Here is a 107653-nt window from a genome sequence, read left to right as displayed (position 1 = left end):
TCGTGTAAGGCCTCCCAGACCGTCGTCTTGCCGCTACCGTCTAATCCCTCGAGCGTGACGAGCATGCTCGTGTCTCGTCGTGACACCTATTACAATCCGTCGTTGTCTCGAGCCGATCGCCTCAGACGGACTCCTATCAGTCAGTGCCGTGGGACCGCCATCGCCTGCGATTGCACCGGGAAGTCGGCACAGCAGACCGTCTCACAGCGCGAGGCCGTCGTCGACGCGTACGACCTCGCCGTTGATGTACGAGGCGGCGTCGCTGGCAAGGAAGGTGATCACGTCGGCGACTTCTTCGGGCGTCGCGGTGCGGCCGCTCGCGGTGTTCGTCTCGACGGCCGACTCGTAGCCGCGTGAATCCGCGAGCAGGTCGGTGTCGGTGTAGCCGGGTGCGACGGCGTTGACGCGGATGCCCTTGCCCCCAAGCTCGCGGGCCGCCGCACGCGTGAGGCCGAGGACGCCGGCCTTGCTCGCGGCGTAGTTGGCCTGCCCGGCCCCACCGTGCTGAGCGGCGACGCTTGCGACGTTGACGATTCGGCCACCTCGGTCGTCACGTCGTAGCATTCGTCTGGCCGCTTCCCGCGTGCAGTAGAACGTGCCCGTGAGGTTAACGTCGATAACCCGTTGCCACTGCTCGGGAGACATCCGAACCAGCAAGCCGTCGGCCACCGTTCCGGCGTTGTTCACCAGCACTGTCGGAGGGCCATACCGGTCGGCGACGGTCTCGAACGTCGCCGCCACCGTCTCGTAGTCGGCGACATCGAACCGCTCGACGGTCGTCTCAGTAGGGAACGACGCCAGCGTGGCCGCCGTCTCGTCTGCGGCCGCGTCGTCCTCGTGATAGGTTGCGACGACGGTCGCTCCCCGCTCGGCCAGTCGCGTCGCCACCGCACGACCGATGCCACGCGTTCCGCCGGTGACGACCGCGACTTCGCCGTCGAAGTCGATCACGCGAACACCTCCCGGGCATCCGCTGGCGTCTCGAGCGTCCAGCACTCGGCCTCAGGCGCGATGCGCTCGACAAGCCCCGCCAACACGTCGGCCGGCGGGAACGCGACGAACCGGTCGATCCCCTGCGCGCGAAGCGTTTCGATGACAGCCACCCAGTCGACCGGCGACGTGATTTGTGCGGTCAGATCCCGCCGTGCGACGGCCGGATCGGTATAGAGGTCGCCGGTCACGTCGGAGACAGCGGGAATTTCGGCCTCTCGAAGCGTCACATCGGCCATCGCCGTTTCGACACAGTCGACGGCCGCTTCCATCACTGGCGAATGAAACGCCGCGCCGACCTCGAGTTCACGAAACCGGGCGGTCGTCCGCTCCTCGAGCCGTTCCCGGACCGCCGCCACGCCCTCGGTCGTGCCGCTGATGACGGTCTGTTTCGGCGCGTTGTACAGGGCAACGCCGACGTCCTCGCGGCCGGCACACGCTTCGGTCACCACGTCCGGGTCGGCCAGCAAGACCGCGACCATCGTCCCCGGGCCGTCGGCGGCTGCTGCCCGTTCCATGCACTGTCCCCGCTTGTGGGTGAGTTCGGCCGTGGTTTCGGGCTCGATCGCGCCGGCGGCCGCCAGCGCGGTGAAGTGACCAAGACTGTGGCCGGCGACGGCTGCCGGCTCGACATCGAAGCGAGCCGTCACGCCCTCGTAGACTGCGATTCCCGTCGCCAGCAGTAGCGGCTGGGTGTTGCTCGGCTGCTGGATTGCCTCGGCGGTCCCGTCGAAGCACAACCCCGAGAGATTGAGCTCGAGGGCGTCGTCAAGCCGATCGAACACCGCGCGCGTCTCGGGCCAGTCGTCGTAGAACGCCCGACCCATCCCGACGGTCTGGCTCCCCTGGCCGGGGAAGAGAAACGCCGTCCCATCGAGGGTCGTGGTGGACTCGTCAGTCGTCATATCAGTGCTGTGAGTCAGACGACCCGCTTAGTGGTGTCGGGTCGTCGTCCCCACGACGGTGACCGAGCCGACGGCATACCCTGCTATCTGATCGTGGCTCAGGCTGACGTCGATGTCGGCCGTTGCGAGCGAGCTACCGCGTTCCTCGAGCGTCGCAGCGAGGGCGTCGGCTGCGACGGGAGCCAGCGAGAGATGCGGACCATCATCCTGACGGTCGATTTCGATGGCGGCGGTCGGCACGCTGGGGGACGCGCCAGCGAGCGTCTTTAGAAATGCCTCCTTGGCTGCCCAGCGAGCGGCGTAATGCTGTGGTGGGTCAGCCTGCGTCTCGCAGTAGGCCTGTTCGGCCGGCGTGAACACGCGGTCGCGAAACGAGTCACCGAACTCCGCGAGCAAGTCCGCGATACGCGCGATGGCGACGATATCGACGCCATGCGTGACGATGGGATCAGAGCCGGGGACAGCTGCGTCGTCAGCCATCGTTACGGGCGCTCGAACACGAGCGCGCCGTTCGTCCCACCGAAACCGGCCGACGTACTCACGGCGACGTCGACGGCCGTCTCGCGTGGCTCGGTGACGACCGGCAGGTCACAGGCCGGATCGGGCGTCTCGTAGTTCAGCGTCGGCGGGATCGTGCCCTCTGCGATGGTCCGCGCGACGACGGCGGCCTCGATCGCACCGGCAGCGCCGAGCGCGTGCCCGAGATGGCCCTTGATACTCGTCGTCGGCGGGACGCCGGTCTCGTCGAACGCCGCCGCGAGCGCGTCGGCTTCACGGGCGTCGCCGACCGGCGTACTCGTCGCGTGGGCGTTGACGTGATCGACGGCGGCCGACTCTCTGTCGGCATCGGACAGTGCCTGCTCGAGACAGCGCCGAAGCCCGTCGCCCGATTCGGCCGGCCGCGTAGGGTGATGTGCGTCGGCGGTCCGACCGGCCCCGGTGATCGCGGCGTACGGGGTCGCGTTGCGCTCGCGAGCGTGCTCGCGTGACTCGAGGACGACGATGCCACACCCCTCCGAGAGCACGAGCCCGTCCCGATCGCTATCGAAGGGACGACTCGCCGCGGTGGGGTCGGCAGTGGTGCTGAGCGCCCGCATCGCGTCGAAGCTGCCGACGCCCAGCGGCGAGATGGCAGCGTCGGTCCCGCCGGCGACGACGACGTCGGCCCTTCCGCGCCGGATGTCGTCGGCCGCGGCTGCGATGGCGTGGGTACCCGCCGAACACGCTGTGCCCGGCGCGCGGTTCGGGCCCTTCGCATCGATCGTCATGCTGACGTGGCCGGCTGCGAGGTTCGTCAACGCGCTCACGAGAAACGACGGCGAGGGACGCGCGCCTGCCGCGGCTTCGATTTCGGACAGGCCGGCCAGTCCGGAGCCGATGCTGGTCCCGACTCGCTCGGCGTTCCAGTCGGGGCTTGCGGCATCGAAGCCGGCGTCTTCGAGTGCCTCGGCGGTTGCGGCGACGGCGAACTGGGCGTACCGGCCCATCGTCCGGTCGTCGACACGGTCGTCGGGCGCGACGGCTGCCGGTTCCGTCCCCACTTCACAGGCGATCGAGGCCCGCAGGCTGGTCTCGTCGGGGTCAAAGTGCGTTATCGGACCTGCGCCGCTCGTGCCCTCGAGCAGCCCCGTCCACGTACGCTCGACGCTCTCGCCGAGTGGTGTCACTAGTCCGAGACCGGTCACGACCACCTCGCGGCTCATCTCAGGCGCGTTCGTCGACGTACGCCGTCAGGTCGCCGACCGTCTCGAGGTCCTCGAGATCTGCATCAGGAATGTGGACGCCGACCGCCGCCTCGATGGCTTCCGCGATTTCGACCAGATCGAGCGAATCGGCATCAAGCGTCTCCCCGTCGAACGGCGTTCCGTCGTCGAACGCGTCCGAGTCGACGCGCAGTCGGTCGGCAACGATCCCTTCAACACGATCGGGTACACCCTCCGTAGCTGTCATGTGCTGTCGTTCAGCGACCGTCATCAAAACCGTCCCGGTTCTCGTCAGCCCTTATGGCTCGAGGACGACCGTGCCGACGGTCTCGCGGTCGGCAAGCGCGTCGTGAGCCTGCTCGGCGTCCGCCAGCGCAAGTGTCCGGTCGACGACGACGTCGACCTGCCCGGTGGCAACCTGGTCAACCAGCGACGGCACCGCGCCGAGGACGCGCTCGGGAACGTGTTCGAGCGCGTGCTCGAGGTGATAGCCACGAACGGATTGATTCGCGAAGAACAGCCGCGGGGTCGCGACGGTCGGCACCGACCCGCTTGCCATCCCGAACGAGACGATGCGGCCGACCGGCGCGAGCGCGTCCACGCTGGCAGCGAAGGCGTCGCCGCCGACCCCATCAATGACGAGGTCGACACCATAGCCGCCCGTCCGTTCGTGGATGGCGTCCGCAACGTCGGTGTCCGTGTAATCGATGGTGTGGTCGGCCCCAAGCTCTCGAGCCAGGTCGCGTTTCGCCGCGGTGCTTGCAGTTGCGAAGACGGTCGCCCCGGCCGCAGCGGCCAACTGGACGGCGAGCGAGCCGACACCGCCGGCCCCGGCGTGGATCAGCACCCGATCGCCGGCCGACAGCTCGCCCCACTCGTGGAGGACGTTGTGGGCGGTCAGCCCTTGGACCGGCAGGGCCGTCGCGTCGGCCCACGGGATCGAGTTTGGCATCCGGAACGTACGGTCGACGGGTGCCGTCGCGACCGTCGCATACCCGCCGGTAGACGACAGCGCGGCGACCCGGTCGCCGACCGCGAGGTCGCTCGTCGCTGGCGCGGCCGTGACGGTACCGGCGACGGCCAGCCCTGGGACGAACGGCGGCGATGGACTGTCCGGGTAGGCCCCACGGCGTTGCTCGATATCGGCGAAGTTGACGCCGGCGGCTGCGACGTCAATTGCGACCTCGTCGTCGCTCGGCGTGGGCGCGTCCCGGTCGGTGACCGTCAGCACGTCGCTGTCGCCGTATTCCGGGACTTCGACGGCTCGCATGGTCAGTCCTCGGCCGCCGGGTCGACGGCGGCTCCGCCAGGCAGTTGCTGGAGGCGGTTGCGACGCTGCTGGGCGACGAACGCGACGAGGTCGTCGCTGTCGGGGCCAGGCAGGCGATGCCACCCCATCCGTTCGACGACGGCGTCGACCAGCTCTGCAAGGCCCATGACCGTCTCCTCGACGAGCGAGCGTTCGACCGCGCCGTTCTCGAGGAGGGCCGCAAGTCGGTCCATCCCGTAGCCAACGTGGCGGCCCTCGTCTCGTCGGATGCCGCCAAACCCCTCGACCAGCCCGGGAAGCGACGGACCCTCTGTCTCCGGGCCGAACGTCGACTCGACGGCGTGAAAGCCGGTCTGGCCGAAGACACCCTCGACCGTCAGGTGGTAGTGACAGTACGCTCGAGCCCGGTTTGCAGGCGTGTCAGCCTCGAGCAGGCGGTTCATCGCCGTTTCGGTTCGGTCGAAGACGTCCTCGTAGGAGTCGGTGAACCAGCGGTCGGCCGTCGGTGCGGTCGGCTCGAGGCCTCGAGCCTCCGCTGCGGGCCTGACAGCGTCGTTCCAGTATCGCTCGAAGAAGGCAGCGTGTTTGGCCTCGTCATAGAGGTGGCTCGCGACGAATCGCTGATCGCTGTCGTCGTCGACGACCGCGGCAACCGGCACCAGATCCTCGGTGACGTGTTCCTCGCCAGCGCCGAACATAGCGAGCGTCGCGCGCAACTGCGTAAACGCGCTCCGGCTGAGGTCGGTGAGTGTTTCCCGGTCAGCCGTCAGGTCGATCGCGTACGGGTCCCAGTGGCGCTCGACTGCCTGCCTGAAGTATCGCTCCGTCGTCTCCCGCGCTTCCGGCGACATGTCAGCCCTGTTTGATCAACCCAAAAATAAGACTGCCCATCCCGGCCGGCGGTCGTGGCGCAGCGACTGGTCCAAATCGCCGCTGGCTGCATAGGTAGCCGTCCATCTATTTATCTGTGCAGGATCATCTCTTGCGTATGGAGATCCTCGTCGCCGGCGGCACCGGCTTTATCGGCACGAACCTGTGTGCGGAACTGGCCGAGCGCGGCCACGAGGTAACGGCACTGTCGCGATCGCCCGACAGTAGCGGCCTGCCAGACAGCGTCGAGACGGCGATCGGCGACGTCAGCGCCTACGACTCGATCGCCCCGACCGTCGCAGACTACGATGCCGTCGTCAATCTCGTCTCGCTGTCGCCGCTGTTCGAGCCTCCCAGCGGGACGAGCCACGAGGAAGTCAACCTCGGCGGCACCGAGAACCTCGTTCGCGCTGCCGAAGACGGCGATATCGACCGATTCCTCCAGATGAGTGCACTCGGTGCCGATCCGAACGGCGACACCGCCTACATCCGAACCAAGGGACAAGCAGAGCAGGTCGTCCGAGACTCGAGTCTCGCGTGGACGATCGTCCGCCCGTCTGTCGTCTTCGGTGACGGCGGCGAGTTCGTCGACTTCACCAAGACCCTGACGACGCCGTACGTGACGGGGTTGCCCGGCGGCGGGAAAACCCGGTTCCAACCCATCTGGGTCGGCGACCTCGTGCCGATACTGGCCGACGCGCTCGACGCCGATACCCACGTCGGCGAGACCTACGAGATCGGCGGCCCACAGGTCCTCACGCTCGCAGATGTGACGGAATTGGCCTACGAAGCCGAGGGAAAAGACGTCACGATCGTCCCGATCCCGATGGGGCTCGCCAGAGTCGGGCTCTCGGCGGCCGGTCCACTGCCGTTCGTGCCCTTCGGCCCAGATCAGGCCCGCTCGCTCGCGTTCGACAACACGGTTTCCGACAACGACGTGACCGCCTTCGGCCGCGATCCGTCGGCGCTGACGACGCTGGGTTCGTATCTCGGCCTCGAGCGGGCACCACGAGGGGCGAAACCGGCCGGCACGGCCTGATTGCGACGCCGGCAGCAGTAATAAACACCCATCAACTGATATACATAACCAGTGGTAGGTAGAACCGCATTTCGCGGGTAGATCCGGTCCGTTCGTTCTATTTAGCGTGATAGTGATGTATTCGAGAAAGTCAGCTTAGCGCAAGGTTTATATCCTCCATTGCACTGGTACCAATCCAACGGAGCCCCCTGACAAACAATGAAGCTGGCGATGATCGGATTCGGACAGGCCGGTGGCAAGATCGTCGATCGATTCCTCGAGTACGACGATCGGACGAACAGCGGAATCGTCCGCGCGGCGATTGCCGTCAACTCCGCGAAGGCGGACCTCATCGGTCTCGACAATATTCCACAGGAGAATCGCGTACTCATCGGCCAGGCCCGTGTAAAGGGCCATGGCGTGGGTGCTGACAACGAACTCGGCGCGGAAGTCGCCGAGGAGGACATCGACGAGGTTCAAAACGCCATCGACCAGATCCCGACCCACGAGGTCGACGCGTTCCTGATCGTCGCCGGCATGGGTGGCGGCACCGGTTCGGGTGGCGCACCTGTCCTCGCCAAACACCTCAAACGAATCTACACCATCCCTGTCTACGGGCTCGGCGTCCTGCCGGGCACGGATGAGGGTGGCATCTACACGCTCAACGCGGCCCGTTCGTTCCAGACGTTCGTCCGCGAGGTCGACAACCTGCTCGTCTTCGACAACGACTCCTGGCGACAGACCGGCGAATCCATGGAGGGCGGCTACGACCAGATCAACGAGGAAATCGTCCGTCGCTTTGGCATCCTCTTCGGTGCCGGCGAAGTCGGCGATGGCGAAGACGTCGCCGAGAGCGTCGTCGACTCCTCCGAGATCATCAACACGCTCTCGGGCGGCGGGGTGTCGACCGTCGGCTACGCAAGCGAGGAGGTCGAACTCAACACCAGTGGTGGGCTCCTCTCGCGGTTTACCGGCGACGATGGCGGCGACGACGGATTGGACGCCGCCAACACCACGAACCGCATCACGAGCCTCGTCCGCAAGGCCGCGCTCGGCCGACTCACACTTCCCTGTGAGATCGAAGGCACCGAGCGCGCCCTGCTCGTGCTTTCCGGTCCGTCGGAGTATCTCAACCGGAAAGGCATCGAACGCGGGCGCAAATGGCTCGAGGAGGAAACCGGCAGCATGGAAGTTCGCGGTGGCGACTTCCCACGAGAGGAACCCGAAGTTTCCGCGGCGATCCTGCTTTCGGGCGTGACGAACGTCCCGCGGATCAAGCGCCTCCAGCAGGTCGCGATCGAGGCCCAGGACAACATCGAGGACATCCAGCAAGAGAGCGAGGAGAACTTAGAGGAACTCGTCGAGGACGACGAGGACGAACTCGAACCGCTGTTCTAGACCACCATTCCGTTTTGCGGTCGACGGCCCGAGCGGCCGCACTCGTGTCGGGGGGCACGAGGCTCGAGCCGCTCAGAATCCATAGCGAACTCCGACGTGCTTTTGAGCGCGCCCGGAGTACGGCACCCACATTCAGATGCGCGTTCTGGTCCCGTTCGCCGCCGAGACGCCGAAGACTCGCCTCGAGTCCGTGCTGTCCCCGGCCGAGCGGGTGGCCTTCGCTCGCGCCATGCTCGCGGACGTCCTGCGGGCGATCGTCGAGACGGGCCACGAGCCGACGATCCTCGCGACTGCCCCGCTTGAGCTCGCCGCGCCCGGCCTCGAGCTCCCGGACGACGTCGCCACAGCAGTGTCGGTCTCGGTCGACGAGCGACCGCTGACGGACGCGGTCAACGCGCGATTGCCGGACGGCGATGCGACGACTGCAGACGCCGTCGCCGTCGTCATGGCCGACCTTGCGCTGGCGACCCCCGATGCACTCGAGCGACTCCTGACCGGCACGGCCGATGTCGCGATCGCACCAGGACGCGCAGGCGGGACGAACGCACTCGTCGTTCGCGACCCCGCGTTTACCGTCGACTATCATGGGGCTTCGTATCTCGACCACTGTGCGATCGCTCGTGAGGTCGGAGCCACCATCGAGACGATCGACTCGTTCCGGCTGGGAACGGATATCGACGAACCCGAGGATCTCGTCGAAGTGCTCGTCCACGGGCGTGAAACCGATCGTGCACTCGCCTATCTTCGGAAGGTGGGGTTCGAACTCGACGATCGTGACGGTCGAGTCGGCGTCAGACGCGACGAGCAATCGATGACGGAAACGCGATAGCCAGCGGCCCATACACCGCGAAGCCAAGCCCTTATACGCCGAGCGACGACACAGGGAGGTAATGATCCCCGGGGCAAGCGAGTACGGCGTCGAACTCACGATCGACGAGCAGGCCGTCGAGGATCTGCGTGCGGTCAGTCCGACCGACGTCGACGCGCCGTCGGAACTGACCTTCGCACGGAACGTCTTCGTGCCGCTGACGACGGCCTGTCGCTACACCTGCACCTACTGTACGTACTTCGACCCGCCGGGACAGGCTTCCCTGCTTTCGCTCGAGGACGTCCGCGAGATCTGTCGGCGTGGCGCGGACGCGGGCTGTACCGAGGCGCTGTTTACATTTGGCGACGATCCCGACGACCGCTACACCGAGATTCACGCCCAACTCGACGCGTGGGGCTACGACTCGATCCACGACTACCTCCGTGCGGCCTGTGAAGTCGCCCTCCAAGAGGGGCTGCTCCCCCATGCCAATCCGGGCGATCAGACGCGCACACAGATGGAAACTGTCGCGGACGTCAACGCCAGCATGGGCGTGATGCTCGAGACGACTGCCGATGTCGATGCGCATGCCGGCCCGCGCCAGAAGGAACCAGGACAGCGACTACGGACCATCCGGAACGCGGGCGAACTCGATGTCGCGTTTACGACCGGGATTCTGGTGGGGATCGGCGAGACCTGGCGCGACCGCGCCGAGAGCCTGCTCGCAATCTGCAAGTTGCACGAGCGCTACGATCACATTCAGGAGGTGATCGTCCAGCCGGTCGTGGACAACGAGCGCTGGGCTGACGGTTCGCCCGACCTCGAGACGATGCGTCGCGTGACGGCGATGGCCCGCGCAGCCTTGCCCGACGAAATCTCGGTGCAGGTGCCGCCGAACCTCGCCCCCGCGAAAGACCTGATCGACTGTGGCGTCGACGATTTAGGTGGTGTCTCGCCGGTCACCGACGATCACATCAATCCAGAGTACGCATGGCCCGCGCTGCGCGAACTCGAGGAGATCGCCGCGCACGCAGACGTCCCGCTCGGCGAGCGATTGCCCGTCTACGAGCGGTTTCTGCCAGCTGACCTGCGGCCGGACGGGTGCGATGGTACCGCCGCCGAGGGTGCAGATGGCGACGATCGGGTGTGGCTATCGCCACCGATTCGGGACGCGCTCACAGCCGACGACCCGGCAGGCGAGCGCTATCGTGCGGTGCTTCGCGACGAGACGACAGCGCGTTCGGATTAAAAATAGGCCTCGTGGACTGCGAGTCCCTCGTCCTCGAGCACCGGCCCCTCGACGGTCGTCTCACTGTCACTTCGGTCGACGACTTCTGCGCAGGGAATCTCGATCACGTCGTCGGATCGCACGTCCGCAAGCGAGTCGACGGACACGCTGTAAACGACCCGGTCGAGCCCCGCGTAGACGATCGCGCTCGCACACATCGGGCACGGCTCCGTGCTGGTATACATCGTACACGCCGCACGCTCGCGTGGCTCGAGTTCCGTCGCGGCCCAGCTGGCTAGTTTGAACTCCGGGTGGGCGGCGATGTCGTCGTCGGTCAGCGTCGTGTTCTCGGCCGTTCTGACGATCTCGTCCTCGACGACGAGCAGGGATCCGAAGGGTGTGTTGCCGCTTTCGACTGCCGATTCCGCGAGGCCGATCGTCCGCCGCACGTACGACTCGTCGCTTGCCATGCCAGTTCGTCGGCTGCCGCCACTGATACGGCTTGCTGTACTATCGACCGCGCCGTTTCTGCTGTCGGAACCACCGACTCTCATGCGCGTACGATCGCACGGACCGGCAGCGATCGAGACCGCTTCGCTCACTCGAGTCGTCAAAAAAGCGGCAACGGAGTGGTCTCGGCTACGTGCTCGGCATTTGCGGTGGACTGGATCCCGCCTTCATGCCAGTGTCACTGGATTCCACCTTCATGCCAGTGTCACGCTCAGCATTCGCCTCCTCGGGAGCGCCGGACACTTTCTCACCGCTCACGAGGAACTCGAGGATGTTGCTGATCAGGACGTCGTTGTCAGCACGGTTGTAGTTCGTACTGGACATGAAGCCGGGATCGCCGACTGCGATCGCGTTCCCGCTCCGTGCAAAGACGCTGTACGCTCCCGTCTCTCGGGTTTCGGAGTGTTCCGTTCCCTCGAGCGTCGTGAGGAGGGTCTGCCCGTCTGCGACGACCGGCGTTGGGCCGTCGAAGACGACGCGGTTAACGCCGTCGGTCAGCTCGGAGTCGGTCGACGGGGTTGCGTAGATCGTCTGGAAGTTGTTCGCATACTCCTCCATGTTGTAGAGGTAGCCAGTGTCGTAGGCGATGCCCACAGGCGAGGTGACGGCAGCGAACTCGTCGCCGGTCGGCTGGGTGCCGCCGAGCAGTCCGAGCAGTCCACCGAGGCCACTCGAGTCAGGACCGGCAGCGAACAGGACGCGGCCGCCGGCATCGGCGAACGCGCTCACGCCAGCTGCTTCTTCGGCGGTGTAGCGCGTTTCGGGTTCGACGACGATCAGCGCGTCGGCACCACGGAGCGTTTTGTTCAAGTCTGCGGCAGGATCACTGTCGAACTCGTCCGACGCTTCGTGATACTGCACGGTGTGACCACCCGCGGTTAGCGCGGAGACGACTGGCTCGAGGGTTTCCTCGGAGACGTCGTTCGAGTGGGCGACGTCGATCACGATGGTCTTTGACTCGCCGTTGTCATCGTAGGAGATCGTCCCGTTGCGGTCGACTGTCGGCGCGTCGATCGCGCTCGGCTGGAACTGTTGTTGATCGACCGTCGGTTGTGCTGTCATCCCATGGTTGGTAACGAGTCCGGCCGCACCCACGCTGGCGACGGTGACGAACACGACGGTAACGAAGACGACGAGCCGAGAGCGGACGTTCATGGGCGATCACCCCCAGTCTCGTTGGCCACGGGGCGCTCGAGTTCGGTCGCGGCGATGACCCGTTCGTTGTCGACCGATCCCCATAGCGCGAGGAACGTCGGTGTATTGACGGCACCGTACCGGCCGAAGGTCTGCGGATGAACGGCGGACGCCTCCGGGCGGTCACCGTTCTCACTGCCGAGGATCAACGAAATGCCGGAGCGCGGTTCGCTCTCCATTTCGACGGTATCGTAGTCTTTGAGGCCGGCCATGTCCGCAGCCGTCCCGATTGCGACTTCGGTATCACCGATATCATCTGCGAGTCCGTTCTCGACGCTTTTGGTGCCGGTGTAGACCTTCGCGTACGCCAGTTCCGTCTCTGAAAGAGTCAACTCGTCGCCACGGTGCTCGATGACGGTGCCGACAAACGCCTGACGCATCATCTCAACCTGTGCCTTGTACTCGGCTTCGGTGCCGCCGGTGTTCTTGTCGGGCCCAGTCGTGATTTGCTCGTCCGTCGGCGGCACGTCGAAGTACGTCGCCCGAACGCCGATGCTACCGACGATCGAGCCCGGCTTGACGTAGATTTCGTCACTCGGCGCAATCATGTAATACCCGCCCGAGGCGGCCGTCGAGTCGACGCTCGTAACGACGGGCATCTCTTCAGCGGTGCGTTCGACAGCGAGGTATAACCCCTCGCTCACACTGACACCACCACCGGGGCTGTCGACATCCAGCACGACCGCACTGATCGAGTCGTTCTGTCGTGCCTCTTGGAGGTCGTCCGTGATTCGCTCGGCGGACGATTCGGTGAGTGTCGAATCGACTTCGACTACGGCAACTGTTCCGTCGGGATTGCTCGTCGTCCCCCAGACGATCGGTGCCAGACTGGCACTGACGAGGAGGGCAACGACGACGACCGTCACGTATGACTTCGCGACGGTCCCCAGCAGGTTTCGCAGGGACGCAAGTGTTGGATTTATATCACAACGCCACATACTTTTCAAATTACATTATATAACATATTCTATTTCTAATCGCTTTGTCGGATGATGATACCACTGGCCGTAGACCGCCGTCCAAACGGCGGGTGGGTTCTGCGTGGAACGTCGATCAATCTCGTGTTCTCGACCATCCGAACGACCGTGTCGTCGACGACGAGCAGCGAGTTAGACGGCGTGGTGCCGCGTTCGATAGCCGATTCGGCGCGGTCGATCGTCCATCGAACGGACGATTCGTCGGTGAGCATAGCAGCCGTTCGGTCGCTTGACCGGGAGCGTCCCCTCGAGATCATGCTCCCCAGTGACGAGACGTGCCGGGACCCGACTTCCAGCACCGATCTCCGCAAGCGGTCGGGCTAACTTCGTTCAAGAAGATGAAATGACTGCTATGGTACAGTACGATTTCGACGGGACAACCGCCGTTGTAACGGGAGCAGCGTCCGGAATCGGACGACAAACGGCGCTCGAGTTCGCTCGCCACGGTGCGTCCGTGGTCGTGGCAGACGTAGACGACAACGGCGCGGCGGAAACCGTCGACTTGATCGCGGACGGCGGCGGTGAGGCGGTCGCGGTCCACACCGACGTGACCGAAATGAGTGATGTCGAGCGGATGGTCGAAACCGCCGTCGACGAGTTCGGCAGTCTTGACTATGCGGTCAACAACGCTGGGGTCGGCGGCGCACAGGAACCGACCGGCGACCTCGACGAAGCCGACTGGGAGCGCATCGTCGACATCAATCTCAACGGCGTCTGGCGATCGCTCAGTGCCGAGGTCGATCACATGGTCGGCCAAGACGGCGGCGTGATCGTGAACATGGCGTCCGTCCTCGGACACGTCGGCTTCCAGAATGCGTCGGCATACGTGGCAGCTAAACACGGGGTCCTCGGCCTGACAAAGACGGCAGCGTGGGAGTATGCCGACGACGATATCCGCGTCAACGCCGTCTGTCCCGGATTCATTGAAACGAATATGTTGGAAGAGGGCGGCATCACGTCGGACGAGCAACTCCGCCAGGAGATCGCGGGCCGACACTCACAGAACCGACTCGGCGAACCGGAAGAGATCGCGGCGGCTGTCGTCTGGCTCTGTTCCGACGCTGCCTCCTTTACAAACGGGGAGCCGTTAACCGTCGATAGCGGCTACCGCGGCATCTAACCTGCCGTCGGTCTCTTTCGTATCGTTGCGGCCGTCACCGACTCGTCACAGCGCCTCCGCGGATCTCACTTGGCAGACCGGGTCGCCCGCGTTTCGCGTTCCTCGCGAGTTAGCAACGGCGTTCCATCCGCGTTCGGCCCGAGACGTGGCCCAAAGGGCGGCTCGTCCGGATCGATGACCCGTCGCGTCTCGTAGTCGGTCGAACGCTCGACGGGAACCCGGCCGATCGAGGTGATCATCTCGACGTAATCAGAAAAGGACCGAAACTCACCGTAGCCGCCGCCGGCGCGTTTGGTGATCTCCTCGGAGAGGATCGTCCCCATGTAGTCGTCGGCACCGCAGTTGAGCAGCTTCAGCCCGTGCTCGTCGCCATACTTGACCCACGAAGACTGAATGTGCTCGATGTTGTCCAAAAAGAGCCTCGAGACGGCGATAATCAGTTCGTCCTCGTCGGTGCTCGCGCCGCCTGCGACCACGTCGTGTTCGTAAAGCGGTGTGTTCTGGTGGATAAAGGACAGCGGGACGAATTCTGTGATCGCGCCGGTCCGATCCTGCAGTTCGCGGACGCGTTGCAGGTGCATCGCGCGGTGGGCCTCGTTCTCGACGTGGCCGTACATGATCGTCGCCGTCATGTCGAACCCGACGCTGGCAGCGGCTTCCATAGCCTCGAGCCAGCCGTCGGTGCTGATCTTGCCGGGGCAGATCACCTCGCGGACTTCCTCGACGAGGATTTCCGCGGCGGTGCCGGGAACCGTATCGAGTCCCGCCGCCTGCAGCCGGCTGTAGACCTCCTCGTAATCCCAGTCGGTGCCCCGCCGGGCGTGATAGGCCTCCTCGGGAGTCATCGAGTGAACGTGGACGTCGTCGACGCTCATCGCCGCGATCTGGTTCGTATAGGTTCCAGGGCTGGTCTCGTATGCTTCGGGTGGCTTGTAGTTGATTTCCTTCGGGTTCGGATGGGCCTCGAGGATTTCCCGGTGGTCGTCGTCGAGCGCGAACGCGGGGTGGAGACCCGATACCGACGTGACCTCGTAGATGCCGCGCTCGACGGCATCGGCGACGATTTCACGTGACTCCGCTGGCGTTTTCGTAAAGCCTGCTGTTTCGATCTCGGTCTCGCGTTCGAAGGTGTGGGCGGCGTCTTTGAAGTTACAGAACAGACAGCCCACGTTACAGGCCGTCGTGACGTTGTTGTTCAGGTTCGCGATGAAGGTGACCTCCTCGCCGACGACCTCAGCGCGTCGGCGGTCGGCTGCCTCGAGGACGCGTTCCTTGCGCCGACGGTCGATCCCCTCGCTGTCGGTTCCCGTCGTGAGCAATTCGATGGCGTCGTCAACTGTGAGTCGGTCGCCGTCGCGTGCCCTCGCCAGTGCGTTCTCGAATGACTGGTCAGTTTCGGGAACGTGTTCGAACTCGAGATCGGCCTCGGTCACCGGTCGCTCCATCGGCATAGCAATGCCTGCACAGCGAGAAAAGGGTGATGGATCCGGTAGTGCGCCTGTTCGCGGGCGTCCTCGCATCGGTTTCCGACGATAGCAGCGCCGGTGGGCAACACGATACTGAAACCTTCTTACCGTCCGGCCACCCCAACTTGGATATGAACTGCGGCGACGGACACGTGCTGGGGTGTCTCGAATGACGAGCGTCAAAGAGTTCCGCATCGAGGAGGACGCGACCGAGGACGACCTCGGTCGAGGTTCGTTCGTCTTCACCGACGACTACTCGGTGTTCGACTGGGGGAAGATGCCCGACCAAATCCCACAGAAGGGCGCGACCCTCTGTACGATGGGCGCGTTCAACTTCGAACTGCTCGAGAGCGAGGGCGTCCCGACCCACTACCGTGGCGTCGTCGAGAACGGCGACGTCGTCCCGCTCGAGGAGGCGTCCCATCCGCCCTGGGAGATGGCCATCGATCTCACGCAGGTGCCGGATCTGCCCCACGAGGGCCGTGAGTATGACTACGACCACTACCACGAGGCAGCCGGCGAGAACTACCTCGTTCCGCTCGAGATCGTCTTCCGCAACCGGGTCCCCGTCGGCTCGAGTCTGCGCCGTCGGACCGATCCCGCAGACCACGACCTCGAGTTCGAAAGCTGGCCCGACGAAGCCGTCGACCTCGATGAGCCGATCGTCGAATTCTCCACGAAATACGAGGAGGGCGACCGCTATCTCGACCATGCGGAGGCCGACGCCATCGCCGGTGTGGCCGACATCGACGAGCTCGAGGCAATCGCTCGCGAGGTCAACCGGATCATCACCGAGCAGGCCGAATCGGCAGGCCTGGTCCATGAGGACGGCAAGATCGAGTGCCTCTATTATCAGGGCGAGATCCGCGTCGCCGACGTCGTCGGCACGTTCGACGAGAACCGCTTTAGCTACGAGGGCACCCAACTCTCGAAAGAGGTGCTGCGCCAGTACCACAAGCGCACCCAGCCCGACTGGGTCGAAGCCGTCGACGCCGCGAAAGCCGAGGCCAAACAGGAGGACATCGCCGACTGGAAGTCGCTCTGCGAGGAGGATCCCGACCCGCTCGCAGAGGAGGTCCTCGAGACCGCCCGCGACATGTACTGTGCAGGCGCGAACGCCTACACCGGTCAAGAGTTCTTCGACGCGCCGCCACTCTCGAGTGCGATCGGGGCGGTCCAGCGCCTCTAGACCGCATCCCGATCGCCGCCACGGGCAACCGTGACTGCGAGCCGATTCGGGCGTGTCTCGTTTTCTCATACGGCAAAGGACAGCAAGCCACATATGGCAGGCTCGAGAATAGTCGTCCGAGCACAGATGATACCCGCTAGTGGAGTCGCTGCGAGTATCGTCTCGTTCAGTCTCACCACCGGGATTGCCACTGCCGCTGGCACCATGGTGGTGCTGTCCGTCCTCGCGATGATCGCGTTCGCCGCCATGTCGGCGTTCTCGTCGACGTGGGTCGGTCGGTCGGACATGGCGTCAGCCGCTGACGCTGACACTGCATCGGGCGACGAATAGAGGTGGCCACCACTCGTCGGGCGTCGCCGATGAGGGCGTGGACACGCTCTTGTCCATCCACGGTCACTCTCACTCATGGAGACCACAGTCACTGTATACGGTCCCCTGCGCAGCGCGACCGGTGCGAAGACGGTCACACTCGAGTGGGCCGGCGGGACGGCCGCCGACGCCGTCGCGGCGTTCGCCGACGCGTATCCGCGCGCTGAGCAGTACCTCTACGACGGCGACCAACTCCGACCGAGTGTCAGGGTCTCGATCGATGGCGAGCGCATCGACCTCGTAACGCGGGTACCCGAGGACGCGTCGCTGACGGTGGTGCCTGCGGTGCAGGGTGGCTCGCGAGAATAAATCCGGACAAGCGACGACTACAGCCCGTACTGCTCGCGGACCAGATGGTCGATGCCGCGTTCCTCGAGCACGGCCAGCGGCGCGAGCATGTCGAGTTGTACGACGCCGGGGAGCCGGCCGATCTGGACGCCGCCGGTGAACGTACACCGCGAGCGGACCTCGCCTTCGCTCATGTCCAGCAGGTCTGTCGCACGATCGAAGGCGTTCTGTGTGGCGTCGTTGACCGTCGCGCCGGAGCCGATCACCTGAATCGGTCCCATGTCTTCCTCGACGTCGACACCGTGTTCTGCGCCGAGATGGCGGCCCGTCTCGCGCTCTTCATCGCTGTAGGGTTTGCTGATAAAGGGCAGGTCCTCCTCGGGAGGCAGGAGGATCGGCCCATCGAGCTCGAGTCCGTCGATGATCTCCACATCCATCCGCACGGTGCCACTGACGTCGGTCGTGTGCAGGGAGAGTTCGCCGTCACCCTGGTTGGCGTGGAGGTCGCCGACGTAGATCCCCGCGCCGTCGACCTTGACAGGACAGATGAGCGTCGCGCCCGGCCGGACCTGCGGGATGTCCATGTGACCGTCGGTGCGTGCCTCGAGTTCTTCTTCGCTCTCGAGGCCGTAGTCGTGGTCGGCTCCGATGAGGAACTGGCCGAAGTCGCCGGCGTTGTGCGAGTCGGGCATCGTAATGGGTGGCGTCGTCCCGATGTTTCCGATAAAGGGGCGCAGCCGTCCCAGCGTGCCAGGCATCTCGCCGGGTTCGTACAGCAGGATTGGGTGCTGACGGGAGTTCTCGGGGATGTCCATCACTTCGGCGGCGTCGTTGGCGAGTTCGTGGGCACCGTCCTCGTCGAGTGTGATCCCGACGGTGTGGTCGTCGTCGAAGGCGACGGTATAGCCGTACTCGAAACCGAACGAAGAGGCGTTCGCACCACATTCGGCGCACTTGATCGCGTCCTCTCCGGTGCCTTCAACGATCGAGTCAGGCCACTCGGTGCCACACTCTGGACAGCGGTGGTCGACGAACGGATCGTCGCCAAAAGCATCTTCGCGTTCGGCCATCGACCCCGTACTCGTGGCCATGCTCGTGACCGTCATGTCCCGGATGTGAATCGCGACGGCGTCACCGACCGATGCCCCCTCAACGCGCACCGGACGAGTGACTTCGTGGCCCCCGTGAAACTCGGGGGTGATCATCGGCCCCCAGCAACCCGGTGGCGTATACGTCTCGATCGTCCCGCCATCCGCGACGGTCCCTGCCCACTCCTGATCCGGCCCGACGAGGCCGAGCGTGTACTGGTCGACGGATAGTTCCTGTTGAACCTCTTGTTGTGACATACCAACCCATAGTTCGACACTGACGGCGATAAGACTGCTGCCCACACCCCTCGAGTCGCGACTGGACTGTCACGACCGGGTGGCCGACAAAATAGGGTCGTTCAAGTGAGGGTCACGCCATCTGTCAGCCAATGATCGACTCGCTCGACGAGGAGCCACCCGAGTGTCGACAGTGTGGGTGGTCGGTGGAACCGGCATCCGAACGGCGCGTCGTGACGACCGTCGAAGACGGAACCGCCGTTCACCGCCACTTCTGTAGCACGGAGTGTCTCGAGCGCTGGGAACCACCGGCGTCGGACTGAGACCGGTTGCTGTCACTGCGCTATCGCAGCAAACCGAACAACAAAACGTGGTACAGCAATCAGTGGTCTTCAGCAACCGCGCTGCCGATCCCGTCGATCGGCCGGTCAGGCGTAAACTCCTCGAGTTCGTCGGGGAGACCGAGCTGGTACTCGGTGCCGTTCTCTCGAACCGAGGTTCGGCCGCGGTGGACCGACACGTCGCCGTTTAAGTGAAGCTGGACGGCCTCGAGCAAGGCGTCGGCCTCCAGCGGCTGGCCGCGGCGTTTCATCTCGTCGACGTCGGCATCGTCGGGGACGTCGAACGCACGCTGGGTGATGATCGGCCCCTGATCCAAGTCGGTCGTGACGTAGTGGGCAGTGACGCCGGCGACTCGAACGCCTTCCTCGATTGCCTGTCGATAGGCCTCCGCGCCGGGGAACGCCGGCAGCAGGGAGGGATGGACGTTGATGATGCGATCCTCGTAGCGAAAGACCACATTGGGGCTGAGAATGCGCATGTACCGTGCGAGGACAATCAGGTCGACGTTGTACTCCTCGAGGAGCGCGAGGAGTTCGTCCTCGTTTTGTTGGCCGTTTTCGTTGCCGATGTCGTGGAACGGCACGTCGTAGTGTTCAGCAAGCGGCTGGAGGTCGTCGTGGTTGCCGATGACCACGCCGATGTCCGCACCGAGGTTGTCGTTGGCCCAGGCCTCGAACAGCGCCTCGAGACAGTGGCTCTCTTTCGTCACGAGGACGGCGATCTGCTGGTGCTCGCGGTCGGCGGGGAATCGGACCTGGACGTCGAGTCCGAGGTCGTCACCGAGGTCGTGGAGGTCCGACCGAAGCGTCCCTTCGGTACAGACCATCTCCGAGGTATCGACGGCCAGATACATCCGGAAGACGCCGTCGCGAACCGCCTGATCGAGGTCTTCGATATTGACCCCGCGCTCGAACAGGAGGCTCGTGACTCGGGCGATGAGTCCGGTGTCGTCGTCTCCGATCACCGTGATTTCGGTTACGTCGGTCGTCAACGCTGCCACCTCCGCTCGAGCGAATCTCGGGTCATCACGACGGATCAAGTCCACGAACGGCTAAAAGTCCTGCTTTCCGTCGAGACGAGTGAGAAACGCCCGCATTCTCACGTCAGCTGATCGATTACGACCCGAATCGAGGCACCGAGACATCCTTTCGGCGGTCAGCTCGAGGCCGAACACCGTTGCGCAGGCATCGACGATCGGCGCGATCCGGTGGCCGACCGCCGATTGGATCACGAGACAGCGACAGGCCTTCCACCGGTGCTCGAGCAGCAGTATCCACGAACGTGCATTACGGAGCCAAGGCGAAAGCGTTTTTGAGCACGGTTACGGGGTATCAGGTAATGACCGCCTACACCGCGACGGTGACGGTTCGACTCAAACATGGCGTGCTGGACCCCGAGGCCGAGACGACGAAGCGAGCCTTAGAGCGGCTCGACTTCGAACTCGAGGCGCTGCGATCGGCCGACCGCTTCGAGGTCGACCTCGAGGCTGACTCCGCGGACGACGCGCGCGAGCGCGCCGACGAGATGGCCGAACGGCTGCTGGCGAACCCGACCATTCACGACTACGACGTGGAGGTCGCCGAACGGTAGATGACCGTCGCAATTATTCGCTTTGGCGGCTCGAACTGCGACCGCGACGCCGAACGCGCCCTCGAACACCTCGACATCGACGCCGAGATCGTCTGGCACGAGGACGGCCTCCCAGAGGACACGACGGGCATCGTGCTTCCCGGCGGGTTCTCCTACGGCGACTACCTCCGCGGCGGGGCAATGGCGGCTCGCTCGCCGATCATGGCTGAGGTCCGCGAGGCCGCGGCCGACGGCGTGCCCGTCCTCGGCGTCTGCAACGGTGCTCAGGTCGGCTGCGAGTCCGACCTCACCGAGGGCGCGTTTACGACCAACGAGAGCGCGCGCTTCCAGTGTGAGCACGTCTATCTGCGTGTCGAACGCGACGATACACCCTGGACAGCTGCCTACGACGAAGGCGAGGTCATCGAGGTTCCGATCGCCCACGGCGAGGGGCGCTACGAGATCGACGACGATCGGCTGGCCGAACTCGAGGACGAAGACCGCGTGCTCTTTCGCTACTGTGACGAAAACGGCGAGACGGGCCCCGAGGCGAACCCGAACGGCTCGAAACACGATATCGCCGGCATCCTCGGCGACCGCGACACCGTCGCCGTGTTGATGCCCCACCCCGAACGCGTGACCCTTCCCGACGTCGGCTCGACCGACGGCCAGGGTGTTCTCCGCGGCTTCGAGTCGGCGTAACAAGACAGTTGACCACTGTAGCGGCTCTTTTGTGACGGCTCGAGATGACTGTCGACGATTCGGCTCGCAGCGACGCTACCGACCCCACTCGTAGAACCACCAGCTCGCACCGAGGAGGATGAGCCCCGCGCCGAACGCGGAGGTCGCGGGCTCAGGGAAGACGAACAGGACGAATCCGACGAGGATCAACAGCGTGGGCTCAAGTTCGTCGACGTAGTTCCACAGCGACGGGCGTTCCATGGCTCCCAGTAATCGACCGGGCAGGAAGTACGTGGGCCCGTCGACTGCCGTGTGCCGGTAGCGAGTTAGCGAGTCAGCGGCTGGTTGAAACTCCGCTCGCGCTCTATGACCGTCTCCCAAGTCAGTTCACACTCACAGGAGACCTGCTCGAAGACCGACGGGTCCTGTCGCAGGTCGAAGTCCTTGATCGCTTTCTGGACGAGATCGTCACATTCCCCGCAGTTGTGCGGGCCTCGATCGGAGCCGTGGCCGACCGGGTCCGAGACGACGATGGCGTCGACGTCCGCCGTTTCCTCGAGTACGTGGGCGACCGACCAGAGCCACGGCGGTCGGTAGCCGTCGTTGAAGTAGAGCTCGTCGACCATGGTGTAGCGCTGGACGTTACACGGGTTCATCGAGACGGTATGACAGCCGGAGACGTCGGCACAGCGCTCGATCGACGAGATCATGTCGTCGACAGCTTCGGATTCGGTGAGGAACGGCGGCTTCATCAGCAGGTAGGCCTTGATCCCCGCCTCGGTGTCGCTTCCTGCCGCGTCGTCGGCGGCTGCGGCCTCCGCACAGGCGTCCTCGAAGTCCGCGAAGTCGAAGTACTTGTTCACGCAGTCGTGGCGCACCCGGTCGGTGGCCGTCTCGAGGCCGATCGCGACGTCGGTATCGAGCCCGTGTTGGGTGAAGTCGGCGATCTTCTCGCGGTCGACGAAGTCAGGCAGCGATTCGACGACCATGCGGTCGCGGTCGGCGAAGGTGTCGGCGATCGCCCGGCGGCTCTCCGCGCCGACCTCGCGCTCGTCGAGGAAGGAGCCAGAGGTGTAGATCTTGATAAGCTCGGCGGGCTCGTCGCCGTTTTCTTTTTCGTGCTCGAGACAGACGTCGATCTGGTTCATCAGCGCCTCGTGAGAGACGCTGCCGCCGTCGACGCTTTCCGCGACGTAGCCACACATCGTACAGCCGCCGGCGCGGGCCCACCGGCAGCCGCCGGTGTTGAGAATGATCGTGAGACTCGTCTTGACGCCGTCGGGGGTATTGTCCTCGTCGAGCCAGACGCGGGTGGGCTCGTGGGGATCGTAGCTGGCCTCCTTGCGCGAGCGGATCTCGCGCATGACCTGATTGTGGGCGTCCATGCCCTTGCCCTGCTCGTAGACGTCGGGCGTGGGTTTGCTCATTAGAAGACGGAAGCGGGCCAGTGCCTAAAGCGCCTTCGTCTCCCTGCGTGTCGATGGCTTGGGCTGGGACGTGGCTCTCTGGCGGCTCGAGTCCGGCGGGTCGAAAACCGTCACGTCTTACGTCCAACCGTCTAACGGCAAGTCAATGCGTGAGTGCTTCGAACTCCGGGACACCGACGCCGGCGGGCGGATCGGCGAACTCTCCGTCCCCCGTGCCGACGTCACCGTCGAAACCCCGGCGCTGCTGCCGGTAATCAACCCGAATCTGGACACGATCAGCCCCCGCCGGCTCGCCGACGAGTTCGGTGCCGAGATCCTCATTACGAACTCCTACATTATCCACGGCGATGACGACCTCCGCGAACGCGCCCTCGCGGACGGCCTCCACGACATGCTGGATTTCCCCGGCGCGATCATGACCGACTCGGGCTCCTTCCAACTCTCCGAGTACGGCGAGATCACCGTGACGACCGAGGAAATTCTCGAATTCCAGCACGAGATCGGCTCCGACATCGCGACGCCGGTCGACATCCCAACCCCACCTGACGTTCCCCGCGAGCAGGCAGAACGGGAACTCGAGACCACACAGGAGCGACTCGAGATCGCCGAAGACGTCGACACGGGTGAGATGCTCGTCAGTGCGCCCGTCCAGGGCTCGACGTATCCCGACCTCCGCGAGCGAGCGGGCCGCCACGCTGAGGACACCGACCTCGACGTCTTCCCGGTCGGCGCGGTCGTCCCACTGATGAACGACTACCGCTACGACGACGTCGTCGACGTCGTCGCCGCTTCCAAACGTGGACTGGGGGCCGACGCGCCGGTCCACCTCTTCGGTGCCGGCCACCCCATGATGTTCGCGCTCGCGGTCGCGATGGGCTGTGACCTGTTCGACTCGGCGGCCTACGCGCTCTATGCCCGCGACGACCGGTATCTGACGGTTCGGGGCACCCGAGCGCTCGAGGAGATCGACTACCTCCCGTGTTCGTGTGCCGTCTGTACCGACCACTCGCCCGACGAGCTCCGCGCGCTCCCAGACGCCGAACGCGAGTCGGAACTGGCCGCCCACAACCTCCACGTCACCTTCGCCGAGATCCGCCGGATCAAACAGGCGATCCGCGCCGGCAACCTCCTTGAGCTCGTCGAACAGCGTGCTCGCGCACACCCGACGATGCTCGACGGCTATCGGACCCTGCTCGATCACGCCGCCCAACTCGAGCAATCGGACCCCGTCTCGAAGGGCTCGTTTTTCTACACCTCCCACGAGAGCGCGCGCCGACCGGAAGTCCTGCGCCACCACGAGCGCCTCGAGCGGCTGTCGGTCCCCAACTTCCTGCTGTTGACCGAAGGCAGCGCGCCGCGGAGCGACGAGTACGACGATTCCTGGCGGGTCGAGCCGCCGTTCGGTCCCTTCCCGCGGGCACTCTCGAAGAGCTACCCACTGACTGCCGAAGTTCCAGATCGGACGGATCGCGCCGCTCTCGCGGCCGCGGCCGATGGCGTTGCCCGACTCGTCGAGGTGAATCCGGATGTCGACATCACGCTCGCTCACGACGGGTGGCCCGCGGCTGTCCTCGAGCGCGTCCCCAACGACGTTGCGCTGGTCGATCTCACTGCGGCGTAGTGCGAACCGCAATCCCGGATCGGAAAACCGAATAGCGAGGCGTCGACCGATTGAGATATGCTCGGTCCCGGCCCCGAAACGCTTGCTGTTGGTGCGTTCGTCGCCCTCCTGATTGGCTCGTGGCTGTTCACCCGCGTCCGCGGTGGCTCCGCGGGCGAGCGACAGTCCCGGAAACGTCACCAGGAAGCTCAACAACGCGAGCCACCGGTCGACATCGGCGACGTCGAGACGGTCGCGATCCGTGAGTTTACAGATCACCACTCCGGCGAGCGCCGGGCGGTCGGCAAGATCGAAGGCTTCGTCGTCTTTGTCGAGGATGTCCCGGACAGTTGTGCGGTGACGGACGTAATCCGGATCAAGATCCTCTCGTTCAATCGTGGGCATACGTCCGCGACGGCAACCTATCTCGAGTCGGCGTAGCGACTGTCGGCACCGTTGACAGTCGGTTCGAGGAATAAACCAGACCATATATTTTCCGTGGAAGCGAACGGGCGACCGTGATCGACCGCTCTCTTAGCACCGTCTTTCTGGGTCTTCTCCTCGTCGTTGCGCTCGGTGCTGTCGGGCTATTCGTCGTCGACGTGGGATCGACCTCACCGGATCCCGTCGCCTTCGACGATACGGTTACCGTCGGACTCACCCTCGAGTCCGAGTACGCACTCTCCGACGAGGTCGACCTCCCGCGCGCACAGGTCTTCTATTCGCAGTACCAGTACGTCGTTGGCTACTACGGCGTCGAGACGTTCGTCGACCAGCAGCGCCAGCCCGCACACGAACAGCGGTTTGGCTATCCGCTGACGGTCTACGTTTCCGACTACAGCGAGACCGGTGTCGAACTCAACGAGAACGGCTACCCGGTCACCGAGTCGTCGCCCGGGTGGACCGACGCCGAGAGGGCATCATTCGTCATTGGTAGTGAGGCACAAACGCCAGCCGGTGACACCGTCGTCCCCTTCGATGATCGTGAGGACGCACAGGCGTTTGCCGACGAGTACGGCGGCACCGTCCACGACTGGGAGTCGGTCCTCGAACAATCGTTCGATCGTGACGATGCGGAAGTCGCCCGTGATCGCGTGGCCGACCGGCAGCAACAGGCGGACGCACGGATCGACAACACGTCCGCACACCTCGATCGGCCGACCTCGATCGTCGTCGGCGAAGACACAGACTCCGTTCAGAACGCGATCGATCAGGCACCGGCGAACACGACAGTCGTCGTTCCCGAGGGAACGTACGAGGAGAAAATCGAAATCGATCAACCGATCACGCTCGCTGGCGAGGGGAACGTGACGCTTCGCGGTGACGGAAACGGCTCTGTCGTCACCGTCACCAGCGAGCGAGTTGCGGTTCGCGGGGTCGACATCACCGGTGTCGGAAACGTGACACGAGAGGGCGGCGACCTCCCCGTCGACATCAACGAAGGGGCATGGGATGCCTCCTTCCTGCAGTACTACGCCGGAACTGACGCCGGAATCTCGGCATACAACGCCACCGACCTCCGGGTCGAGAACGTCAGTATCGACACACCGGCAAGCGGCATCATCGTCTATGAGAGTGACGACGCCGTCATCAGAAACGTGACGGTATCGGGTCCGGACGACCCCATGTCTGGTCTCGCCGGCGTCCTGTTGTTCCAGTCGCCGACCGTCATCGAAGACTCGACGTTCACGGGCGGACGAAACGGTATCTATCTCTATCGCTCGCCGGAGACGATCGTCCGCTCGAACACGATCGAGGGTAATTTCCTCGGTACCCATCTGATGTATACCGGCGATAGCCTCATCGCGGACAACGACCTCCGCGGACAGGAAGACACGGGCATCGTCATCATGACCGGACCGGAGCGCAATGCCGTCGTCGGAAACACGGTCCGTGACGCGGCAGACGCCCTCAGTCCGGGCGGCAGCGCGAACTACGTCGCGAACAACATCGCCGAAGGAAACGACCTCGGACTCCGCATCGCCTCGACGTCGTCGATCTACGAACACAACGTCATCGCCGGCAACGACGTTGGCGCGGAGGCAAGCGCCATGTTACCGACGAACCGCGTCGTCAACAACGACTTCGTCGGCAACGACGTCCACGCTACCGCGATGTCCGGTCCGCTCCGCATCTGGACCCACGGCGGCGATGGTAACTACTGGCAGGGAGCCGCCGGCATCGCGAACGGCGACCAGTCCGACATGTCGTACTCACCGACTGATCCCACCGACAGCCAACTCCACCGCACCGACGGGACACCGACGCTCGCCCGGGCACCCGCACTCAAAGCCCTCGCCGGACTCGAGGGATCGGTCCCTGGCATGCGAACCGGAAGCATCGTCGACCGAGCACCGAGTTGCGAACCGAACAACCCCGACCTGCTCTCCCAGACCGAGTGGGAAGACGAGGCCTGGACCTGCTACGAACTGACGCGGACGACGAGCAATGACTGACACGACACCACTTCTCGAGGCGACCGGTATCGACCACGACTACGGGACGGTCTCCGTACTCCGAGACGTCTCTATAACCATCGAACGCGGCCGGGTAACGGCCCTGATCGGCCCGAACGGTGCCGGCAAGTCGACGCTTATTCGCGACCTCGCCGGCCTCCACGAACCGACGGGAGGGACGATCACCTACAACGGCCCCGACACCGCACGGGAGATCGGCTATCTCCCTCAGCATCCGGCGTTTCGGCCCGGCTTTACTGCACTCGAAACGCTGCAATTCTACGCGTCACTCGTCGGCGGCGACGAGACCGACGCGATGGCACAGCTCGAGCGGGTCGGCCTCGAGAACGCAGCCGATCGACTGGTCGAGGCCCTCTCCGGCGGGATGACCCGGTTGCTCGGCATCGCACAGGCGACGATCGGCGACCCACCGATCGTCATCTTGGACGAGCCGGGCAGCGGGCTCGATCCGAGCATGGGGCTGCACGTCTTCGATGTCGCTGCCGACCTCGCCGACGAGGGCATCGCGGTCCTGTTGAGCTCCCACGACTTAGAGCTCGTCGAGCAGGTCGCCGACGACCTGTTGATACTCGCCGACGGCCGCGTCGCCGAACAAGGATCGATCGCCGACGTTCAGGCTCGAGTGGGTGGCAGCTCCTTACGACAAGTGTACGAGCACGCCGTTGGCGGCCACCGCGATACCGTGCAGGTCGTGGGTGATCACGCATGAGCGGCGACGTGAACACGCCGAGTGACACCACCCGCGACCGGACCTCCGGACAGTTCGGTCGCTCGCAGTCGACTGCACCCGGCCCGAAACACATTCTCAGGACGATCATCGGACGGGAACTCCGGACGATCGTGCGGACGCGGACGTTTTTCATCCTCGCGCTCGCCTTTGCCGCCGTCGTACTCGGGATTAGCTCAGTCAGCGGGAGCGTCCAGGGCGGATACGTCCCGACGCTGGTCGACCTGCTCACCCCACTCGAGTTGCTCGTCCCGGTCGTCGCTATCGCGTTTGGCTATCGCGCGATCCTCGGCGACGCAGAGCGTGGCGAACTCGACGTCCTGAAGACGTATCCCGTCTCGAGTCGCGAGATCGTTGCCGGCGTCTACGTCGGGCGAGCGATCGGCCTGCTCATTGCGATCGTGGCTCCGCTCGTCGTTACCGTGCTACTCGTCTTCGTCGCTGAAGAGGAAGGGCGGACCCTCTATGCGTCACACTCCGGCGTCGACTCGCCGATCCTGTTTGGTCGGTTCATCGTCCTGACGATCCTCTTTGCGCTGACGGTCCTCGCCATCGCAATCGCGATTTCGGCCGTCGTCAGTGGGACACGGAGTGCGATCGCGCTGTCGGTCGTCGCGCTCGTCGTCTTGCTTGTCGGGTTCGATCTGGCGCTCGTCTACGGATTTTCGGCCGGATCGATCGGCGACGGGAGTCTCGTGTATGCGCTTGCGCTCAGTCCGCTGAGCGCATACCGAGGGCTCGTCTTCGAGAGTGCGATCATCGTCGCGTCAGGGACCGGGCCGGCAGCCGCATCACCGATCGCGAGTCTCGTGAGCCTCGTCGTCTGGACGGCCACGTCGCTGGGGATCGCGACGTGGGTCCTGAACCGCTAGGCGGCCGTCAGAGACGTATTAGCGTTCCTGGAAGGCTCGAAAACAGAACAGTGTTTTAGTATCGAACGCGATCGGAAGCAAGCGGCCGCGCTTACATTCCACCGGACATCATCGAACTGACGAGCTCCTGTGTGATTTCATTGTGCTCGTAGATGTCGCCACCGTATTCGGACTGGAACTCGTTAGCCTGGTCAGCGTCACTGAACGGAACGATAGACTCTCCCATCGCTCCCTTGACATCACTGTTTGCGACCATCGTGAGTCCCGTCACGTCGCCGAACGCGTCGCCCTCGAGATGGCGGGAAATGGTAGTTTGAGCAGTGCTTGTGTCGACCTCGTACTCAACGGCTGAATAGTCCGTCAGGTAGCTCACTTGTGGTTCAGACTCGTTATTGAACGTGAACATGTACGTACAGAGTGAGCTACAGAACTGTGCCGGACGGTCCTCCTCGAGCACGGCAGTTGGATCCTCGTAGTGGGACTGGCCGGCGGGGCCGAGATAGTTCCCGATGATCATCCCGCACTGATCACACTCTTTCCCCTCGTCGATACTGATCGGATCGGGGACCGACTCGGACGCGTCACCGTTCCCACTCCCACCGAAACACCCAGCAAGCGTTGCGAGAGAGGCGGCACCCACGCCGCCCAAGACCGTTCGACGGGTGATACGTCGGTCGTCATCCGCACCGACAGTTGGGACGTTCATACGGGACGTTGGCTAGCGGCGAATAAACAAGATGTGGTCCAATTCCCGAAATAACAGTACCCAGTAACCTTCGTCCCGTTTGGCTGCCGGTGTTGCTGTTCTCCGAGATCGTCGTCCGGCCAACTCCTTCGCCTCGAGTCCTCACGTGCGATCGACAACCTCTTTCGCCCGCCACGGTCATATCGAGTATGACCGACTATTTCGAAGTACACGAGCGCGACGGGGCCGCGCGCGTGGGCGAACTCCGCTTGTCCTCGCCACGATCGACGCCTGCACTCGTCGACGACGTCCTCGAAGACGGGGGCTCGCTCTGGAGTCAGTCCCGCGAGATCCCCGACGGCGACGAGTCGACACTGACCGTCCTTCCCCACCGGGCGTTTCCCGGCGGGACCGCCACAGAAGTGCAGGAATCATTCGCCGTCGACTATCCTGACGTCGACTACCCGAGCGTCGCCGTCGTCTCGAGCGAGCACGTCGACGATCACGGCACGGACGCCTATGCCCTCTCTGACGTCCAGTCGGTAATGGGCCACGGCGCGGCACTGGTCGAGGCCGTCGTCGACGTTCGCGAGGCGATTCCCGCTGACACCGCCCTGCTGTTTTCCGGCGTCGCGACGCCGCGAAACGTCGCGCTGCTGGCCTACGCCGGCGTTGACCTCTTCGACGCGACCGCCGCGGTCGTCAAGGGCACTGAAGGCCGGTATCTCACGACCGACGAGGCGTACTTCCTCGAGGATCTCGACGAACTGCCCTGCTCGTGTGCAGCCTGCCAACAGCCTCGCGAGGAGTTCACCCGCGAGGACTGCGCCGAACACAACCGAAACGCCCTCGAAGCCGAAGTAGCGATCGTCCGCCGGCGGATCCGGGACGGTCGACTTCGGGATTACATCGAGGGGCAGGCCCGCCACGACCAGTGGCTCACTGCGGCCATGCGCGAACTCGACTCGCAGTGGGGCTATCTCGAGGAACGGACGCCGATTCTGCGGGACGCCCAGATCAACGCGGCGACCGAGGACACGCTTCGCCGGGTCGAAATCCAGCGCTTTGCCGACCGGGTGACGACACGGTATCGCAACCGCTTCCAGAATCCGCTCGTACTCGTACCCTGTTCGGCCACCAAGCCATACAGCGAGTCCCAGAGCCACCGTCAGTTCCATGACGTCATCCAGTGGCGCGGTCACCTCGTCTCGATGACCAGCCCCATCGGCGTCGTCCCGCAGGAACTCGAGACGACCTACCCCGCCCAACACTACGACACCGTGGTAACGGGTCGCTGGTCGGAAGACGAGAAGTCGTTCGTCGCCGAGGTTCTCCAGCGCTATCTCGAGCGCAACGAGTACCCGAAGATCATCGCCCACGTCCCCGACGAGGGCTACCGCGACATCGTCGAACGTGTCGAGAAACGACTCGATCTCGACATCACGTACACCGTCGACGAGCACCCGACTGACGACCAGTCGCTTGCGAACCTTTCCGAGGCGCTGTCGGGCGAACTCAAGTATTCCAAACGCGAGCGCGAGCACAACACCGTCCGCGCCATCGCTGACTACCTGCTCGGTGACGGCGCTGGCGATGATCTCTTCGCAACTATCCAGACCACGAGCCGCTATCCCAAGATTCAGGTTCGAGACAGCGAGGACACCCAGCTCGCGACGATGGTGCCTCAGTACGGGACGCTGTCGTTTACACTCGAGGGAGCGAAGCGCTGGCTCGAAAGCGATGCGCCGGTCAAGCGCGTCGAGATCGACGGCTTCGTCCCCCACGGCAGCGTGCTCGCGCCAGGGGTCGTCGACGCCGACGAGGACATCCGCGTCGGCGACGAGGTGATCGTCGAGGGGCCGAAGGCCTTCGCCGTCGGCCGCGCCGAGATGTTCGGCCGCGAGATGGCCGAGAGCACGCGCGGGATCGCCTGCGAGATTCGCCACGTCGAAGAGCAGTAACCGACTCGAGTGTGACCGGTCACCGAGCCCTCGCTTGCAGTCTCAGCGGCCGGGACACGACTTGAGCAGGTGCTCGTGATAGACGGCCGCCGGCACTCGCTCGCCACAGAGGTCACACGTACGATAGTCGTCGCGATCGTCTGTCACGGCTCGAGATATCACGCCCGTCAGGATAGTCGTCGTGGTTCGACGACCACCGAACTCGATTGTTGTGAGTCCGCTGTCGCCGTTCGTCCACGTTTCGGACTGGTCTGTGCCCGTGAGCTACTGTCAAACCGTAGAATTGTGTTATATACACACACAGCGTGTCTAGTATTGGTGAATATAATGAGCAGTGAAACAGCAGACACCACGTACGCCGAGGGGGCCTCCCTCGAGAACGACTGGCGGCCGCTCGCGATCGCGGGTGGGATCGTCGGGCTGGTCGGTCTCCTCGCGATTGCCGCCCCGGTCGTCACCGGGCTCTCGGTATCGATCGTGCTCGGCGCACTTCTCGTCGTCGGCGGGGTCGTCCACGGTGTTCACGCGTTCACGGCACGCGGGTGGCGTGGCTCGCTCTGGCAGGTCACGCTTGCGATCGTCTCGGTACTCGCCGGGCTGGCCGTCCTCGCAGCGCCCGCCGTCGCGCTCGTGACCCTGACGCTGGTGCTCGTGGCGTACCTCTTCGTCGACGGCATCGTCGAACTGGGAATGGCGCTGTGGATGGGGTCGGCCCCGGGACGGCTCTCGATCGCCGTCAGCGGCGTTATCTCGCTGGTCCTCGCTGGCCTCCTCTGGGTCGGCTTCCCGGCCACGGCAGCCTGGGCGATCGGGCTGCTCGTGGGCGTGAGCCTCCTCGTGACTGGCTTCTCGATGGTCTCCGTCGCGATGGCGTCCCGGCCGGTCGAAGACACGACCCCGCCCGCAACTGAACCTCGCGGTGCGGCATAACTCTCCTCGTTTTTGACGCGCGCTCGAGTGAAGACGAGCGACCGTGACGCCGACCACTACTCGCCGAACACCGATTCGAAGAACTTCCGTTCGGCTGTCCGGAGATGCTGGTTGAACGTCGCCGGCGCGATGCCCAGTCGATCGGCGATTTCCTCGCCAGTGCTCTCACGGGGCCAGTCGAAGTAGCCCCCGAAGTAGGCCGTCTCGAGGGCGGCCCGCTGTTTCTCAGTGAGTTCGTCCTCGAGAACGGACACGGAATGAGTATCGCCGCGTTGGCTCCGTTCGACCGTCCGCTGGGCGAGGTAGGTAACGTCGTCACGCCGGTCTTTGATGAGTTCGATCATCTGGCGCGTGTCTCGGCCGCGCGGGAGTTCGACAATGAATCGAAACTCTCCATCGTCAATCGTCGCTTCAGCGACGCGGCCGCCATGTGTCGCAATCGTCTCGAACAGGGAGACAGCCGTCGGTGCAACGAGTTCGAACTCGAATTCGTCGCGTCTCCTCGTCAGGATCCGGATGTCGCTGATGCCGTCGGTTCGCTCGACAGCGTTGATAAACGTCTCCTGGGAGACGTCCCGTGCCGACCCGTACGCCAGAAGCGCCTCGTCACCACTGACCAGCTGCTCGAGCGTGATCGTACAGTCTTCGGAGACCGATAGCTCGACCAGAGGTTCGACGAGTGCTTCGACGCGGAACTCGAGTTCGATGACGGCGTCGCTGACTAAGGCATCCCGGCGCTCGATGGCGGTAATTGCGTGCGCGATGACGTCGCCAATACGGACGAGAACAGCCGTTTCGGGTTCCCTGAACGCACGTGATGACGAGGAGTAGATACACAAGACACCATAGACGAGGTCTTCGTAAACGATCGGGACCGCTGCCGTCGAGAGATAGCCACGGGCGTGTGCCTGGTTTCGCCACGGCTCGAATTTTGGGTCTGTTCGAGCGTCGTTCATCACCTGAACCTGCTCAGTTCGAATCGCCGTGCCCGCCGGCCCCTGTCCGCTCTTTTTGTTTTCGTCAACGGTGACCTCGATCTCGTCGAGGTAGCCGTCTTCGACGCCGGCCGCTGCCGTCGGGGAGACGCGGTCGCTACCTGGATTGACCTCGCCGATCCACGCGAACCGGTAGGCATCGGACTCAGCGAGTCGGTCACAGACCTGTTGTTCGAGTTCCGCGCGCGTTTCGGTCGTGATCACTGCGTGGGTAATATCGTGGCCGATTCGGTTCAGCCGATTGAGCGCCTCGAGTTGCTCGCGCTGCTGACGGCGGTCTCGCTGTTGGCGGGCCCGCTCGATCGCGTGATGAATCGTCCGAATCAGGAGTTCACTTGTCACCTCGTCTTTGACGAGGAAGTCCTGGGCACCGCGCTGGATCGCCTTGACGCCGATCTGTTGATCGCTGACGCCGGTCAGGACGACGATCGGCGTCTCCGATGCTTCGTGGACCGTCTCGAGCGTCGACAGCCCCTCGCTGTCGGGGAGATTGAGATCGAGAAGAACGATGTCGATGTGTTCGTCCGCGAGGGTCTCGAGGGCTTCCTCGAGGCGCGTCTCGCATGAAATGTCGGGTGTCCGCCCGGACACCTCGCCAGGACGAACCCGCTTTGCGAGTTCTTCGGTCTCGTGGAGCATCTCCTGAATGAGGCGGGCGTCACCAGGATTGTCCTCGATCAGAAGGACCTGAAGCGCCTCGTCTGACGCTGCGTTCGTCTCCTCGCTGGTCTGGGTATTCGTCTCGCTCATGAGGTCTCTTCCTCCGGTGGTAATCGGACAACCGAGAACCAGAACTCCTCGAAGGCACGGACCGTCTGGCTGAACTCGTCGGGATCGACTGGCTTCGTCAGATACGCGTTGGCGTGGCGTTCATAGGATCTGGCGATGTCTTCGTCGGCGCTCGAACTCGTCAGGACGATTACCGGGATCGAACGGAGTGTGGGATCGTCTTTGAGTTCCTCGAGGACGTTTTCGCCGTCTTTCCCCGGCAGATTGAGATCCAGTAAAACGAGATCCGGACGTGGGACGTCGGTGTACTCACCGTCTCGTGAGAGAAACGAAAGCGCCTCATTCCCATCGGAAACGACATGCAGGTCGGTTTCGATCTGCCCCTGTTCGAATGCCTCCTTGGTTAGGCGGACATCGCCGGGATTGTCTTCGATCAACAGGAGCTGTGCTGGCTCCGCCTGAAACGAGTGTGACTCACTCATCGGTTGCGTGTTCCGTTGCAATTGCACTGGCGACGTCGACGCTGTCTATACCGCTGTCCAACTCTGTCCCGTCCCGCCCCGCTTTGCTCCCTCGCGCACGCACTGGTTCGTACATTGTATATCTGTGCTATCAGTTGGCATCACCGAGACTGTGCGTCGGGCCCTATCACCGATGGGTCACTCGCCCTCGAGCACCGTCCGCAACATCTCGAGTGGGGTCGGCTGCGAAATCGTGCTGGACCCGTCGAGTCGTGCGCACTAACGCCGGTATCAGTCAGTGGTGACTGCCATACTACAACCCAGAACGTCCGCGGACAGTGTAAACCTGCCGACGAAAGTTCTGTTTTTCCAAACGGTTTTTCTCAAGTAGTAGATTCTTTAAATTGGTATCTGGTTCGGAGGCAAGACGACGGGAAAACGCAACGAACAGTTCAGGAGACGTCTCTATTCGAGTTAGCCCGATCCCTGCCGTCGCTCCAGAGAGAGGCGTCTCTCGAGGGCTATGCCACATCCAGTCGCCAGCAGTACCAATTCGATATATCACTATTGAGTGTATACTTGTCCAGAACGAGTTTCTGCACTCGAGAAGCGACAGTGCATTATCTCGATAACGTGGGGCGATACCGCGAACCGGGCGACAGTTCCAGAGATAGTCTGTACCGAGAGTGACACACCAATGCAGGACTATCGTGCGAACAAGTATGTACTGCCGTTCGGTGGTTGCAAAGCAGCCACGATCACACGGGTTCGAAACCGCAACGCCGTGGCGACGAATGAAGAATTCGGCTCGTGACGACCAGACGAGCGACGCCACCCTCGTCCATTGGCGTCGCAGCGACGTCTGGCGACGTGAGGGTCACACCGCGAAACCGCGCCACAGCAGGACAGACACCTGTGACGTCCGACGATTGCTGCCGAACGGGAACCACAGACAGTCGAGCCGACAGTAAGGTGGATGGCCAGGGGGATGCAATCGGTGCAGCCACACGGCTACGATTATCGAGCCGCTGCGATCGGTGCCAAATGCGGTGCCACAGATCGTCACGACATACTCGAGTGGTCGATCCGACGGTCGATCCGAAATGGGACTCGAGTGGGGGAAGCATGTGGCTCGGACACCGCTCGTGGTAGCCCGAACTGACATGCGCTGATCGATGACCGGTCACGTGTTTCAACGCAGACGTCCTCGAACCCACGGGGTAATCGGCCACTCGACCGCGGGATCGATTCCAATTCGTCGTCGATATCGACTGGTACGGCTCGTATGTCGGATCCGTCGCAACTGGCGTGAGTTGCCCATCACCAGCGTAATAAATCATATATCGCGATAGTAAATGCCAACTGCGCCTGTGTATCCCGGTGCCGGCAGTGATGAGGATGCGTCGCTAACGACTGATTTCCGGACGTGACAGGCATCGGTGCCGTTTGAAACAGTTCGATCTCGAGAACAATGACGTACTTCGCTACGGCGGCGGATAGACCGGCGCTGATACGAATCGCATACTAATACCGTCTGTTCGCGCGGTCGTTGCTATGAGCGTGTACCCCACCGGCTCGTTCGAAAACGAACTCCAGCGGCGCATCTACGAGTACGTCGAGCGAAACGGGGCCGTCACACCGGCCGAGTTAGCGCGGTCGATCACAGTCGACGGCGGTCACTCGGACTCGAAACCGGCTCGATCGAGGGCGTACACCGACTCAGTGCCACCCACCGAGGACGAGTTGCAGACGTGTCTCGAGACGCTGCAAGCCGAGGGGTACCTGACCGACATCGACGGGAAGTTTCGGATCGCGCTCTCGGCGACGACGGCCGATCTCGAGTGTGATGAGGGGGACATCGTCATCCGACCGGCACGCGAGGAAGATCGAGCAGGGGTCGTCGAAACGATGCGGACGGTCGCCGAGGACGGAACGTATGTCGTCGCCGAGAACGTCGCGATGGAACTCGACCGCGAATCGGCGCTCGTCCGGGCTAACGAGGCGCGGTCGCGGATCGTCTTCGTGGCGATTCTTACGCCGGAGCCGGACGAGGACGAGGCCGAGGCCGAGTCATCCGAGGAACGAACCGAGCCCGCGGCGACGGACGGCGACGTCGTCGGCTGGCTCCACATCGACGCGCCAGCACTCCCGGCACTGCGTCACACGGCTGAACTCACCGTCGGGGTCGATCCACAGTATCGGCGACAGGGCATCGGCTCGGCACTGCTCGAGTACGGCCTCGAGTGGGCCAGCGATGCCGGATATCAGAAATGCTATCAGAACGTGCCTGCGACCAACGATGTCGCACTCGAGTTCTTGGCAGAGCACGGCTGGCAGCGAGACGGCGAACACGAGGGCCAGTACTATCTCGACGGCGAGCTCGTCGACGAAGTGATGCTGGCGACGTGGCTCGACTCCCAGTAGCCGCCTGTCGGGGGCGTCCGGAGAGGAAACAGTTTCTTGCCAGGCGGCCACATAGGACGTCGTATGGACGAAATCACGCTTGGTGTTCCGGAACCGATCCTCGAGCGACTGCCCGACGACGACGAGAGTGCGGCAGCAGACATGCAAAAGGCCGTCGCAGGCTGGGAAAGTCGGCTCAACCGGGCGCTCGAGGACGCCGACGACGAGCGCGAGGCCGCGGGTCATGTGCTCGAAGCGATCGACCGCTTCGAGGAGCGATACGAGACCTACGACGAGCTGGTCCCGGAGCTGCGGGCGTGGGGGCAGTCGCCGATTTACGCGATCGCGTGGCGGACGCTGTACGCCGACGTGATCGCACAGCTCCACGAACACGAGGACCTCGCGGACCACCTCGATCGAGAGCGAAACGCACGGTTGGTGGCAGACGGCATTCGGTTACAGGATCTGTGACGAGTGGCGATACTGCCCGAGCGATTTTCTTCGGAACGTGTCATGTTTGAGTCTGTTCTATATAGTCATGTTTTCGGTTTTGTACGCCTGTATCCTTGCTTTACTCGGCCAGCATTACAGAAACGAAACGAATCTGATAGTAACGATTTTGTAGTCGGACTCGAGAGTGAGACGTGTGGCGACGACTGACCGACCGACACTGGACGGAACCGACGCGATCGATCTGACGACTCGCGTCCGCCGTCGACTCCTGCCGGCGCTCCATCGGCTCAAAGAGCCCCTCGGTGGCTACGCCATTTGCAGACAACATCCAGCGGAGTACGTCGGCACCATCAAGCGCACCCTGTATGCGGTGCGGTCGATACTCGCGGAGCTGGCGTTCGAGTCGGAGCCGATCGCGTCGCTGAAGGTTCACGACGACGGCCGACGCTCGGCGGGGAGCTGGGTCCGCCGTGAATCACCGCTTGCAAAGTGGCAACTACACGTCACGCTGTTTCGGACAGGCGAGGGTGCTGTCGAGGTGTTCGCCCATCGCGAACATTCGTGGCTTCGCCATCCGTACAAACACTACACACAGGATGGGTGGGATATTCAGGGTGGCGTCGACCGGATGCGATCGATCCTCTCGGAGCACGGCGTTCCGTTCTGGATCGAGTAATGACTCCCCGTGTTAATTCATCCCAAGCATTGAAACTCCAGGCCGCCTTAGAGACGGCATGGAGTTCGCTGTGTCCCGAACCGGGACGACGCTCGTGACGCTTCATGGCGGATCCGATACGACCGCCTGTGACGACGCGACGTCGACACTTGCCGACACCCTCGAGACCCTCGCAGCCGAGGGGACGATCACTGACTGGGACGTTACTGACGCCAACGTCTACGAACATCCGACAGCGCCGTTCGATCCGTACACGATCACTCTCGAATTCTCCGTGACGGTTACCACCGAGGCCGACGACGAACGCGAGGCAGCCGAACGCGGTGCGAGCGCGATCGACGACGCGCTCACGACCGCCGATGTCGCGTCGGTCGCGTACACGACGTCGCCGGCGGCCTCGGCGACCTGAATACGGAACGCTGTCGGTCATGTTCGGCGCAACCGCGATCCAGCAGACGGGTGTGCCGATACATCGGTACAGCAAACCGTCTGAACCGGCGGCAGTCACCGCCCGGCCGAACGACACACCGCGAGAGTCGATCGCGGTGGGACCACCGCCCGGACTTATATCGTCAGCCCACGATCCTCATGTATGGACATCGATCTCCGGTTTTTCGCCACGTTCCGGGAAGCCGTCGGGGAGAAAGAGCAAACGCGAACGGTCGGAGACGACGCGACCGTCGGTGACGTGCTCACCACTCTCGAGGGCGAGTACGACGGCCTCGAGGGGCAGTTACTCGAGGAGGGACAGATCCGGCCACAGCTGAGCGTGCTGAAAAACGGCCGCAACGTGGTCCATATGGCCGGAGCCGAGACGTCACTCGAAGCCGGTGACGTCGTGTCAGTGTTCCCGCCGGTCGCTGGCGGCTAGCGTCGGGACAGCGATTCCGCCACTCCGCCGAGCGAATCGTGTCCCGACTGTAGTATCAACCAAACAATGGTATCGTGCATGCTCGATGAAGCCGCCGAGTTCCGACTCGAACTGGGCCTCGACTGGCTTATTGACCGTAACGACGATCGAACGATGCGCAAGCAGGTGTGTCTCTTTCTTGGCGTCGTCGCCGCTCTTGTCGCGGTCGTCCTCGTCGTCAGTAGCCCGTTGTACGGCGTCGCTGCGGGAGCCGTTGCGCTGGCACTGCTCTTTGCAGGTGTATGAACAAGTCGTTAGGGAGTGTCCGAGTCGTCCAAACACGGTGAGTCGACGGCGGTTTCGAGAACGCTTTACGCGTCGTTCGACTCACAGCAACCGTGACGAAACTCGACGGGAGCGACGCTGATCGCGACCACAGTGAGTCCCTCGAAACCCCATCAGAGGGGGCGGTCGATGACCCGCAGGCGACGGCAGTCGAGCGCGAGCCACTCACGTTCGATCGAGAGGATATCCGCGCCGGCTTGCTCACCTGTCTCCCGGTTGCGATCGGCGTCGGCGGATACGGAATCGCGTTCGGGATGCTCGCCCGCCAGGCAGGCCTAAGCGTCGCTGAGGCAACACTGATGAGCGCGACCGTCATCGCGGGTGCCGCCCAGATCGTTGCCATGGAACTCTGGACGGACCCACTGCCGGTCGCAGCGATTGTCCTCACGACGCTGGCAATCAACCTTCGCTACTCGTTGATGGGGGCGGCGTTGGGACCGTGGTTCGAACGGCTCTCACCGCGCCAGAGCTACGGGAGCCTGCTGGTGATGGCCGACGAAAACTGGGCACTGACCATGCGAGAACTCAAGTCCGGCAGTGGCCGCGGCGCGTTCCTGCTGGGATCCGGGATCGCGATCTGGTGTTGCTGGGTCGGCGCGACGATCATCGGGGCGACCGCCGGTGGCGTGATCGGCGATCCGGCCCGGTACGGCATCGATTTCGTCCTCGCGGCGGTCTTCATCGCACTCGCGGTCGAACTCTGGGACGGACGGTCGACGCTCGTCCCATGGCTCGTCGCGCTCGTGACGGCCATCGTCGCCGCGACGTTCGTTCCGGGTCGGTGGTATATCCTGCTCGGTGGACTCGCAGCCGCCGCAGTGGAGGTGATCCGCTATGATCAGTGACGGCACACTCGCACTCGATCCGCTCGTCGTCGGCGTCATCCTCGCGATGACGGTTGTGACGGTCCTCACGAAAGTCGGTGGCTTCTGGCTGCTGCGCCGAATCGAGGTCAGCGAGCGACTCGAGGCCGGACTGTCGGTCCTGCCGGGCGCGATCGTGATCGCGATCCTCGGGCCGGAACTGGCAGCCGGCGGACCAGCAGAGTGGGGTGCAGCGGGCATCGTCGTGCTGGTCATGTGGCGCACGGAGAACATCCTGCTGGCGCTGTGTGGCGGCATCGGTGCGGTGGTCCTCTTTCGCGCGCTTGGCTGATCGCGACGATCACGGTGTCGACGACCGCACGGTGCCCGACAGTATATCCGTCCGGCAGCCGAATCGAGTGTATGACAGTGCGTCTCGAGCGGTCCTTTCGCGGCATCTCCGAGCGGCTCGTGGTCCGGTATCTGACGAACCTGGGTGGTGAGCGAATCGCCGACGATACCGTCGCAGGCGACGACTGGACGGCGACGTTCTCCTCGGAGACGGTCGGCGTCGGCCCGTCGTTGCAGCTCACCGAGGTGACGGTCATCTTCGAGGGCGAAGAAGCCACGCTCGAGCCCCTCGTCGAACAGTTCGCACAGAAAGCGATGCGCGCAGGCGGGTAAATGACGGGCGAACCGATCGAGGGACAGATCCTCCTGCTCACCGCCGCCAAAGCGAGCGTCGCGCCGACCCGACTGCCGGACCTGATCGACCGCGCACAGGCGGTGCTCGGATCGGACCGCGAGCGATACCGCCGGAAGTACGAACGGCTCTATGCTGACGCCGACCTCGAGGTCTTTCTCGTCGAGTGGGGTCATTGGGACGGACTCGGCGCGCGTCTCGGCGTCACCGACCGCGAGCTGTCTGCGATCCGTCGTGCACACGAAGAACAGCTGTTGCGGATCGGACGGCGGACGGACCGCGAGGCCGAGTTCGAGACAGCACTCGAGATCCGGGACCCGGTCGTGATCGGTACCAACACGTCTTGACCCGGCGATCGCGCCGAGAGCGCCCGACAGTAGGCTCGGTATCGATCGATACTGCAAGTTCAACGGCGTGTCTCGCGGTCGATGACAACTATAAAGATAGTGTTTCACCTTTGGCAAGCTACTGAGACGATGGCCATCGAACAGGAGACCGAGATGACCGACGCGGAGATCGACGATTTCCTCAGTCGGCATGAGACGGGAGTGCTGTCACTTGCGCGCACGGACGAGCCCTATGCGATTCCGATCTCGTACGGCTACGACGACGACAAGCGGGATTTCTATATGCGGCTGGTGTCGACGCCCGAGAGCGAAAAGCGCCAGTTCCTCGAGTCCTCGCCAGCGGCACGCCTCGTCGTCTACGACGAGGCGGATTCGTCCTATCGCAGTATCATCGCGACGGGCAGCCTCGAGAGCATCGAGCCGTCGGAACTCACACCCGAGGAAATTGCCCAGTATGGCGAGGCAAAGCGACCGCTGTTCGAGCTCTGGGCAGACGGGAAAGAAGAGCTCGCTATCGAACTCTATCGCCTCGAGCCGGCCACGTTAAACGGCCGCCGGACCACAGTCGATCGACAGGCGTAGAACGGGAGTGGCCGTCGGCACAGGGCGGCGTCTCGAGAGGGATGTCGCGTGCTCAGCACTCAGTTCTCGGTCGGTTGCTCCGCCACGAAATCGGATGGTGTCACCGACGCTGCACAGACCGGGCAGCCGTGTGTCAGCGTGGCTTCGCGCATCGATTCGTTGACTTCGATCGCCTGCCCACACTCGGGGCACGTGAATTCGTATCTACTCATGGCGGAGTGGGTCGGGGAAGACCCTCGCTTGTGTTGTGTACGCTATAGCTCACGTCCGGTATATATATCATTGCGGTTCGCTGCCGGTTATCTGTAGGACCCGACACGTTCTTACGACTTGACGTGGATCGGCCGCCGGCTGCGCGAGACGCCTACTCATGATCGAGGATCGCGTCCAAGAGCTTGGTCTGCGCTGCGGCGAGGTGTTCGGTCAGTGTCGTTCCGGTGATCCCGAGCTCGTCAGCGACCTCGCCAGCGTTGGCCCGCTTTGGGTGTTCGAAGTAGCCCATCCGGTGGGCCGTCTCGAGGACCTCCGCCTGTCGATCGGTGAGCGTGTTCCGATCGACGAAGACGAGGTTTTGCTCGGTGTGTTCTTGCTGGGACTGGAGCAGGCGCTGGACGTCGAGTGTCGCATACCGCTCGCGTAACGCACCGATGACCGTCTGCAGTTGTGCCATATCCGGCGCATGAAAAGTCAGGTACAGTGCCGAACCATGTGCGCGGACGTCGACGAGCGGGCAGTCGAACTGCTCGATGCACGCACAGGGACAGTCGCCGTCGAGGTCGCGCTCGAAGCGATAGACAGTGCTCGAGCCATACGAGAAGATCGACGAGAGGTCGGTGTCGACGTCGAACTCGTCGGGTTCCATCTCTGCCTCGAGCATGAACTCGACGGTCACGCGCTCGGGCGCTGACGGGTTGGTACTCTTCGAGACGGAGTGGGCCCGACCGCTCGTCTCGGCTGCGGCCTGTGCGACGATACAGTCAGCCGGATCGTCGATCTTTATCTCCGCGCGAATCCCCGCTGCCATTACGCACTGGTGGGACGCAGACATCCTAAAGCCTGCGTCCGCAAGCCCCGAATCGTCCCACCGAGCGATGGATTCGACACCCGATATAAAGTCCCCTGTATTTATTGGGACTCATTTGGAGGGGGTCTGGTTGCTACTACTGGATGAAACAGATGTCCGCTATGAACTCAGATACCCGGCGACGAGGTTGGCAACGTGATGATTCCGTCGATCCGCAGGCCGTGCTCGCGGCCCTCGACGACGACGCCTGTCGGGCCATTCTCGAGGCGACAGCCGAAACCGCGCTGACGGCGACGGAACTTTCTGAGGAATGTGACATTCCGATGTCGACAGCCTACCGCAAAGTCGAAATGCTGACCGAGGCCGACTTAGTCACAGAGCAGGTCCGGATCAACACCACCGGAAAGCACGCAACCGAGTACCGGAAGAACTTCGACGACGTACTGGTCTCTGTCGCCAACGGGGGCGTCGAAGTCGAGCTGACGAAGCCGGACGAAGCCGATTCGGCTGCCTCCTACGCCGTCGCCGACGACTGATCAGGTCTACGGAGCAGGCTGTTGCGGACACGATCCGCCTCATACCGTAGCGGAAGCGTACGGACGTTTCTCTGCTTCTCGATCGGTTCCATCCGTTTTGCGCAGCCGTGGCTGCAGTTGTACGTGACTGTGCTTCGACAGGGTAGTGACGACAGCGGAGGACGACCGATCGTCCCAGCAGCTACGCGATGACCTCGAGGACGAGCATGGCCGGTTGGGGGGTTGGCTGACTGCCGAGATCGAGGACGAACGCCCCGATCACGGCTGCGAGGACGACGAACACGGGAAGCAGATACAGGACCGACGCGAGGAGCGCGACGATCGCTGCTTTACCCGTCGAAAGATCGTGAAACGCCGCCAGCCCCTTGATCTGGAGGTAAAGCCCGTAGAGTCCGAGACCGAGGTTGACGAGTGGAATCCACCACAGACAGTATCGAACGACGACCGGAAACGCATACGCCTCGAGCGTCTCTGTCAGCCCACGGGCACCAAACAGATAGGCGAGGCCGTGAGCGACGAGTGCTTCAACGATGCCAGTAACCCAAAACACGATGCCAAATCCCAGTGTGACCCCCACTGCAGCCGCAATCTGTATCGGATCCGTGATATTCACCACCACCATGAGGAGCCCCAGTGGCACCACGACGGCGAAATACGACACCAGCATGAACGCGACCGGGTAGCCGATGCCATGTGTTTCGTCGTACTCCGCGAAAAACGTCCCCGGGTCCCGCAGCATATAGCCGTTGACACCTTTCCACTGTTTTGCAAATCCCATACCGAACCCTGCTAAATAATCCTACATGTATATATAGATAAAGAAGACAGTATTCGTAACTAACCAGACGGCCGCGAGCCGAGCACCACAAAATATGTGCGACGCCGACCGCGATCAGTCGTCGCTCGAGACCGCCGTGCCGCTTTCGCTGCTGACGCCCGTTCCAGGGCCAATGTCAATGCCGAGTTCGTCGAGTTTCTCGTCGGGGACGACGCCGTCGACCCAGCCGCGGTAGTCGTAGTACTCGTCTTTCATCTCCTCGAGTTCGCAGTACTCGCCTTCGCTTGCACCCTGGCCGCGGATACCGTCTTCGAGGAAGCGCTCGGGCAGCGAGTCGTCGCTGCCGTCGAAGCCAACGAGGTTGTTGTAGTACCGTTCGAGGTTGTACACTCGTTCACCGGCCTCGAGGAGTTCGTCTTCGGTGACGTCCCGGCCGGTCATCCCGTTGTACTGGGTGACGTACTCCTCGATGCCTTCGGCGAAGGCGTTGAACTTGCAGATGTCGAAGGAGTCACTGATGGCGTGGAGGTCCTGGAATTGGGCGGTGAGTTCGCCTTTACCCTCGTACTCGTAGGGGTCGACCTTCTCAGGGATGCCGAGGATTTCGGCGGCGGGGGTGTAGCCTCGCAGGTGGCAGGCTCCACGGTTCGAGGTGGCGTAGCCGATGCCCATGCCCTTCATACAGCGCGGGTCGTAGGCCGCGATGGTCTGGCCTTTGACCGCCAGCGAGTTGTCGTGGGCCTCCTTACGGTCGGCGACCCGGCGTGGCCCTTCGGCCAGCAGGTCTGCGAGGTCGTCCTCACGGTAGCCGATCCGGTCGATCATGTCGATCATCGTCTCGGTGTCACCCCACTCGAGGTCACCTTCCTCGAGTTTGCCCTCCTCGGACATCTCCATCGCCATCGCCATCATGTTGCCCACCTCGATGGTGTCGACGCCCATGTCGTTACAGCGCTCGATCATCACCGCGACGGCGTCGCGGTCGGTGTGGCCGGAGTTCGGGCCGAGCGCGTAGGCCGATTCGTACTCGTAGGATTCGGTCCGGACGTTCAGCTCCTCGCCTTTGTGCATCGTCTGGACCTCGACTTCTTTCTTGCAGGCGACCGGACAGGAGTGACAGGTCGGCTCGTCGACGAGGATGTTTTCGCGGACGTTCTCGCCGGAGACGCGCTCGGCGTCGATGTCGACGCCTTCCGCCTCTCGCATACTTTCAGTCGAGGTATACTTCCCGTTTTTCGTCGGGAGCCCGTCCATCTCCTCGCCGATGTTCATCAGGACGTTCGTCCCGTACATCGAGAGGCCACCCTCGTTGGGCGCGGTGACCTCCGATTCCTGGATCGCCTGCATCGCCTGCTGGTGGCCCTCCCGGAAGGTCTCTGGGTCAGCCGGCCGGGGCATCTTCGTCGAGGACTTGACGACAACGGCCTTGAGATTCTTCGACCCCATGACACAGCCCGTCCCACCCCGGCCGGAGGCACGGTCGTCCTCGTTGATGATACAGGCGTACTTGACCTCGTTTTCCCCGCCAGGGCCGATCGCCATGATCGAGAGGTTCTTGCCGTAGGAGCCGTCAACTTCCTCTTCGATCGTATCACGGGTTTCGTGGACGCCGTTCCCCCAGAGGTGAGAGGCATCCCGGAGTTCGACCTCACCGTCCTCGACGACGGCGTAGACAGGGTCGTCGGCCTGGCCTTCAAAGAGAAGGCCGTCGAAGCCGGCCCACTTGAGCCGGGCCCCCGACCAGCCCCCGTGGTGGCTGTCGGTGACGGTGCCGGTCAGCGGCGATTTCGTACAGACGGCGATCCGGCCACTCATCGTCACTTGCGTCCCCGACAGCGGCCCGTTCATGAACGCAAGCAGGTTATCCGGCCCGAGCGGATCTACCTCCGGCCCCTGATCGAAGACGTACTTTACCCCGAGCCCCCGCGCACCGATATACTTCTTTGCGTCCTCGTCGTCGATCGACTCGTAGGCAACATCCCCCTCCGAGAGATCGATGCGGGCAACCTTATCTTGAAATCCGCCGAGTTCAGTCATGGTAAGCGCTCACCGTTATCTACGACGCCCAGCGTGTTAGGCGTTCTCAACCCGATGTAACCAGTATCGGTTACTGAAGACAGCGTCTCGAGGCTGACCCGATCGCCGAATGCCGCTGGACAGAATTCTGTCGGTGCGCTCGCTGACGGTGGCAGCTGTTGCAGACACGTAACCAGCAGCGATCACATCTCGAGTCTGCCCAGTGGATCGGTATCCGGCAGTCTCACAACAGGAGCGCGACCACCGCAAGAATGATGAAGATCAACACGAAGATCCGTGCGATCTCCATCGAGATCCCGGCAACGCCACGCGCGCCGACCGCGGCGGCGATGATCGCAAGGACGAAAAACACGAGCGCCCAGTAGAGGACTCCACCACCGGTCTGCAGGGGCGTTGCAAACGCAAACATGCCGTCAGCTCCCACGACGGGCCACATAAACGCTGGCGACCATCCACGGCCGTGCTCGACGCTAAGCTCTGACTACCGGTTTCGAGCAGTGACGGTCTCGTCCTGCTATGCGTCGCCGAAGAACGCCCGACACAGTTTCGCCTCCGCCGTCCGCAGGTGCTCGTGGAACGTCGGCCGCGAGACGCCCATCGACTGGGCGAGTTCCTCGCCAGTCGTCGGTCGTGGCCACTCGAAGTAGCCGCCAAGGTAGGCTCGCTGTAACGCGCCGAACTGGCGGTCGGTCAGCGCCTCCTCGAGCCCGGCTGCGAACTCCTCGCGAGTCTCGGCCTCGCGCTCGCGCTGCTGGAACGAGACGATATCGGTTCCCGAATAGCGGTCCTCGATGGCTTCGACGACCGCACGGACGTTCGCCGAGCGGGGGACCTCGAGCGTGATGCGCGCTCGGCCCGCGTCACTTTCGATCGCCTGGGTGCGAACGCCACGTTCGGAGAGCCACCCAACGAGGTCGTCCGCACCGGTCAGTTCGATCAGTGATTCCTCGTCGCGTTCGACGACGACGCGACAGTCGACACCGGACAACTCCGCGGCGGCCGCAGTGAGTTCGTCCGCGCTCGCACCGGTTGCGGTAAACAGCGACGCCGTCTCGTCGCCCGTGCGGTGGACCGACCGGCGATACTCGAGTTGGCAGTCGGCGTCGGCCGAGAGGGCGACGGGAGCCAGAGAGCGATCGGTCACGTCGAGTTCGACGGCGACGACGGCGTCGGTCGTCAGCACGCGACTGGTTTCGCGAGCGTTGACCCCGCTGGCGACCGCACGAGCGAGTGCGGAAAGGATGACGGTTTCGCGGTCGTCGACGGCGCGTGTCCGCTCGGTCCGGACGGTCAACACGCCATATTCGATCTCGTTGTACGAGAGTGGGAACGCGATGTGGGTCGTTCCGCCGACGGTAGCAACGGTGGGCTCGCCGGTCATGAGCGTCTCCGCGGCTGGATGATCGGCGTCGGTCTCGAGTCGATCGCGTTCGGGGCCGGTCCCCGCACTCGAGCGCACGTCGATCGTGCCGGTCGCCGGATTGCGCTCACCGATCCAGGCCCCGTCGTAGGCGTCTTCCGCGGCGATCCGGTCACAGACTTCGGCTTCGAGGTCCGAGCGGTCGGTCGAGCCGGCGACGACGTCGGTGACGTCCTGCATCAACCCCTCGACGCGATCTAAGATGTACTCGAGTTCCTCGGTTCGGCGCTCGAGTTCGAGTTCGGCCTTCTTGCGCGCAGTGATATCGTTCTGGAAGCCGACGTAGTGGGTCACACGGCCGTCTTCGTCACGGACGGGGGCGATCGTAACCTCGTTCCAGAATTCGGTGCCGTCCTTGCGGTAGTTTTTGATCTCGACAGTGACCGGCCGGTCCTCGTCGATGGCCGCCGCCATCTCGGCGATCGCGTTCTCGTCGGACTCCTCACCTTGCAGGAACCGGCAGTTTCGGCCGACGACCTCGTCGTACTCGTAGCCAGTCATCTCCTCGTAGGCGTCGTTGACATACACGAGCGGGTTGTCATCGAGGTCGGGATCAGAGATGGTGACCCCGACGGGAGCTTCCTCGAGTGCGCGATCTTTCACCAGCCGGTCGCTCGTTCCCGGCAGCGACCCCGCCGGTGTGTCGGCAGCGTCGCCATGGGTGTCGGACGGCCCGCGATCGAACGTGATCGTCGCGCCGTTGGCACCGCGGTGGATGCGCGCACCGCCGTCTTCGTCGAGATCGATCCGGCGAGCGGTCCCAACCGTCGTCTCGTCGATCGCCGTCGCGAGTCGATTCCAGCGCGTCCCGAGTGCGGTCGCCGCGTCGCGGTCGGCGTCACCGATTTCGAAGGCGTCACGGGCGGCCGGATTGGCGTACGTGAGCGTCCCGTCAGCGACCGCTACCACCGGATCGACCACGTGCTCGAGTGCACGCGCCGCTCCGGCGGCATCATCGAGGCCACCGCCGCGATCCGCGTCGACATCGTCCATACGTTGTACTAGGGAGTGATGCCTAAGAATCGTTGTGATCGGAAGACGGCACAGCGAGACACTGCCGAGCCTAGCATGTTATGTGATACCACGACATATGGGTGCATATGTCAGTACACCGTTCGCCGTTCGAGCGACTCCGCGAGAAGTTCGACGAATCGGAACTCCGCTGTCCGTCGTGTGGCTACGTCGATACTGACGGTAAATGGCGCGTCACCACCTCGGGCGGGAGGGTGCGCTACCAGTTCGTCTGTCCGGTCTGTGACGCCGTCGAGACGCGCGAACTCCGACTCGAGTAGTCGACCGGCATCGATCACTGGCGAGTCGACGGCGTTGCAGTTCGGAACAACGAACGGTTTCGACCGGGAATGGTGAGTAAGCGGTTCGTTTGAACCTGACGAATCGCCGCTGTCACGAGGTGTCCAGCCTGAAACCGGCGGTGAGCGTCGTCGCTGACACAACGACCGTTTTCGCGGCGGAAATCCCGTAACAGTCGGCTCGTTTTAGCTCGAGAACCGTCGTCAGTCGGTTCGTATGGCTTCACAACCGCAAACACTCGGTGTCGCGTTCGTCGCGCTGCTGGTCATGCTCGCGGGGGGTCCCGCCCTCGTTGGTGGCACGACCACGGCGACGACCGACGACGCCGGAGACATGAGCAATAGTGCGACGCTGCAAAACGTCCAGGTTGGCACGCTGGAACTCGAGAACATCACGATCGAAAACGCGACGATCGAGGAACTCTCTGCCGAGCAACTCGACGTTCAGGACGCCGACGAGCAACTCATAGCGCAACTCAACGAGAGCGACGAAAGTCAGCCCGCCGACAATGAGTCCGGGGTGACGATCTCGAACGTCGCCTTCGAATCGCTGTCGCTCGAGAACGTTTCGCTGACCGAACTCGATGGCGGGAACGAGACCGAGGTCAACGAAACCGACGATAACGAGACCGATGCCGATATCGTCGATGGCGAAACGGACGTCGTCGAGACCGAACTCGACGACAACGAAACCGACAACGAGTCCGCGACGAGTCTCCAGCAGGTGGTCGACGAGAACGCCACCACCGTGGTGGTACAGGACATGACGATCGAGTCGATGAGCACCGAGCAACTGACGATCGAGGACCTGACCGTCGAAGAAACCGAGGACGGCGGGATCCTTGCTGGCATCTCGGATTTCATCAGCGACCTCTTCGGCGGTGATGGTGGTGACGGCGAGACCCAGACGAACGACACCACAACCGACGAGAACGAAACCGTCCAGGAGATCGACTCGCTGACCATCGAAGAGTTCGATGTCGACGAGATCACGCTCGAGTCCATGACCGTCGGTACCCTCGAGAGTCAGCAGAGTGACAACAACGAGACCAACGAAACCGACGACAACGAGACGGACTCGGGCGAAACGATTGCGTCGGTCTCCGCAGGATCGATGACGGTCGAAGAGAGTACTGTCGACACCCTCACCCTTGGCGAAACGCAGGGACTCGTCGACGCACTCCAGGAGCCGACAGCGGACACGGCAAACGAAACCGACAACGAAACGGCCGACAACGAAACGGCCGACAACGTAACCGACGAGGCTGACAACGAGACCGAGGACACCGACAACGAGACGGCTGCCGGTGCCAACGAGACCGACAACGTAACGGACGAGGCTGATAGCGAAGCTGACGACGCCGACAATACAACCGACAACGAAACGGCGTGACGACCCACGCGGCACCGCTGGCACACGCCACTCGCGCGCCGCGGGTCGGTATCGGTCGCTATTCGTTGGCTGGCCCACACGCTGGCTCGACCAGCCGATAGTAGGAGACGGCGAGCACCGTCCGACCGTCGTGGATCTCGCCGGCTGCGACCGCGTCGGTCAGGTCCGCAAACGACAGTTCCGTCGGACGAATGCTCTCGTTGTGATCGAGTTGCTGTTCGGCGGTCGGCCGGCAGCCGTCGGCGACGAAAACGTGCAAGCGCGTATCCGCGATTCCGTTCGCCGGTTCGACGGACACAAGCGGCTCGAGTCGCTCGGCTTCGTAGCCGGTCTCCTCGGCGAGTTCGCGATGAGCTGCAGCCTCGAGATCGTCGTCGTCGGGTTCGATGCCGCCGACGGGGAGTCCGCGACTGATTCGGGAGACAGCCTGTCGCCACTCCTCGATACAGACGACGTTGTCATCGGGTGTAAACGGCAGGACGCAGACACTTGGTGGCTCCGAGAGGTAATCGAAGTCGGTTTCCGTGCCATCGGGCAGTTGAACGGACTCGTTAACGACGTCGAAACCAGGACAAGAATAGGCTACTCGGCGCTCGCGCGTTTCCCAAGCCAGTTCATCGGTAGGCATAGCGACCGATACGGCAGTGATCGTCAAAAGCGCCGCGTCACGCCGATGCGTATATTTGATGGCGTCGTGTGACGGCTCTCGCTGGCTCTCTCGACTGACAGCAGTCATATGGGGCGCATTCGGGGGCAAAGCGGGGGTGTACCCGCTCTATAACAAAACCACAGAGCGGTGAACGTCGTCACTCAGAGGGTGATCCATGGATCAGCTAACTGGCTTCCAACGCGACTTGCTGTACGTGATCGCAGGAAAAGATCGGCCGTCAGGCCAAGAGATCCTCGACGACATCAACGACTACATCGACCAGCCGGTCACACACGGTCGGCTGTATCCCAATCTCGACACGCTCGTTGAGAAAGAACTCGTCGAGAAAGGTGAACTCGACCGGCGAACGAACTACTACGCGCTGACGCCGAAAGGCAGACGCGCGCTCCAGCGCCGCCAGAAGTGGGTCGACCAGTACGTCGACGTCTAGCTTCTGGGATCGGTTTTCGAGTCCGCTTTACCGCCAGCGCCTCGCTTCCTCCCCGTCCCGGCTACAGAGTCAGCGAGATTCCGGCAGCCGTCGTCAGCGGGCCTCGTCGAGATCGACGACCAGCTCGAGGTCGGCGGTCAGCCAGGCGTTCAGTTTCTCCGTTGTCGATCCCTCGTGGGGAACGAGCGTACAGCGATCGCTGCCGGATTCGTATCGAACGACGATGGCATCGAACAGTACCGTCTCGTCGGCGTCGACCGCGTCGGTGGCAGCCGCATGCTCGTGGGCAGTACCCTCATCGATTCCGTCAGCAGAGCCATCCATGGTAGTCCTGGCGACCGTCGTCGCCACCGCTTTCTATGCCCAGACGGTACAAAACGGCTGCTAGTTCCGGTATAGAGGGGTTGGGTCCGCTGTATATCACTCCGAAGCAACCTCGAGAGCCGACGCAGTCGTGTCCTCCACAGCGGCTCGCTCGTTGCCGCTGAACGACTGTGTGAGAGTCAGTCGTCACCGAAACTGACCTGCGCGAGATCCGCCTCGAGATCGTCGACGTGGTCGTTGAACGCGGCGACGAACGCCGGGACGTCGGCAGCAAACTGGCGAACGTCAGTAGCTGCTGGCGGCCCGTACTGTGAGAGGAGGTAGGTACCGTTGGAGCCGCCGATGCGTAGGTACGAAGCCACGTCGCCGTCCCACTTCAGCTCCCAGCGGGTGCCCGACACCGTCGTCGCGTAGGTGCCGTACTCGCCGTCGTACCGATGCAGTTGGGCCGCCATCGCGTCACAGACCTCGCGAACCCGGTCGACGATCCGGTCCCGTTCGGCGACCAGCTCCGCCGTCGACTCGACTGCCGGAAACGCCTCGGGTACGTCCGCGAACAGCCCGTCGAACGAGCGAACGTACTCGTTGTACGCCGCGACGAACGCCCCGTAGTCGGCCATCGCCGTCTCTAAGGCCTCGGGTTCAGGTGGCTGCTTGCTCGAGACGACGTACGTCTCCGAGCCCGAAGTGGGATCGAATCGCAGATACTGGACGTCGCCGGCCTCGTACTTGATCGTCCAGCTACCGCCGTCGGTATCGAACGTTTCCTGCCCGTAATCGCCACCCTGTAACACGGCGAGTTCTCGTGCGATTTCGCCAGCGTGGGTCCGTACGCGAGCAGCCAACTCGTCTCGTCGCTCGGCGATTCCGTCCAGTCGTTCGACGTCCGCCTCGAGTCCGTCGGTCATTACTCGAGCGACGAGACGCGGACCGGTAACGGTTGCGTCCCGGTCCGGTGGCTACCCTTGCTAACGGCAGGGTGCCGACCTGACGATCGCCGGCAGTTCGACGGGCGGCTAGCAAGACGGGCTGTGGACTCGACCGAATTCAGATGGGTGCCGGAGAAAAAGCGCTTACTCAGTGTCGTTGGTATCGTTCATCCCGGTCTCGTTGGTTTCGTTCGTCTCATTCGTTTCATTCGTCTCGTTCATTTCAGTCTCATTGTCAGCTTCGTCCTCGCCGTCCCCATCCTCTTCCGTCTCGTTTCCGTTCCCGTTCCCAGGACCGCCACAGCCGGCCACGAGAGCGGTCGATGCGGCGGCTCCTGTGAGTTTCAGTACTCGACGGCGAGTTGGCGACTGCTGGTCAGTCATACGAGATTACAGACACTTTCAGAGATCATAAGCCGTCAGCCGTCATCTGCGTGGTCGCTATCCGTCTCTCTCGAGTGGCCCCGTTCCACGCCGCCAAAAACAATCAGTCTCACTGTCTGTTCGACCGGCGTGGGTGTTGGTACCATACACAAGGCCGATGCGGGTGAACGATACGGTGCCATGACCGCAATCCCCGACGACTTCCACGACCTCTTCGAGAAGAAAACGTTCGCCCACGTCGCGACGCTGACACAGGAGGGGTTGCCACACGTCACACCGGTGTGGATCGATTACGACGCCGACGACGAACGCCTGTTGGTCAATACCGAACGGCATCGACAAAAAGCGAAGAACGTAGAACACAACCCCGCTGTCGGCGTCAGCATGACCGATCCCGACGACCCCTACCGACGCCTTTCAGTGATCGGTGACGTCGAGGAACGGACGACTGACGGCGCTCGAGCACACATCGACGAACTCGCCCAGCGATACATGGACGTCGACGAGTACCCAAACCCGATCGAATCCGAGCGGGTGATCTTGCGAATTCGGCCAGCACGGGTCATGTGAGCAACCATCCGATCGGCCCTATTGCCGCCGGTCGGCATCGACTGTGTCTACCCACCGAGAACCGTGTCTCTGATCTGTTTGCTTCGCTCGTCGTCGTGAAATGCGGGAGAAAGTGGGCCGGCGCAGATGTCGAACGACGCCCGAGAACCTGCGCTCCGCGCAGAACCTCGGTCTAATTCGAATCTGCGCGCTGTCATCGACTCTCGCACTTCGGATGCCTCGCGTCGCAGCCGCGCCGCTCGGCGGTTTGAAGTGCGGGAGTAGTATGGGCCGGCGCAGATTCGAACTGCGGTTACGGCCACCCGAAGGCCGAAGGATACCAAGCTACCCCACCGGCCCGCATTCGAACGGAATGGGGCGGATCCTTTAACGCTTCCGAATGCACACTCGTCGAACCGCCAGCGTGGTCGTCTTCTCTTCGCACAACCCCGCTCAAAACCGCTCGTAGCCGTCCGTATCGAGATACTGGTGGGCGACCGTAATCGCCTGATCAGCGTGGAGCAACTGCGGTCCGAGTCGAAGCCGCAGATCGGCATCCGCCTCGAGCACATCGGCTTCGTCCGCGGTGAAATCACGATGATCCGAGAGCACGAACACCGCGTCCGCAAGCCGCTCTGTGCCGACGTCGACGACCGCCTCGCCATCCTCGTGGAGCTGGACGATCGGGCCATCGTCGGCGAGTTCCTCGAGCGTTCCCGCGAACCCGCGTCGGTAGAGTTCGACCCCCGGACTGGGCTCTGCAGGCAGCGCACCGATGGCTTCGTCGCGGTGCTCGAGGGCCTTGCGAACTAACGCGGCGGTGCTTCGCTCGTCGGGGTTGAGCCGCTGGAGCTCGCTGCCGTCGAAGGTGATGGTGAGTTCGTCCTGGGCGATCAGGTGGACGCGGACGTCCTCGCGGATGCCGTGGGAGGTGACGAACGCGGCGGTGATCGACCGACAGAGCGCGTCGAGGCGACCGGCTCCGCCCGCGAGATCGTCGAGTGAGAAGTCAGGCGTCGTCGGCACGTCGTGACCGATGAGTACGAACTGGCGCATATCAAAGCGTTACCGGCCGTCGGGATAGCCCCCACGATCCGACGATCGAGCGACGGGCGCGGCCGCCGGCTATCAGGACTCGACGCCGAGTCGGCGCTCGAGCGAGGCCGAGATCAGGCCGAGCCCCGGCATCCCGTCGCGATACCAGACGAGGGCGGCGACCGCAAAGAGGCCGAACTGCACCCACTCGTAGGGCCCCATCGTGTAGTAGTGAAGGATCGCATCGAAGATGCCGGCGACGGGGTCCTCGGGTGGTTGCTCGAGGACCGGCCAAAGGAGATACGCAGCGTATGCGAACTCCCCCGAGAGGACCGCCGGCGGGATGTCCGCAAGCAGGTGCGAACCGTAGCCGACGAGAAAGCCGACGCCGATCACGCGAGCCTCGAGTCGATCGGCGACGAACAGGACGACCGGGACGAGACAGGCGACAGCGAACAGCGAGTGAGCCAGCGTCCGACCGCCGGGCAGGACGCCGAAATTCCACGCGAGTGGCTTGTCGATCAGATCCGGCGTCTGCGAGCCGACGGCGAGTGCGATCGCCGGCCAGGCACGCGGCGGGCGGCCGAACCGGCGGTGTGTGACGACGGTAAAGAACAGGTAGGCGACGGCGAGGTGTCCCCAGGGCCACATCGAACGGCCGTTCACCGGACGCGGCCATAGCTGCTTCGACTCGTCCTGCCGGTCGGAGGCGAAAGACCTGCACCGCGGGTCGCGGTCGTGCCGGGATTGGCAGCCACCCGACGGTATCAGGGTCCCGTTGAGGCTGCATAGGCATGGCCAACCGTTACCCCAGTCTTCGGTATGCAGTGACTATATGGCGAAATCAGAGTCGTCGCAGTCCGGCGGTACGCAGCAGTTGCTCGCGATTCTTACGGGTCGGCCCTGTCCCGACTGTCCCGACGGCAAACTCGAGCGAGCCAGGTACAAAGACAACCAAGCGGTCGTCTGTGACTGCTGTGGAACGCCGCGAGCGCAGGTCTGGTCGGCCTCGCTCGAGTGAGCGGTCCCGTCGAACCGTGTCTCGAAGGCGAGTGTGGCAGACGAACTGAGAGAGCGAGCGCAACCGGTTCGTGAGGCGGTCAGCGCGATCGCGATCCCGCATAGTCGTGGCCGACGACGAGAGCGAGTGCGTGCACCGCCAGCAGGGCGATGAGCAGCGAGAGTCGCCCGATCGAATCGATTCCGGCCAGAATAACGGGCACGTAGGCGATCGGCAGCAGGGTGCCGAGCCAGAAGCCGACAGCGGTAACGGAGTGATTCAGGTACATACTGGGCTAGTGCATCGACTCGAGGTCGACGAAGTCGCCTTCGTGCGCCGAGATCCAGGCGGTCAGCAGCTCCGTCTCGTTGGCTTCGAGCGGAAAGATCGCACACTCGTCCGGCGCGCCGTCGTTTTCGACCACGACGTGGTCGAGTTCGAACGTCGGTTCCGTGCTATCGGTGTAGGAGGTGTCGGCGTCGGTCATGCGACATCAGGTGGGTACTCGCACCGAATGTGATTGCCACAACCATGTACATTGTTATCAAGCCACTACTATGCAGGTCCCAATGGTAGCGTTCGGTTCCAGCTTGATCGATCGCATGAGAAAGAACGTAACGAGTCCTAATGTGTATGATCGTGCTATAGTCAGAAACGAACACACAGTAGCGACAGTAACGACTTGTTTCGGCGGGGCACGACCAGCGTAGCGCCATCGGCCGAACGCGACGCATGCAGCGTCGCCAGCCGCCTACATCGATGGCCAGGAATCGAGCGTTAGGTCCTGCGTACGCAGCCGTCCGTTTCGCAGGAGTCGAACCTCGATCGTGTCGCCGGGACTGGTCTCGAGCGCGAGATACGTCGAGAGAGCGTGTCGGTCGGGAATCGGCGTGCCGTCGAGTTCGCGGATGACGTCACCGCCGACTGGGATCCGTTCGTCGCGTCGCTGAACGGCCCGCGTAGCCGGTTGGAGGACGCCATCGGCAGCCGAGCCGTCGATGACGCCGGTGACCATGACGCCGGCCGCCTCGGAAATGTCGTTTGCCTCGGCGACGAGTCGATCGACGGTTCGCAGGCCGATTCCCATATACGAGTGCTCGTACTCGCCGTTCTCGATGAGTGCCGGCACGACACGTTCGGTCAGCGCCGCAGAGATGGCAAAGCCAATGTTGTCGCCACCGGCAGCGTTGATGACGCCCACAACTTCCCCGTCGAGGTCGACGAGTGGACCACCGCTGTTCCCGGGGTTGACGGCAGCATCAGTCTGGATGACGTTCGGATACGAAAACCGCTGCTGTGGATGGTCGAGTGTTCGGTTGACGCCGCTTACGATCCCTGTCGACATCGACCCGTTGAGTCCGTAGGGGTTCCCGACGGCGACGACCTGCTGGCCGACGACCGGGCGCTCGTCGGCTATCGAAAGCGGCGTGACCCCATCCGGGACGTGGTCGACTTCGAGGACAGCCAGGTCGCTTTGGACATCGCGACCGACGAGTGTGGTGCTCGTCCAGTCGCCGTTGGTGTACTGGAGATCCGCCGCCTCACCGTTGGCGATGACGTGGTCATTGGTGACGACGTGGCGGTCGTCGTAGAGAAAACCGGATCCCTGCCCGCGTCCCTCGGCACCGGTGGTCGGGTTCTCGACGCCGAAGACGCGAACCTGCGTGACCGATTCGATGACCGCGTTATAGATATCGGTAAACGCCGAACCGTCGGCGAGATCGCCCCGATCGATGGTGGCTGAGGAGTCTCCCTCGATCGAATTCTCGGCGCGGGGCTCGGCACAGCCGGCGACGACACCGGCGAGTCCGGCACCCGCAGCTCCAAGAAAGGATCGACGATCCAGTCGGTGATCGCTCATGCGTGGAGGGTAGGACCCGATCCATTTGAATCACCTGGCTGTGACTTGCACAAGCAAACACGGGCACACCGGCAACGCGAGTCGAGACGGGCGGTACCCGCTGAAATCAAGTCTCACGCCGTCGCTTCGAAGGGAAAACGTGTTACCCGCGCCGCCCCACTCCCGAAACATGATCACGGACGACGCCCGCGAGTTGCTTTCGACGGGCTCCATCTGCGATTCCTGTCTCGGCCGGCCCTTCGCCGACCGGAGTTTCGGACTGACAAACGCCGAGCGCGGCCGAGCGTTGCGCACGACGGTCGCGCTGGCCGACGACGAGGACTTCGAGCCCACCGAGCCCGCGGACTGCTGGGTCTGTGACGGGTACTGTGGCACCTTCGATGCCATCGCCGAGACGATCGTCGACGCCCTCGAGGGCGTCGACTTCGCGACCTACCAGGTCGGCACCCGCGTCCCGCCGCTGGTCGAGGAAAACGAGCGCCTACTTCGGGAAGACGCCGGCCTCGAGCCAGACGTCGGGGAATCGATGAAGCGCGAAATGAACCGCGAGGTCGGCCGGCGCGTCGGCGCGATGACCGAGACCGACGTCGACTTCGACCGGCCTGACGTACTCGCCGTCGTCGACCTCGAGGGGTTCGACCCGCTCGAAGCGCTCGAATCGGATACCGTCACGAGCCATGCGGTCGATGTCCAGATCAATCCCGCCTTTGTCTACGGCCGCTATCGCAAACTCGAGCGCGACATCCCGCAGACGGAGTGGCCTTGCCGGGAGTGTGGCGGCAGCGGCGTCCAGCTGGGTGATGACGGCGAAGAGCCCTGTGACTACTGTGGCGGCTCCGGCTATATGTACGACACCAGCGTCGAGCAGGTCGTCCGCCCCCACGTCGTCGCGGCGATGGACGGTGACGAGGGCACCTTCCACGGCGCGGGCCGCGAAGACGTCGACGCCCGCATGCTCGAGGACGGGCGGCCCTTCGTCCTCGAGGTGAAACGACCCCGTGTCCGTGACCCCGACGTCGAAGCGCTCGAGCGCGAGATCAACGACGCCGCCGAGGGCGCAGTCGAGGTCGAGGGCCTGCGACTCGCAACCTACGAGATGGTCGAACGCGTCAAGGAACACGACGCGAGCAAGCACTACCGCGCCGACGTGGCGTTCGAGGAGCCAATCGAGGAAGCCGCGTTCGACGCCGCACTCGCGGAACTCGAGGGGACGACCGTCGATCAGTACACCCCCGAGCGGGTCGACCACCGGCGGGCGGGGCTGACCCGCCAGCGGACAGTCTACGAGATCGACGGCGACCTCCACGAGCCGACCGAGGCCGAGGTGCGCCTCCACGGCGAGGGTGGGCTCTACGTCAAGGAGTTGATCAGCAGCGACAACGGCCGTACCGAACCGAGTCTTGCGGGCTTGCTCGAGACCGACGCCGAAGTGACGGCACTCGACGTCACCGGCGTCGAAGGGGAAGACGAGCCGTTCGAGCTCGAGGAGTACTTCCGCGACGAGCCGCGAGCGGCGTCCGACGACGAACTCGCGGAGACGGCCGACTGACGACGAGTCATACGGACTGCTGTCACGGGTTTCCGGTGTGCCCGAAGGGCGGTCGCGGGTGCACCGGAACCCACTGACAGGTGTCCGTATCACAACGACTTTTGTCTCCGCAGTCGACCCTCGTGGTATGCCATTCGGCGTCGACGAGGCCGGCAAGGGCCCCGCACTGGGATCGATGTTCGCCGCCGCCGTCTATCTCGAGACTCCCGACGACCTCCCCGACGGCATCAGGGACTCGAAGCGACTCACGCCCGAGCGTCGCGAGGAACTGGCGGCAATCCTGCGGGATGACGACCGAATCACGATCGGCGTCGCCGAAATCACGCCACCACGGATCGACGACCCCCAAACGGACATGAACTCGCTTGCGGTCACGGCCCATGCCGAGGCGATCGAGGACGCCGTCGCGGATCTCGAGCGAGCCGAGGATTCGAGCGACCCGATTCCGGGGCTCTGCGACGCCTGTGACACCGACGCCGAGCGCTTTGCCCGCCGGGTCAGTGACGCCTGCTCGCTCGAGACTCTCTCAGTCGATGCTCGCCACGAAGCCGATGACGACTCGCCGCTGGTCGGCGCGGCAAGCATTATCGCCAAGGTCGAACGTGACGCTCACGTCGCTGCGCTGGCCGACGAGTACGGCCCGATCGGCAGCGGCTATCCGAGCGATTCGACCACTCGTGAGTTTCTTGCGTCCTACACTGACGCACACGGCGAACTCCCGCCGTTTGCGCGTGAGTCGTGGTCGACCTGTGAGGACGCGCTTGCCGAGGCTGAACAGATGGGACTCGAGCAGTTCTGACAGCGTTGCGTTCGGTATCGTGCTTCTAATGGCCATCGACAACTGTCATCACAAGTGGCTCGAGAGTTGATCGTATCCTCGAGCGCTGTCCTCAATCGATCAGGTCGCAGTCCAGACGGCGTAGACGTAGCTGCCGACGCCGAGCACTACGAGGACCGACGAGAGCAGGTCGACGGCAGCCACCCCCGTGAGAACACTCCCGAACGCGAGGATGCCACCGGCGACGAGACAGCCCGCAGCCAACGTTTGCGCTGAGCGCCAGCCCGCAGCGCTATCGTACAGCATCGCCCCGACGGCGATCGCGATGACGCCGAAGCCGACTTCGGCGACGGCGGCCGCCAGCGGGTCGTTCGCGATCGTCGCGTAAATCAGCACGACGAAATACCCGAGAATTAGGGCACTAATCGCTCGAGAGCGGGCCGTCGACCCGGCGGTCACGTCCATACCCTATCCACCCGTTCGCCGGCCTTAGTATTCGAGGGTCTTGGCCCACTCGAGACCGAGGCCCTCGTGGACGACGAACTCGAGGGCGTTGATGAGGTAGTGAGCGACGACGACGACCAGCAGGCTCCCGGTGACGATGAAGATCGCCGCGAGGACGAACCCGAGGAGGCCAGTGACGACGATGCCGACCGAGCCCTGCATGCCGTGGCCGAGGGCGAACGCAACCGAGGAGCCAACCGCGAGCAGCCACGGTGAGAGGCCGAAGCCGGCGGCAGGGACACCGATCAGTGCCGCGCGGAAGAGAAACTCCTCGAAGACGGCGATGATCGGCAAGACGCCCAGTAACAACGCGAGCCAGCCGCCGATCGAGTCGGGGGCAAGCAGCTCCCGAAGCGTCTCGTCGTGGTCGAAACCGAAGTGAGTCGCCGTCGCCGCGGCGAGTTCGTTCGCGATGTAGACGCCGATCCCCGCGGCTGCCCCCACTACGAGTCCCGTCTCGAGATACGCCGCCGAAAACTCGATACCAAGCGCCGCAGCCGGGATCGCGGTGTAGATTGCCGCGCCGACCAACAGCAATGCGAACGTCCCCTGTGAGAAGGCCACGTTCGCGAGGAGCGCCCCCGTCGACAGCGACGCCGGATCGACCGCTCGGTCGGCGTGATCGGGCAGAGCGGTAGTCGACGCGGCTCCATCTCGTGGTCGGCTCTCGGTATCCGTGGTGGAGCGATCGTCGTCGATCGGCTCCGGCACGTTCGGGGACGGGTGGGGTGCTGACGACTCAGCGGGCGCTCGAGCGGTCCAGTCGGCATCGTGGTCCACTGTGTCGAATCGGTCATCGACGCTGTCGCTGGCGTTGCCAGTCTCGTCGTGAAACGCAGATTGGGTCAGATGAGATAAAACGAGCAGCAAGACGAGGACGACGCCCGTCAGCCCGACGAACGTCGCCCACTGCGGCATTTACTGCGGGCTCGGGTTCGACCCGCTGGCGGAGCCGACGGCACTCTGGTCGAACGCAGCGTCAGTGATCGACTTGAGGCGGTCGACCAGCGAGTCCTTCTTTGGTTCGCCCATCAGGGCGACATCCAGGACTTCACTGATGTTCGAACAGGGGACGATATCGACCATCTCCTCGTACTCCTCTTCGATCATCACGTCCTGTTCGTTGGCCTTCGGGATGATGACCGTATCACAGCCGGCTTTCGCGGCAGCCTCGATCTTGTGGGTGACCCCACCGACCGGAAGCACGTCGCCACGCACCGACAGCGAGCCAGTCATCGCGATCGACTGATCGACCGGGATGTTCTCGAGCGCGCTGATGACGGCGGTTGCCACCGTGATGGAGGCAGAGTCACCGTCGACGCCCTGCTGGCCGGCTTGGACGAACTGGATGTGGATGTCTTTCTCCGAGAGATCGACGTCGGAGAACTTCTTGATGATCGCGGAGACGTTCTGGACCGACTCCTCGGCCATCTCCTGGAGTTTGCCGGTGGCGATCACCTGCCCGCCACCCTGTGCGGGGGCGATCTCGGCCATCACGGGGAGCATGATACCGGAGTCCTCGCCCATGACGGCGAGGCCGTTGACACGGCCCTGAACGCCGTCTTCGGTGACCTGCAGTTCGTAGTCCTTGCGGCGCTCGATGTAGTCGTCGGCGAGCTGTTGCTCGATCGACCGGGAGCGCTGTTTGGCCTGCAGGACGTCCTCGCGGGTCGTGTAGTCACGATCCTCGGCGCGGGCGATGTCGCCGGCGACGCGGACCAAGCCACCGAGGCTGCGGAAGTGCAGCGTTAAGTGGTTCTTCCGGCCCGAGCGACGCTTGGCCTCGAGGATGAGTTCCTCGACGGCGTCGTCGGTGAAGTGGGGCAGGCGGCCGTCGCGTTCGACCTCCTGGGCGACGAAGCGGGCGTATTTGCGCCGCATCTCGGCGGTGTCCTCGATGGTGTCGTCCATGTAGACTTCGTACCCGTACCCTTTGATCCGGTTGCGGAGCGCGGGGTGCATGTTCTCCATCGCGTCGAGGTTCCCCGCAGCGACCATGATGAAGTCACAGGGGACGGGTTCGGTCTGGACCATCGCACCCGAGGAGCGCTCGGACTGGCCCGTGATGGCGAACTCGCCTTCCTGGATCGCCGTCATCAGCTTCTGCTGAGTCCGGATGTCGAGCGTGTTGATCTCGTCGACGAACAGCACGCCTTTGTTCGATTTATGGATCGCGCCGGGTTCGACGCGGTCGTGGCTCGGGGTCTCCATGCCACCGGACTGGAAGGGGTCGTGGCGGACGTCACCCAGCAGCGCACCAGCGTGGGCACCGGTCGCGTCCTCGAAGGGAGCGACGCGCTGATCGCCGTTGTTGACGATCATGTTGGGCACCATCGCGTCGGTCCCGCGGGAGGTGTACCGGAAGATCAACCAGATGATCCCTGCCGCGAGGATGCCAAGCAGCGGACTGGTGGTGCTTAAGATCGCATAGCCGATGACGACTGCGATGATGATCCACATGAGGATCGACCGCATCTGATTGCGCTTGCGGGCTTCCTCCTTGTGGGCATCGATGATCTGTTCGCCCTTCCCGGCGGGGACAGTTCGGACCTTTGGTTCGTTCCCGTCGTCGGGATTGTGATAGACTAAGACGTCCTGCAGGTCCTCTTTCGGCAGCAGTTGGCTCATCGCCTTCGCCAGCATCGACTTGCCGGTCCCCGGCGAGCCGATCATCATGACGTGTCGGCGCTGTTTTGCCGCCTTGATGATGATATCTCGTGCTTCGTCCTGACCAATGACCTGATCGACGAGTCGATCGGGGACTTCGATGTCCTCCGTCGAGTCGATCTTGAGACCGCCTAGCAGGTCGTCCTCGGCGATCTCTTCGTCGACCTCGACGCCGGGATCGACCTCGACCGTACTGCCGAGGTCTTCGACGGTTTCGATTTCGTCGTCGACGTCGGTACGACGGTCGCCGTCCTCCTCGAGCGGCGACCGCTCTCCCTGACGCTCGGATTGGTCCTGGTCGGGACCAGTCGGAGCGTCTTCAGGAGGGTCGTCAACGTTCGTATCGTTACTCATAGAACTCTGTTCGGTATCTGTGTCGAAGGGATTGGCACTGATATACTTTCTCCATACGGAGGATGGTGTCAGTTGTTGATACCGGGAGGCACAGCGGTCGACGGGGCAAATCAAGCGAAGTCGCCGATGTGTTTAGACAGGTGTAAACTGATGTGAATATATCGTTTCAGAACCGGTATGTAGCCGAATGTATCATGCGTGGCAAACACATGTGTGAAAATATGCCTAACATGACACCGTATGGCACAGGACGTGATTCGGGGTGACTCGCCACGCTTAAGCGTGCTGCTCGAGCAGTATCCGGCATGACTCGGGGGTTCTACATCGGCCGCTTCCAGCCGTTTCACAACGGTCACTTGAACATGGTCGAACAGATCGCTGACGACGTCGACGAACTCGTTCTCGGGATCGGGAGCGCCGACGACTCCCACACGACTAGAAACCCGTTTACTGCCGGCGAGCGGATCATGATGATTACGAAGTCATTGGTCGGCTACGACCTCGTGACCTATGCCGTCCCGATCGAAGACTTAGAGCGCAATTCGGTATGGGTCAGCCACGTCCAGAGCATGAGCCCGGATTTCGATGTCGCCTACTCGAATAACCCGCTCGTCATCCAACTCTTTCGGGAAGCCGGGATCGAGATCCGCCAGTCACCGATGTTCAATCGCGAGGTCCTCGAGGGATCGGAGGTTCGCGAGCGGATGATCTCCGGCGGCGACTGGAAGTCGCTCGTTCCCGAAGCCGTCGTCGACGTTGTCGAGGAAATGAACGGCATCGAGCGCATTCAGATGGTCAGTGACTCGGACTCGAACGCAACCAACAGCTGACGACCGACGTGAGACCGCCGGGTGGACGTTCGTTCCGGTATACTCGCGGCCCGTCGTGCGGTCGTGAAGCGAGACAGTTCCAACCGGCATTATGGGACGGCAGTTCGTAGCGGTACCTATGATCACGCTCGCTTCGGACTTCGGCACGCCGTATCCGGCAGTGATGAAAGGCGTCCTGCGACAGCGAACGGACGCTAGGTTGGTCGACGTCGCCCACGACTTCCCCCGACAGGACGTCCGGACGGCCGCCTTCTGGCTTCGCGAAGTACTCCCCTATTTTCCGCCTGCAACGCATCTCGTAGTCGTCGACCCCGGTGTTGGGACCGACCGCGACGCGATCGTCGTCCGTGCTGGCGATCACACGCTCGTCGGCCCGGACAACGGCGTGTTGCTGCCTGCTGCGCGGCGGCTCGCAGGCGATACAGGCCGACTCGAGTCCTTCCTGATCGACGAGGCCGGTCTCGACCCCGTCGAGCCGACAACTGACCAGTCCAATCCCAACAGCCACAGCCAGCACCCGCCACAGGGCCGAAGCAATACGTTCCACGGGCGAGACGTCTTCGCACCGGCTGCCGCCGCGGTCCACGACGTCGACAGCGCGACTCTCGAGTCACTCGCATGGCTCGAGCCGACGACGGTCGATGTCGACCTCGAACTACCGACGCCGACGTTCGAAGACGAGCGGGCGATCGGCGAAGTGCTGGCCGTGGACGGTTTCGGGAACGTCATTACGAACGTGCCGGGGTCGGCACTCGAGGGCCGAGAACGGGTCCGAGCCAACGGCGAGTCCGTCCCCGTCGGCGAGACATTCGCGGCCGTCCCCGTCGGTGAGCGACTGGCGACCGTCGGCAGCCACGGCTACGTGGAACTCGACGTCAATCAAGGACGGGGCGACGACGCCTTCGGCCTCGAGCCCGGCGACCGGGTCGTCCTCGAACCCGTGTCAGGTGGCGACAGCTGACCTGATCGGGCCGCTTACTGCCCGCGATCACTCCGTTATTAGTTGCCTGTCGGGGCAGCGTGCCGGTATGCTGGATCGATCACTAGCTCCCCGTTGGCGTGGACTGTGACAGTACACTCCGAGAACGTAAAGCTGACCGAGCCGTCACCGCCCCGTGGCTCGGCGCGCTGCCAGTGGCCGAACAACGCGTTCAGCGCGTCGGGTTCGATGTACTTCGAGAGCATCTCGAGGTCGTTAGGATCGACCTCGAGCACCGACGAGACCGTCAACAGTAGCGCCGTACTCACCGGCTCGTGCGAATTGTCGTCACACCACGTGTGGTAGGTGCCGCGGTCTTCGTCGTAGTAGACCGTGCGCCCACTCGCTTCGCCGACCGACATCAGATTGTCACGTGGTGTGGCCCCCGACATAATGTACCCAAATAACACACGTTAACACTTAACGCTGTTGGCCGATCGATAATATAACTCGTCGACGGTCAGTCTTAGTCGAACAGCGGAATAAAACGGGTGTGGCGACGGCGTTACTCGGCAGCGATGACGTCGTCGATGCGGACGATCATCGTCGCGGCTTCGGTCGCGCTCTCGACAGCCTCGCGCTTGACGTCGGCGGGGTCGACGACGCCGTACTCGAAGGGATCGGCGATCGTGACCTCGTCACCGTCGGTGATCAGGCCGGCCCGACCTTCGGACTCGTGGGCGGCACGAAGGTCCACGAGGGCGTCGATGGGGTCACGGCCGGTGTTGGCGGCCAGCGTCCGTGGGACGACGTCAAGTGCGTCTGCAAACGCCGTCACGGCGAGTTGCTTGCGGCCCTCGATACCGGCGGCTTCCTGCCGGATCTTGTCCGCGATGGCGATCTCGGTCGCGCCCGCACCGGGGACGACTTCGCCGGACTCGAGCGCCGTCGCGACGACGTCAAGTGCGTCGCCGATGGCACGCTCGAGTTCGTCGACGACGTGTTCGGTACCGCCGCGGACGAAGACGGTGACTGTCTCGGCGGCCGCACCGCCTTCGACGAACGCGAGGTCGTCACCGCCGAAGGTTTCCGTGTGGATCCGGTCGGCGGAGCCGAAGTCCGATTCCTCGAGGTCGTCGAGTGCGCCAACGCGGCGTGCACCGGTCGCGGAGGCGACCTGCCGGGCGTCGCTGTCGCCGAGACCCTCGAAGACGAGGATATCCTCGTTGGCGAGCGCGGTGGCGACGCGGTCGTTGACGTCCTCGGTCGTGAAGACGACGTCAGCCCCGCTGTCGGCGATGGTTTCGGCGTAGCCCTCGAGTTCGCCTTCCTCGGCGTCGATGGCGGCGTTGAGCTGGTCGATCGAGTCGATGGCGTACTCAGCGTCGACGTCGCCGGTCCGGACGTCGAGTTCGACGTCCAGGATGGCGATCGACGCGTCTTCGACCGTGCTCGGCATGCCGTCGTGGGCGGGTTCCTCGTCGACGATGATTCCGGGGACGAGTTCAGTGGCGTTCGAGGAGGCACCGATCTGGGTGTGGACGGTGACGTTGTCGCGTGCGACGCCCGCGTCAGTGTCGACGTGGCTGATCGCCTCGACGACCGTCTCGGCCAGGGAGGCAGCGGTGAGCCCACCGGTGCCCTTGCCGGTCATGCTCGACTCGGCGACCTGCTTGAGCACCTCGTCGTCGACGTCGGCCTCGCCGACCTCTCCGGCGATGGCCTCGAGGGCGATCTCAGCGGCCTCGTGATAGCCCTCGACGATGGTCGTCGCGTGGACGTCCTGCTCGATCAAGTCCTCGGCCTCGCCGAGCAGGTTGCCGGCGAGGACGGCCGCGGTCGTCGTGCCGTCACCGACTTCCTCTTCCTGGGAGTCGGCGACTTCGACGATCATCTGGGCCGCGGGGTGTTCGATATCCATCTCGTTGAGAATGGTCGCGCCGTCGTTGGTGATGACGACGTCCCCGCCGGAGTCGACGAGCATCTTGTCCATGCCACGGGGCCCGAGTGTGGTGCGTACCGACTCGGCGACGGCCTTGCCGGCCATGATGTTCGACGATTGGGCGTCGCGGCCCTGCGTTCGCTGACTGTCCTCGCTCAGAATGAACATAGGCTGTCCGCCCATGCGTCGCTGTTGTGCCATCGTTTATCCTCACTAACCATGTCGTCAGCACTTCTATATAATTCTTTCCCTCGAACCACCGCTCCGTCTTGCGATTCTACGGGCCTCTGAGCCACACAACCGGACGACACCGGCCGGTAGCACAATATATGTCGGCTCGGAACAGTCTGGTGGGAATGCTGGAGTTGGAACATGGGTTTCGCGTTGTGGACCTGTCGACGCGATTGCCGTCAACTGGTGGCGGGACCCCCCCACAGGGACACACGATTACGGCAGATCGCCTCGAGCGAGAGCTGCACCAAGCCGGGATCACCAAGGCGGTTGTCTTCCCGCCGTCGGCACCGGAGACAAGCTACGTCGCGCCGAACAACGGCGTGGCCCGACGCAGCGTCGACCGACCGTTCGTCGCCGTCGCCCGGATCAACGGGACCCAGACGGCGGGGCAGAAAACGACCGGCCGACTCCGCAACGCCGTCAGCCGCCGCGATGACCACCACACCACTCCAAGCGATATCGAGAAATACGCGTACGACGACCGCTTCCACGGCTTCGTCCTCGATCCCACTGTCGACGACTACCCCGACGACGACGTTCTCACGGCGCTCGAAGACGTCAACCTCCCCGTGATCGTTCGCGGTGGCACTGATGCACCGCCCGAAACCCTCACCGAAACCCTCCTCGAGCGTTCGTTTCCCATCATCGTCGGCCACTTCGGCGGCCACCCGCTGAATCGCTCGCTCATGGACCGGATGATCGATCTCTTGGCGGAGTACGACGACTGCTACCTCGAGACGAGTTTCGTCCGCTATCGCGACCAACTCGAGCGCGCACTGCTCGAGCATCCGGATCGCGTCTTCTTCGGCAGCGGCGCGCCCGCCTGTCATCCCAACGTCGCGGTCATGGAGATTCTCACGCTCGATGTCTCGGAAGATCTGTTGCGTCGGGCGTTCTCGAAAAACGCCTGTCGTGTAATCGACGCGCTTGGGCCGAGCGTGGAGCCGTAACAGTAGTTGGTAATACAGTTTCGTTATTCGGAGTGGATCGTGAAACTCGCGTTCAGTACAGTCGAAGCACATAACATTCAGCGCAGAAAGGAAAATCACTGCTGGTCAGAATTCTCACTGAGGTCGCTTATAATGGCTATAAGAAGATAGACCGGTGTGCCATAGAGGAGAACGAGGACGGGCAATACAATAATCGGCGGAGTATTTCCATCGCCGATCACGTACACAACCGATGCTAAGAGGAACGTGATTATGGCAAGGAAGTATTCTGTCCGGTTCATATCGGTGAGAAACCACTGAAATATTTACCTATTTTCATTTTAAGCATAGACCCTCGATGCTCGCCTATGGATAACGGAATGCCAAGATGTGCTCTGTTCACTTCGCACGTGTAGTGACCGAACCGCCCGGTTCAGTTTCAGGCAGAATTTGAAATAAAGAAATCGCGCTACCATCCTCTCTACTGGGAAGTCACAGCCTTGCGATCGCAGTGGGCTAGGACTGCTCGACGACCAGTATCCGCAGGTCGTTTAGATTCGTTCCCGTCGGCCCCGTCCGAATCAGCGCGTGTCGCGCCTCGAGGAACGGGGAGACGTCGTTTTCGGCGAGTGCCGCGCGTGCGCTGTCAGGATCTTCGACGGTGGTTCCATCGACGAGCGCGCCGGCCGCATCGGTTACGCCATCGATGCCGTCGGTGTCGATCGCGGCGACCGTGATTTTGTTGGGGTCATCGTCCCGGCCACTGCCCGCATGCTCGGCCGCCAGTTCGAGCGCTGCGCTCGTCGCGAACTCCTGATTCGGGCCGCCCGTCCCGTCGCCGCGGATCGTCACCGTCGTTTCGCCACCCGAGAGAAGGACAGCCGGCGGTGAAACGGGGTTCCCCGTAGCGCGGACCTCTTCGGCGATCGCAACGTGAGTCGTGGCCGCCTCACGGGCCTCCCCGCGAATCCGCGAGGAGAGGACGAGCGGCTCGTACCCGCGCTCGGCTGCCGCCTCGCGGGCCGCTTCGAGGACGGTCATTCCGTCGGCGACGACATGCGTCGAGACATGCTCGAAGGCGGGATCGTCGGGACCCGGCGTTTCGGAAACCTCGCCGGCCACACCGCGCTCGAGGCGGTCGACAACGGCCGCGGGCGCGTCGATTCCGTCGCGCTCGAGCACCGCGAGCGCATCGTCGAACGTCGACTCGTCGGGCACGACAGGGCCGCTCGCGATAACGCTTGGATCGTTCCCGACGACGTCGCTGAAAAGGAGCGAGATGACCGTCGCTGGGGCGACACGGCGGGCCAGCCGGCCGCCTTTCAGCGCCGAGAGGTGCTTGCGGACTGCGTTGATCTCGCCGATGTCGGCTCCGCTTGCGAGCAGCGCGTCGGTGGTCGCTTGCAGGTCCGCAAGCGAGAGTTCACCGGCGGGTGCGGGCATGAGCGCGCTGCCGCCCCCGGTGATCGCCGTCACGACGAGCGTCTCGTCGGTTGCTGCGTCCGCCGCCTCGAGCAGGTGGCGCGTCCCCGCAACGCCGCGCTCGCTCGGCACGGGATGATCGCCCTCGCGAACCTCGACGTGCTCCGTGTCGACTGGATCGTCCGTAACGACCACGCCGCCGTCGATCCGATCGCCCAGTATCTCCTCGAGCGCGGCGGCGACGTGAGCTGCAGCGTTGCCCCCGCCGAGGACGACGAGGTCGTCGTAGGCCTTGAGGTCGTACGTCGTCTCGGCGATACGGAAGGTTTCGTCCTCGAGTGTGACGGCATCACGGATGACCGTCCGCGGATGGCCGGCTTCGATCCCCGCCTCGAGACAGTCGAGAGCGACCTCGCGGGCCGCAGTCGACGCGAGGGCGTCCCGATCGTCGATCACGCCGACTCACCCACGACCGGTCTCCGAGTAGTGAAACCACGTCTCATAGACCAGCTGTCGATCGGCATCCGTTAAAGTCCAGTGTCGTGAGTCGGAGCTGCAACCGACGAGGCTCACGAGGTATTTTCAGCGTCCACAGAAGACGGACGACCGACCAGCTGGCCCGACTCGAGTCGATCTGCGACGAGATCGAACGCCTCGAGCGGGCGCGGGAGCCGACGGTCCAGTCGCAAGCGGACTCGGCGGCTCGCTGGTACGCGCCGTCGAGCTATTCTGTGCCGTTCGTAATCGTCGTGTGGGCTCCGATGAGCGCCCCGGCGAGGTCGAGATCCTCGATCCGAGTGCCCTCATCGATGATCGAGCGGCGGATATCGCCGTTCGTGACCGTCGCGTCCGGGAAAATAACGGTGTGCTCGAGGTTGGTCCCCTCGAGCGTGACGTCGTCCATGACGTGGACGTTTTCCCCGATCGTGGCGTCTTCGAGCGTCGCCGAGTCGGCGACCAGCGAGTCGCCATCGAGGTGCCAGGCAACGGCGTCGAGATAGCTTTCGGGAGTACCGATATCGAACCACGCCCCCTCGAACGTGTAGGCGTAGGTCGCCTCGCGGTTCTGGAGCCACTGGACGAACCAGCCCGGCTCGTCGGGGTTGTTGCCGTCCTCGAGATAGGTCGGCAGCAAGTCGAGTGATTCCTGCGGGAACGCATAGCAGGCGATCGAGACGAGCGTACTTTTCGGGTCGTCGGGTTTCTCCTGGAAATCGACGACGCGGTCGCCGTCGAGGTCGACCAGCCCGTAGGATTTGGCCTTCTCGCGGGAGCCGACGTCGTAGGCGGCGAGCGTGGGCGCGTCGTGGGCCTCAAAATAGTCGAGAAAGTCCGACACGGCGAAGCTGATCAGGTTGTCGCCAGCGATGACCAACAGGTCGTCGTCGACGTTCTCGCGGTCGATTAGCTGGGCGAGTGCGCCGACGACGCCGAACTTGTCGTCTTCTTCAGTCGTCTCCTCGACCGAGAGCCGGGGCTTGTCGAACTCGCTGTCGGCGAGGTGGGCCTCGAAGTCGGGCGCGAACCGCTCGTTGGTGCTGACGTAGACCTCATCGATCCGGTCGTCGGTCTCGAGTTCCGTGAAGATGCGGTCGATGACGGTCGACTCGCCGATCGGGAGGAACATTTTGGGCCGATGTTTGGTAATTGGCCACATACGCGTCGCGTATCCGCCTGCAAGGACGACTGCCTTCATACGCCGGTGTTCACCTGCGGGGTCCAAGTCACTTGTCCTTTCTCGAGTGAGAGGGTCTAACACGCCCGAAACCCCACAGCAAGAGGAAAAACTGGTATCGACGACAGAGACGAACGGCCTGTGCCGTGACTGCTGTCCGACAGTATAAAAATACACACCGCCTGAGGGGACGTATGCGCGAGGCCGACGAAACGACGCGACAGAAACTCGCCGATGCACTCCGTGCCGAGCCGGCGACGCCGAGCGAACTGGCCACCCAGCTCGATCTGACGCCACACGCGGTTGTCCGCCACGTCGAACACGTCTCCCGATCGGTCGACGGCACTGACGAGCAACTACTCGTTGCACCGCCGACGTGTCGAGACTGCGGGTTCGACGGCTACGACGACCTGCTGAACCTCCCTTCGCGGTGTCCCGAGTGCAAAAGCGAGTCCATCGACGAGCCGACGTTTACGATCGAGTGACTGAACCAGACGTTCATCGACGATCAACTGTCACTCTCCCATGGGGGTTGTCAACTGGATCCGATACTAATATTTGTGGTGCAGGTGAGAACCCGGTACGAACTCTCGAGCGAGTGGCGGCGTCACGGCCCGCCGAAGCGGCGTTCGGCTCGGTTCAGTCGCAACTGCTCGAGGACGACGGACCACACATGACTTCCAGATCTCATTCGGAGCGTGACTGCGTCGAGATCGTACGGACGGTACTCGACTGGCTCGATGAGGCCGACAGGCCGGATCCGGCGGCCAAAACGCTCGACGACGTGTTCTCCCTGCTTGCCGACCAGCGTCGCCGACTGCTGTTGTCGGTGATGCGCAGCTACGGCGAGGAGGTGACGCTGCCGGACGCAGCCGAGGAAGTCGCGGCCCGCGAAACGGGCCACACCGTGCGAAACATCTCGGCCGAACGCGTCAAAGAGGTCTATCTGTCTCTCTATCACGACCATCTGCCGCGGCTGGTCGACGCTGGCCTGCTCGAGTACGATCAGGAGCGGGACCTGGTCGCGCCAGCCTCCATCTAGAACTCGACGTTCGAGCTCGAGGCGCGATCACAGTCGTCAGTCTCGACCGGGCCGAGACCGACGAACGCGTAGTCGTCGTCAGTCAGATAGACGTCGCCATCCTCGACGGTCACCTCGAGGTCGGTGAGATAGGCACCTTCACAGGGACCGAACGTACAGCGACCGGAGTCGGCCTCGAAGTACGCGCCGTGATTTGCACAGATGAGTTCCCCATCTCGCATTGGCGCGCCTGATCCCTTGTCGAGTTTGATGTGCGTCAGATGCTGGCAGTAGTTCAACCAGCAAGAGACCGCGTCCTCGACGGCGGCGGTCGTATCGCCGCCGTCGGTCGCCACACCCTCGTTCCTGACGAGAATCGCCTCCCGTATCTCATCCGACTCATCGGCCACACGAAAGCAGACCGTCGAGTCGCCGGGGACATCCGACAGCGCCGTGATCCGTCCTGTGTCCATCACTGCATCCGTTACTGATCTGCGGGCCTGAACGTTACGCCATCGATCGAGCACGTGTCTGACTGAAGTTTAAACCCTTCTCCAACAAAGGCGGTCTATGGACGCCCTTCTCATCTACGGGGCCTACGGCTATACGGGGCGGCTGATCGCCCGCGAGGCGGTTGCACAAGGCGGTTCGCCCGTCGTCGCCGGCCGGGACGGTCGCGCGGTCGCACGCCAGGCCGACGCCCTCGGCGTCGAAGGTCGCGTCATCGATCTCGAGGCGGCCGACCTCGCGTCTCACCTCGAGTGCTTCGATGCCGTGGTCAACTGTGCGGGGCCGTTCGTCGACACCGCCGAGCCACTCGTCACAGCCTGTCTCGAGACGGGGACGGACTATCTGGATATCACCGGCGAGTTCCCGGTCTTCGAGCGTCTCCGCCAGCGCGACGACGCGGCCCGCAAAGCGGGGATCACGCTCCTGCCCGGGGTCGGCTTCGACGTCGTGCCCTCGGACTGTCTGGCGGTTTTCCTCGCTGACCACCTCCCCACTGCCGATACACTTCGCTTGGGGATCAAAAGCGGCGGCGGGCTCTCGCGGGGCACCGCCCGAACGCTCGTCGAACACCTCGGCAGCGGCGGTGTCGTCCGCCGAAACGGCCGACTCATTCAGGTGCCGGCTGCGTTCCGAACACGCGAGATCGACTTCGGCGACGGCCCCGAACACGCCGTCACGATCCCGTGGGGCGACGTCGTCACCGCCGCTCACAGCACCGGCATCGAATCGATCGAAGTCTACGCCGCCGCGCCGCCGTGGGCGACGAGCGGACTGGCGGCCGTCGATTCGCTGGGGTGGCTGCTCGAGCGGCAGCCGGTCGAACGCCTGCTGAAGCGGCTCATCGACGCCCGTCTCGACGGGCCGGACGGAGCACAACTGGCGACCGGCAGCGCGGTCGTCTGGGGCGAGGTCACCGACGACGCCACTGGCCAGCAGGCACGAGCCCGGCTGCGAACCCCCAACCCCTACGCGCTGACCGCCGAAGCGGCGGTGGTAGCCGCCCAACGGATGCTCGAGGACAGAGCCCGTGTTCCGGACGGATTCCAGACGCCCGCGAGCGCGTTCGGCAGCGAGTTCGTCCTCGAGCTCTCGGGGACGGAACGGGAACTGATCGAGACGCCCGACGATGACTCGAGCGAGTCAGTGCGGGTGCTCGTCGAATCCGAGTAACTCACTCCGTCGAAGACGAATCGTGACGGCTACTCGTAACACGTCCGTTCGACGCGTTCGTCGTAACGCCGTGCGAGTCGTTCCGTAACAGGCCCGCCACCGACCGTGTGGCCGTCAAGCGTCGCGATCGGCCGCAGTTCCCAGGTCCGATTGGTCAAAAACGCCTCGGCAGCGCCGTGAACGTCGGCTGGCTCGTACGAGCCCTCGTGGACTTCGATTCCAGCTTCGCGAGCGAGGTCGCGTACGATTTTTCGGGTGATCCCCGGCAGCACCGGCCCGTCGGTCGTCGGCGTGTAGAGTTCGCCATCGCGGACGAACCAGAGGTTGCTCGTTGCCCCTTCCGCGATGTGGCCCTCGAGATCGCACATGAGCGCTTCGTCCGCGTCGGCCTCGAGTTCTGCGCGCGCGAGGATCCCGTTCAGGTAGTTGTGGGTCTTGGCCGCGGCCGGAATTGCCTCGTCTGGCACCCGCCGGGTTGTGACCGTCTCGACCGTCGCCGGCTCGTCCCAGACGGACTCGCCCGCGAGCCCACCGCGAGGCAGCGGGTTGGCGTAGACGACGACCGTCGGATCGACATCGGGCTGGGGCGTGAGTTTACCCGGCTGGACGCCGCGCGTGATCGAGAGGCGGACGTAGGCGTCCGCGAGGTCGTTCGCCACGAGCGTCTCGTCGATTCGGTTCCGGAGATCAGCCGCCGTCAGTCCGTGCTCGAGTGACAGGGCCTCGCAGGTACGCTCGAGGCGCTCAAAATGGGCGTCCCACGCGAAGATCGTCCCGCCGTAGGCCCGTAGCGTCTCGAAGGCGGCGTCGCCGTAGCGAAAGCCCCGATCGTCGACGCTGACGGTAGCCTCGCTGGCAGGAACGAGGTCGCCGTCGACGTGGTAGCGCAGTTCCTCACCCATCGTGAGCCTCCGTGTTCCGGTCGGCCGTTGCGGCGAACCGACAGAAGTTTTCGATCAGTCGTTTACCGAGCGCGAGCGAGATTTCCTCGCCAGTGCCGTCGTCACCTGCCTCGGTCGCCGTATCCGGCTGTCCTCGCGTGAGGATGCTTTCGGGGTGAAACTGCACGCCGATGTGGGGTTTCTCGCGGTGGCGCACCGCCATCAGGACGCCACGCTCGTCTGCCGTCTGGGCAGTTTCCTCGAGCGAGGCCGGCAGATCGGCGCGGTCGACCGCAAGCGAGTGATAGCGCCCGACCTGGAACGTCGACGGAAGTCCCGCGAAGATCCCGGTCCCGTCGTGGCTGATCGTCGACGGCTTGCCGTGGACGACGTCGGGCGCATGCACAACTGGCGCGCCTTCGGCTGCACACAGCGCTTGATGGCCGAGACAGACCCCGAGAATGGGGTAGTCGGTCTCGGCGAACAGCGGGATCGAGATCCCGGCCTCCTGTGGGGTCCCCGGCCCCGGCGAGACGACGATTCCCGTTGGCTCGAGATCGTGTACGCCCGCAAGGTCGATCTCGTCGTTGCGCCGGACGACGACCTCATCTGCGAGCTCACCGACGTACTGGACGAGGTTGTACGCGAACGAATCGTAGTTGTCAACAACGAGAATTCGTGTTTCAGCCACGGCTTCGGGATTACTCACGCGGCTCACCTCCCGCCGAGCGCTCAGACGGAGCGCCGCCTTGCGCCTCGAGGCCCAGTTCGGCTCGCTCACCGAGTGCCTCGTCGACCGCCGTGATGAGTGCGCGAGCCTTAGCGAGTGTCTCGTCGTACTCGCTGGTCGGATCTGAGTCGTGGACGATTCCTGCGCCGACCCGCAGATGGTACTCATCTGCGTGACGGACCAGCGTCCGGATGACGATATTCAGCGTGGCGCGGCCGTCGAAGCCGAAGATGCCGACGCTGCCGGTGTAGGGACCGCGACGGGTCGCCTCGAGTTCGTCGATGATCGCCATCGTCCGTGGTTTCGGCGCGCCGGTGATCGTCCCGCCGGGGAAGACCGCCGCGATGGCGTCGGACAGGGTCGCCTCCGGGCGCAATCGCCCTGTGACGTTCGAGACGAGGTGCATCACTTCCGAGTAGCGGTCGATCCGGCGGTACTCCGCGACGTCGACGGAGCCGTACGCACAGACCTTCCCGAGGTCGTTGCGCTCCAAGTCGACCAACATCGCGTGTTCGGCGCGTTCCTTCTCGTCGGCTAGCAGGTCGGCCTCGAGCGCGTCGTCTTCGGCTGACGTCTCACCGCGCGGTCGCGTCCCCGCGATCGGTTCCGTTCGGACGAACGCGCCGTCGCGCGCTCGCGGTCGCTGCCCGCTCGCGGGTCGTTCCTCCCCGCTCGTCTCATCGAGTCGCTCACTTCGGTCGCGCCCCGCACCGCTCGCGGATTCCGAGGGCCGTGGCCCCTCGCACTCGAGCAGGAGCTCGGGACTGGCGCTCACCAGATCGGCTGCCCGGAACTCGAGCAGACAGGAGTAGGGTGCCGGATTGACCCTCCGCAGGGCGTCGTAGGCGGCAACAGGGTGGACCGCGGCGGGTGCGACCAGCCGCTGGGAGATATTCGCCTGAAAGGTGTCCCCGTCGTGGATGTACTCTTTGACCTGCCGCACGCGGTCGGCGAAGGCCTCGCGACCACAGTCGCTCTCGAAGGTCGCTTCGGGGCGTGAAACAGGCGGCTCGCCGATCTCGGAATCGCCATCGTGGACGGCGTCAGCCAGTTCAAGTGCTCGCTCGCGCCCACGCTCGTAGGCTGCCTCAAGGGCGGCGTCATCGGGGCCGGTCACGTCGTCGCCGACTCGCGGACAAGCCGTGATCCGCAGCGTCACCTCGCCCTGAGTCGGCGCTTCCCAGGTAGCGAGCCGGTCGTAAACTCCGACTTCGAGCCGAGGCAATCCTCGGTCATCGACGGCAGACTCGGGCAGTGACTCGAGTTCGCGGGCCACGTCGTAGGAGAGCCAGCCGATGGCTCCGCAGGGATAGGGAACGTCACACGCTCCGCGGGCGAGTTGGTCGTCCGCGAGCAGCCCCTCGAGTGCGGCCAGCGTCGGCGATCGATCGTTCTGTGCTCGTAAAACGGCGTCGGGGCCGACCGTGAGTCGCTCGACGGGATCGACGCCGAAATAGCCCCAGCCGGGCTGGCCGCCGGTCGTCTCGAGGAACGCACCACCGTCGCCGTCACGTGCGCGACGATAGGCGAGAAATGGATCGCTGACGGGTACGCGGACTTCGACGGGAACGCGGCAGCCGCTCGGCACCGACGATGCGGCCCGATCCGCAGCCGCCCCACTGCAGCTGGATGCGGCGGCGCGAAACGAGTCGAGCGTCGTGACGACGCGCGGATCGCTCATGTCGAGCGGGAGGGAGTGGGTGGGTAATCCTCTTGCGATTTCGGGGCTGTTGTGGGCGACAGCGCAAAAAACAAGCGGGCAGTGATGTGGCCAGTGAAACTCTGACGTGAGGTCGGATTCGACGGGTGTCTGGTCGATTCGTTACCGGACTTCGGCGCGGTCGATCCAGCCCTGAATGCGTTTCTCGGAGATGTCGGTCTGGTCGGCGAGTTCGGCGGCGTCCGAGACGGCGAGTTCGGCGACGGTTTCGACGCCCGCTCCGGCGAGGCGGTCGGCATAGGCCGGGCCGATACCTTTGATTTCGGTGACTGGTTCGGGTTCGGGTTCCTTGGCCTCGATGTCTGGTTCCGGTTCAACGTCCGGCTCGGACTCGAGTTCGACAGCCGGTTCTGGTTCTGGTTCCGGTTCTGGCTCCACGTCCGGTTCCGTCTCGTCGTCCAACTCCGAGTCGACCTGTTCGGATTCGGCGTCCACCGCTGGTTCGGCGTCAGCCTCGAGGTCAGTGTCAGTGTCGTCGGCCGACTCGGCTGCAGCCGCCGTCTCGGAATCGACAGTAGGTTCCGTGGACGTGTCACCGTCGGTCGTCTGCTCAGGTGCTTCGTCTGCCGTCCCCGCAGTAGCCGACTGTGGCGGTTCGGCACGCACGCCCTCCGTCCGGTCTCGAGCCGTGTCGGCGGTCTCGGTTCCGTCGTCCGCCGTCCCTTCTCGTTCGACCGTTACGCCGACCTCTCGAGAGCGCCCCCGCTCCGAGTCCGCCCCGTCGAACCCCAACAGGGACTTCAGCTTCTGGAGGAGTGCCATTGTATCGACGTAGTCTGTTCCGACACTTAAATTCGCCTGATACTGTCAGCGTTCCCGTCGTACCCGCCGTCAGCCTACAGCCGCGAGCGGAGTGCATCGTTCATGACGTCGACAGGTGCGTCCCGACCGGTCCAGATCTCGAACGCCTCGACGCCCTGATAGAGCAACATCCATGCGCCGTCGACAGTCGTCGCGCCGGCGTCGGCCGCATCGCGCAGCAGTCGCGTCTCGAGCGGGCTGTAGACCGCATCGAGGACAGCCAGATCCTCGTGGAGTGCGTCGGCGGGAACCGGCGTCGCGTCCGATTCCATGCCCACGCTCGTGGCGTTGACCAGCACGTCGGCGTCGGCTAGCAGTCGCTCGAGGTCCCCGAGTCCGTGACCGCTCGCACGCGGTACCTCGTCGGCGAGGTCGTGTGCTTTCGACTCGGTTCGATTGGCGACGGCGACGCGTGCGCCAGCGTCGGCGAGTCCGAACGCGATCGCCCGGCCGGCACCACCGGCACCCACGACGACCGCCCGCGCGTCCTGGATCGTGACGTCGTGGTCGCGCAGCGCACGTAACGCGCCGACAGCGTCGGTGTTGTAGCCCGTCGGCGGGCCCGATCCCGAGAAGTCGATCGTGTTGACTGCGCCGATTCGAGCTGCCAAGTCCTCGGGGGCGACGATCTCGAGGGCGTCCTGTTTGAACGGGATCGTCACGTTCAGCCCGGCGATCCCGAGGGCGTCGGCTCCGGCGATCGCGTCTTCGATATCGTCTTCGTCGGGCTCGAAGGTCACGTAGCGGGCCTCGAGTCCGAGTTCGTCGTAGGCGGCCTCGTGCATCGGCGGCGACAGCGAGTGGCCGACCGGATTGCCGAGTAAGCCGTACACGTCCATAGCCATCTCTCGGTCTGACAGTCGGGGTGGTAGGACTATAATCGGTCTGGCTTTCCGGCGGTGTTGCCGGTATCGCTCATGTGCGACTTATCATGTGCGCACCCACAATGGTGCACGCGAGCCGTGTTCGCGACCGGTGGCGGTTTCGCGTCGCTTTTAGCCCCGTCACGAGTAGCCGCCGCCATGCTCTCCGGAACCCCCCTCGATCTCCTCTTGCTCGTGGGTGGGATCGTCGCGTTGTATGGCGGTGCCGAGTTGCTGGTCGCAGGTGCGGGGCGGCTGGCGCTCGGCATCGGGCTTCGTGCGGCGACCGTCGGCGTGACGGTGATTGCCTTCGCAACGACCGCGCCCGAACTGTTCGTCTCGGCAATCGGTGCCGTACGTGTCTCGAGCGACATCGGCCTCGGGACGATCGTCGGCTCGAACATCGCGAACATCGGGCTGGTACTCGGCGTCGCCACGCTCATCAAGCCGTTGCAGATCAGCGATCAGGTGATCCGTCGCCACGTCCCCGTCATGGTGCTTGCCGCGCTCTTGCTGGTCGCACTCGGCGCGAACGGACGGCTCGGCCGGCTCGAGGGTGTCCTCTTGCTGGTCGTGCTCGCGGGGTTTACGGCGATGATCCTCCATTACGCGAACGCGGAGTCCGCTCCGATGGTCGACGAACCCGACGCGGCAGCGGCGCCGGGAGTTTCGGCCCGGGATGGAGCGCTCGTCATTGGCGGGCTGCTCATGCTCGTGATCGGCTCGCGATGGCTCGTCGCCGGTGGGACGGGACTGCTATCGGCCCTTGGGGTCTCGGATCTCGTTATCGGGCTGACGGTGCTCGCACTCGGGACGTCGCTGCCGGAGCTTGCGGCCTCGGTCGTCGGCGCGATCCGCGGCCACGAGTCGTTCGCTGTCGGGAATGTCGTCGGTTCGAACATTTACAACATCCTCGCGGTGCTTGGAGTCGTGGCCCTGATCACGCCGATCGAGATCGACCCTGCGACGCTCCGGTTTGAGCTGCCGATTATGATCGCCTTCACTGTCCTGCTGGTCGGACTGATGGGCTATCGGCGACAGCTTACGCGACTCGACGGCGTAATTCTCGTCGGCAGCTACGTCGGCTTTATCGCTCTTCTCGTTCCGTGATCGACGGGGCATTCGTGACCTGATCCGATCGCGATGACGAGCGGCCAGCAGGCGGTCGTGCTAGCGTCCAGAGCAGCCGATCGTCGGTCGTTGCCGACGATCCCGTCGTCGATGCGGCCGCTGTCTCCGTTGGCGTGACGTCTGTGGGTGGCTCGGCCGATGGCGTCGCGTCAGCCGTTATTCGATCCGAATCGTGAGCTGCAGTAGCCACACCGCCTTGCTCGGCACGGTGGCGGACGAACTCGGCAACGGCTGCAAGCGGTCCGTCGGTCGCCCAGTCGGCTTGCCACAAGGGTGCGTCGATCGCAAGCGCGACCGTTCGTGCCGCCGCGTCGTACTCGACGAGGTCCGCTGCCGATAGTGCCGGCAGATGCTCGTGGACGAGTGACGTCTCGACAGCAGTACGTGCCGACTCTGTGACGTTGGCTTTCCTCGCCCCGTTGTCGGCCTCTCGCGCGACGACCGTCGCGGCAAGGTCAGAAACGGGGACGGCCTCGCGCTGCTTCGCGAGGGCAGCACAGACGGTTCGACGACGCGGGCTGCGAAGCGCCTCGAGTGTTCGGTTCAGCGCCGTCTCATCGGCAGGAAACGCTTCGCCGGTCGGGTCGGCGAGGATCGACTGAACCCACTCGGCCTCGAGCAGTGGGTGGTCGGTAAGAGCGACTGTTGTCGCGTCGCCGTCAGTGTGTGTCACCACTAGCCCGGCGTCCACCAGCCGCGGGAGATGAGCGTGGACCAGCGTGAGTCGGACGCGACCGGTCTGCTCGTCAGTGACGGTCGCGGAGCCGTGTTCCATCGTCGCGACCGCGGTTGCAAGCGCGTCGATCGACATTCCTTCCGACGCCGGCGGGGCGTCCGTTTCGGATGCGTCTGCGCGCTCGCGCAGCGTCGCAAGGAGATATCGGCGTCGTGGCTCTGCGAGCACGTCCAGCGCGGTTGTCAGCTCGGTGGACGGTGGCGGGCTCATTGCCGGATAGAGACACCGGGCGGGGGAAAGGTGTGTACCAGCATGCTCTGGTATCGACAAATTCGGTATACCACCAGTGACCTCGGTGTAACTGCGACTCCTTACACCGAGTCTGCAAACGACGGCCAGCCGGCGCTCTCAGTCGGCGTCTCCGAAATACGCCGAGAGCAGCTTCGCCTGTGCGACTCTGAGGTGCTGGTGAAAGGTTTGCCGAGCGATCCCGAGTTGGTCGGCGATCTCTTCTGCGTTGCTGTGTCGGGATGGCCACTCGAAGTAGCCGCCGTGATACGCCGACTCGAGTGCTATGCGCTGTTTGTCGGTCAGCATCGATTCGACGGTGCGCCGAAAGTCGCCGCGCGTCTCGACCGGTCGCTCGACGGTTCGTTTCGAGCGGAGCCTGCTGTCGGGATAGGCCGACGTGATCGTGTTGACGAATTCCTGGAGCGCTACATCGGAACTGACCTGAACCGTTAGTTTCGCGACGCCGTCGCGGACGGTCTTCGACCGCAGCCGTGCGCCATACCCGGTGACGGTTTCGGCGATCGTCGCGTTGCGCACGACACACTCCCAGTAGCTTTCGTCGCTATCGGCGTCGATGAGCCGGTAGTCTGTAATCGTCTCGTCGTCGCGAGCGAGTTCGCGTACACGATCGGGATCGACGTTGGATGCGGTCAGATAATAGATGAACACCTCACCGGTCAGCGGCAGGACGTGGTCGACCGACAGCTCGCAGCCGAGTTCGTCGGAGAGCCGAATACAGGCGTCGCCCCGATCGGTCGACTCGAACTCGAGTTCGACGACGGTATCCTGATAGAGCAGCCGACGGACTGCCATCACGTTGATCGCGTGTCCGATCGTGCCGCCAAACTCATGTAGCACTTCGCGTTCCCGATCGGGAAACGCCGACGGCTCGGCCGCGCCGATTACGAGCGCGCCGAGGGGCTGATTGCTCGCAGCGATCGGGACGACGGCGACCGCGCCGTAGTCGTGCTCGCGTGCGTGGTGTCGCCACTGCTCGATCGAACTCTCGCGGAGCGCTCGATACCGCCGGACGGTTCGCGTCTCGAGTGCCGACTCGCCGTCGGCATCGACCGGTGGATCGACGAACGACGAGCACACGTCCGCGGCAGCCGCGTCGATTCCGGCTCGAGCAGTCGGCTCCCACGAGTCCCCCTCCCCAGTCGCGACACCTCGGGCCCGACCGATGACGCCGAACCGGTAGGCGTCGTTGGCGGCGAACGTTTCGACGATCGCAGTTTCGACCTCGTCGCGGGTGTCTGCCGTGACCATCGTGTCGTCGATCGTCCGAATCACTGCGTTGAGGCGCTCGAGACGCTCGAGTTCACGTTCACGAGCCTTGCGGTCGCTGATGTCGCGGCCGACGCCGGTAAAGCCGAGGACATCGCCGTCGTCGACGATTCTAGCGCTGTTGAACTCGTAGGGGATTCGGTCGTCGTCGGTCGTGAGAACCCGACCTTCAGCGGTGAGACGCTCGCCGTGTTCGAGGATGCGCTCGATCGTGTCGCCGATGTGGTCGCGGTCTTCGGGTGCGATGAACGTCACCGGATCGATAGCAGCGGACGTTTCAGGTTCGTAGCCGGTGACGCGCTCGAACTGATCGTTCCACTGGATCAGATTCCCGTCAGTGTCGTAGGCATAGAGGATATCCGGCTGTGCGCGGAGCACGCTCTCTGTGAACGCCTTCTCCTCGCGGAGTTCGCGTGCTCGCTCGTGATCAGCTGTTCGGTCGCGAACGAACCAGAGATACCCGTCCAAGTCGGCTGCGGACGCGACCGGAACGCCGACGTCGCCATCTGCATGGATCGTGGCGACGGCCTCACAGACCCACAGCCGACTGTCGCCGCCCCCGAGTCGCCAGCCGTCGTCTTCGACGGTCCCCTCGGCTCGTGTTTGCTCGAGCAACTGGTCCGGACGGCCGTCCTCACGAGCGGCTGCCGGAAAGAGAGACCGGTAGTGTTCGCCAACGATCGTCTCCGCGTCGTATCCCGTAAGGTGGCGCGCGCCCGCGTTCCACGCGGTGATGACCCCGTCGGCATCGAACAGCGCGATGGCACAATCGCTGACGAGTGCGCTCAACTCGCTGATCTCGAGGTCGAACGCGAACGACTGCTCCCCGGACGTGACAGTTCGATCCGACGAGTCATTGGCCATTGGTCAGCTATCCTACATTCAATGTATGTTGCCCACACATATGAAACGTTGCGGGTCGCCGTCACCAGCAGATGGAAACCGGCGACGTTAACGCCGACAACCCACGAGCACGGGTATGACCACGCTCGCGATCGTCGAAAGCCACGCCGACCGCGCCTCGGAGCACATCTGTGACCGACTCCGCGAGCGCGCCGACTGGACCCAACGAACCGACGACAGCCGGCCGGCAGCCGACGGCGGCGGCACCTACTACCGGACCGAGGGTGCCGTCCTGCGGTCGTTCGACGCGCTGCATATCGATCTCGAGCGTCCTGCCGACGCCTTCGATTGCGATCCCGACCTGCTCGTCTTCGCCTCGCGACATTCGGGAGATACCGGCCCGCTGCTGACCGGCCATTTCACGGGCAACTTCGGCCCGGCCGAGTTCGGCGGCGAGCCCGACGCGCTGGCCGACGCCGCGCCGAACGCCTTGGCCGAGTTGCTCGCAGCCTTCGAGGAGTACGCACCCGCCGAGTACGACGTAGGCATGGAATGTACCCACCACGGCCCCTCCGAGGTAGGATGTCCGTCGCTCTTTGCCGAACTCGGCAGCGGCGACGAGCAGTGGGACGATCCCGCCGGTGCCGACGCCGTCGCCCGCGCCATCCTCGAGCTACGAAACGTTGCGCCACATCGTGACAGACAGCTCGTCGGCTTCGGCGGCAACCACTACGCACCCCGGTTCGGGCGGGTCGTCCGCGAGACTTCGTGGGCAGTCGGCCACGTCGCGGCCGACTGGGCGCTCGAGGCGATGGGCCATCCGACGGCCCACCGCGACGTACTCGAGCGCGCGTTCGAGGCGAGCGATGCCGAAATCGCGCTGCTCGATGGCGAGTGGCCGGTGCTTGAGGAAACACTCGACGAGCTGGACTGCCGGCTCGTCAGCGAGACGTGGCTCCGCGAGGTCGACGACCGACCGCTTGCGGTCGTCGACGCGGTCGAAACCGAACTCGGTGCCGTCGACGATGGAATCCGCTTCGGGGAGCGACTCGCCGAGTCGTTTACTGTCGTCGAGCTTCCGGCCGATCTCCTCAGCGTCGCACAGGGGATCGATCCCGACCGCGTCTATGAAATCGTCGCGGCGAACACGGTGGCGTTTGCCACCGAAAACGGTGGGAGCCGCGTCGGCTCGCCGGTGGCCATTCCCGATGCTGACGACATCGCCACCGGCGACTCGAGTGGACCCAGAGAGAAGATGATTCAGGATCTGGCTGCCGTCCTCGCGGAAAAGTACGACGCCGTGTGGATCGACGACGACGCAATCGTTGCCGAGGAGACGGCCTTCGATCCACAACTGGCGCGCGAGGCCGGCGTTCCAGAGGGGCCGAAGTTCGGTGCACTCGCCGACGGCGAGTCAGTGACCGTCGACGGAGAAACGGTCAGTCCCGAGAGAGTTCGAACCGAGCGAACGCGCCGGTTTCGGATCTGACTAAACGGGAAACCGACAGTAAGACGGTATTACTCGAGTACTGCGAGGGGATTCGACGTTCACGTGATGAGACTCGTGCGATCGTCCGAACGTGTCAGACAGGCGGCTGACGTGTAGGGGAAAGGTAATTATGCTCCATTGTTTAGACAGGAGCAAGAATGGACTCTCTCATCGACGACGCAATCGACGAGGCCGAAGACGGGGCGGCCACGGCTCCCGACGACGCGCCCCAGGACGGGCAGTCGTCCGGCGGCGGATCGTCGGACGGCCGACAGACCGGGACGATGACCGACGACGAACTGGAAGACGTTCTCCAGGACCTCCAGACCGACATCACGGTCGTCGGCTGTGGCGGTGCCGGCGGAAACACGATCAACCGCATGCACGAGGAGGGAATCCACGGCGCGAAACTCGTCGCCGCCAACACCGACGTCCAGCACTTGGTCGAGATCGACGCCGACACCAAGATTCTGATGGGCGAGGAGAAAACCGGCGGCCGCGGGGCTGGCTCCCTGCCACAGGTCGGCGAGGAAGCCGCCCTCGAGAGCCAGCAGGACATCTACGACGCCATCGACGGCTCCGATATGGTCTTCGTCACGGCCGGCCTCGGTGGTGGCACCGGCACTGGCTCTGCGCCCGTCGTCGCCAAAGCCGCCCGCGAGGCTGGCGCACTCACGATTTCGATCGTCACGACGCCCTTTACCGCCGAGGGAGAGGTCCGCCGAACCAACGCGGAAGCCGGCCTCGAGCGCCTGCGCGATGTCTCCGACACCGTCATTGTCGTTCCCAACGACCGCCTGCTCGATTCAGTGGGCAAACTGCCCGTCCGCCAGGCGTTTAAGGTCTCCGACGAGGTCCTGATGCGGAGCGTCAAGGGGATCACGGAACTCATCACGAAACCCGGACTCGTCAACCTAGACTTCGCCGACGTGCGTACTGTCATGGAACGAGGTGGCGTCGCCATGATCGGTCTCGGCGAAGCCGACTCCGAAGCCAAAGCCGAAGATTCGGTCAAAACCGCGCTTCGCTCGCCGCTGCTGGACGTCGATATCTCCAGTGCGAGTTCCGCACTCGTCAACGTCACCGGCGGCAACGACATGGCCATCGAGGAAGCTGAAGGCGTCGTCGAGGAGATCTACGACCGGATCGACCCCGACGCCCGCATCATCTGGGGGACCTCGATCGACGAGAGTCTCGAGGGCAGCATGCGGACGATGATCGTCGTCACGGGCGTCGAGTCGCCACAGATTTACGGTCGTCAGGACGGCGAGGCCGTCCAGCCCGCGGGCACAGGCGGTGACGACATCGACTTCGTCGAGTAATCACGCCTCGAGGCGCGCCGCGTCGGCGACTCGAGTCCCAGCCTCCGCGTTTCTCTCGCGTGCTATTTCGTCGTTCAGTCACCACGCTTCGAGACACATCGCTGTCAGTCCCGGCACACCCGCGACCCGCACTGCGGTCGGGCCGGGACAGCGGGACAGCAGCCCGTCTCAGTCGTCGGCGACTGCGCCGTCGTGTCGGCTATCGGCCTCAAGGTCGTCCTCGATGCTCGGCGGATATTTACCACGGTCGAGTTTCAGATCTGACTGCGGGCGCGCCATGCAGGTCAGCGCGTAGCGTTCGGCCTCTGCTTCGGTCAGGCCGCGGGCAGCGGGTTGGGTGACCTCCCCCTCGACGATTTCGGCAGAACAGGCCAGACACATCCCCACTCGGCAGGAGTACTCCTGGGCGATCCCCTCCTCGAGACACCGGCTGAGGATCGTCTCCTTGTCGGTACAGGTAATCGTCTCACCCGTTCCGACGAACTCGACCGTATACTCAGTCATACGGTCCGGTACGGTGGACCTCACTAAAACTCTTTATTTCACTCAAGCGGAGCGAACCGGCCGATTCCAACGCGCAGATTCGCCACCGGAGGGGCCGCAACTCGCGGCCAATCGCTTGATAAAACGTTTTCTTACCGCGGCGTCCACAGTGTTGATATGAGTACGCAGGAGCAGTCGGCCGCCACGACGCCGAAGACGCAGTCGCCGGACGTGGTCGTCGTCGGTGCCGGAACCGCAGGGTGCTACGCCGCAGCGACCATCGCACGGGAGGGGTACGACGTTGTCATTCTCGAGCGAAAGCCCGAATCCGAAGCAGGCCACATCGCCTGCGGCGACGCACTGAAGGGTGCCGACAGCTTCCCCGAGGCGATTCCGAAGTCGAAACTCGAGCCCGCGTTTACGAATACGGACGTCGATCACGGTCGCTTCGAGATCCCACAGGAAGATACCGTCCTCGAGATCCCGATCCCCGGCGAACTGGCAGTCATCGACCGCTGGGAGTACGGCCGCCGGATCATCGACGGGGCCGACGACGTCGGCGTCGACTTTCATTATGACACCGTCGTCAAAAACGTCCTGCAGGATGACGACGGCCGCGTCACTGGCGTCGAAGCGATCCGCGCGGGCGATCCGCGCACCTACGAGGCTGACATCGTCATCGACGCCGCGGGCTCGCTGTCCGTCCTCCAGGATCACGTCGACTTCTCGGCCTCCTCGTTCGACACGAACGTTAACTACACCCACTTCTGTTCTGCCTACCGCGAGATCGTCCACGTCGACGAACCGGTCGAGTGGGACGACGCGCTCGTCTTCAAGCCGACCGAACGGGCCGCAGGCTACCTCTGGTATTTCCCACGCACGGAGACGGAGATTAACGCTGGCCTGGGCTTCCAGATGACCGAGGAACCGATGAAGCTCGTCGACGATCTCAAACGCGATCTCGAGACCCGCCCCGAGTTCCGGGATGCCGAGGTCGAGGACAAACTCGGCGCAGCCCTCCCCACCCGACGACCCTACGACTCGGCCGTTCATCCGGGATACATGGCTATCGGTGACGCTGCCGGCCACGTCAACCCCACGACCGGCGGCGGGATCGCCGGTGCTGCCTACGGCGGCAAGTACGCCGGTGAGGCCGCAATCGAGGCGCTCGAGACCGGCGACGTCAGCGAGAAAGCCCTCTGGGAGTACAACGAGCGCGTTATGGACCACTTCGGCGCACGGTACGCTGCGCTGGACGTCTACAACATCCTCTCGACGGCCGTCGACGTCGACGACCTGATGGGGCTGCTCGCCGCGATGCCCGGCGAGAAACTCGCGGAGGCACTGTATTCGGGCAGTACGAGCATCGGCCCGAAACTCGCCGCGGAGAGTCTGCTCAACAGTCGTGGCCACTGGGGGACGATCTGGACGCTCTTCCAGACCAAACGCCGGGCCGACGACCTCCTCGAGCTCTACGAAGGGTATCCCCACCATCCCGCTGCACTCGAGCACTGGCAGCAACGCCGTGACGACATTATGGAGCAGGTCTACGAGACGACTGGGGCAGAGCCCAAATACTAGAACCGACCTTTTTTACCCGAGCCCTCGCGCGGCTATCGGCCGCGCTCGAACCCGGGCAAAAAATCTCGACCAAAAAAGGCCGCTCGCTCCCGTTGGTCGCTCGCGGTCGGAATTGGGTAGCCGCCTGCCCTTCCCCGGGTCGGACGGCTCTCGCGTTGCTCGAGCCATCCTCCCGGCCACCGCTTGCTCGAGACGGCTACATCCGAGTAAGACGATATTACTGGTCGGTGAGTTATAAATTCGTGTGAAAATACCCCTACGTTGTTAGGGATTTTCGTCTTTCCTACCCATCAAGTACCTGGAAGCATGGCACGAATCCACACACGCCGACGCGCACTGACACTGATCGGAACTGCGGGCGGGATCGCACTTGCCGGCTGTATGGGTGGGAGTGACGACGGCGGCGAGATGGGCAACGGGTCGGAAGGGGAGATGAACGACGACGAGATGGACGAGAGCGGCGGAAGCGACGAGACAATGGCGAACGTCCGCGTCGCGCACCTCTCGCCGGACGCGCCGAACGTCGACGTGTTCATAGACGGCGACACGGTCCTCGAGGACGTCCCCTACCGGGACGTCAGCGACTTCCTCGAGCTCGCGCCGGGCACCTACACAGTGATGATCACGGCTGCAGGTGACCCTGAGACGGTCGTGTTCGAGGACGACCTCGAGCTCACGGACGGGGCATTCACCATTGCGGCGCTTGGCGAACTGAGTGAGACGAACCAGCCGTTTGCACCGACAGTTCTCGAAGACGATCTCAGCGACCCGGGTGACAACGCACGCGTCCGCCTTGTGCATGCCTCGCCGGACGCACCCGCTGTCGATGTCACGGTTGGTGACGGCGAGACGGTCTTGTTCGACGACGTGGCCTATGGCGAGGCAGCGGCGACCGAAGTCCCCGGCGGGGACTACACGCTCGAGGTCCGACCGGCGACCGAAACCAACGACGGCGACGTGGTCGCGACCTTCGACGTGGCACCAGAAGCCGGCAGCGTCTACACCGCCTTCGCGGTCGGCTACCTCGAGCCCGAATCGGCCCCCGCCGACGCGCCGTTCGACCTCGAGGTCGTGATGGACGCCTAACCGAGCGATAGCGGCTCGAGCGGCTGGTCAGCGCTGCTCGCTGCTGACCCGCTCGATCGCCCCGGCCAGCACGTCGATCCCGTGGCCGATGCTCGCTTCGTCGACGTCGAACGTCGCAGTGTGGTGGCCGCCAGGGTGGTCGGTGCCGACACCGACGTAACAGGCGCTACCGCCGCGTTCCTGGACCGCCCGCATCAGGTAGGTCGCGTCCTCGCTGCCGCCGAGTTCGTCGCGCTCGAGGACGCGCTCGACGCCCGCCGTCTCGCCGGCCACGTCGGCGACGGTCGAAACGAGGTCGTCGTCACTTCTCGCGCTGGGTGCTTCGGCACCGGTCTCGACCGACACCTCACAGTCGTGCATCTCGGCGGCACTCCGGAGCACCTGCTCGGCTCGGTGTTTCATGTACTCCATCAGTTCTGTCGTTTCGCCGCGCACTTCGGCGACGATGCGGGCCTCGTCGGGGATGACGTTGGCGGCGCTACCGCCCTCGACGACGCCCGCGTTGACCCGCGTTTTGCCGTCGTTGTGCCGTGGGATAGCATAGAGGTTCTGGACGGCCGTCGCCATCGCCTGCACGGCGTTGCGTCCCTGTTCGGGGTGGCCGCCGGCGTGAGCCGATTCGCCCGTGAACGCGGCCTCGAGATGCGAGACCGCAAGAAAGCCGTCGATCCCTGCGACAATTTCGCCGGTCGGGTGGTCGAGCCCGATGTGCATCGCGAGCAGGGAGTCGACGTCTTGGATGTACTCGCTTTCGGCCATCGACTTGCCGCCGCCGACGACCTCCTCGGCGGGCTGGAAGAACACCTTCAGGGTGCCTGCAAAGTCGCTGTCGTCGGCGATCCGCTCGAGGACGCCGATCCCGATCGTCGCGTGGGCGTCGTGGCCGCAGGCGTGCATCGCGCCGTCGTGTTCGGAGCGAAAGCCGGCTGCGGCGGGCTTGTGACTCAGTTCCTCGGATTCGGGTCGTGGGAGGCCGTCGATGTCGACGCGCAGGCCGACGGTCGGCCCCTCGCCGCGTTCGATGACCGCGACGGCACCCGTGTAGCCGCCTTCGAGTCGCTCGAGCGTGGCAGCATCAACATCCGACTCTTGGGCCTGCTCGTACCAGCGAGTTAGCTCCGCATCGTCGGGGACCGCCAGCCGGTGGTCGCCAGCAATCGCCTCGGGGCCGACGAAAAGCTGGTCGAGGTCGTCGCCGAGTCGCGACTCGAGTTCGTCGACGATCCGTGCAGTCGTATAGAATTCGCGCCAGGCAGGTTCTGGCCGCTGATGCAGGTCTCGCCGGAGGGTTACGAGGTCGTCCGCGGTCATGGTACACTCTCTGCGAGACTAATAAAAAGCTCTGGCGGCGATCTCGTCACGACGCAAAACTGTGATCAGTTTCCGCGGCCAGCGCCGTGGATCTGTTCGACTTCGGCCTCGATATGGACCGAATCGGGGAAGTTCTGCGAGGCGATGTTTCGTGCGAGATTGTCGTGGCCGTGAATCTCGAGTTCACGAGTGAAGACAGTGTAGTCCCACGAGGAGAACCGCCGATCGTCGTCGGCGTGGAGTCGGCAGCGCTGGGGAACCGAGAGTCGCTCCGGCGGACGCGAGTGGGGGCCTTTGAGCGCTGCGCCCTTTCGCTCGGCGGTGGTTTTGATGTCCTCGACGATACCATCGAGTGCGGCTCGATCGCCGCTCTGGAGCGTCAGACGGGTGACGAAGGTCATGGCTGGTGCTGTCGAATAGGTCGACGGTGGGCGCGTAAAAAGTTGCTGAGATCGGTCGATGCCGATCAGGCGTGGTGAACGACTGCGGTCGATCGGCCGGTGATGGCGTGAAAATCACGCCCACAATCAGCATACGCTGGACGAACAGTCCGATATTCTCTTAACGTCGCATCTGTTAGCCTACTTAATGGCAGTCGAAGCTACGAGCGCAGGCGCGATCCTCTTCCGCGATACGCGGGGCCGGCGCGAGTATCTTCTACTCAAGAGCCGCCCAGGCGATTGGGAGTTTCCCAAGGGCGGTGTCGAAGGAGATGAAGAGCTACAGCAGACGGCGATCCGCGAAGTAAAGGAAGAGGCAGGTATCGAACAGTTCCGGTTACTCGACGGCTTTCGCAAGGACTACGACTACGTCTTCGAGGCGAACGGCAAGACGATTCACAAGACCGTTCACCTCTTTATTGCGAAATCGTTCGAGGCCAGCGCGGAACTCTCAAACGAACACCGCGACCTCCAGTGGCGCGACTACGAACAGGCGATCAACACCGTCACGCAGGACGGACCACGAGAGATCTTGGAGGACGCCCACGAGTTCTTAGACGAACTCGAGGACGAGGAAGAGTAGGGTGACGACGGCTCAGACCACGATGCCGACATCGGACAAGTCGATGTCCTGATCGTCGCTGTCGTCCGCAGTTGCAACCTTATTGGACCACCGATAGTAGCGCTGCTGATTAGCCACGTCACTGATCAGTACGGAACTCGCTACCGCTCCGTACTCTCCTCTCATCGAAAGTGTTTCTTATCGTCAATGGGTCCACTGGTTGTGAACGAGACATGTTAGAAGATGGACTCTCATATCCAGTTCGGGGCGACTGGGTCGGACGGATACTGATCGGTGGCGGACTCGTAATCCTCTCAGTGTTGCTGTTTCCTGCGATTCTCTTGACCGGCTACTGGATCCGGGTGCTCGAGAAGACGGTTGCCGGCGACGAGAGCCCACCGGAGTTCACTGAGTGGGGCGACCTCTTCGTGAAGGGTCTAGCCGGAACGGTCATCGGACTGGCGTATGCGATCGTGCCGACGGTCATCTATTCGGTGGTCGTATTCGGCTTGATCGGCGTTGGGGTGGGGCTTAGCGGTGACGGTGGTGGGCTGATCGCCGGTATTGGGTTCATGACAGTCTTTGCAAACATTCCACTGATGCTGCTCATCTACTACATCGTTCCCGCGGGGCTGACCAACTATGCTCGCGAAGGGTCGATCAGCGCAGCGTTCGACATGAGCGCGATCAAGCCCGTCCTGCTGAGCACCGACTATCTGTTGGCGGCGCTCTTTCCGATGGCCGTGGCCGTCGTGCTCACGATCGTCAACTCGGCACTGATATTTACCCTTGTCGGCGCGTTACTCGTGCCGTTCGTTGGGTTCTATGCGAACGTCGCGATCTTCCGCATGTTCGGCCATGCGTTCGTAACAGCCACCACGACCGAAACGTCGCGGTCGACTTCGACACCCACCACGTTCTGAGGCCGGATCGACTACGGTCGAACGCCGCTTCCGGTTTCGTTGATGACTCGATCCCGACAGCGACGCGTCGAAACCGAAATGAGCACACCGTAGTACACATGTCGGTCCCGACCCTATCGCGAACAGTGCAGCGCGACCCCGGACACGAATTCGGCTTCGAGCTCCGGACCTGTCGCTGGGCCGAACTGGCGTGGTCGCCAGGAGACACGTCCACCAGCGACGGCACCGCGATCATCGTCGCCCGCCAGCTTGGCACGAAACGCCGACGCTGGGATACCATCGTTCTCGAGTGTGACCCCGATGCCCTCCGTCGCCGCGCCCGATTCGGTCCCGACCGACTCGACAGCGACCTCCTCCATATCGTCCGAAACGCCCCCGACGAGTGGGCCTACTACCGCGACGCGCTCCCACACCCCGGCTACCCGTGGCGATACGTCCGCGAGGCGATCCACCGCGCCGACGACCGCGAGATTATCGAGACACGAAAGAACGGCAATCGAATCGAGATCCGCCGCAAGTGGATCTATCCCGACTGGCTCGAGCGGATCGTCGCGATCGAGAACAAACCGGACCTCGATGCCAGCGCCGCCCGCGCGCTCGGCTCACAACTCGCGTACGACGTCGCCATGGGACTGGCCGACGAGGTCTGGGTCGCAACCCGGGCGACAGGAGACACCGTCGAGCCCGCGCTCTTCGAGGACCTGCCGGTCGAAGCGGGCATCCTCTCGCTCGAGCCCGAGAGCCTAACCGCCGAGGTCGCCTGGTATCCCCGAACGCTGGCGGTCGACGAACCGGGGACGCGGATCCTCGAGCGCTCCGACGGCGGCGCTCGCGACGCATCGGCAGCCCGATTCGAGTACGTCGATCCCGGGACGAAAGCCGACACACGGCTCGCGATCGCCGAACGCGCCTACGAGCGCGGCTGGCGCTCTTTTGTCGACCCCATGCGTCCCGACTGCCGGCACTTCCAGTTGCGCGCTCGAGACGGCCAGCAGGCGCTGCCCTACTGTGCTGCCATGGATCGATGCCAGACGGCCGCGGCGTGTGCCGGTTCCTGTGCTCACTACGAACCCGAGCCGCCGACCTGGCGGACCCGCGGCTGGCCGATCGAAGGAGGTCCCGGAAAACGACTCCAACAACTGCTCGCCGAGCGTCGCCGCCGTCGGCGGCCGGGTCTGTAACGCAGCCGGCAGCCACAATCGGAGGTGACGAACTTACTCGGCGACGGCGACCTCGAGGTCGTCGCGCTCGACGGCCAGCCGGAAGGTGGGAACAGTGCGGTACTCGACCTCGACGACGCCCTTGCGGCGCAGACTCTGGAGGCCCGAGCGGACGTCCTCGGCGTCGGGGTCGACGTCGTATTCGTCCCGAAGGTTGTGAAGCACCGAGACGACGCTCTCGGATCGCTCGTCGGGGGCAGCCAACACCGCGACGATCTGGGCTTGCAACTCGGGGACGCGGATTTTGGAGGGGATTCCGTCGGCGTCAGGATCGCTCTCGATGCCCGGTTCGACGTCGACTAGGTCAGCCGCTTCGGCGGTCGCCCGAATCAGGCTGTTGTCGTCCCGAAAGTAGTAGTCACCGAGTTCGTTCTCCAAGTACTGGTGGACCTCGCTGCCACTGTCCATATCCCAGCGCTCCTGCAGCTCGGCGTTCTTCGTCGGCTGTAGCTCCACTACGTCCGCCAACCGGTCTGTGGCCTCCTCCGAGAGCGTCATCGTGGAAGCATATGTGTATCCGCTACTTTTGCGTTGCGTCCCGTCGTGTTCCGATCACTCACTGCCGAAAACCGGCACTGGGGCCGTCGTCTCGAGCGTTTCCTCGACCTGTGTGTAGACCAGGATCGCCCCGAAGACGGCGAGAACGGACCCGAAGACGAACGGCACTCTGAAGCCGAACCCGACCAGCGCACCCGACGAGAGCGGGCCAGCAGCGATCCCGTAGCCGAAGGCCATCGTGAGCACCGAGAGCTTCGACCCCGATTCCCCTTTTCCGGCGAGATCGCCCGCCAGCGCAAGCGACGGGGCAAAGACCATCGCGGCCGCAACGCCCTGAAACAGCCGCGCGACGAACATGAGTATCGACGAGAGAACGAATCCCTGAACGAGCGTCGTCGGGATCAACAACACCATCCCACCGACGATAAAGGGCCGGCGGCCGTATCGATCGCAGGCTCGCCCGATCGGCGTCTGGAGGGCGACCTGCGCGAGGATAAACGCCGCAAACTGCAGGCCAAACCAGGTCGCGCCCTGCTCGAGCCGAGCGTTGACCTCGGGTTGAATGGTCGCAAAGAGCGCGATTCCGGTGGCCATGAAAAACGACGCGAGGCCGAGCGTAAAGATCGGATCGAGCAGGTTCGGGCCCGTCCGATCGCGGATCGGAATCGAGAGATCTGCACCGGCGTTTGCCACCGTCGATTCGGGATCGGAGACGAGCACCGTCACCAGCACGTAGCTGATCGTCGCCGTGACCGTCGCGATAGAGAACGCGGCGTCGAACCCATTGATCGTCACTCCGCCGGGGAGCGTATACGGGCCGAGATTGACGACGGCACCGGCGACCGCAGGACCGGCACCGAAGCCGACCAACCGGAAGGTGTTGTAGACACCCATATTCCCGCCACGATCGCCACTCGAGGCAAGTTCGTTGACCAGCGCGACCGACGAGGGAATAATGAATGCGACGCTGACACCCTGCAGGCCGCGAATAACCAACAGTGAGACGTACGTCTCCGCGAAGACGTAGACAAGATTCGTCAGCGCAAGGCCGGCGAGCCCAACCAGAATAAAGGGCTTGCGCCGACCGAGCCGATCCGACAGCCGCCCGGTGACCGGCTGGAAACTGCTGTTGAGAAACCCAAACAGCGAGAGGATCAACCCGATAATCAGCGACTCCCCGAGGCCGAAGGCCGTCCCGCCGACGATGCCGCTGGTGACATACAGCGGAATAACGATGATCAGAAACGAGTTGCCGATGCCGTCTGCCATCCGGGCACCCGCCAGTGCGAGTATCCGTCGATCCACGGCAAACGGCGCGATAACCCGCTCGAGGACACTCCGCATGGATCCTAGCTGTGTGCCCCCTCCCGATTACAGTTTCGACGAATCAGCGCGGTTCCGCCGACAGTACGGGCAACCGTCGCAGAAGTACATGCCACCGGATGGCGTCTCTCTACGCATGCCAACAGTCAAACTCAGCCGCATCGAGACCACTCTCGCGGACCTCGAGTACCCGATCACGACCGACCGCGCGGCCGCCGCCCTCGAGGATACCACACTCCTCCTGGCCGACGGCGAGCGAAATCTGGGTGCACTCATCGAACGCAGTGGCAGCGACCGCTTCGAGTCGGTCGAGGACCTCTGGACGGAACTGAACAACGTCCTCCCGCGAGAAGCCGTCGGGGAGCCGTATCAGTCGGAAGGCGACGCCTGAAGGCCTTACGAATCGGGAGGCCGCACAGCAACCCTAAACGGGTGCCTTAAGTCACTCGACGCCCGTAGCCCGGACAACGATGGAATTTTGCGACGAATGCGGTTCGATGATGAAAGCCGACGACGGCATCTGGGAGTGTGGCAGCTGTGGCTTTACGAAGCCGAAAGGTGACGCCGCCCAGTACACGCTCACCGAAGACCAAGAAGCTAGCGAGATCATCGAGTCCTCCGAGGAGACCTCGCTGCCCGAAACCGATGCCATCTGTCCCGAGTGTGGCAACGACCGCGCCTACTGGTATATGCAACAGATCCGCTCGGCCGACGAATCCGAGACGCGCTTTTTCATCTGTACCGAATGCGAGTACAAGTGGCGCGAGGACGACAACTAACAACCTTTTACCCTGCAGTCTATCGCGAGCGAGGCACACAGCGCCTCGCTCGCGATGTCCTTCGGTAAAAGGTTGATCAAAAGCCTCCTCCTTCCCCTGCGGGTCGGTCGTCGGCCCGCTCGCTCCCGACGGTCGCTCGCGGTGAAATACTGTAAAACGCCTGCCCTTCCCCGAGTCGCGGGCTCCGCGCGTTACTCGGAGCCCGCTCCCGGCCACCGCTCGAGAGTGTATCAACTCGAGACAGCACCCACTAGGAAAAATTCGATTGTACCGTCGCTCGAGCGAAGAGAAACCGCGAGAGCGCGTTACTCGTTGCGCGCGATCGTCAGGTAGCCGGTGTGACCGACAGGTGCGGTCGATGGCCGCGTGCCACGGTCGTCGAACTGCATCTCGCGTTGGATCGTCTCGCGCGTGGTAACGTCCGAGAGTCCGACCTCGTGGGCTGTCTCGACGACCTCGCTGGTCGACTCGATAAAGGGGCTGTAGACCGCAACGAAGCCGCCGTCGACGAGCAGCTCGGGTGCGTGTTCGACCATCGTCGCCGCATCGCCCGTATCAAGCGTCATGACGTCGAACGACGAGGGCTCGAGGTCCTCGAGCTGCTCAGTTACATCGCCGGTTCGGACATCGACAGCATCGGAAACGCCACCAAGGGCCATGTTTTCCCGGGCGACATCGGCGAAGTCAGCATCTCGCTCGTAGGTCACTACGTCAGCACCTGCGCGGCCCATCATTGCCGCGAGCACGCCCGTACCGGTCCCGGCGTCGAGCACTCGATCACCGCCGGCGATGCCCGTCTCGCCGATCACCAGCCCGATGTCACGGGGGACCATCGGCGCGCCCGTTCGCTCGAAGTGATGAAAGAGATCCGGGCCGCGCAGTCGACGTACTTGGAACTCGTCGCCCAGATGCGTCTCGAGCGTGTCGCCCGGCTGGACGTCTTCGGGAACCTCGAGCACGCCGAGGTCGGTCCCCATCTCGTCGCCGGGTTCGACGAGGTACTCGCGGTCGCCGCGAACGAGCAAGACAGGCATACGGTCGCTGCCGGGTTCGACGTCTCCCTCGGCCGTGTCGCCGTCGCCGCTCACGCGAGTCACTCGAGGGACTCGACCGCTGCGGCGAGGTCGCCGTCAGTCGCTTCGAGGGCCTCGCGGGCCTCGTCCTCACTGACGTCGGCTCGCATGGCAACGAGTTCGACGTCATCGTCGGGGATCGACGAGCCAGCGTCGGCGTCTGCCTCAGTGCCGCCGGCCGAGCCGGCTTCGACTTTCTCGGGCGAGCCGATGACCTGATAGGTCTCCTGGCCGCGGGCGTCCATCTTGGTAACTTCGGCGTCGCTGAACACGAGGTCGTGCTCTGCAGTGCGAATGATTACCTCTTCGGCGTCGATGTCCTCGACGTCGATTCCCATCTGTTTCATCATCTGTTCCATTTTACGCGGATTGAGTCCGCCGCCGCCTCCTCCAAACATACTCGCCACGTCGCCGTGAGCGACCTTTTACTTTGTCGTTCGAGGATCGCTGCCCGGGTCGCCGAACCGATCTATCGGGCTCGAAACGGGGCCGATGACCGACGGGTTCAACCGGCGCTAGTACGTGCCATTTGGCCATGACCGACGAATTCGACGCGCTGCTCGAGGCGCTCGAGCTGAAAGACGAACTGCGAACGGGGTGGGTCCTCCGCAAGATCGACACGCCGGAGTCGGTGGCCGCACACACGTGGGGGATGGCGACGCTGTGTCTGCTCTATGCAGCGCAGGCTGGCGACGCCGTCGACCGAGATCGAGCGATCTCGATGGCGCTAGTCCACGATCTCGCGGAAGCACGCACGGGAGATATCGCGACTCGCGCGGACGACGAACACCAGCGGATATCCGACGAGGAGAAGACGGCCCGCGAGCGGGCGGCGGTCGCCGAGCTGCTCGAGCCGTTCGATGCCGACGCCGATGGCGAGTTTCGCTCGCTCTGGGAAGCGTACGAGGCTCGCGAGACGCCAACCGCACAGTTCGTCAAGGACATGGATCTGATCGACAACTGCCTGCAGGCACTCAAGTACGAACGCGGAAACCGATACGGTGACGCCGAGGAGAACGACGCCTTCTCGCAGTACGAGAACTTAGATGAGTTCTTCGCCACGGCCGCACCGCGGCTCCACACTGAGATCGGTGAAAGGCTGTTTGAAGAGACCAAAACGCGATACGAACGGGAGATCGGAAGGGACTGCCAGCTATAGCTGGCAGCAGTCGCCGTCGATCCGAATCCGATTACGACTCCGCGGGCGCGCCTTCACGCACGTTCACTGCCATTCCCGTCTCGAAGTCCCGGATCGCCCCGGCATCGAGTCGTGCCGTGCCGACCGCGAGCAACTCGCCGCGTTCGTGAACGACCAGTACCTCGTCGCCCGGCCGGATCTCGTCGCCGGCCTCGCAGACGAACTTCGCGAAGACGTTCTTCTCGTCGCGGACGAACGGCTCGCTCTCGTCGTCGACGACGACGCGATAAGCGGGGTGTGGGAGGGCAGCGTCGAGTCGGTGACCGCCCTCGAGCCCAAGCGTAAACCGGCCATCGGTCCCAAACGAGACGATCCGTCCCGACTCGGCGTGAACCTGCTGTGGCCGCCCCGAGGTGGTGCGTTTGATCGTCAGCGATTCGTCGGGCGGGAACAGCGCCGCGCCCGCACCGGCACTGAACTGATAGTCAGCGATGGTCCGAAGCTGGGGGAGGCCGGCACTCCCGTCTGCTGGCTCGCTCATTACCCGAAGTGTGGCCTGCCGGATCGAAAGCCCTTCGACCTGCCGGCGTGGTGAGCATCGACCCGATAGGTGGAAAGTGATACTTATAAGGGTTCGCTCGAGTGATCTCGGCAGGACATGGACGTTACGCAAATCGGCCTCGGGGCCACCCTGCTCGTCATCGGGACCCTGACGCTGATCGGGCCCGCCACACTTGCCACCGGACCGCTTGCGTATCTCGTGACCGGGTCGACGTTGGTTGTGACTGTCGCTGCGCTGTTGTTCGGACTGTGGCAACGCCAGCAGCCGACGTAGTCCTGCCTTGAGTGGGGCAGACGCGTTAGAGCAAGAAGGTCTCGTGGCGCTCTTCTAAGTCGAGGAACGAATCGGCCGCATCGATGAGTTCCTCGGCCGTCGAGGATTCGAAGGCCATCACTTCGACGCGGACGCCCTCGTGGCGCAGGTGCGAGCAGAGTCGCGAGAAGTCGCCGTCGCCCGTACAGAGGACGACCGTGTCGACGTGGTTGGCCAGCGTCACCGCGTCGAGGCTCATGCCGACGTCCCAGTCGGCCTTCTTGGTGCCGTCAGCGAACGTCTTGATGTCCTTGATTTTCGGTTCGAAGCCGATGTCGATCAGCGCCTCGAAGAAACTCTCCTCCTCGGGGGCCTCGGCGCGGATAACGTAGGCGATCGCGCGCGTGAGCTGGCGGTCCTGAACGGCTTTCTCGAGTAAGGCCGAGTAGTCGATATTACGGCTGTGGAGACTCTGTGCGGTATGATAGAGGTTCTGGGCGTCGACGAGCACGGCGACGCGCTGCCCGGGATGAATTTCCGTCACGTATCTGCATATCGCGTGCCAATGTAAAAAGTCGCGTCGGTCGTCCGTGACCGGCGACGACGGCTGTTCGGTTAGCGGCGCAGTTTCTCGATGCGTTTTTCGGTCGGCGGGTGGGTCGCGAACACCTTCTGGAGGAGCGAGCGATCCGCGTTGAAGATACACAGCGCGCTCACGCTGTCGTCGAGCTGTGACTCACGACCCTGCGATCCCTTCGAGATCTTCTCTAAGGCGCGAGCGAGGGGATCGCCGCTGCCGATGTACTGGCGGGCATCGTCGTCGGCGACGTACTCGCGATAACGCGAGATAGCCAGCACGAACACCATCACGAGCATCTGGGCGAGGTTCGAGATGAGCATCCCGACGAAGATGCTGCCGATGTTGCGGTCGTCGCCCATCATGTAGACCATGTAGGCGACCCAGCCGACCATCATCCCGACCGACTGGCCGAGCACCATCGTGAGGACGTCGCGGTTCTTGATGTGGGCGAGTTCGTGAGCGATCACACCCTCGAGTTCGTCACGCTGGAGCAGCCGGATGAGTTCTGTCGAGACAACGACGACGCCGTTGCCCTTTCGACCGGTCGCAAAGGCGTTGGGGACGCCCATCTCCATGACCATTAGCTTCGGCTTGTCGATGCCCATGTCCTGGGACAGCGACTCGGTCATCCGATGGATGTCCTGATACTGACCGTCTTCGGGCATCTCTTGGGCCCGTCTGGTCGCCGACCACGTCCCGATCTTGTACTGGATGGCCGGCAAGACGAGTAGGCCGAGCAAGACCAGTGGCCACATACGAAGGCCGAACATCGCTAGGCCGAAGGCACCGACCAGCATATAGAAGGCAAACAGGATCGATCCGACGATCGCCATTCGCACTTTCAATCCAAAGTCCGTCATAGGAACCAGTACGTAGTGAGACGGGATAAATTACGTGAAGACGGTCGTCATTCCCTAACATGGTCCAATCAGCTGTCGAGCAAAGACAGAAAAAATAAGGCAGATTAGCGCGACGGAACTGATATGCGCCACGTCGCTCATCCGACCGTCGGTCCCGTCGTGAGCGGCGTCGCCACTCGTTCTAAACGTAAACGTAAATGTGCGTGAATGTGCTCGCGGCGGGCGTGGCATCCCCGTCTCGGGTACGATTCGACCGCGCACGACCGATTGCTGACCACCCGCCGACCGGAACCGATACACCCTACCGGTTGGGGGCCGAGACACGACCCAACGACATCCCATGACAACACTCGACCTTTCGGGCGTCTTCCCGGCAATGTGTACGCCCTTCGACGAAGACGAACGGATCGACTACGAAACGCTGCAGCAAGACGCACAACGGCTCGAGGAAGCAGGTGTCGACGGACTCGTCCCCGTCGGCTCGACCGGCGAATCGGCGACGCTGACCCACGACGAACACGTCCGCGTCGTCGAGGCGGTCATCGAGGCCGTCGACGACGTCCCCGTCATCGCGGGCACGGGCTCGAACAACACCCGTGAGGCACTCGAGCTCTCCGAACGCGCTGCCGACGCCGGTGCAGACGGTCTCCTGCTGATTTCGCCGTACTACAACAAGCCCGAACAGCGCGGGCTGATTGAACACTACCGGACGATTGCGGACGCGGTCGACCTCCCACAGATCGTCTACAACGTCCCCTCGCGAACGGGCCGGAACATCGAACCAGATACGGCCGTCGAACTCGCAAGCCACGAGAACATTGCGGGCTTCAAGGCTGCAAGCGGCGACCTGGGCCAAATCGGCGAGATCGCCGAACGAACGACCGATGAGGACTTTGCCGTCCTCTCGGGCGACGACGCGCTCACCCTGCCGACGATCTCCGTCGGCGGCACCGGAACGATCAGCGTCGCGGCGAATATCGAACCCGAACGCACGTGTGCGATGGTCGGCGCAGCACTCGACGGCGACTACGAGCGCGCCCGGGGGCTCCACCACAAACTCGGCCCGCTGTTCCGCGAACTCTTCGTCGAGACCAACCCGATTCCGGTCAAGGAAGCCATGCAGATTCGCGGCTACGGCCCCGCTCGCATGCGCTCGCCGCTGACCCGGCTGGCCGACGAGTACCGCGAGGGGCTCGAGGCCGTCCTCGCCGACTTAGAGCGCGACTCGGCGGCAGTTGCCGACGCGGCGGAGGGTGATCGATGACGGTTCGGCTCGGTGTCACCGGGGCAACAGGCCGGATGGGGCGAGAAGTACTCGCCGCCGCGACGGGCCGCGAGGACTGCGAGATCGTCTTCGCCGTCAACCGCGACCCGGACGGCGAAACCGTCGACGGTATCGACATCGAACCCGCAGCCGAGTTCGACTCGCTGGTCGCCGACCGCGAGCCCACCGTCGTCATCGACTTCACCGGCCCCGAATCGGCCGTCGAGTACGCCGAGGTCTGTGCCGACGCGGGCGTCGCCTACGTCACCGGGACGACCGGCTTCGACGAGGACGGCCTCGAGGCGCTCGAGGCTGCAAGCGAGGACGTTCCTGTCCTCCACGCGCCGAACTTCGCTCGCGGTGTCCAGGCACTGGTCAACGTCGTCGGCGAAGCCGTCCAGAACCTGCCGGGCTACGACGTCGAACTCGTCGAGACACATCACAACGGCAAGCGCGACGCGCCGAGTGGCACCGCGAACCGGCTGCTCGAGGAGATCGAGGAAAATGGCGAGTTCACCGAGCGCACGCACGGCCGCGAGGGCGATGCGCCGCGTGAAGCCGGCGAGATCGGAGTCCACGCGCTTCGTGCGGGCGACATCACCGGCGAACACGAGATCATCCTCGCAGGCAACCACGAGGAGGTCCGGCTAACCCACCGCGCCGAAGATCGTGGCGTCTTCGCCGCTGGCGCGGTCGACGCGGCAGTCTGGATCGCTGGACAGAAGGCAGGCAGCTACGACTTTGCGGACGTGATCGCAGAATGAGCGCACTCGAAACCGAGATCGACGAGCTGTGGGAGCGCAAGCAGAACGACGAGATCGACGCCGACACCGCCGGCGAAGACGAATACGCGACGCTGGATGCCTTCCTCGACGCGCTCGAGGCCGGCGAAATCCGTGCCGCCGAGAAATCGGGCGGCGAGTGGGAGGCAAACGAATGGGTCAAGCAGGGCATCCTGCTCAACTTCGGCCTGCGCGCGACCGAGCCCCGCGAGTACGGCGGTGTGACGTACAACGACGTCCTGCCGCTTGCGGACTCGAGCGAGTACGGCGACCGCGGCAGCCGCAACACGCCCGACGGCACCGTCGTCCGCCGCGGCGCGAACATCGGCTCCGACTGCATCCTGATGAGCCCCGCGTTCGTCAACATCGGCGCACGCGTCGGCGACGGCACCCTCGTCGACTCCTGTGATACCGTCGGCTCCTGTGCGCAGATCGGCGACAACGTCAAACTCGGCGCGAACACGCTCATCGGCGGCGTGCTCGAACCGGTCGAGGACGCACCGGTCATCGTCGAGGACAACGTCTCGCTCGGCGCTGGCTGTCGCGTCACCAGCGGCTTCGTCGTCGGTGAGAACAGCGTCGTCGGCGAGAACACGCTGTTGACCCCGCGCATCCCGGTCTACGACCTCGTCGAAGAAGAGGTGCTGTACGGCGAACTGCCCGCCAACCGGCGCGCCTTTACCCGCTTCGTCGAGTCCTCGGTCAGCGACCACGACCTCTTCGACGGCGGCGCGTACAAGCCAGCCGTCGTCGCAACCGACCTCGAGACGGAGACGCTCGAGGCGACCGAACGCGAAGACGCGCTGCGCGAATAGTCGTCTCGGCAGTATCGCAATTTCGGGACACCATTTCTCTGTATTCGATTCCGGACGCGGAACTCTCGAGAACACCACGAAAGTCCTACCCATGTCGGCTGGCCGGTCGGGCTACAGCGGGTGGGACTGAAAGGGGCTTTCGTGGTGTTTGCAGTCGTCCGAGTTCCGACCACCATCCAACTGCAATCGAGAACCCAAACCCTTGAATCGTCACGGTGACTTAGACATGACAATGACTGACGTTGCGGATTCACCGTCCGTCCGCCGCCTCTCCGCGTGGGATGCGGCCGAACTACAGACGCTCGTCGATGAGTACGGCTCGCCGCTGTATGTCCTCGACCTCGAGCGTGTCCGCCAGAACTATCGGCGGCTCGCAGCCGCATTTCCCGACGCCGACATCCTGTATGCGGTGAAAGCGAACGCGCTTGGTGACGCCCTCGCGGCGCTGCACGAGGAAGGGGCTGGCCTCGAGTGTGCCTCCGCGGGGGAGGTCCAGCGAGCGCTCGAGGCGGGTGCGTCCGGCTCCGAAGTGCATTACACGGCGGTCAACCCGCCGGCTCGCGACCTCGACTGGATCGTCGACGCCTGGCACGACAATCCCGAACTGACGGTCACTGTCGGCTCCGAAGATACGATCGACCGGCTGGCCGACCGTGGGTACGACGGCCGACTCTGTCTGCGGGTCAATCCCGGCATTGGTGCCGGCCACCACGAGAAAGTGCAGACGGGTGCAGCCGCGAAGTTCGGCGTCCCCGCAGAGCGTGCGGTCGACGTACTCGAAGATGCCGCCGACCGCGGCTTCGACGTCGTCGGCATCCACTCCCACGTCGGCTCCGGCGTCTCGAGCGATCAACTCGATTCCCACCGAGAATTTGTCGCACGGATGGGGGATCTCGCACGGGAGGTGAGCGAGGCGCTACGCGCCTCGGATAGCCGAACGGGGAGCGAAGCGACCCGTGAGGCCAGCGAGGCGGTGGGTCCGCTCGAGTTCGTCGACGTCGGCGGTGGCTTCGGCGTCCCCTACCGCGAGGACGAAGCGCCGCTCGACCTCGCGTCGGTCGCGGACGCGACGCGGGAGGCACTCGGTGAGATCGACGCGCGGCTGACGATCGAACCTGGCCGCTACTTTGTCGCGGACGCGGGAGTGTTGCTGACCGACGTGAATACCGTCAAGGCGGCCCGCGACACGACCGTCGTCGGTGTCGACGCGGGGATGACGACGCTGATTCGACCGGCGATGTACGACGCGTATCATCCGATCCGGAACCTGACGGCTGATTTGGACGCCGACGAGCGCGAGACGATCCCCCAGACTGTCGCCGGGCCGATCTGCGAGAGCGGCGACGTTTTCTGTGCAGACCGCGAACTGCCGGCAACCGAACGCGGCGACGTCCTCGCGATCGGTAACGCGGGGGCTTACGGCTACGAGATGGCAAATCAGTACAACTCCCGACCCCGGCCCGCATCTGTCGTCCTCGAGGACGGCGACGCACGGCTCGCTCGCCGTCGCGAGACGGTCGACGACGTGACACAACCCGAACGTGAGGCACACAATGGCTCGGAGACGGATCGAAAGACCGACGACCACCCGGCGGTGAGCGACACCGACAACCAACGAGTACGATAGCACGATGACTGTTCCATTCCAGAAGTACCACGGCACCGGCAACGACTTTTTGATCATCCACGCGAACGAACACGTTCCCAATCGGGGCGCACTCGCCAAACGCGAGTGTGACCGAACCGACGGCGTCGGTGCCGACGGAATTCTCTTCCTCGCGCTCGAGGAAGACTTCAACCCGCCACGCGTCGTCATGACGCTGTTTCAGCCCGACGGAAAGACGGCCGAAATGTGTGGCAACGGCGCGCGCTGTGCCGCCGAGTGGGCGATGGAGCGAACCGGGACTGACAGCGTGATGATCGACACCCAAGCGGGCACGCTGCGGGCTGACCGCGACGGCGAGAACGTCGTCGTCGAGATGACCGACCTCACGTTCGCTCCCGACGAGGTACCGGTCGAGGCCGACGAGCCGGTCCTCGAAGCGGAGATCGAGGGCCTCGAGGTCTCGGTCGTCAACACCGGCGTCCCCCACGCCGTGAGTTTCGTCGACGACGTCGACGAGGTCGATCTCGAGGCGGTCGCGCCGCCGGTACGCCACGCCGACGTCTTCCCGGAAGGGACGAACGTCACCATCGCCAGTCCCGACGGCGAGGGTGGCTTCGACCAGCGCACCTACGAGCGTGGTGTCGAGGGCGAAACCGACTCCTGTGGCACCGGCGCGGTCGCCATCGCCGTCGTGGCGCGCCGACTCGGCCTCACCGACGCCGACCCGGTCGATGTCCATCCGCCGGGCGGTGACCTGCAGGTGAGCTTCAACGAGCGCGGCCGCCCGACGCTTGCCGGGCCAGTCGAACACGAGTTCGACGGCGAGGTGACCCTCGAGTCGCCGGTCGAGTCGTGACGGGCGACGAGCCTGACAGCGACGACGCGTTCGATCCTGTCGCGTTTCTCGAGACTGCCGTCCAGCACGCGTCTCACGAAGACGTCGAGCCGATGCGCGAGTATCTCTGTGAGACGCTCGAAGCCCACGGCGTCGACCCTCGCGTCGACGCTGCCGGGAACGTGCTGGCGAGTCGCGGACAGCCGAGAGCTGACGCCGAGACGCACGTCGTCTTAAATACCCACATCGACACGGTGTCGCCCCACGTGCCGTTCGAGCGCGACGCGGACGGTGCTGAAGCGGACAGAGGCGACGTGATCCGCGGCCGCGGCTCCTGTGATGCGAAGGGACCGCTCGCGGCCCTGCTGTCTGCGTTTTTCGCTGTCGAGCCGACCGATGGTCGCGTTACGCTTGCGATCACCCCCGACGAGGAGGTGCTCTCGACGGGGGCCTACGCGCTGGTCTCGGACGACGACTCGCCCACGCGCGATGCGGACGCAGTGATCGTCGGCGAGCCAACCGATCTCGATGTCTGCACGGCGGCAAAAGGCCGGTTCCAGGGAACGATTCACCTCTCGGGGGCCAACGCCCACGCCGCCGAACCCGACACCGGGATCAACGCGGTTGCGGCACTCGAGGAGACGCTCAAAGCGATCCGAACCTTCGACGAGCGCGACGACGCTCCGCCGACCCACCCGCAACTCGGTGCAGCGACGCTGACCCCGACCGTCGTCGAGGGCGGCGAAGCCACGAATCAGGTGCCGGCCGACTGCGCGCTGACGGTCGACCGGCGGAGCGTCCCGCCCGAAACCGCCGACGAGTTCCACGAGGCGCTGACGGCCCATCTGCGGGCCGCGATTCCCGACGACATCGGTCTCGAGTTTCGCTTTACCGACCGGCCGACGCCGTTTCTCGAGGCCTGGGACACCGATCCCGACGCGGACGTGGCGGAAACGCTCGCGAACGCGTCCGGTGGCGATGTTCGGCCGTTCACCGCGGCGACGGAGGCCTCGTATTTCGCGGCGGACGCCCCGACGGTCGTCTTCGGCCCCGGCGTCCTCGCCGACGACGAGGGCGCGGTCGCCCACGCACCACGGGAGTACGTGCGGGTCGCGGCCGTGCGCGAGGCGGCGCGGGCGCTCGAGGAGACGCTCGCGACGTTGCTCGCGTAACTGGCAGTAGGAGGAGGCTCTGTCATTGGTCAGCCGTGACCGGTTCCTCATCGAGACGTACCGCTCACGCGGTACACCGAACGATTTTGTCAACGGCAATCCAATTTAGTGTGGGTGAATGCCATGCAAAAGAACGTCGGCGGGATCGATCGTACCGGACGGATCGTCATTGGCGCGATCGCTGTGCTTGCTGGCATCGTCGCGCTGATGGGGTACTGGGCCGTCGGCATCGTGACCGCGGTCATCGCACTCGCCATCGGCGCGATCCTGCTAGTGACCGGGATGACCCAGAAGTGCCCGATCAACGACGCCGCTGGCGTCGATACGACGAAGTGACTGCGGGAAGATTACATGGACATCAGCGCGATCGCCAGCACGCTCAGCGCAATGGCGGCTATTTTGCGAGCGGTAACGGCCTCGTCGAAGGCGACGATACCGACCAGCGAGCTGACGACGATGAACAACCCGTAGATCGGCACGACGATACTGACCGGGCCAAGCGCGAGCGCCCGGTAGTAGGTTAGCAGCCCGATCGTCAGCAGGACACCCATCGCGAGAATATAGGGGGTGCGCGGATGCCAGAGGTATGGCCGGACCGACAGCCCACGATAGCGGATCACGAGCCCGACAGTCACGAACATCACCGAGTTCGAGAGGAAGACTGCCAGCGTGCTGGGCAGTTCGAGCATCGCGATCGAGAGCAACGGCGCGACCAAGCTGTAGGACAGGAAATGCTCTGTTGAACGCAAGACAGCGGCAGTATTGGAATTTTGATATTCAGATTAATGTCGTTAGAACTTCTGTACTGCTGGTTTTGAGATCTGGATAATGTGGGAGAAGTACAGTCCGTTGATTCTGCAACCATCAGAATTAGGTCACTTTGTGAGGATTCATACGTGGATGACGGCGATGCCTCTGGCGGATACGTCCAGAGAAAGAGAGCAGGCGGCGAGCTCTAACTCGCCGCCTGCGATAGGTTATGCACGATACACTTGCGCGTGAGCTCTCGGAACTGGCCGTGCCAGCTCCGAGAGCGTAACTTCT

General features: G+C 63.8%; 124 protein-coding genes, 1 tRNA gene and 1 pseudogene (1 of these 126 cut by a window edge). 62 read left to right on the top strand and 64 right to left on the bottom strand.

Annotation, left to right across the window (positions count from 1 at the left end):
- The 8 genes from tmk to BSG09_RS10595 all read right to left on the bottom strand — a co-directional run.
- Positions 1-65, bottom strand: partial view of a dTMP kinase gene (tmk, locus tag BSG09_RS10630; protein ID WP_092932888.1) — the 5' portion only. The gene continues 538 nt to the left of window position 1, outside the view; only the first 65 of its 603 coding nucleotides appear in the window; the start codon lies at positions 63-65; its stop codon lies beyond the left edge, outside the window.
- A 136-nt stretch (positions 66-201) separates the two neighbouring features.
- The gene (fabG, locus tag BSG09_RS10625) at positions 202-951 is read right to left on the bottom strand and encodes a 3-oxoacyl-ACP reductase FabG (RefSeq protein ID WP_092932886.1); all 750 of its coding nucleotides are present in this window, start codon (positions 949-951) and stop codon (positions 202-204) included.
- Positions 948-1895 (bottom strand): ACP S-malonyltransferase, encoded by a 948-nt coding sequence (locus BSG09_RS10620; protein WP_092932883.1) that lies wholly within the window; start codon positions 1893-1895, stop codon positions 948-950. Before BSG09_RS10620 ends, fabG begins: the two co-directional genes overlap by 4 nt.
- Positions 1896-1922: 27 nt before the next feature.
- Positions 1923-2375 carry a holo-ACP synthase gene (locus BSG09_RS10615; RefSeq protein ID WP_092932880.1) on the bottom strand — a complete coding sequence of 151 codons (453 nt, stop codon included), beginning with the start codon at positions 2373-2375 and terminating at the stop codon, positions 1923-1925.
- A 2-nt stretch (positions 2376-2377) separates the two neighbouring features.
- The gene (locus BSG09_RS10610; RefSeq protein WP_092932877.1) at positions 2378-3598 is read right to left on the bottom strand and encodes a beta-ketoacyl-[acyl-carrier-protein] synthase family protein; all 1221 of its coding nucleotides are present in this window, start codon (positions 3596-3598) and stop codon (positions 2378-2380) included.
- Position 3599: 1 nt separating this feature from the next.
- On the bottom strand, positions 3600-3845 hold the full coding sequence (locus BSG09_RS10605; protein ID WP_092932946.1) for an acyl carrier protein: 246 nt from the start codon (positions 3843-3845) through the stop codon (positions 3600-3602).
- Positions 3846-3896: 51 nt separating this feature from the next.
- Positions 3897-4868 (bottom strand): quinone oxidoreductase family protein, encoded by a 972-nt coding sequence (locus BSG09_RS10600; RefSeq protein ID WP_092932875.1) that lies wholly within the window; start codon positions 4866-4868, stop codon positions 3897-3899.
- Between the two features lie 2 nt (positions 4869-4870).
- Positions 4871-5719 (bottom strand): ferritin family protein, encoded by an 849-nt coding sequence (locus BSG09_RS10595; RefSeq protein WP_092932873.1) that lies wholly within the window; start codon positions 5717-5719, stop codon positions 4871-4873.
- Between the two features lie 137 nt (positions 5720-5856).
- On the opposite strand from BSG09_RS10595, the gene BSG09_RS10590 reads away from it, so the two are divergent.
- The 4 genes from BSG09_RS10590 (at position 5857) to cofG (ending at position 10211) form a co-directional block, all read left to right on the top strand.
- Positions 5857-6777 carry a complex I NDUFA9 subunit family protein gene (locus BSG09_RS10590; RefSeq protein ID WP_092932871.1) on the top strand — a complete coding sequence of 307 codons (921 nt, stop codon included), beginning with the start codon at positions 5857-5859 and terminating at the stop codon, positions 6775-6777.
- A 198-nt stretch (positions 6778-6975) separates the two neighbouring features.
- Positions 6976-8154, top strand: a complete 1179-nt coding sequence (locus BSG09_RS10585) for a tubulin/FtsZ family protein (RefSeq protein WP_092932869.1) — start codon at positions 6976-6978, stop codon at positions 8152-8154.
- A 136-nt stretch (positions 8155-8290) separates the two neighbouring features.
- Complete coding sequence (gene cofC, locus BSG09_RS10580; protein WP_092932867.1) at positions 8291-8983, top strand: 2-phospho-L-lactate guanylyltransferase; 693 nt, start codon at positions 8291-8293, stop codon at positions 8981-8983.
- Positions 8984-9044: 61 nt separating this feature from the next.
- Entirely contained in the window at positions 9045-10211 is a 1167-nt protein-coding gene (gene cofG / locus BSG09_RS10575; protein WP_092932865.1) for a 7,8-didemethyl-8-hydroxy-5-deazariboflavin synthase subunit CofG, read from the top strand.
- On the opposite strand, the gene BSG09_RS10570 is transcribed toward cofG, so the two are convergent.
- From BSG09_RS10570 to BSG09_RS10555, 4 genes are all read right to left on the bottom strand, one after another.
- Entirely contained in the window at positions 10208-10660 is a 453-nt protein-coding gene (locus BSG09_RS10570; protein ID WP_092932944.1) for a nucleoside deaminase, read from the bottom strand. The genes cofG and BSG09_RS10570 overlap by 4 nt on opposite strands.
- 169 nt (positions 10661-10829) lie before the next feature.
- Positions 10830-11855, bottom strand: coding sequence for a DUF4350 domain-containing protein (locus tag BSG09_RS10565; RefSeq protein WP_092932863.1), 1026 nt, complete (start codon positions 11853-11855; stop codon positions 10830-10832).
- A complete protein-coding gene (locus tag BSG09_RS10560) occupies positions 11852-12832 on the bottom strand; it encodes a S49 family peptidase (protein WP_394328118.1) in 981 nt (326 codons plus the stop codon). Before BSG09_RS10560 ends, BSG09_RS10565 begins: the two co-directional genes overlap by 4 nt.
- 35 nt (positions 12833-12867) lie before the next feature.
- Positions 12868-13083 carry a hypothetical protein gene (locus BSG09_RS10555; RefSeq protein WP_092932861.1) on the bottom strand — a complete coding sequence of 72 codons (216 nt, stop codon included), beginning with the start codon at positions 13081-13083 and terminating at the stop codon, positions 12868-12870.
- A gap of 140 nt (positions 13084-13223) precedes the next feature.
- On the opposite strand from BSG09_RS10555, the gene BSG09_RS10550 reads away from it, so the two are divergent.
- The gene (locus tag BSG09_RS10550) at positions 13224-13991 is read left to right on the top strand and encodes a glucose 1-dehydrogenase (protein WP_092932859.1); all 768 of its coding nucleotides are present in this window, start codon (positions 13224-13226) and stop codon (positions 13989-13991) included.
- Positions 13992-14056: 65 nt separating this feature from the next.
- Here the strand turns inward: BSG09_RS10550 and cofH are convergent, their stop codons facing one another.
- Positions 14057-15436, bottom strand: a complete 1380-nt coding sequence (gene cofH, locus BSG09_RS10545) for a 7,8-didemethyl-8-hydroxy-5-deazariboflavin synthase subunit CofH (protein WP_092932857.1) — start codon at positions 15434-15436, stop codon at positions 14057-14059.
- A 190-nt stretch (positions 15437-15626) separates the two neighbouring features.
- Between cofH and BSG09_RS10540 the strand changes: the two genes are divergently transcribed.
- The 3 genes from BSG09_RS10540 to BSG09_RS10530 all read left to right on the top strand — a co-directional run bounded on the left by BSG09_RS10540 (position 15627) and on the right by BSG09_RS10530 (position 17324).
- Positions 15627-16646 (top strand): phosphoribosylaminoimidazolesuccinocarboxamide synthase, encoded by a 1020-nt coding sequence (locus tag BSG09_RS10540; RefSeq protein WP_092932855.1) that lies wholly within the window; start codon positions 15627-15629, stop codon positions 16644-16646.
- A 126-nt stretch (positions 16647-16772) separates the two neighbouring features.
- Positions 16773-16976 (top strand): hypothetical protein, encoded by a 204-nt coding sequence (locus BSG09_RS10535; protein ID WP_092932853.1) that lies wholly within the window; start codon positions 16773-16775, stop codon positions 16974-16976.
- A gap of 75 nt (positions 16977-17051) precedes the next feature.
- Complete coding sequence (locus tag BSG09_RS10530; protein WP_092932851.1) at positions 17052-17324, top strand: MoaD/ThiS family protein; 273 nt, start codon at positions 17052-17054, stop codon at positions 17322-17324.
- Between the two features lie 17 nt (positions 17325-17341).
- Here BSG09_RS10530 and BSG09_RS10525 read toward each other — a convergent pair whose 3' ends face one another.
- A complete protein-coding gene (locus BSG09_RS10525; protein ID WP_092932849.1) occupies positions 17342-18649 on the bottom strand; it encodes an acetamidase/formamidase family protein in 1308 nt (435 codons plus the stop codon).
- 131 nt (positions 18650-18780) lie between these two features.
- Here BSG09_RS10525 and BSG09_RS20815 point away from each other — a divergent pair, with 131 nt between their 5' ends.
- Positions 18781-18951, top strand: coding sequence for a DUF7576 family protein (locus BSG09_RS20815; RefSeq protein ID WP_175542190.1), 171 nt, complete (start codon positions 18781-18783; stop codon positions 18949-18951).
- A gap of 59 nt (positions 18952-19010) precedes the next feature.
- Here BSG09_RS20815 and BSG09_RS10520 read toward each other — a convergent pair whose 3' ends face one another.
- The gene (locus BSG09_RS10520) at positions 19011-19970 is read right to left on the bottom strand and encodes a formyltetrahydrofolate deformylase (protein WP_175542189.1); all 960 of its coding nucleotides are present in this window, start codon (positions 19968-19970) and stop codon (positions 19011-19013) included.
- A gap of 338 nt (positions 19971-20308) precedes the next feature.
- Between BSG09_RS10520 and purS the strand changes: the two genes are divergently transcribed.
- Together purS and purQ are read left to right on the top strand one after the other, a co-directional pair.
- The gene (gene purS / locus BSG09_RS10510) at positions 20309-20560 is read left to right on the top strand and encodes a phosphoribosylformylglycinamidine synthase subunit PurS (RefSeq protein ID WP_092932845.1); all 252 of its coding nucleotides are present in this window, start codon (positions 20309-20311) and stop codon (positions 20558-20560) included.
- The gene (gene purQ / locus BSG09_RS10505; RefSeq protein ID WP_092932843.1) at positions 20561-21241 is read left to right on the top strand and encodes a phosphoribosylformylglycinamidine synthase I; all 681 of its coding nucleotides are present in this window, start codon (positions 20561-20563) and stop codon (positions 21239-21241) included.
- A 75-nt stretch (positions 21242-21316) separates the two neighbouring features.
- On the opposite strand, the gene BSG09_RS20810 is transcribed toward purQ, so the two are convergent.
- Entirely contained in the window at positions 21317-21481 is a 165-nt protein-coding gene (locus tag BSG09_RS20810) for a hypothetical protein (RefSeq protein WP_175542188.1), read from the bottom strand.
- 65 nt (positions 21482-21546) lie between these two features.
- Positions 21547-22647, bottom strand: a complete 1101-nt coding sequence (locus BSG09_RS10500; RefSeq protein ID WP_092932841.1) for an archaeosine biosynthesis radical SAM protein RaSEA — start codon at positions 22645-22647, stop codon at positions 21547-21549.
- A 145-nt stretch (positions 22648-22792) separates the two neighbouring features.
- Here BSG09_RS10500 and tgtA point away from each other — a divergent pair, with 145 nt between their 5' ends.
- The 5 genes from tgtA (at position 22793) to BSG09_RS10475 (ending at position 28323) form a co-directional block, all read left to right on the top strand.
- Positions 22793-24268 carry a tRNA guanosine(15) transglycosylase TgtA gene (tgtA, locus tag BSG09_RS10495; protein WP_092932839.1) on the top strand — a complete coding sequence of 492 codons (1476 nt, stop codon included), beginning with the start codon at positions 22793-22795 and terminating at the stop codon, positions 24266-24268.
- Positions 24269-24325: 57 nt separating this feature from the next.
- Positions 24326-24688, top strand: coding sequence for a TRAM domain-containing protein (locus BSG09_RS10490; protein WP_092932837.1), 363 nt, complete (start codon positions 24326-24328; stop codon positions 24686-24688).
- A 77-nt stretch (positions 24689-24765) separates the two neighbouring features.
- Positions 24766-26703 carry a NosD domain-containing protein gene (locus tag BSG09_RS10485; RefSeq protein ID WP_092932835.1) on the top strand — a complete coding sequence of 646 codons (1938 nt, stop codon included), beginning with the start codon at positions 24766-24768 and terminating at the stop codon, positions 26701-26703.
- Entirely contained in the window at positions 26696-27433 is a 738-nt protein-coding gene (locus BSG09_RS10480; protein WP_092932833.1) for an ABC transporter ATP-binding protein, read from the top strand. Before BSG09_RS10485 ends, BSG09_RS10480 begins: the two co-directional genes overlap by 8 nt.
- The gene (locus BSG09_RS10475; RefSeq protein ID WP_092932831.1) at positions 27430-28323 is read left to right on the top strand and encodes an ABC transporter permease; all 894 of its coding nucleotides are present in this window, start codon (positions 27430-27432) and stop codon (positions 28321-28323) included. The genes BSG09_RS10480 and BSG09_RS10475 overlap by 4 nt, the downstream gene beginning before the upstream one ends.
- A 91-nt stretch (positions 28324-28414) precedes the next feature.
- Here BSG09_RS10475 and BSG09_RS10470 read toward each other — a convergent pair whose 3' ends face one another.
- The gene (locus BSG09_RS10470; RefSeq protein ID WP_092932829.1) at positions 28415-29029 is read right to left on the bottom strand and encodes a nitrous oxide reductase accessory protein NosL; all 615 of its coding nucleotides are present in this window, start codon (positions 29027-29029) and stop codon (positions 28415-28417) included.
- Positions 29030-29217: 188 nt separating this feature from the next.
- Between BSG09_RS10470 and arcS the strand changes: the two genes are divergently transcribed.
- Both arcS and BSG09_RS10460 read left to right on the top strand, forming a co-directional pair.
- Complete coding sequence (gene arcS, locus BSG09_RS10465; RefSeq protein WP_092932827.1) at positions 29218-30969, top strand: archaeosine synthase subunit alpha; 1752 nt, start codon at positions 29218-29220, stop codon at positions 30967-30969.
- A gap of 327 nt (positions 30970-31296) precedes the next feature.
- Complete coding sequence (locus tag BSG09_RS10460) at positions 31297-31899, top strand: HdeD family acid-resistance protein (RefSeq protein ID WP_092932825.1); 603 nt, start codon at positions 31297-31299, stop codon at positions 31897-31899.
- A 56-nt stretch (positions 31900-31955) separates the two neighbouring features.
- Here BSG09_RS10460 and BSG09_RS10455 read toward each other — a convergent pair whose 3' ends face one another.
- Together BSG09_RS10455 and BSG09_RS10450 are read right to left on the bottom strand one after the other, a co-directional pair.
- Positions 31956-33644: a bacterio-opsin activator domain-containing protein gene (locus BSG09_RS10455; RefSeq protein ID WP_092932823.1), complete on the bottom strand. Its 1689-nt coding sequence runs from the start codon at positions 33642-33644 to the stop codon at positions 31956-31958.
- Positions 33641-34105 carry a response regulator gene (locus BSG09_RS10450; RefSeq protein ID WP_092932821.1) on the bottom strand — a complete coding sequence of 155 codons (465 nt, stop codon included), beginning with the start codon at positions 34103-34105 and terminating at the stop codon, positions 33641-33643. Before BSG09_RS10450 ends, BSG09_RS10455 begins: the two co-directional genes overlap by 4 nt.
- Positions 34106-35638: 1533 nt before the next feature.
- Between BSG09_RS10450 and BSG09_RS10445 the strand changes: the two genes are divergently transcribed.
- The 11 genes from BSG09_RS10445 to BSG09_RS10395 all read left to right on the top strand — a co-directional run bounded on the left by BSG09_RS10445 (position 35639) and on the right by BSG09_RS10395 (position 41246).
- Positions 35639-36508 (top strand): GNAT family N-acetyltransferase, encoded by an 870-nt coding sequence (locus tag BSG09_RS10445; RefSeq protein WP_092932819.1) that lies wholly within the window; start codon positions 35639-35641, stop codon positions 36506-36508.
- A gap of 63 nt (positions 36509-36571) precedes the next feature.
- Positions 36572-36958: a hypothetical protein gene (locus BSG09_RS10440; RefSeq protein ID WP_092932817.1), complete on the top strand. Its 387-nt coding sequence runs from the start codon at positions 36572-36574 to the stop codon at positions 36956-36958.
- Positions 36959-37133: 175 nt separating this feature from the next.
- Positions 37134-37616 (top strand): hypothetical protein, encoded by a 483-nt coding sequence (locus BSG09_RS10435; RefSeq protein ID WP_092932815.1) that lies wholly within the window; start codon positions 37134-37136, stop codon positions 37614-37616.
- A gap of 58 nt (positions 37617-37674) precedes the next feature.
- On the top strand, positions 37675-38025 hold the full coding sequence (locus tag BSG09_RS10430) for a hypothetical protein (RefSeq protein WP_092932813.1): 351 nt from the start codon (positions 37675-37677) through the stop codon (positions 38023-38025).
- A gap of 183 nt (positions 38026-38208) precedes the next feature.
- Positions 38209-38487, top strand: a complete 279-nt coding sequence (locus BSG09_RS10425) for a ubiquitin-like small modifier protein 1 (RefSeq protein WP_092932811.1) — start codon at positions 38209-38211, stop codon at positions 38485-38487.
- Between the two features lie 78 nt (positions 38488-38565).
- Complete coding sequence (locus tag BSG09_RS10420; RefSeq protein ID WP_092932809.1) at positions 38566-38772, top strand: hypothetical protein; 207 nt, start codon at positions 38566-38568, stop codon at positions 38770-38772.
- Positions 38773-38864: 92 nt separating this feature from the next.
- The gene (locus BSG09_RS10415) at positions 38865-39656 is read left to right on the top strand and encodes an AzlC family ABC transporter permease (RefSeq protein WP_092932807.1); all 792 of its coding nucleotides are present in this window, start codon (positions 38865-38867) and stop codon (positions 39654-39656) included.
- Positions 39646-39966: an AzlD family protein gene (locus tag BSG09_RS10410; RefSeq protein ID WP_092932805.1), complete on the top strand. Its 321-nt coding sequence runs from the start codon at positions 39646-39648 to the stop codon at positions 39964-39966. Before BSG09_RS10415 ends, BSG09_RS10410 begins: the two co-directional genes overlap by 11 nt.
- Before the next feature lie 71 nt (positions 39967-40037).
- Positions 40038-40298 (top strand): hypothetical protein, encoded by a 261-nt coding sequence (locus tag BSG09_RS10405; RefSeq protein WP_092932803.1) that lies wholly within the window; start codon positions 40038-40040, stop codon positions 40296-40298.
- Positions 40299-40664: a hypothetical protein gene (locus tag BSG09_RS10400; RefSeq protein ID WP_092932800.1), complete on the top strand. Its 366-nt coding sequence runs from the start codon at positions 40299-40301 to the stop codon at positions 40662-40664. It abuts the gene before it with no gap.
- A 129-nt stretch (positions 40665-40793) separates the two neighbouring features.
- Positions 40794-41246: a pyridoxamine 5'-phosphate oxidase family protein gene (locus tag BSG09_RS10395; RefSeq protein ID WP_092932798.1), complete on the top strand. Its 453-nt coding sequence runs from the start codon at positions 40794-40796 to the stop codon at positions 41244-41246.
- Positions 41247-41305: 59 nt separating this feature from the next.
- Here the strand turns inward: BSG09_RS10395 and BSG09_RS10390 are convergent, their stop codons facing one another.
- Positions 41306-41458, bottom strand: coding sequence for a DUF7560 family zinc ribbon protein (locus BSG09_RS10390; RefSeq protein ID WP_008009317.1), 153 nt, complete (start codon positions 41456-41458; stop codon positions 41306-41308).
- A 152-nt stretch (positions 41459-41610) separates the two neighbouring features.
- Complete coding sequence (locus BSG09_RS10385; protein WP_092932796.1) at positions 41611-42270, bottom strand: helix-turn-helix domain-containing protein; 660 nt, start codon at positions 42268-42270, stop codon at positions 41611-41613.
- 152 nt (positions 42271-42422) lie between these two features.
- Here BSG09_RS10385 and BSG09_RS10380 point away from each other — a divergent pair, with 152 nt between their 5' ends.
- A complete protein-coding gene (locus tag BSG09_RS10380) occupies positions 42423-42806 on the top strand; it encodes a helix-turn-helix domain-containing protein (RefSeq protein ID WP_092932938.1) in 384 nt (127 codons plus the stop codon).
- A 181-nt stretch (positions 42807-42987) separates the two neighbouring features.
- Here BSG09_RS10380 and BSG09_RS10375 read toward each other — a convergent pair whose 3' ends face one another.
- The 4 genes from BSG09_RS10375 to BSG09_RS10360 form a co-directional block, all read right to left on the bottom strand.
- Positions 42988-43584 carry a YIP1 family protein gene (locus BSG09_RS10375; RefSeq protein WP_223174698.1) on the bottom strand — a complete coding sequence of 199 codons (597 nt, stop codon included), beginning with the start codon at positions 43582-43584 and terminating at the stop codon, positions 42988-42990.
- A 114-nt stretch (positions 43585-43698) separates the two neighbouring features.
- Positions 43699-45621, bottom strand: a complete 1923-nt coding sequence (locus BSG09_RS10370; RefSeq protein WP_092932794.1) for an aldehyde ferredoxin oxidoreductase family protein — start codon at positions 45619-45621, stop codon at positions 43699-43701.
- 223 nt (positions 45622-45844) lie between these two features.
- On the bottom strand, positions 45845-46030 hold the full coding sequence (locus BSG09_RS10365) for a DUF1328 family protein (RefSeq protein ID WP_092932934.1): 186 nt from the start codon (positions 46028-46030) through the stop codon (positions 45845-45847).
- A 105-nt stretch (positions 46031-46135) separates the two neighbouring features.
- Positions 46136-48034 (bottom strand): bacterio-opsin activator domain-containing protein, encoded by a 1899-nt coding sequence (locus BSG09_RS10360; protein ID WP_092932792.1) that lies wholly within the window; start codon positions 48032-48034, stop codon positions 46136-46138.
- Positions 48035-48141: 107 nt separating this feature from the next.
- Between BSG09_RS10360 and BSG09_RS10355 the strand changes: the two genes are divergently transcribed.
- Together BSG09_RS10355 and BSG09_RS10350 are read left to right on the top strand one after the other, a co-directional pair.
- Positions 48142-48333, top strand: coding sequence for an HVO_0649 family zinc finger protein (locus tag BSG09_RS10355; RefSeq protein WP_092932790.1), 192 nt, complete (start codon positions 48142-48144; stop codon positions 48331-48333).
- Between the two features lie 235 nt (positions 48334-48568).
- Entirely contained in the window at positions 48569-49744 is a 1176-nt protein-coding gene (locus tag BSG09_RS10350; protein ID WP_092932788.1) for a midas domain-containing protein, read from the top strand.
- Positions 49745-49802: 58 nt separating this feature from the next.
- Here the strand turns inward: BSG09_RS10350 and BSG09_RS10345 are convergent, their stop codons facing one another.
- Positions 49803-50372 carry an NUDIX hydrolase gene (locus BSG09_RS10345; protein WP_092932932.1) on the bottom strand — a complete coding sequence of 190 codons (570 nt, stop codon included), beginning with the start codon at positions 50370-50372 and terminating at the stop codon, positions 49803-49805.
- Positions 50373-50568: 196 nt separating this feature from the next.
- Here BSG09_RS10345 and BSG09_RS10340 point away from each other — a divergent pair, with 196 nt between their 5' ends.
- Positions 50569-50844 carry a PadR family transcriptional regulator gene (locus BSG09_RS10340; RefSeq protein WP_008009301.1) on the top strand — a complete coding sequence of 92 codons (276 nt, stop codon included), beginning with the start codon at positions 50569-50571 and terminating at the stop codon, positions 50842-50844.
- Between the two features lie 93 nt (positions 50845-50937).
- Here BSG09_RS10340 and BSG09_RS10335 read toward each other — a convergent pair whose 3' ends face one another.
- The 3 genes from BSG09_RS10335 to BSG09_RS10325 form a co-directional block, all read right to left on the bottom strand.
- On the bottom strand, positions 50938-51168 hold the full coding sequence (locus tag BSG09_RS10335; RefSeq protein WP_223174697.1) for a DUF7511 domain-containing protein: 231 nt from the start codon (positions 51166-51168) through the stop codon (positions 50938-50940).
- Positions 51169-51347: 179 nt separating this feature from the next.
- Complete coding sequence (locus BSG09_RS10330) at positions 51348-52076, bottom strand: hypothetical protein (RefSeq protein WP_092932784.1); 729 nt, start codon at positions 52074-52076, stop codon at positions 51348-51350.
- Between the two features lie 165 nt (positions 52077-52241).
- On the bottom strand, positions 52242-52481 hold the full coding sequence (locus BSG09_RS10325; RefSeq protein ID WP_092932782.1) for a twin-arginine translocation signal domain-containing protein: 240 nt from the start codon (positions 52479-52481) through the stop codon (positions 52242-52244).
- Between the two features lie 180 nt (positions 52482-52661).
- On the opposite strand from BSG09_RS10325, the gene BSG09_RS10320 reads away from it, so the two are divergent.
- The gene (locus BSG09_RS10320; RefSeq protein ID WP_092932780.1) at positions 52662-53051 is read left to right on the top strand and encodes a PPOX class F420-dependent oxidoreductase; all 390 of its coding nucleotides are present in this window, start codon (positions 52662-52664) and stop codon (positions 53049-53051) included.
- Positions 53052-53317: 266 nt separating this feature from the next.
- Here BSG09_RS10320 and BSG09_RS10315 read toward each other — a convergent pair.
- The 3 genes from BSG09_RS10315 to BSG09_RS10305 form a co-directional block, all read right to left on the bottom strand.
- A tRNA-Pro gene (locus tag BSG09_RS10315) sits at positions 53318-53390 on the bottom strand.
- 93 nt (positions 53391-53483) lie between these two features.
- On the bottom strand, positions 53484-54086 hold the full coding sequence (gene trmY / locus BSG09_RS10310; protein WP_092932778.1) for a tRNA (pseudouridine(54)-N(1))-methyltransferase TrmY: 603 nt from the start codon (positions 54084-54086) through the stop codon (positions 53484-53486).
- A gap of 72 nt (positions 54087-54158) precedes the next feature.
- The gene (locus BSG09_RS10305; protein WP_092932930.1) at positions 54159-54716 is read right to left on the bottom strand and encodes a metal-dependent hydrolase; all 558 of its coding nucleotides are present in this window, start codon (positions 54714-54716) and stop codon (positions 54159-54161) included.
- 184 nt (positions 54717-54900) lie between these two features.
- Between BSG09_RS10305 and BSG09_RS10300 the strand changes: the two genes are divergently transcribed.
- On the top strand, positions 54901-55086 hold the full coding sequence (locus BSG09_RS10300) for an HVO_A0556 family zinc finger protein (RefSeq protein WP_092932776.1): 186 nt from the start codon (positions 54901-54903) through the stop codon (positions 55084-55086).
- A gap of 79 nt (positions 55087-55165) precedes the next feature.
- Here the strand turns inward: BSG09_RS10300 and BSG09_RS10295 are convergent, their stop codons facing one another.
- The 3 genes from BSG09_RS10295 to BSG09_RS10285 all read right to left on the bottom strand — a co-directional run bounded on the left by BSG09_RS10295 (position 55166) and on the right by BSG09_RS10285 (position 56926).
- Entirely contained in the window at positions 55166-55354 is a 189-nt protein-coding gene (locus tag BSG09_RS10295; protein WP_008009286.1) for a hypothetical protein, read from the bottom strand.
- A gap of 6 nt (positions 55355-55360) precedes the next feature.
- Positions 55361-55552: a DUF7511 domain-containing protein gene (locus BSG09_RS10290; RefSeq protein ID WP_092932774.1), complete on the bottom strand. Its 192-nt coding sequence runs from the start codon at positions 55550-55552 to the stop codon at positions 55361-55363.
- Between the two features lie 264 nt (positions 55553-55816).
- Positions 55817-56926 (bottom strand): S1C family serine protease, encoded by a 1110-nt coding sequence (locus BSG09_RS10285; RefSeq protein WP_092932772.1) that lies wholly within the window; start codon positions 56924-56926, stop codon positions 55817-55819.
- A 169-nt stretch (positions 56927-57095) separates the two neighbouring features.
- Between BSG09_RS10285 and BSG09_RS10280 the strand changes: the two genes are divergently transcribed.
- Entirely contained in the window at positions 57096-58475 is a 1380-nt protein-coding gene (locus tag BSG09_RS10280; RefSeq protein WP_092932769.1) for a tRNA pseudouridine(54/55) synthase Pus10, read from the top strand.
- Between the two features lie 127 nt (positions 58476-58602).
- On the top strand, positions 58603-59274 hold the full coding sequence (gene rnhB / locus BSG09_RS10275) for a ribonuclease HII (protein ID WP_092932767.1): 672 nt from the start codon (positions 58603-58605) through the stop codon (positions 59272-59274).
- 99 nt (positions 59275-59373) lie between these two features.
- Here the strand turns inward: rnhB and BSG09_RS10270 are convergent, their stop codons facing one another.
- The 3 genes from BSG09_RS10270 to lonB are packed head-to-tail and all read right to left on the bottom strand — an operon-like array spanning position 59374 to position 62778.
- Entirely contained in the window at positions 59374-59718 is a 345-nt protein-coding gene (locus BSG09_RS10270; protein WP_092932765.1) for a hypothetical protein, read from the bottom strand.
- A 24-nt stretch (positions 59719-59742) separates the two neighbouring features.
- Positions 59743-60675: a CPBP family intramembrane glutamic endopeptidase gene (locus BSG09_RS10265; RefSeq protein ID WP_092932764.1), complete on the bottom strand. Its 933-nt coding sequence runs from the start codon at positions 60673-60675 to the stop codon at positions 59743-59745.
- Complete coding sequence (gene lonB / locus BSG09_RS10260) at positions 60676-62778, bottom strand: ATP-dependent protease LonB (RefSeq protein WP_092932762.1); 2103 nt, start codon at positions 62776-62778, stop codon at positions 60676-60678. It abuts the gene before it with no gap.
- Between the two features lie 305 nt (positions 62779-63083).
- Between lonB and BSG09_RS10255 the strand changes: the two genes are divergently transcribed.
- Both BSG09_RS10255 and BSG09_RS10250 read left to right on the top strand, forming a co-directional pair.
- Positions 63084-63608, top strand: coding sequence for a nicotinamide-nucleotide adenylyltransferase (locus tag BSG09_RS10255; protein ID WP_092932760.1), 525 nt, complete (start codon positions 63084-63086; stop codon positions 63606-63608).
- A 118-nt stretch (positions 63609-63726) separates the two neighbouring features.
- Entirely contained in the window at positions 63727-64569 is an 843-nt protein-coding gene (locus BSG09_RS10250; RefSeq protein WP_092932758.1) for an SAM hydrolase/SAM-dependent halogenase family protein, read from the top strand.
- 38 nt (positions 64570-64607) lie between these two features.
- Here BSG09_RS10250 and BSG09_RS10245 read toward each other — a convergent pair whose 3' ends face one another.
- Positions 64608-64979 (bottom strand): HalOD1 output domain-containing protein, encoded by a 372-nt coding sequence (locus tag BSG09_RS10245; RefSeq protein ID WP_092932756.1) that lies wholly within the window; start codon positions 64977-64979, stop codon positions 64608-64610.
- Positions 64980-65092: 113 nt separating this feature from the next.
- Positions 65093-66637: a thermosome subunit alpha gene (gene thsA / locus BSG09_RS10240; RefSeq protein WP_092932754.1), complete on the bottom strand. Its 1545-nt coding sequence runs from the start codon at positions 66635-66637 to the stop codon at positions 65093-65095.
- A gap of 188 nt (positions 66638-66825) precedes the next feature.
- On the opposite strand from thsA, the gene BSG09_RS10235 reads away from it, so the two are divergent.
- Entirely contained in the window at positions 66826-67653 is an 828-nt protein-coding gene (locus tag BSG09_RS10235; RefSeq protein ID WP_092932752.1) for an amidohydrolase family protein, read from the top strand.
- Between the two features lie 95 nt (positions 67654-67748).
- On the opposite strand, the gene BSG09_RS10230 is transcribed toward BSG09_RS10235, so the two are convergent.
- The 3 genes from BSG09_RS10230 to BSG09_RS10220 all read right to left on the bottom strand — a co-directional run bounded on the left by BSG09_RS10230 (position 67749) and on the right by BSG09_RS10220 (position 70750).
- A complete protein-coding gene (locus BSG09_RS10230) occupies positions 67749-67934 on the bottom strand; it encodes a hypothetical protein (protein ID WP_092932750.1) in 186 nt (61 codons plus the stop codon).
- A 214-nt stretch (positions 67935-68148) separates the two neighbouring features.
- On the bottom strand, positions 68149-69510 hold the full coding sequence (locus BSG09_RS10225) for a glycerate kinase type-2 family protein (protein ID WP_092932748.1): 1362 nt from the start codon (positions 69508-69510) through the stop codon (positions 68149-68151).
- Between the two features lie 268 nt (positions 69511-69778).
- Positions 69779-70750, bottom strand: coding sequence for a sugar phosphate nucleotidyltransferase (locus BSG09_RS10220; RefSeq protein ID WP_092932746.1), 972 nt, complete (start codon positions 70748-70750; stop codon positions 69779-69781).
- Between the two features lie 173 nt (positions 70751-70923).
- Between BSG09_RS10220 and BSG09_RS10215 the strand changes: the two genes are divergently transcribed.
- A complete protein-coding gene (locus BSG09_RS10215) occupies positions 70924-71214 on the top strand; it encodes a transcriptional regulator (RefSeq protein ID WP_092932744.1) in 291 nt (96 codons plus the stop codon).
- 188 nt (positions 71215-71402) lie between these two features.
- Entirely contained in the window at positions 71403-71771 is a 369-nt protein-coding gene (locus BSG09_RS10210; RefSeq protein WP_092932928.1) for a DUF7344 domain-containing protein, read from the top strand.
- Here the strand turns inward: BSG09_RS10210 and BSG09_RS10205 are convergent.
- A complete protein-coding gene (locus BSG09_RS10205; protein WP_092932742.1) occupies positions 71768-72223 on the bottom strand; it encodes a Rieske (2Fe-2S) protein in 456 nt (151 codons plus the stop codon). The genes BSG09_RS10210 and BSG09_RS10205 overlap by 4 nt on opposite strands.
- Positions 72224-72320: 97 nt before the next feature.
- Between BSG09_RS10205 and BSG09_RS10200 the strand changes: the two genes are divergently transcribed.
- Entirely contained in the window at positions 72321-73430 is a 1110-nt protein-coding gene (locus tag BSG09_RS10200) for a saccharopine dehydrogenase family protein (RefSeq protein WP_092932740.1), read from the top strand.
- Positions 73431-73459: 29 nt separating this feature from the next.
- On the opposite strand, the gene BSG09_RS10195 is transcribed toward BSG09_RS10200, so the two are convergent.
- The 5 genes from BSG09_RS10195 to BSG09_RS10175 form a co-directional block, all read right to left on the bottom strand.
- Positions 73460-74332, bottom strand: a complete 873-nt coding sequence (locus BSG09_RS10195; protein WP_092932738.1) for an aminotransferase class IV — start codon at positions 74330-74332, stop codon at positions 73460-73462.
- Positions 74325-75029 (bottom strand): anthranilate synthase component II, encoded by a 705-nt coding sequence (locus tag BSG09_RS10190; protein WP_092932736.1) that lies wholly within the window; start codon positions 75027-75029, stop codon positions 74325-74327. Before BSG09_RS10190 ends, BSG09_RS10195 begins: the two co-directional genes overlap by 8 nt.
- Entirely contained in the window at positions 75013-76722 is a 1710-nt protein-coding gene (locus BSG09_RS10185; protein WP_092932734.1) for an anthranilate synthase component I family protein, read from the bottom strand. Before BSG09_RS10185 ends, BSG09_RS10190 begins: the two co-directional genes overlap by 17 nt.
- A gap of 141 nt (positions 76723-76863) precedes the next feature.
- Positions 76864-77523 carry a helix-hairpin-helix domain-containing protein gene (locus tag BSG09_RS10180; protein ID WP_092932732.1) on the bottom strand — a complete coding sequence of 220 codons (660 nt, stop codon included), beginning with the start codon at positions 77521-77523 and terminating at the stop codon, positions 76864-76866.
- 74 nt (positions 77524-77597) lie between these two features.
- Entirely contained in the window at positions 77598-78401 is an 804-nt protein-coding gene (locus BSG09_RS10175; protein WP_092932730.1) for a shikimate dehydrogenase, read from the bottom strand.
- Between the two features lie 183 nt (positions 78402-78584).
- Between BSG09_RS10175 and BSG09_RS10170 the strand changes: the two genes are divergently transcribed.
- On the top strand, positions 78585-79535 hold the full coding sequence (locus BSG09_RS10170; RefSeq protein WP_092932729.1) for a calcium/sodium antiporter: 951 nt from the start codon (positions 78585-78587) through the stop codon (positions 79533-79535).
- On the opposite strand, the gene BSG09_RS10165 is transcribed toward BSG09_RS10170, so the two are convergent.
- Together BSG09_RS10165 and BSG09_RS10160 are read right to left on the bottom strand one after the other, a co-directional pair.
- Entirely contained in the window at positions 79513-80502 is a 990-nt protein-coding gene (locus tag BSG09_RS10165; RefSeq protein ID WP_092932727.1) for a DUF7344 domain-containing protein, read from the bottom strand. The genes BSG09_RS10170 and BSG09_RS10165 overlap by 23 nt on opposite strands.
- Before the next feature lie 138 nt (positions 80503-80640).
- Positions 80641-82674, bottom strand: coding sequence for a bacterio-opsin activator domain-containing protein (locus BSG09_RS10160; protein WP_092932725.1), 2034 nt, complete (start codon positions 82672-82674; stop codon positions 80641-80643).
- A 115-nt stretch (positions 82675-82789) separates the two neighbouring features.
- Between BSG09_RS10160 and BSG09_RS10155 the strand changes: the two genes are divergently transcribed.
- Positions 82790-84142, top strand: a complete 1353-nt coding sequence (locus tag BSG09_RS10155; RefSeq protein ID WP_092932723.1) for a D-aminoacyl-tRNA deacylase — start codon at positions 82790-82792, stop codon at positions 84140-84142.
- A 158-nt stretch (positions 84143-84300) separates the two neighbouring features.
- Positions 84301-85464 (top strand): cell division protein FtsZ, encoded by a 1164-nt coding sequence (gene ftsZ, locus BSG09_RS10150; RefSeq protein ID WP_092932721.1) that lies wholly within the window; start codon positions 84301-84303, stop codon positions 85462-85464.
- Positions 85465-85632: 168 nt separating this feature from the next.
- Here the strand turns inward: ftsZ and BSG09_RS10145 are convergent, their stop codons facing one another.
- Positions 85633-85968 (bottom strand): 2Fe-2S iron-sulfur cluster-binding protein, encoded by a 336-nt coding sequence (locus BSG09_RS10145; RefSeq protein WP_092932719.1) that lies wholly within the window; start codon positions 85966-85968, stop codon positions 85633-85635.
- A gap of 156 nt (positions 85969-86124) precedes the next feature.
- Here BSG09_RS10145 and BSG09_RS10140 point away from each other — a divergent pair, with 156 nt between their 5' ends.
- Together BSG09_RS10140 and BSG09_RS10135 are read left to right on the top strand one after the other, a co-directional pair.
- Positions 86125-87528, top strand: a complete 1404-nt coding sequence (locus tag BSG09_RS10140; protein WP_092932717.1) for a geranylgeranyl reductase family protein — start codon at positions 86125-86127, stop codon at positions 87526-87528.
- 306 nt (positions 87529-87834) lie between these two features.
- Entirely contained in the window at positions 87835-88614 is a 780-nt protein-coding gene (locus tag BSG09_RS10135; RefSeq protein ID WP_092932715.1) for a DUF4397 domain-containing protein, read from the top strand.
- A 27-nt stretch (positions 88615-88641) separates the two neighbouring features.
- Here the strand turns inward: BSG09_RS10135 and BSG09_RS10130 are convergent, their stop codons facing one another.
- Both BSG09_RS10130 and BSG09_RS10125 read right to left on the bottom strand, forming a co-directional pair.
- On the bottom strand, positions 88642-89925 hold the full coding sequence (locus BSG09_RS10130; RefSeq protein WP_092932713.1) for an amidohydrolase: 1284 nt from the start codon (positions 89923-89925) through the stop codon (positions 88642-88644).
- A gap of 65 nt (positions 89926-89990) precedes the next feature.
- Complete coding sequence (locus BSG09_RS10125) at positions 89991-90326, bottom strand: uS10/mL48 family ribosomal protein (RefSeq protein WP_092932711.1); 336 nt, start codon at positions 90324-90326, stop codon at positions 89991-89993.
- A 187-nt stretch (positions 90327-90513) separates the two neighbouring features.
- Between BSG09_RS10125 and BSG09_RS10120 the strand changes: the two genes are divergently transcribed.
- The 3 genes from BSG09_RS10120 to BSG09_RS10110 all read left to right on the top strand — a co-directional run bounded on the left by BSG09_RS10120 (position 90514) and on the right by BSG09_RS10110 (position 93031).
- Positions 90514-90948: a bis(5'-nucleosyl)-tetraphosphatase gene (locus BSG09_RS10120; protein ID WP_008009207.1), complete on the top strand. Its 435-nt coding sequence runs from the start codon at positions 90514-90516 to the stop codon at positions 90946-90948.
- A gap of 212 nt (positions 90949-91160) precedes the next feature.
- On the top strand, positions 91161-91850 hold the full coding sequence (locus tag BSG09_RS10115; RefSeq protein WP_092932709.1) for a DUF4013 domain-containing protein: 690 nt from the start codon (positions 91161-91163) through the stop codon (positions 91848-91850).
- A 98-nt stretch (positions 91851-91948) separates the two neighbouring features.
- Complete coding sequence (locus BSG09_RS10110; RefSeq protein WP_092932707.1) at positions 91949-93031, top strand: DUF5787 family protein; 1083 nt, start codon at positions 91949-91951, stop codon at positions 93029-93031.
- A gap of 33 nt (positions 93032-93064) precedes the next feature.
- Here the strand turns inward: BSG09_RS10110 and BSG09_RS10105 are convergent, their stop codons facing one another.
- Positions 93065-93568 carry a DUF5797 family protein gene (locus tag BSG09_RS10105; RefSeq protein WP_092932705.1) on the bottom strand — a complete coding sequence of 168 codons (504 nt, stop codon included), beginning with the start codon at positions 93566-93568 and terminating at the stop codon, positions 93065-93067.
- A gap of 54 nt (positions 93569-93622) precedes the next feature.
- Positions 93623-94912 carry an MFS transporter gene (locus BSG09_RS10100; RefSeq protein ID WP_092932703.1) on the bottom strand — a complete coding sequence of 430 codons (1290 nt, stop codon included), beginning with the start codon at positions 94910-94912 and terminating at the stop codon, positions 93623-93625.
- A 115-nt stretch (positions 94913-95027) separates the two neighbouring features.
- Between BSG09_RS10100 and BSG09_RS10095 the strand changes: the two genes are divergently transcribed.
- Both BSG09_RS10095 and BSG09_RS10090 read left to right on the top strand, forming a co-directional pair.
- A complete protein-coding gene (locus tag BSG09_RS10095; protein WP_092932701.1) occupies positions 95028-95282 on the top strand; it encodes a DUF5789 family protein in 255 nt (84 codons plus the stop codon).
- A 79-nt stretch (positions 95283-95361) separates the two neighbouring features.
- Positions 95362-95670: a transcription factor S gene (locus BSG09_RS10090; RefSeq protein ID WP_092932699.1), complete on the top strand. Its 309-nt coding sequence runs from the start codon at positions 95362-95364 to the stop codon at positions 95668-95670.
- 305 nt (positions 95671-95975) lie between these two features.
- On the opposite strand, the gene BSG09_RS10085 is transcribed toward BSG09_RS10090, so the two are convergent.
- Both BSG09_RS10085 and BSG09_RS10080 read right to left on the bottom strand, forming a co-directional pair.
- Positions 95976-96767: a methyltransferase domain-containing protein gene (locus tag BSG09_RS10085; RefSeq protein WP_175542187.1), complete on the bottom strand. Its 792-nt coding sequence runs from the start codon at positions 96765-96767 to the stop codon at positions 95976-95978.
- Positions 96764-97141, bottom strand: a complete 378-nt coding sequence (locus BSG09_RS10080) for a nascent polypeptide-associated complex protein (protein WP_092932697.1) — start codon at positions 97139-97141, stop codon at positions 96764-96766. Before BSG09_RS10080 ends, BSG09_RS10085 begins: the two co-directional genes overlap by 4 nt.
- Positions 97142-97278: 137 nt before the next feature.
- On the opposite strand from BSG09_RS10080, the gene BSG09_RS10075 reads away from it, so the two are divergent.
- Entirely contained in the window at positions 97279-97902 is a 624-nt protein-coding gene (locus tag BSG09_RS10075) for an HD domain-containing protein (protein ID WP_092932695.1), read from the top strand.
- 31 nt (positions 97903-97933) lie between these two features.
- Here the strand turns inward: BSG09_RS10075 and BSG09_RS10070 are convergent, their stop codons facing one another.
- Positions 97934-98422 (bottom strand): PUA domain-containing protein, encoded by a 489-nt coding sequence (locus BSG09_RS10070; RefSeq protein ID WP_092932693.1) that lies wholly within the window; start codon positions 98420-98422, stop codon positions 97934-97936.
- 117 nt (positions 98423-98539) lie between these two features.
- Between BSG09_RS10070 and BSG09_RS20805 the strand changes: the two genes are divergently transcribed.
- Complete coding sequence (locus tag BSG09_RS20805; RefSeq protein WP_175542186.1) at positions 98540-98716, top strand: hypothetical protein; 177 nt, start codon at positions 98540-98542, stop codon at positions 98714-98716.
- Positions 98717-98741: 25 nt separating this feature from the next.
- On the opposite strand, the gene BSG09_RS10065 is transcribed toward BSG09_RS20805, so the two are convergent.
- Together BSG09_RS10065 and BSG09_RS10060 are read right to left on the bottom strand one after the other, a co-directional pair.
- A complete protein-coding gene (locus BSG09_RS10065) occupies positions 98742-99239 on the bottom strand; it encodes a LabA-like NYN domain-containing protein (RefSeq protein WP_092932691.1) in 498 nt (165 codons plus the stop codon).
- 71 nt (positions 99240-99310) lie between these two features.
- Positions 99311-100135: a M48 family metallopeptidase gene (locus tag BSG09_RS10060; protein ID WP_092932689.1), complete on the bottom strand. Its 825-nt coding sequence runs from the start codon at positions 100133-100135 to the stop codon at positions 99311-99313.
- 340 nt (positions 100136-100475) lie between these two features.
- Here BSG09_RS10060 and dapA point away from each other — a divergent pair, with 340 nt between their 5' ends.
- The 7 genes from dapA (at position 100476) to BSG09_RS10025 (ending at position 106945) form a co-directional block, all read left to right on the top strand.
- Positions 100476-101399 carry a 4-hydroxy-tetrahydrodipicolinate synthase gene (gene dapA, locus BSG09_RS10055; protein WP_092932687.1) on the top strand — a complete coding sequence of 308 codons (924 nt, stop codon included), beginning with the start codon at positions 100476-100478 and terminating at the stop codon, positions 101397-101399.
- A complete protein-coding gene (dapB, locus tag BSG09_RS10050; RefSeq protein WP_092932685.1) occupies positions 101396-102163 on the top strand; it encodes a 4-hydroxy-tetrahydrodipicolinate reductase in 768 nt (255 codons plus the stop codon). Before dapA ends, dapB begins: the two co-directional genes overlap by 4 nt.
- Positions 102160-102996, top strand: a complete 837-nt coding sequence (locus BSG09_RS10045) for a 2,3,4,5-tetrahydropyridine-2,6-dicarboxylate N-succinyltransferase (RefSeq protein WP_092932683.1) — start codon at positions 102160-102162, stop codon at positions 102994-102996. The genes dapB and BSG09_RS10045 overlap by 4 nt, the downstream gene beginning before the upstream one ends.
- A gap of 232 nt (positions 102997-103228) precedes the next feature.
- Positions 103229-104623: a diaminopimelate decarboxylase gene (lysA, locus tag BSG09_RS10040; protein WP_092932681.1), complete on the top strand. Its 1395-nt coding sequence runs from the start codon at positions 103229-103231 to the stop codon at positions 104621-104623.
- A 4-nt stretch (positions 104624-104627) separates the two neighbouring features.
- Positions 104628-105458 (top strand): diaminopimelate epimerase, encoded by an 831-nt coding sequence (gene dapF / locus BSG09_RS10035; protein WP_092932679.1) that lies wholly within the window; start codon positions 104628-104630, stop codon positions 105456-105458.
- Positions 105455-106609, top strand: a complete 1155-nt coding sequence (locus BSG09_RS10030; protein ID WP_092932677.1) for a M20 family metallopeptidase — start codon at positions 105455-105457, stop codon at positions 106607-106609. Before dapF ends, BSG09_RS10030 begins: the two co-directional genes overlap by 4 nt.
- 123 nt (positions 106610-106732) lie before the next feature.
- On the top strand, positions 106733-106945 hold the full coding sequence (locus BSG09_RS10025) for a YgaP family membrane protein (protein ID WP_092932675.1): 213 nt from the start codon (positions 106733-106735) through the stop codon (positions 106943-106945).
- 11 nt (positions 106946-106956) lie between these two features.
- On the opposite strand, the gene BSG09_RS10020 is transcribed toward BSG09_RS10025, so the two are convergent.
- Entirely contained in the window at positions 106957-107358 is a 402-nt protein-coding gene (locus tag BSG09_RS10020) for an EamA family transporter (protein WP_092932673.1), read from the bottom strand.
- 206 nt (positions 107359-107564) lie between these two features.
- Positions 107565-107653: pseudogene (locus BSG09_RS20175) on the bottom strand (IS5/IS1182 family transposase); the annotation flags it as partial.

Origin of the sequence: Natrinema hispanicum (assembly GCF_900111485.1) — an archaeon.
Classification (GTDB): domain Archaea; phylum Halobacteriota; class Halobacteria; order Halobacteriales; family Natrialbaceae; genus Natrinema; species Natrinema hispanicum_A.
The sequence above is the reverse complement of the archived record's forward strand: the minus strand, read 5'-3'. Positions and strand labels throughout refer to the sequence as shown.

Excerpts from the sequence above, each read along its gene's own strand:
- BSG09_RS10620 (WP_092932883.1), bottom strand. The coding sequence starts at position 1,895 with ATGACGACTGACGAGTCCACCACGACCCTCGATGGGACGGCGTTTCTC.
- BSG09_RS10615 (WP_092932880.1), bottom strand. The coding sequence starts at position 2,375 with ATGGCTGACGACGCAGCTGTCCCCGGCTCTGATCCCATCGTCACGCAT.
- BSG09_RS10610 (WP_092932877.1), bottom strand. The coding sequence starts at position 3,598 with ATGAGCCGCGAGGTGGTCGTGACCGGTCTCGGACTAGTGACACCACTC.
- BSG09_RS10605 (WP_092932946.1), bottom strand. The coding sequence starts at position 3,845 with ATGACAGCTACGGAGGGTGTACCCGATCGTGTTGAAGGGATCGTTGCC.
- BSG09_RS10600 (WP_092932875.1), bottom strand. The coding sequence starts at position 4,868 with ATGCGAGCCGTCGAAGTCCCGGAATACGGCGACAGCGACGTGCTGACG.
- BSG09_RS10595 (WP_092932873.1), bottom strand. The coding sequence starts at position 5,719 with ATGTCGCCGGAAGCGCGGGAGACGACGGAGCGATACTTCAGGCAGGCA.
- BSG09_RS10590 (WP_092932871.1), top strand. The coding sequence starts at position 5,857 with ATGGAGATCCTCGTCGCCGGCGGCACCGGCTTTATCGGCACGAACCTG.
- BSG09_RS10585 (WP_092932869.1), top strand. The coding sequence starts at position 6,976 with ATGAAGCTGGCGATGATCGGATTCGGACAGGCCGGTGGCAAGATCGTC.
- cofC (WP_092932867.1), top strand. The coding sequence starts at position 8,291 with ATGCGCGTTCTGGTCCCGTTCGCCGCCGAGACGCCGAAGACTCGCCTC.
- cofG (WP_092932865.1), top strand. The coding sequence starts at position 9,045 with ATGATCCCCGGGGCAAGCGAGTACGGCGTCGAACTCACGATCGACGAG.
- BSG09_RS10570 (WP_092932944.1), bottom strand. The coding sequence starts at position 10,660 with ATGGCAAGCGACGAGTCGTACGTGCGGCGGACGATCGGCCTCGCGGAA.
- BSG09_RS10565 (WP_092932863.1), bottom strand. The coding sequence starts at position 11,855 with ATGAACGTCCGCTCTCGGCTCGTCGTCTTCGTTACCGTCGTGTTCGTC.
- BSG09_RS10560 (WP_394328118.1), bottom strand. The coding sequence starts at position 12,832 with ATGTGGCGTTGTGATATAAATCCAACACTTGCGTCCCTGCGAAACCTG.
- BSG09_RS10555 (WP_092932861.1), bottom strand. The coding sequence starts at position 13,083 with ATGCTCACCGACGAATCGTCCGTTCGATGGACGATCGACCGCGCCGAA.
- BSG09_RS10550 (WP_092932859.1), top strand. The coding sequence starts at position 13,224 with ATGGTACAGTACGATTTCGACGGGACAACCGCCGTTGTAACGGGAGCA.
- cofH (WP_092932857.1), bottom strand. The coding sequence starts at position 15,436 with ATGGAGCGACCGGTGACCGAGGCCGATCTCGAGTTCGAACACGTTCCC.
- BSG09_RS10540 (WP_092932855.1), top strand. The coding sequence starts at position 15,627 with ATGACGAGCGTCAAAGAGTTCCGCATCGAGGAGGACGCGACCGAGGAC.
- BSG09_RS10535 (WP_092932853.1), top strand. The coding sequence starts at position 16,773 with ATGATACCCGCTAGTGGAGTCGCTGCGAGTATCGTCTCGTTCAGTCTC.
- BSG09_RS10530 (WP_092932851.1), top strand. The coding sequence starts at position 17,052 with ATGGAGACCACAGTCACTGTATACGGTCCCCTGCGCAGCGCGACCGGT.
- BSG09_RS10525 (WP_092932849.1), bottom strand. The coding sequence starts at position 18,649 with ATGTCACAACAAGAGGTTCAACAGGAACTATCCGTCGACCAGTACACG.
- BSG09_RS20815 (WP_175542190.1), top strand. The coding sequence starts at position 18,781 with ATGATCGACTCGCTCGACGAGGAGCCACCCGAGTGTCGACAGTGTGGG.
- purS (WP_092932845.1), top strand. The coding sequence starts at position 20,309 with ATGACCGCCTACACCGCGACGGTGACGGTTCGACTCAAACATGGCGTG.
- purQ (WP_092932843.1), top strand. The coding sequence starts at position 20,561 with ATGACCGTCGCAATTATTCGCTTTGGCGGCTCGAACTGCGACCGCGAC.
- BSG09_RS20810 (WP_175542188.1), bottom strand. The coding sequence starts at position 21,481 with ATGGAACGCCCGTCGCTGTGGAACTACGTCGACGAACTTGAGCCCACG.
- BSG09_RS10500 (WP_092932841.1), bottom strand. The coding sequence starts at position 22,647 with ATGAGCAAACCCACGCCCGACGTCTACGAGCAGGGCAAGGGCATGGAC.
- tgtA (WP_092932839.1), top strand. The coding sequence starts at position 22,793 with ATGCGTGAGTGCTTCGAACTCCGGGACACCGACGCCGGCGGGCGGATC.
- BSG09_RS10490 (WP_092932837.1), top strand. The coding sequence starts at position 24,326 with ATGCTCGGTCCCGGCCCCGAAACGCTTGCTGTTGGTGCGTTCGTCGCC.
- BSG09_RS10480 (WP_092932833.1), top strand. The coding sequence starts at position 26,696 with ATGACTGACACGACACCACTTCTCGAGGCGACCGGTATCGACCACGAC.
- BSG09_RS10475 (WP_092932831.1), top strand. The coding sequence starts at position 27,430 with ATGAGCGGCGACGTGAACACGCCGAGTGACACCACCCGCGACCGGACC.
- BSG09_RS10470 (WP_092932829.1), bottom strand. The coding sequence starts at position 29,029 with ATGAACGTCCCAACTGTCGGTGCGGATGACGACCGACGTATCACCCGT.
- arcS (WP_092932827.1), top strand. The coding sequence starts at position 29,218 with ATGACCGACTATTTCGAAGTACACGAGCGCGACGGGGCCGCGCGCGTG.
- BSG09_RS10460 (WP_092932825.1), top strand. The coding sequence starts at position 31,297 with ATGAGCAGTGAAACAGCAGACACCACGTACGCCGAGGGGGCCTCCCTC.
- BSG09_RS10455 (WP_092932823.1), bottom strand. The coding sequence starts at position 33,644 with ATGAGCGAGACGAATACCCAGACCAGCGAGGAGACGAACGCAGCGTCA.
- BSG09_RS10450 (WP_092932821.1), bottom strand. The coding sequence starts at position 34,105 with ATGAGTGAGTCACACTCGTTTCAGGCGGAGCCAGCACAGCTCCTGTTG.
- BSG09_RS10445 (WP_092932819.1), top strand. The coding sequence starts at position 35,639 with ATGAGCGTGTACCCCACCGGCTCGTTCGAAAACGAACTCCAGCGGCGC.
- BSG09_RS10440 (WP_092932817.1), top strand. The coding sequence starts at position 36,572 with ATGGACGAAATCACGCTTGGTGTTCCGGAACCGATCCTCGAGCGACTG.
- BSG09_RS10430 (WP_092932813.1), top strand. The coding sequence starts at position 37,675 with ATGGAGTTCGCTGTGTCCCGAACCGGGACGACGCTCGTGACGCTTCAT.
- BSG09_RS10425 (WP_092932811.1), top strand. The coding sequence starts at position 38,209 with ATGGACATCGATCTCCGGTTTTTCGCCACGTTCCGGGAAGCCGTCGGG.
- BSG09_RS10420 (WP_092932809.1), top strand. The coding sequence starts at position 38,566 with ATGCTCGATGAAGCCGCCGAGTTCCGACTCGAACTGGGCCTCGACTGG.
- BSG09_RS10410 (WP_092932805.1), top strand. The coding sequence starts at position 39,646 with ATGATCAGTGACGGCACACTCGCACTCGATCCGCTCGTCGTCGGCGTC.
- BSG09_RS10405 (WP_092932803.1), top strand. The coding sequence starts at position 40,038 with ATGACAGTGCGTCTCGAGCGGTCCTTTCGCGGCATCTCCGAGCGGCTC.
- BSG09_RS10400 (WP_092932800.1), top strand. The coding sequence starts at position 40,299 with ATGACGGGCGAACCGATCGAGGGACAGATCCTCCTGCTCACCGCCGCC.
- BSG09_RS10395 (WP_092932798.1), top strand. The coding sequence starts at position 40,794 with ATGGCCATCGAACAGGAGACCGAGATGACCGACGCGGAGATCGACGAT.
- BSG09_RS10390 (WP_008009317.1), bottom strand. The coding sequence starts at position 41,458 with ATGAGTAGATACGAATTCACGTGCCCCGAGTGTGGGCAGGCGATCGAA.
- BSG09_RS10385 (WP_092932796.1), bottom strand. The coding sequence starts at position 42,270 with ATGGCAGCGGGGATTCGCGCGGAGATAAAGATCGACGATCCGGCTGAC.
- BSG09_RS10380 (WP_092932938.1), top strand. The coding sequence starts at position 42,423 with ATGTCCGCTATGAACTCAGATACCCGGCGACGAGGTTGGCAACGTGAT.
- BSG09_RS10375 (WP_223174698.1), bottom strand. The coding sequence starts at position 43,584 with ATGGGATTTGCAAAACAGTGGAAAGGTGTCAACGGCTATATGCTGCGG.
- BSG09_RS10370 (WP_092932794.1), bottom strand. The coding sequence starts at position 45,621 with ATGACTGAACTCGGCGGATTTCAAGATAAGGTTGCCCGCATCGATCTC.
- BSG09_RS10365 (WP_092932934.1), bottom strand. The coding sequence starts at position 46,030 with ATGTTTGCGTTTGCAACGCCCCTGCAGACCGGTGGTGGAGTCCTCTAC.
- BSG09_RS10360 (WP_092932792.1), bottom strand. The coding sequence starts at position 48,034 with ATGGACGATGTCGACGCGGATCGCGGCGGTGGCCTCGATGATGCCGCC.
- BSG09_RS10355 (WP_092932790.1), top strand. The coding sequence starts at position 48,142 with ATGTCAGTACACCGTTCGCCGTTCGAGCGACTCCGCGAGAAGTTCGAC.
- BSG09_RS10350 (WP_092932788.1), top strand. The coding sequence starts at position 48,569 with ATGGCTTCACAACCGCAAACACTCGGTGTCGCGTTCGTCGCGCTGCTG.
- BSG09_RS10345 (WP_092932932.1), bottom strand. The coding sequence starts at position 50,372 with ATGCCTACCGATGAACTGGCTTGGGAAACGCGCGAGCGCCGAGTAGCC.
- BSG09_RS10340 (WP_008009301.1), top strand. The coding sequence starts at position 50,569 with ATGGATCAGCTAACTGGCTTCCAACGCGACTTGCTGTACGTGATCGCA.
- BSG09_RS10335 (WP_223174697.1), bottom strand. The coding sequence starts at position 51,168 with ATGGATGGCTCTGCTGACGGAATCGATGAGGGTACTGCCCACGAGCAT.
- BSG09_RS10330 (WP_092932784.1), bottom strand. The coding sequence starts at position 52,076 with ATGACCGACGGACTCGAGGCGGACGTCGAACGACTGGACGGAATCGCC.
- BSG09_RS10325 (WP_092932782.1), bottom strand. The coding sequence starts at position 52,481 with ATGACTGACCAGCAGTCGCCAACTCGCCGTCGAGTACTGAAACTCACA.
- BSG09_RS10320 (WP_092932780.1), top strand. The coding sequence starts at position 52,662 with ATGACCGCAATCCCCGACGACTTCCACGACCTCTTCGAGAAGAAAACG.
- trmY (WP_092932778.1), bottom strand. The coding sequence starts at position 54,086 with ATGCGCCAGTTCGTACTCATCGGTCACGACGTGCCGACGACGCCTGAC.
- BSG09_RS10305 (WP_092932930.1), bottom strand. The coding sequence starts at position 54,716 with ATGTGGCCCTGGGGACACCTCGCCGTCGCCTACCTGTTCTTTACCGTC.
- BSG09_RS10300 (WP_092932776.1), top strand. The coding sequence starts at position 54,901 with ATGGCGAAATCAGAGTCGTCGCAGTCCGGCGGTACGCAGCAGTTGCTC.
- BSG09_RS10295 (WP_008009286.1), bottom strand. The coding sequence starts at position 55,354 with ATGTACCTGAATCACTCCGTTACCGCTGTCGGCTTCTGGCTCGGCACC.
- BSG09_RS10290 (WP_092932774.1), bottom strand. The coding sequence starts at position 55,552 with ATGACCGACGCCGACACCTCCTACACCGATAGCACGGAACCGACGTTC.
- BSG09_RS10285 (WP_092932772.1), bottom strand. The coding sequence starts at position 56,926 with ATGAGCGATCACCGACTGGATCGTCGATCCTTTCTTGGAGCTGCGGGT.
- BSG09_RS10280 (WP_092932769.1), top strand. The coding sequence starts at position 57,096 with ATGATCACGGACGACGCCCGCGAGTTGCTTTCGACGGGCTCCATCTGC.
- rnhB (WP_092932767.1), top strand. The coding sequence starts at position 58,603 with ATGCCATTCGGCGTCGACGAGGCCGGCAAGGGCCCCGCACTGGGATCG.
- BSG09_RS10270 (WP_092932765.1), bottom strand. The coding sequence starts at position 59,718 with ATGGACGTGACCGCCGGGTCGACGGCCCGCTCTCGAGCGATTAGTGCC.
- BSG09_RS10265 (WP_092932764.1), bottom strand. The coding sequence starts at position 60,675 with ATGCCGCAGTGGGCGACGTTCGTCGGGCTGACGGGCGTCGTCCTCGTC.
- lonB (WP_092932762.1), bottom strand. The coding sequence starts at position 62,778 with ATGAGTAACGATACGAACGTTGACGACCCTCCTGAAGACGCTCCGACT.
- BSG09_RS10255 (WP_092932760.1), top strand. The coding sequence starts at position 63,084 with ATGACTCGGGGGTTCTACATCGGCCGCTTCCAGCCGTTTCACAACGGT.
- BSG09_RS10250 (WP_092932758.1), top strand. The coding sequence starts at position 63,727 with ATGATCACGCTCGCTTCGGACTTCGGCACGCCGTATCCGGCAGTGATG.
- BSG09_RS10245 (WP_092932756.1), bottom strand. The coding sequence starts at position 64,979 with ATGTCGGGGGCCACACCACGTGACAATCTGATGTCGGTCGGCGAAGCG.
- thsA (WP_092932754.1), bottom strand. The coding sequence starts at position 66,637 with ATGTTCATTCTGAGCGAGGACAGTCAGCGAACGCAGGGCCGCGACGCC.
- BSG09_RS10235 (WP_092932752.1), top strand. The coding sequence starts at position 66,826 with ATGCTGGAGTTGGAACATGGGTTTCGCGTTGTGGACCTGTCGACGCGA.
- BSG09_RS10230 (WP_092932750.1), bottom strand. The coding sequence starts at position 67,934 with ATGAACCGGACAGAATACTTCCTTGCCATAATCACGTTCCTCTTAGCA.
- BSG09_RS10220 (WP_092932746.1), bottom strand. The coding sequence starts at position 70,750 with ATGAAGGCAGTCGTCCTTGCAGGCGGATACGCGACGCGTATGTGGCCA.
- BSG09_RS10215 (WP_092932744.1), top strand. The coding sequence starts at position 70,924 with ATGCGCGAGGCCGACGAAACGACGCGACAGAAACTCGCCGATGCACTC.
- BSG09_RS10210 (WP_092932928.1), top strand. The coding sequence starts at position 71,403 with ATGACTTCCAGATCTCATTCGGAGCGTGACTGCGTCGAGATCGTACGG.
- BSG09_RS10205 (WP_092932742.1), bottom strand. The coding sequence starts at position 72,223 with ATGGACACAGGACGGATCACGGCGCTGTCGGATGTCCCCGGCGACTCG.
- BSG09_RS10200 (WP_092932740.1), top strand. The coding sequence starts at position 72,321 with ATGGACGCCCTTCTCATCTACGGGGCCTACGGCTATACGGGGCGGCTG.
- BSG09_RS10195 (WP_092932738.1), bottom strand. The coding sequence starts at position 74,332 with ATGGGTGAGGAACTGCGCTACCACGTCGACGGCGACCTCGTTCCTGCC.
- BSG09_RS10185 (WP_092932734.1), bottom strand. The coding sequence starts at position 76,722 with ATGAGCGATCCGCGCGTCGTCACGACGCTCGACTCGTTTCGCGCCGCC.
- BSG09_RS10180 (WP_092932732.1), bottom strand. The coding sequence starts at position 77,523 with ATGGCACTCCTCCAGAAGCTGAAGTCCCTGTTGGGGTTCGACGGGGCG.
- BSG09_RS10175 (WP_092932730.1), bottom strand. The coding sequence starts at position 78,401 with ATGGACGTGTACGGCTTACTCGGCAATCCGGTCGGCCACTCGCTGTCG.
- BSG09_RS10170 (WP_092932729.1), top strand. The coding sequence starts at position 78,585 with ATGCTCTCCGGAACCCCCCTCGATCTCCTCTTGCTCGTGGGTGGGATC.
- BSG09_RS10165 (WP_092932727.1), bottom strand. The coding sequence starts at position 80,502 with ATGAGCCCGCCACCGTCCACCGAGCTGACAACCGCGCTGGACGTGCTC.
- BSG09_RS10160 (WP_092932725.1), bottom strand. The coding sequence starts at position 82,674 with ATGGCCAATGACTCGTCGGATCGAACTGTCACGTCCGGGGAGCAGTCG.
- BSG09_RS10155 (WP_092932723.1), top strand. The coding sequence starts at position 82,790 with ATGACCACGCTCGCGATCGTCGAAAGCCACGCCGACCGCGCCTCGGAG.
- ftsZ (WP_092932721.1), top strand. The coding sequence starts at position 84,301 with ATGGACTCTCTCATCGACGACGCAATCGACGAGGCCGAAGACGGGGCG.
- BSG09_RS10145 (WP_092932719.1), bottom strand. The coding sequence starts at position 85,968 with ATGACTGAGTATACGGTCGAGTTCGTCGGAACGGGTGAGACGATTACC.
- BSG09_RS10140 (WP_092932717.1), top strand. The coding sequence starts at position 86,125 with ATGAGTACGCAGGAGCAGTCGGCCGCCACGACGCCGAAGACGCAGTCG.
- BSG09_RS10135 (WP_092932715.1), top strand. The coding sequence starts at position 87,835 with ATGGCACGAATCCACACACGCCGACGCGCACTGACACTGATCGGAACT.
- BSG09_RS10130 (WP_092932713.1), bottom strand. The coding sequence starts at position 89,925 with ATGACCGCGGACGACCTCGTAACCCTCCGGCGAGACCTGCATCAGCGG.
- BSG09_RS10125 (WP_092932711.1), bottom strand. The coding sequence starts at position 90,326 with ATGACCTTCGTCACCCGTCTGACGCTCCAGAGCGGCGATCGAGCCGCA.
- BSG09_RS10120 (WP_008009207.1), top strand. The coding sequence starts at position 90,514 with ATGGCAGTCGAAGCTACGAGCGCAGGCGCGATCCTCTTCCGCGATACG.
- BSG09_RS10115 (WP_092932709.1), top strand. The coding sequence starts at position 91,161 with ATGTTAGAAGATGGACTCTCATATCCAGTTCGGGGCGACTGGGTCGGA.
- BSG09_RS10110 (WP_092932707.1), top strand. The coding sequence starts at position 91,949 with ATGTCGGTCCCGACCCTATCGCGAACAGTGCAGCGCGACCCCGGACAC.
- BSG09_RS10105 (WP_092932705.1), bottom strand. The coding sequence starts at position 93,568 with ATGACGCTCTCGGAGGAGGCCACAGACCGGTTGGCGGACGTAGTGGAG.
- BSG09_RS10100 (WP_092932703.1), bottom strand. The coding sequence starts at position 94,912 with ATGCGGAGTGTCCTCGAGCGGGTTATCGCGCCGTTTGCCGTGGATCGA.
- BSG09_RS10095 (WP_092932701.1), top strand. The coding sequence starts at position 95,028 with ATGCCAACAGTCAAACTCAGCCGCATCGAGACCACTCTCGCGGACCTC.
- BSG09_RS10090 (WP_092932699.1), top strand. The coding sequence starts at position 95,362 with ATGGAATTTTGCGACGAATGCGGTTCGATGATGAAAGCCGACGACGGC.
- BSG09_RS10080 (WP_092932697.1), bottom strand. The coding sequence starts at position 97,141 with ATGTTTGGAGGAGGCGGCGGCGGACTCAATCCGCGTAAAATGGAACAG.
- BSG09_RS10075 (WP_092932695.1), top strand. The coding sequence starts at position 97,279 with ATGACCGACGAATTCGACGCGCTGCTCGAGGCGCTCGAGCTGAAAGAC.
- BSG09_RS10070 (WP_092932693.1), bottom strand. The coding sequence starts at position 98,422 with ATGAGCGAGCCAGCAGACGGGAGTGCCGGCCTCCCCCAGCTTCGGACC.
- BSG09_RS20805 (WP_175542186.1), top strand. The coding sequence starts at position 98,540 with ATGGACGTTACGCAAATCGGCCTCGGGGCCACCCTGCTCGTCATCGGG.
- BSG09_RS10060 (WP_092932689.1), bottom strand. The coding sequence starts at position 100,135 with ATGACGGACTTTGGATTGAAAGTGCGAATGGCGATCGTCGGATCGATC.
- dapA (WP_092932687.1), top strand. The coding sequence starts at position 100,476 with ATGACAACACTCGACCTTTCGGGCGTCTTCCCGGCAATGTGTACGCCC.
- dapB (WP_092932685.1), top strand. The coding sequence starts at position 101,396 with ATGACGGTTCGGCTCGGTGTCACCGGGGCAACAGGCCGGATGGGGCGA.
- BSG09_RS10045 (WP_092932683.1), top strand. The coding sequence starts at position 102,160 with ATGAGCGCACTCGAAACCGAGATCGACGAGCTGTGGGAGCGCAAGCAG.
- lysA (WP_092932681.1), top strand. The coding sequence starts at position 103,229 with ATGACTGACGTTGCGGATTCACCGTCCGTCCGCCGCCTCTCCGCGTGG.
- dapF (WP_092932679.1), top strand. The coding sequence starts at position 104,628 with ATGACTGTTCCATTCCAGAAGTACCACGGCACCGGCAACGACTTTTTG.
- BSG09_RS10025 (WP_092932675.1), top strand. The coding sequence starts at position 106,733 with ATGCAAAAGAACGTCGGCGGGATCGATCGTACCGGACGGATCGTCATT.